The following is a 105,646-nucleotide window of genomic DNA, read 5'->3' on the forward strand; positions in this document are numbered from 1 at the left end:
GCGGCGTAACCGCCCACCGCCCTTGACCGGCCGGGTCGCCGTCCCTAGCTGACGCCTTGAAACGAAAGGCGTCCCTCCCCGTGTCCGACCAAGCTCTCGATACCGCCGCCGACCCGGTCCACGCCTTCATCGCGAAGACGGTGTCGGACCACGATGTTGTCCTTTTCATGAAGGGAACGCCCGACAGCCCGCGCTGCGGCTTCTCCTCGCTGGCCGTGCAGATCCTCGACCATGTCGGCGCGCCGTTCGTCGGGGTCGACGTACTGCAGGACGACAGTCTTCGCGACGGCATCAAGACCTTCACCGACTGGCCGACCATCCCCCAGCTCTACGTTAAGGGCGAGTTCGTGGGCGGTTCGGACATCGTGCGCGAGATGTTCCAGGCGGGCGAACTGACCGCCCTGATGGTCGAAAAAGGCGTGCCCCTCGGTCAGGAATAGGCGTGGCCCGGCAGACCCTAAACCCGCGTGAGGACCGCGAGACCTTCGAGGTCCCGTTGGATATCCGGCCCGAGCACATCGACGCCAACGGCCATGTGAACAACGTCGTCTATGTCGGCTGGCTGCAGGATGCGGGCACCGCGCACTGGAACGCCCGCTTCGACGAGACGACGCGGGCGAAATGGTCCTGGGTCGCCTTGCGGCACGAGATCGACTACCTCCGCGCCCTGATGCCCGACGACACGGCCGTGGCCCGCACGTGGGTCGGCGATCCGCAAGGGCCCCGCTTCGCCCGCTATGTGCGCATCGAGGACGGCCAAGGCCGGCTGTGCGCCCAGGGCGTTTCGGAATGGTGTCTGGTCGATGCGCAGACCATGCGCCCGACGCGCATTCCCGCCGACATGCTGCCGACCTTCGAGCGCCGCTGAGGCCTCAGGTCGTCGGGATGGTCGCCGGCAGCTGGTAGGGGTTGTTCACCGACACCCGCGAGCCGGGCAGCAGGCCCAGTTCCTCGAACGACCAGATCACCTCGACGCCGTCGGCGATCGGGGTCTCGCAGTCGTCCTGTTCGATGCGGCGCAGGGTGATGGTCGAAGCGGCGCCGACGTGGTCTACGATCGGGAACAGGTCCGACTTGTCGGTGCAACCGTTGGACGAGACCCAGAAGACGGCCAGATCTCGGGTGATCGCCGCCGCATGGATCGGCTCCACCTGCCCCGGCATGGCGGCGACCTGCGTCGGCGCGTCCTGCTGGAACAGGGCGCAGCCGGACGTGGTCAGCGCAACGGCCGCCGTCAGGGCTAGCGTTCGGATGGACCCCATGTCCGTCAAATCCTGTTCAGCAGAGTCATGATCGCTCAATTCGGGCGATTTCGCACCTGATTTTCGCCACCAGCGCGATCACGAAACAGAAAAGGCCCCGGATGTCTCCGGGGCCTTCAAAGTCACCGGGCTCAAGTAGCGCGAACGCGCGATAGCCCAGAAGAAATGCGCGAAAGGCGAAGCCTTACGAGCTGTAGTATTCGACGACCAGGTTCGGCTCCATCTTCACCGCGAACGGCACGTCGGCCAGTTCGGGGAAGCGGACGAAGCGGACCGAGAAACCACGGTCGCCCAGCTCCAGATAGTCGGGGATGTCGCGCTCGCCCGACTGCTGGGCTTCGAGCACCAGAGCCATGTTGCGCGACTTTTCCTTGACCTCGACGACGTCGCCGACGCGCAGGCGGTAGGAGGCGATGTTCACCTTCTTGCCGTTGACGGTGACGTGGCCGTGGTTGACGAACTGACGGGCGGCCCAGGGGGTCGGCACGAATTTGGCGCGATAGACGGTGGCGTCCAGGCGGGCTTCCAGCAGACCGATCAGGATTTCGGAGGTGTTGCCCTTGCGGCGGGCGGCCTCGTCATAGGTCTTGCGGAACTGCTTCTCGGTCAGGTTGGCGTAGTAGCCCTTGAGCTTCTGCTTGGCCTTCAGCTGCAGGCCGAAGTCGGAAACCTTGGACTTGCGGCGCTGGCCGTGCTGGCCGGGACCGTAGGAACGCTTGTTGACCGGCGACTTCGAGCGGCCCCACAGGTTCTCACCCATGGCCCGATCGATCTTATACTTGGCGCTGTGGCGCTTCGACATTCTGTTCTCTTTTAAATGATGCGGCCCGGCCCCTCCGCGAATGGAGGGACGATCTCAACGGCGGTCCACGCATCGTCCGTAGTGTGTTCGCGCCGCCGACAGGAGCCGGTGACGTGAAGGCGGGGCTTATGAGGGTCTCGCCCCCTGGAGTCAAGGCTGGGCGGGCGCGCTTTCCGGAACCCAGACGAAGCCATCGGCCTGACGGCGGAAGGTCCCCAGTCCCGGGAAGGGGAAGTGGACGCCGTAGACACGCAAGGTCTGCGTCGCCCCACGACCGAGCAGAGCCAGTCGGGTCGCAACGGCGGCCTCGGAGTTGAAGTCCCAGGCGTTCACGAAGTCCGGCCTTTCGACCGAGATGACGGAACTATGCAGGGCGTCGCCGAAATAGAGCAGGCGATCCTGACCTGAGACGATCTCATAGCCGGTGTGGCCCGGTGTGTGGCCTTGCAGAGAGACCGCGGTGATGGACGGCGTCACCTGGGCGCCCGGCTCAAAGGTCTCGACCCTGGGCGTGATGATCGGGATCAGGGCGGCCTGTTCGGCATCGGCCTGCAAGGCCGTCCACTCGGCGGCGCTCATGCGGATCGTCGCGTTGGGAAAGACCAGGGCGTCGTTCTTGACCAGGCCGCCGACATGATCGCCGTGGCCGTGCGAGATCAGGATGTCAGTCACCTGCCCCGGTTGGACGCCCGCCGCCGCCAGGGAGGCCGAGAGCTTGCCCTGGGTGCCCATGCCGCCGCCCGCCCCCGTGTCGATCAGGACGACCTTGTCGTCGCCGCGGATCAGGAGCGGCTGGATCGACAGGTGGATTTTCGTGTCGCCAGTCGGACGCAGAACCTCTGCGACCCCGGCGTTGTCCGCCCACGGGCTCTGGCCCTTGGCGTTGTCGAGAACGAGGTCGCCGTCCTTCAGCGCCACAGCCTGGAGCGCGCCGATGGTGAACGGGTAGACGTCCACACTGGCGGTCGGCTGGACCGCCGGCGCGGCCGGAGCCTGCGCCTTCTCTGCGGGCTTCTGGCATCCGGCGACGATCAGGCCGGACAGGATCAGAGCGGCGGCGAGCTTGAACTGGGTCGTCATGGGAGCCTCTGTGCGGGAAGAACGGCGGGGCTCAGATAGGTCGGCGTGCGTCGCGCGCCAGACTTAACCCCGCGCCCTCCGGTCATGCCCGGCCACCTGTTGCAGAACTGTCAGACCGCCGGCCAGCGAAAAGGCCCCGGATCACTCCGGGGCCTTCGCAACCTTGGACCTGGGATCAGGCCGTGGCGGCGGCGAAGAGTTCGTTCGCCTTGTTCCAGTTCACCACGGTCCAGAAGGCCTTCAGGTAATCCGGGCGGCGGTTCTGGTATTTCAGGTAGTAGGCGTGTTCCCAGACATCGGCGCCCAGGACGACGGCGCCCTTTTGTTCGGCGACGTCCATCAGGGGGTTGTCCTGGTTCGGGGTCGAGGTGACCTTCAGCTTGCCGTCCTGGACGATCAGCCAGGCCCAACCCGAACCGAACTGGCCGGCGCCGGCGGCGTTGAAGTCTTCCTTGAACTTGTCGAGCCCGCCCAGGTCGCGGTCGATCGCGGCGGCCAATTCGGCCGAGGGCTCGCCGCCCTGACCGGCCGGGGCCAGCAGTTCCCAGAACAGGGCGTGGTTCCAGTGACCGCCGCCGTTGTTGCGCACGGCCTTCGGCGCGGTCGAAATGGTCGCGAACAGCTCTTCCAGCGACTTGCCCTGCAGCGACGCATCGGCGTCCACCGCCTTATTCAGGTTGTCGACATAGGCCTGATGGTGCTTGTCGTGGTGGAAGGTCATCGTCTCCTTGTCGATGGCGGGCTCCAGCGCGTCATAGGCGTAGGGCAGCGGCGGCAGGGTGAAGGCCATTGAGGAGTTCCTTGTGGTCGATGAATCCGTAACGCGCATGTAGGGCTCCCAACGCGGGAGCCAAAGGTTTGAAGTGCGCGGACGACGACTTTTTCCAAGCCACGAAGCTTGGTGAGCGTCGCTTAAGCATCTTTCCCGGGAACACGATCCGACCACAACCCTTGATTGGTGCGAAGGGAAAGAGGCCGATGGGTCAGATGCTCGCCGACGCGCCAATGAAACTCAGCCAGCACGCGCTCGACGCCCTGTGTCAGGAGTTGATCGACGCGGCCGAGTTCATGGGCGACGAACAAATCCTGTGCGTCGCCGACGCGCTGCACGAGACCTTGAGGCGTCGCAAGCAATTGCGCTGCAAGATCCATCAGAGGGTCGAGGAAAGACTGTGCTCCGGACGAGGTGCGGCCTTCCCCTTCTAAGTCGGCAGATTGGCCTTCAGGCAGTCGCGCACCGCCCGCTTCAGACTTCCCGGCGCATTGAGAAAGTCGACCCCGTCCGCCTCCAGCACCACCTTGACCGTCGCGTCCAGCCCCGAAGGCAGGGCCGCGATCACCCTCTTCTGCCCCTTGTCGTGCAGGCAGTGGCCCAGTTCGGTACACAAGGCCGCAAACAGGTCGTCGTACTGAGAACCGGTGGTCATGCCGCTCATCCCACCCGGTGCAGGGCGCAAATCTTGTTGCCCGAGGGATCACGCAGATAGGCGAGGTTGAGGACGCCGAATTGACCGGTACGCTCGCCGGGCGGGTCCTCGATCGACTTGCCGCCGGCGGCCACGCCCGCGTCGTGGAAAGCCTTCACGGCGTCCGCGTCCTTGGCGAAGAAGCCGATGGTGCCGCCGTTGGCGTGGCAGGCGGGCTCGCCGTCGATCGGCTTGCCGATGGCGAAGGCGCCGCGATCCGTGCGCCACCAGTAACGACCCTTGGGATCCGGGCCCTGCGAGGCCGGAACGCCCAGCGCGCCCAGCGCCGCATCATAGAATTTCCGCGACGCCTCAACGTCGTTGGCGCCTACTGTCAGGTGCGTGAACATGGGTGTCCTCCCTCTGTATGTCCTGTGTCGGACCTATTTGGCGTCGATCATCAACGAAGCGAGATCGACCGATACTCCCGAACGGGCGTCGGTCCAGGTTAGATTTTTCAGATCATCCCGTTCGAAATAGCGAAGTGCATCGTCGAGCGTCATTTCCTAGTAATCCTGGCTGGATCGAACGACGCCGTCCGCATCGAGATTTTCGATCAGCACAGCCCAATCTCCCGTGTCCCCACAAATGGTGAAGCGTTGAGGCGACGGCCCCAGCCCTTCGGCGACGAATAGATAGGTCGGATCTTTCGGTTCCACCCATGCCACCGCTGCTCCGATTTCGGCCTCGCTGAGTTCTGGAAAGCGTTGACGGAGCTGGTCTGCGTGCACGCCAGGTTGACCCCAGAAGGTCTGCACCTCCGCGATGGTCCGGTCGGTGCCCTCAATATGAGGCCCACCGCCAAACTTCTCCGGTATGCAAACGATTGATCGGGGCACGGGCCGGTCGCAGCCTAGAACACCACCACCGAACGGATCGACTTGCCCTCGTGCATCAGGTCGAAGGCCTCGTTGATGCGCTCCAGCGGCAGGGTGTGGGTGATCATCGGGTCGATCTCGATCTTGCCGTCCATGTACCAATCGACGACCTTCGGCGTATCGGTGCGGCCGCGGGCGCCGCCGAACGCCGAGCCGCGCCAGACGCGGCCGGTGACCAGCTGGAACGGGCGGGTGGCGATCTCCTTGCCGGCCTCGGCCACGCCGATGATGACGCTCTCGCCCCAGCCGCGGTGGCAGGCTTCCAGCGCCTGGCGCATGACCACCGTGTTGCCGGTGCAGTCGAAGGTGTAGTCGGCGCCGCCGCCGGTCATCTCGACCAGATGGGCGACGACGTCGGACACGTTCTTCGGATTGACGAAGTGGGTCATGCCGAAGCGGCGGCCCCACTCTTCCTTAGTGTCGTTGATGTCCACGCCGATGATCATGTCGGCGCCGACCATTTTCAGCCCCTGTATGACGTTCAGGCCGATGCCGCCCAGGCCGAAGACCACGGCGTTGGCGCCAGGCTCGACCTTCGCCGTGTTGACCACCGCCCCCACGCCCGTCGTCACGCCGCAGCCGACGTAGCAGGCCTTGTCGAATGGGGCGTCCTTGCGGATTTTCGCCAGGGCGATCTCGGGCAAGACGGTGTAGTTCGAGAAGGTCGAGCAGCCCATGTAGTGGGCGATGGCCTGACCCTTGTAGGAGAAGCGAGACGTGCCGTCGGGCATCAGGCCCTTGCCCTGCGTGCCCCGGATCGCGGTGCAGAGGTTGGTCTTGCGGCTGAGGCACGACTTACACTGGCGGCATTCCGGCGTGTACAGCGGAATGACGTGATCACCGACCTGGACGCTCGTCACTCCCGGTCCGACGTCGACGACGACGCCGGCGCCCTCGTGACCCAGGATGCTCGGGAAGATACCCTCGCTGTCCAGACCGTCCAGGGTATAGGCGTCGGTGTGGCAGATGCCCGTGGCCTTGATCTCGACCAGCACCTCTCCGGCGCGAGGGCCTTCCAGATCGACCTCGACGATCTCCAGCGGACGTTTGGCCTCGAAGGCGACGGCGGCGCGGGTTTTCATGAGGGACGTCTCCTGGTCTGAGAGCGCCTGACTAGCAGCCCGTCGAGCCTCAAGTCATCCGCCATCCTGAGCCTAGAGCAGCACCAGCATGTCGAAGCGCGCCACGCCGTCGCGTGGCGCCGTCATCAGGGCGGCCCGCCGGTCGGGCTCGGGGATGCGGGCCAGTTCGACATCCTGAGCATTCAGGGGCTCGTCCGAGAAGAACATCTGGGTGGTCAACCGCCGAACACCGTCGACCGTGACGGCCATATGGATGTGCGGCGTCCGGGTGATGATGCCGCCCGGTCCCGCGTCGATGGTGTAGGACGGCGGCTTCAGGGTGCGGAAGCGATAGCGCCCTTCTGCGTCCGTGCGGACCGCGCCATATCCCTGGAAGCCTTCGTCCCGCGCCACCGGCCGCGTGTCGCCGCTATGCAGATATCGACGGCGTCACATTGCCAAAGCTCGATCGTGGCGTCGCGGAGGGGGCTGGCGGGCGGGCCGGACACGCCCTTCACCACGCCTTCGACGATCAGCGGCGTCGCCCCGGACTCCAGCCCTCCATTTCGCAGCAGGTCCCAGTCGCGATCGGCCGGCAGCCGGTCGGGATAGTAGGGTCCGGTGATCATGCCCGAAGTGATGACCTCGTCATCGTCCGCCAGCGCCGGGGTCACCATCGCAGATGTCAGCAAGCCGCCCAGGACCAGACGCCGATCGAACATCATCCGTCTCCAAAACATGTGCGGTCCACCCTCTCTTGCCTCGCCCGCCCTGCCTAGAGGAAAAGCGACGATGGCCCATCGCAACCTCGTCATCCTGACCGGCGCCGGCGTCTCGGCCGAAAGCGGCGTGCCGACTTTCCGGGGCGCGGACGGCCTGTGGGAAGGCCACCGATTTGAGAACGTCGCGACGCCCCAGGCCTTCGCGCGCGACCCGGCGCTGGTACAGCGGTTCTACAACCTGCGTCGCGCGGCCCTGTCGACCGTCCAGCCCAACGCCGCCCACCACGCCTTGGCCCGGCTCGCGGCCGAGTGGAAGGGCGACTTCCTACTGGTGACCCAAAACGTCGACGACCTGCACGACCGGGCGCTTGCCGAGGTGACGCCCGGACCCGGGTTCGAGCTCATCCACATGCACGGCGAACTGCTGAAGGCGCGCTGCACCGTGTCCGGCGTCGTCTCGAAATGGCGCGGCGACATGGCTGCGGACGAACCCTCGCCCGATCACCCAGAGGGGCGGATGCGCCCGCACATCGTCTGGTTCGGCGAAATGCCGCTGTCCATGGACCGGATCGGTCGGGCGCTGGCGAAGGCCGATCTGTTCGTCTCCATCGGAACCTCGGGCGCTGTCTATCCGGCGGCGGGCTTCGTGCAGGAGGCGCGCTTTGCGGGCGCGCGCACGGTCGAGATCAATCTCGAGCCCAGTCTCGGCGCGAGCCTGTTCTCCGAAGGCGTCTATGGCCCCGCGACCGAGACCGTCCCGGCATTCTTCGAGACGCTGAGCCGCCCGGCTTGAGAACCCCATTCGGCCAACCTGGCGCACGACCGAGAACGTTCCGACTGAACCGGAGCCAGCCTAGCCCTTCTTCGCCTGCTCGCGCGCCAGCCGCTCCAGCACCCGGCCGCGCCCCTTCGACAGAGCGGTAATCACCCCGCGGAAGGTCGCCACTTCCTGTTCGGTGAAGGCGGCGCGACCCAGCATGACCCGCAGGTTCTGGCTCATAGACCGGAACTTCTCCGGGGGATGGAAGAAGCCCGCCGCCTCCAGCTCGCGCTCCAGATGTTCGTACATGCCGAGCTGAAGGTCGCCGGACGCCGGCGCCTCGGCCTCGCGGAAGTTCGGCGGCGGAGCGTCCAGCACCAGGGTCCGCCACTCATAGGCGTTGATCGCCACCGCCTGGGCCAGGTTGAGGCTCTGGTGACGCGGATCGATGGGAATGGTGGTGATGCCGTGGCAAAGGGCGATGTCGGTCGTCTCCAGCCCGGCCCGCTCGGCCCCGAACAACAGGCCCACCTTCAGGCCGGACGCCGTGTCGTCATAGAGGACCCGAACCGATTCGCGCGGCGTGCGAACGGGCTGGCGGGTCTCGCGCGGGCGAGCCGTGGTGGCGAAGACGGTGTTCAGGTCGGCGATGGCGGCCGCGACCGTGTCGAAGACCTCGATATCGTCCAGCACCCAGTCGGCGCCGGACGCCGTCGCCCACGCTCGCTCCTGCGGCCAGCCGTCGCGCGGGGCGACCAGTCTCAGCCGATCCAGCCCGAAATTCGCCATCACCCGCGCCACCGCGCCGATGTTCTCGGCCATCTGCGACCGGTCGAGGATGACGACGGGAGGGATCGGCTCAGCCAAGGATCAGTCCTCGCCGATCATGGCCGTCCACGGGTCGGCGGTCCCTGCCTCGACCTCGGCGACTTTGACCGCGGGCCAGCCGATCGACTGGGCGCCCGCCTCGCGCCAGGCCAGGGTGATCAGGTCGCGCAGCTCGGCCGCGCCGGCCGCCAGACGGGCGGTCGCGAACTCGGCGCCCGGCGTCAGCACGGCGCCCTGCGCATCTGCCGCAAAGGCGCCGGTCTTCTCAAGCCGGTAGAAGGGTACGACCTCCGCCAGGGTGGCGTTCAGATAGGTCGCGACCCGGGCGCGCATCTGGAAGCCCTCCAGATTAGGGGCCGGCATCGCCGCCTCGACCGCGTCCAGACGCATGTTGCGACGGATGAAGGCGCCCTCGAACGCGCCGTGGGTCTGGCGCGAATTGGTGAAGCCCTCCGGGTTCGGATAGTCGCCCCAACCGTTGTAATGGATCGACATGTGGTGCGGCTGCGACCCGTCGCCGATGTAGTGCGACAGGAAGCCGATATCGCGCCTGATCAGGGCCTCGCGACGCAGACGATCCTCTCGGTACCAGGCCCGTTTGCCGGCGTCGGTCTCGCGGGCCTCGGCGGCGTTCAGCACGCGCCAGGTGGCGAAGTCGCGCGCCAGTTGCTGGTAGGCGTCCATGATGGCGTAGGGCAGGTAGCCCGCGTCGTTGACCTCGATGCCCGCCGCCAGAAGTTGGGCGTCGTATTGGCTCTTAAGCTCCGGCAGTTCCGACAGGGTCGGGCCACGGCTGTTCATGACATGGCCGTTGTCGTCCAGATCGACGAAGTGAGCGGTGTCGCGCTCGCGGTCGTGCGGCTGGCCCGCGCCCTTGGAGCGGTCGGGCTCTCGCGACAGTTCGCCGACCTCGGCCGCCGCGCCCGGATCGCGCAGGAAGGCGGGCAGTTCTCCCGGCAGGGCGCGCATGGCGGCGACGCCGACGAAGCGGTGACCGGTCGATCCCCAGGCGTCGACCTGGGTGGCGGTGAAGACCCCGCCGGCTCCGACGATCAGGGCGGCGACGGCGACGAGAAGGGTGCGCTTCATGGCGGGACTCCGGCTGGGACGACCCGCCGTTAGATCGGGCCGCGCGCGAGGTCCAGCGGCAAGTGCCATATCCGGCTTGACGGAGATGGAGCCGCCCACTTACGCCTTGTCGCCTGTCCTGTCGGAGCCCGTCATGAAGCGCCTGTCTCTCGCCGCCGTCTCCCTGATCGCCCTCATGGCCGCGCCGGCTCTGGCGCAGCAGACGCCGACGATCAGCGAGAACTCGGTCACGGCCCATATCGGCTTCCTGGCGGGCGAAGAACTTCAGGGCCGAGCCAGCGCCACGCGCGACGAGGCCATCGCCGCCGCCTATGTCGCCGCCCAGTTCCGCCTGTCGGGCCTGACCCCGGTTCCGGGGATGGACGGCTATGTCCAGCGCGCGCCGGTGGTCAAGACGACGCCGTCGGGCGCCGCGACCCTGACGCTGGGCGGCGTGACCCTGAACCAGGGCGCCGACTTCGCCATCATGCGGGGAGGGCTGAACGCTGCGTCCGGCGCGGTGACGGTGGCGCCCAGCGCCGATCCGGCCGCCCTGCCCGCCGGCAGCGAGACCCTGATGGTCGCCCCGGCCGAAGGGCCGGCCGTCCGCGCCCTGTTCGGCGCGGCCATGCGCAGCGGCGCGAAACTGGTCCTGCTGCGCCGGACCGAGATGCTGGCCCAGGCCACCAGCGACGGCGGCTCTCGCGATCCGGTGATCCGCCTGGCCGACGCCGCGCCATCGACCGGCCCGGTCATCCTCGTCCTGTCACCCGAAGCCTACGACCGCGTCGCGGCGGCCGGCGGGTCGATCGCCTACGATCCGGGCGCGTCGCAGGTCGAACAGGGCTTCACCTCCAACGCCATCGGCTGGCTGCAGGGGACCGATCCCACGGCGGGCGTCCTGATGATCTCGGCCCACCTCGACCACATCGGCCTGCGCTCGGACGGCGTGGTCATGCACGGTGCCAACGACGACGCCTCGGGCACGGTGGCGGTGATCGAACTGGCCGAAGCCCTGGCCGCCATGGGGCCGCACGAGCGCAGCATCCTGTTCGTCGCCTATGGATCGGAAGAAGCCGGCCTGCTGGGCTCGCGCTATTTCGTCGAGCACCCGCCGATCCCGCTGGAGGACATCGCCGCCAACCTCGAGATCGAGATGATCGGCGACCAGGACCCGCAGCTTCCGGAAGGCGTCATGATGATGACCGGCTTCACCCGGTCGAACTTCGGCGCGGCTCTGAAGGAACGCGGCGCCTTGGTCGGTCCCGACCCCTATCCGGAACAGAATTTCTTCGAGCGGTCGGACAACTACGCCCTGGCCCTGAAGGGGATCGTCGCCCACACCGTGTCCGGCTGGGCCACCATCCCGACCTATCACACGGCCGACGACACCATCGCCAACCTCGACATCCCCTTCATGACCAACGCCATCCAGTCCCTGGTCGCCCCGCTGGCCGCCATGGCCGACGGCGGTTTCACCCCGGAATGGTCGGAAGGCGGACGCCCGGCGGCGCGCTAGCCTTCGATCCCGAACTCGGCCTCCACCCGCCCAACCCAGTTCTGCACGAACGGATAGGCGGCGAGGTCGAACCCGCCCTCATGGGCGACGCGCGTGTAGGCGACCAGCGCCAGATCGGCAAGCGTTGGCGTCTCCCCGCCCGCCAGCCAGGCGTCGCGGACGAGGGCCGCCTCCATCCGGGCGAGCGCCGCATTCCCGCGCTCGATCAGGCGCGGCTCGACCTCGTCGGCCGTCTTCCCGGCATAGACCCGCTGGAACCGCGCGACGGCGACATAGGGCTCGTGGCTGTATTGTTCCCAGAACAGCCACTCGAACATCCTCGCCCGCTCGTAGGCATCGGCCGGGATCCAGCCCGTCCCGTCGGCCAGATGCAGCAGGATCGCGTTCGACTGGGCCAGCGTCCGCCCGTCCTCCAGCACCAGGGTCGGCACCTGACCCGCCGGATTCATCAGGAGAAATCCCGGCGTCCGGCTTTCTCCCGACATGATGTCAACCTCGATCCATTGATAATCACGCCCGAGCGCGTCGAGCATCCACTTGACCTTCAAGCAGTTGCCCGACCGAATATCTCCGTGAATAGTAAGCATCGCGCCCCAGCAAAGGATTTCTGATCCGTCTATACTGCTATCGCGATTTCAGGCGTTGCCCAACCCTGGTTCCGCTTATCTCAGGCAACGGTTGACTGATCCATCCACAAATGGGGACGAACCGTCGCAGCCAGAGTGTTGGACACAATCTCGCCACAGGAACGAACGACAAGCCCGCCGCCGGTACAGTTCTGGGGACCGGTGTCACTATGAGTTCGATCTGTGTTCGACACCCTCGCGGCGTTCGCCATGCTTTGGGCTGCAGCCTTCACGGCTGGAGATCCGGTGCCCTACGAAACGGCCGTCGCGGCCGATCCTGTGGTCGCCGTAAGCCCCGATAACGCGAACGACAGCGAGGCGGTTGCACCCGAATTGACCCCCGAACAGGCCGCCCTGATGGCCGAAGCCCCCGACTGGAACGCGCGCGCCAGCCTCTATCACGCAGGCGGTGGTGGAGCGACGGGCAACGATTCGCTCGGCTGCCGGCCGATCCCGATGCGCACCCTTGCCACCGACCCCCGTGTGATTCCCCGCCGCACCAAGCTGTTCATCCGCGAGACGGTCGGCATGCGGATGCCGAACGGCGCCATCCACGACGGCTACTGGTACGCCTCGGACACCGGCGGCGCGATCCGCGGTCAGCGCGTCGACCTCTACACCGGCAACGGCCGCGGCTCAATGCAACCGGTCCTGCGCTTCAACCAGCGCAACCTGACCATCACCGACGCCGGCCGCTTCGACGGCTGCCCCCCGGCGTGGAACACCGCCTCGCGCTGAGGCTTCAAGCGGCCTAGACTGGCTGCGTGGACGGGGTTGAACTCCATTTTGAATGGCGCGTCGCGCGACTGGCCCTGGCCAGCCTGCTGGCCGGCGCTGCGGCCACACCTTCGCTCAACCCGTCGAACGCGCGCAGGGCCGTGCTGGCCCAGGTGTACGACGGGCGCACCCTGGTCCCCTTCCGCTTCGTCTGGATCGACGGGCGCATGGTCGTCACCCACGACTACTCCGGCGTGGGCCGGTGTCCGCCCGGGACCTAGGTCGCGGCGGTCGACGGCGTTGTTCCGACTTCGATTGGGAGGCCTGGCTGGGCGCGGCCGTGGACGATCTGAGCGGCGACGGCGCCCGTGGCCTGATCGTCGACCTGCGCGGCAACGAGGGCGGCGAGGATTGCGGCGATGTCATCCTAAGTCGATTGATCTGCCGCTGATCGCCAGCTTTCCGGCGATGCCTCAGCCGGACGCCGCCATCGCACCGGATGTGTTCGTGCACACGACCGCCGCCGACATCGCCGCCGGCCGCGACCCCCATATGACGGCCGCCACCGCCCGCATCCTCAACGGCTGATCCGGGCCGGCGACTAGAAGCGGCGCTTGCCGGAGATCGTCTCGAAGAACATCCGCCAGTCGCCCATCAGGCTCCACAGCGGATATTTGAAGGTGGCCGGACGGTTCTTCTCGAAAAAGAAATGCCCGATCCACGCAAAGCCGTAACCGATCAGCGGCATGGCGAGGAACCACCAAGCGTTCACGAACAGCCCGAGCGCGGCGGCGACCAGCACCAGAGCCGAACCGACGATATGGATGCGGCGGCAGACCTGATTGGAATGCTCGTGGATATAGTAGGGGTAGAAGGCTTCGAACGAGGCGAAGCGTTCTCCGTTGGCGGGCAGCTGGCTCATGACCTCAGCTTGCGCCCGACGCACGCGGGCTGACAAGACTCAGGCGATCAGACCCGACTGGAGCAGGGCAAGGCCGACGGCGCCCACGGCGATGCGCCACCAGGCGAAGGGCGTGAAGCCATGCCTAGTCACGAAGTCCAGCATGGTCCGCACCACGAACAGGCCGCTGATGAAGGAAATCACGAAACCGATGGCGATCAGGGTCACGGTGTCGCCGACCAGAAAATCCCGGCTCTCCCAGAAATCCAGGGCGAAGGCGCCGACCATGGTCGGGATGGCAAGGAAGAAGGAGAACTCCGCCGCCGCCCGCTTGTCGACGCCGAGCAGAAGCCCGCCGACGATGGTGGCGCCCGAGCGCGACACGCCGGGGATGATCGACAGGCACTGGAACAGACCCACACCCAGCGCCGTCTTGAGCGAGAAGCTCATGGCGTCGTGCTCCTTGGGCTCGGGCGCCCAGCGCTCGAGCGCGATCAGGGCGACGCCGCCGACGATCAGGCTGATGCAGACCACGGTCGGGTTGAACAGCACGGTCTTGATGAAGTCGTGGAACAAGAGCCCCACCAGCGCCGAGGGGAAGAAGGCCAGCAGCACCGAATAGGCGAAGCGCCGCGCCGACGGGTCTTTGGACGGCAGGCCGATCAGCACCTTCCACAAACGCGAGAAATACAGGGCCACCACCGCCAGGATCGCGCCCAGCTGGATCATGACGATGAAGGTGTCCCACGGCTCGTTGGGCAGGCCGAGCAGGCTCTTGGTCAGCAGCAGGTGACCCGTGGAGGAGACCGGAATGAACTCCGTCAGCCCCTCGACCAGCCCCAGGATGATCGCCGCGATCCAGTCCGCCATCGTGTTCCCCGTTCCTCGACAGGGTCACTCGCCCTGCGGTCTCGGCCCCACATAGCGCAGGCGCGCCCGGATAGGCGAGCCGTCGATGATCTGATCCAGCGCATGGGCCATCAACCCGGTCAGGCGGCCGATCAGCAGGACGTCGGACGCCCCTTCGCGCGGCAGCTCCAGTCGGCGCGCCATAATGGCCAGGGCCGCCGCGAACCCGGCCCGCTGACCGCACGCCGCCTCCGCCTCGCGGATCACGGCCGTCAGGTCGGGCGGCAGGTCGGCGAGCGCCAGAAGGGCATCGGCCCTGGGGTCGCCGTGCGGGAAAGTCTCTGAGCCGAAGCCGGGGATGGCGCCCTCCTCGGCCATGCGGCGCTGAGCCGCGCCCGCCGGATCGCGCCGCGCCTCGGCGACATAGGCGATGGACCGCGCCAGGATTCGCGCCAGCGCCGACCCGCTCGCCGCCGCCAGTCCGGCGAAGGCCGCCCCCGCCGGGGAGGCGCCGCCCGACGCCGCCGCCCGCGTCGCCAGAACCGCCGGGTCCAGGTCGAAATCGGCTGCCAGCACCAATGCGCGCCTCAGATGCACGCTGTCGCGCTCCAGCATTCTCCAGCCGCGCGCGAGACGCTGATGGAAGAACAGCCGGGGTCCGGGTCCGGCCACCGCGTCGACGACCTCGTTCATCGCCACGGCCGCCTCGATCCGCAGGGCGTCGGGCGATCGGCCTAGCGACGACGGCGCTTCTTCCGCACGCCGGGCCAGAGCCGCGAACAGCCGCGCCCGATGCGAGGCGCCAACGGCCGAATCGACGCGCACGCCGAGGCCCGCGAACGGGTTGGTCTCCTCGGCGCCCCACAACAGACGCGCGGTGTCCTCGACCCTGGCGTTCTGGGCCCACTGGGCCACGTCGCGGCCGCGATAGTAGAGCCGGCCCTCCGAGATCAGGCTGACGGTCGACTGGACCAAGGCCTCGCCCTTCACCGCGGGCGGCTCAAACGGCAGGACGACCCCCGGCGCCTCGCCCGAACTCGACCCCTTCAGCCGGGCCACGTCGGCGGCGGCATAGAGGCTTCGGCGCGGATCGGCGGGATCGGGCCGGGCGGTGATCCGGCCCCGGCTGACATAGGCGTAGAGGGTCTGGGTCTTGACCCCCAACAGCGACAGGACCTCGGCGCGGGGGATCCAGGGATCCCTCGTCTCTCCGTCCTGTCCACCCACGCCTGGCGTCATCGGCCTCAGATCCCCGCCGTCACGGTTAATCGACGTGCACCATGAGGCGCTTTCGTGACCGCAAGCCTAACGCCGGTTCGAGTCGCGTCCTTCCTTGGCAACCGACGGGCGATAAGCGAAAAGGCGGTTAATGACCTCCCCCGTCACGCCGCCGCCCGAACAGCCCAACCGATCCGGTCCCGAGACAGGACCATGGGGCTCGGCCCCTACCCTGTCGACGCGCCAGATCACCGGCCTGTCGGTCGGCGTCGCCGTTCTGCTGATCGCGATGAAGGCCTTCGCGCTGGGGGCCTCCGGATCGGTGTCGATCCTCGCGTCGCTGGCGGATTCGTCGCTCGACCTGATCGCGTCTCTGAGCACCTTCTACGCCGTCCGGTGGGCCGCCGCGCCCGCCGACGCCGACCACCGCTATGGCCACGGCAAAGGCGAGGCCATGGCGGCCCTGGTCCAGGCGGGTCTCGTCTTCGCCTCGGCCGTCTTCATCGGCTGGGAGGCGCTGCAGCGGATGTTCGACCCCCACCCCGTAACCGGCGGTCCCTGGGCCGTGGGTGTGGTCATCGTCTCAATCGTCCTGACGGGCCTTCTGGTCTGGCTCCAGACGCGGTCGCTGAAAGCGTCGGGGTCTCTGGCCGTCTCAGCCGACCGCGCCCACTACGCCGCCGACCTGGCGTCGAGCGGCGTGGTCCTGATCGGCGTGGCCTCGGGCGCCTGGCTGGCCGCGCCCGGTCTGGACGCCGCCGCCGGTCTCGTCGTCGCCGTCTGGCTGTTCTGGGGCGCGTTCGGAGTGTTGAAGGGCGCCGGCGACCAGTTGCTGGACCGCGAGGCGTCGGACGCCGACCGCATCGCCCTGACCAACGCCATCCTGTCTGACCCGCGCGTCGGCGGCGTGCATCAGCTGCGCACCCGCATGTCGGGCAATCGCATCATCGCCCAGATGCACGTCGATCTGGACCGCAGCCTGTCGTTCGAGGCGTCCCACGACATCGTCGTCGCCGCCGAGGACCGGGTGAAGGCCGTCTTCCCCGGCGCCGACGTCCTGATCCACGCCGATCCGCGCGGTCCAGCGTCACTGTCCGTCCCAGTTTCGCCCTCAGCGTAAACGAGCCTTTAACGGCGACCGGTGCAGGACACCCCGATGTCCGCGAACGTCCTGTTCCATTTCCCCTTCGACCCCGGCAGCCGCGCCGCGCGTCTGGCTTTGGGCGAAGCGCGCATCGAATGGACCGAGGTCCTCGTCCGCCCTTGGGAAGACGACTGCCCCGTCGGCGATCTGAACCCCTCCGGCATGCCGCCCGTGCTGCAGGTCGAGGGCAAGCCCGCCCTGACGCTGTGCGAGGCCGGCGCGATTCTCGGCTGGATCGAGGACGCGCAGAAGGGGCCGCTGCTGATGCCCGCGGACGCCGCCGAGCGCGCCGAGGCCCGCCGCCTGACCGCCTGGTTCGACCGCCGTTTCACCGACGAGGTCAACGCCGTCCTGCTGCACGAGCGGATGGAGAAGCCGCTGCTCCGCCTCGGCCCGCCGGAAGCCCGGATGCTGCGCGAAGGCCGAGAGGCGCTGAAGCATCATCTGGCCGTGTTCGAAGGCCTGTTGGCCCGCCGTGACTGGTTCGCCGGCCGCCGCCTGTCGCAGGCCGACATTGTCGCGGCCGCTCATCTATCGACCCTGGATTATTTCGGCGAGATTTCCTGGGCCAACTGGCCGGGGCTGAAGACATGGTACATGAAGATCAAGTCGCGGCCGTGCTTCCGCCCCCTGCTGGCGGACCGGTTCCAGGGGCTGGCGCCCGCCCCGCACTACGCGGATCTGGATTTCTGATTTCGCCCGGATGAGCGGTGTGGGAAACGGCCCCATGTCCGACCTCCGCGACATCCTCCGCACCAAGGCCGCCGAACTCGGCTTCTCGGCGTGCCGGTTCGCCTCGGCGTCCGAGCCCTGGTCCGCCGGCGAACGCCTCGCCCATTTCGTCGAGGCCGGGCGTCACGGCGACATGCAATGGATGGAGACCACTCTCGAACGCCGCGCCCACCCCACCGCCATGTGGGACGGCGCCCGGACGGCCATCGTGCTCGGGATGAATTACGGCCCCGAAACTGACCCCCTGCCCGAGATGGCCGACGCCTCCGCCGGCTACATCTCCGTCTACGCGCGCGGCGACGACTACCACGAACTGATCAAGGGCCGGCTGAAGACCCTGGCCGGCCAGGTCGCCGCCAGGCTGGGCGCGGAGGTGAAGGTCTTCGTCGACACCGCCCCGCTGATGGAAAAGCCCCTGGCCCAGCGCGCCGGTCTCGGCTGGCAGGGGAAACACACCAATGTCCTCAGCCGCGAGCACGGCAACTGGCTGTTCCTCGGCGTCATCCTGACGGCCGCGGAGATCGAGCCCGACCCGGCCGAGACCGACCACTGCGGCTCCTGCACGGCCTGTCTCGACGCCTGTCCGACGAACGCCTTCCCGGCGCCCTTCCAGCTCGATGCGCGCCGCTGCCTGTCCTACCTGACCATCGAGCACGCCGGCCCCTGGCCGATGGAGTTCCGCGACCTGACCGGCTCGCGCATCTACGGCTGTGACGACTGTCTGGGCGTCTGTCCGTGGAACAAGTTCGCGCAAGGCTCCCGCGAGACCCGCCTCGCCGCCCGCGAAGCCTCGGTGAGTCCCCGCCTGGATCACCTCGCCGCACTTGACGACCCGACGTTCCGGACCCTGTTCTCCAAAAGCCCGATCAAGCGCATAGGCCGCGACCGGTTCGTGCGGAACGTCCTCTATGCGGTAGGCAACTCGGGGGATCCGGCGCTGGTGGAGAGCGCTGAACGGCTTCTGGACGACGCATCGCCGGTCGTGCGCGGGGCTGCCGTCTGGGCGCTGTCACGGCTGTCGGACACACAGTCGTTCGCCGCCGCGCGAGAGGCGAGACTGGCGCGGGAAGAGGACGAGAGCGTCAGGGCCGAGTGGGGCGACTAGCCCTGCGCCAAGCCGACACCGCGGCCTCCCCCGGGCACCGGCGCCACGTCCAGCAGCTTGATGCGGAAAACCAGGACGGAGTTCGGCGGGATGTCCGCCCCCTGCCCCTGCTCGCCATACCCCAGCGCCGGCGGGACATAGAGCATCCACTCGTCGCCGACTTTCATCCGCTGAAGGGCCTCGGTCCAGCCGGGCACGACCTGTTCGGCCGTGGTCACATAGGGCTGGCCGCGCGAGAACGATGAGTCGAACACCGAGCCGTCGGTCAGGGCCCCTTCGTAGTCCACCCGCACCAGATCGTTCCGATCCGGCGTCGCCGCGCCCGACGGACCGGACTGAATGACCTTGTATTGCAGACCAGACGGCAGGGTTTCGACCCCCTCCGCCTTGCCGTTCGACTCCATGAAGAAGGCCGCGGCCCGGGCGTTGGCGTCCAGATCCGCGCCGCCCGCCGCGTCGCGGTTGCAGCCGGCCAGCATCAGGACCGAAATCGCGCCGACGGCCGCTGCCGTCCTAGCCCATCCGAAGCGCATAACCCTTGTCCTTCAAAGCCTGTCCGATCGCGTCGGAGTGGGCGCTATCGCGCGTTTCGACCATGATGTCGAACTCCGCGCCCTTGGCCGGGACGTCGAGCGCCAGACGGTTGTGGACGACGTCGATGATGTTGCCGCCGAGGCCCCCGATCACCGCCGCCATGGCCGACAGCATGCCCGGCCGGTCGTCGCCCAGGATGCGATAGACGATCAGACGCTTCTCGCGGACCATCTCGCGGTTCAACACCACGGCCAGCATCCGCGCGTCGATGTTACCGCCGCACAGGACCAGGCCGACCTTCATCCCCTTGAACCGCTCCGGATAGCGCAGCAGGGCCGCCAGACCGCCGGCCCCAGCGCCCTCGGCCACGGTCTTCTCAAGGGTCGCGAACAGCGCCACGGCCTTTTCGAAATCTTCCTCGTCGACGACCAGCACGTCCTCGACCAGGGGATCGGCGAGGGCGAAGGGGATGTCGCCGACCGCCTTGATGGCGATGCCCTCGGCGATCGTCGCGCCGCCGCAGCGTGGCGTCTCGCTCTTCCGCCTGGCGGTGAACGACGGGTACATGGCCGCCTCGACGCCGAAGATGCGGATGTCCGGTTTGATCGCCTTGGCCGCGATCGAGCAGCCCGCGATCAGCCCTCCGCCTCCGATAGGGATGATCAGGGCGTCGAGGTCCGGCGCGTCCTCCAGAAACTCGATGGCGCAGACGCCTTGGCCGGTCACGATTCCCTCGTCGTCGAAGGCGGAGATGAAGACGAAGCCTTCCTCGTCGCGCAGGCGATGCGCTTCCTCGGTCGAGCCGGTGAAGTCCGCGCCCTTGATGACGACCGTCGCGCCGTGGCTGCGGGTGCCGTCGATCTTGGTGAAGGGCGTGCCCTCGGGCATGACGATGGTCACCGGGATGCCAAGTCGACCGCCATGGTAGGCCAGGGCCTGGGCGTGATTGCCCGCCGAGGCGGCGACGACGCCGCGCCTCCGCTCTTCCGGGCTGAGCTGGCTCAGCCGGTTCAGGGCGCCCCGCTCCTTGAAGCTGCCTGTGAAGTGCAGATTGTCGTACTTGATCCAGACCTCTGCCCCGGTCAGCGCCGACAGGCGTCTGGAGTAGCGGACCGGCGTGCGGTCGACCTGCCCGGCGATGCGGCCCTGCGCCGCCTGGATATCCGCGAATACGACTGTCATGGGGTCCCTGTAGACCAGCTGGGCGGTCGGTCCGAACGGCCGGCCGTTCTGTTGTTCGGGTCTTGTGGCGCCCGCCGTCAGGTCCCGCAACCTTGACCTTACGCCTGCGTTAGGCGTCATGTGGACCTGGCCCTTCAGGCGTATCCATGTGCCCGTTCGAGAAAAGTCCGATGTCGATGCGCTCCGCTTCCACCCTCGCCGCCGCCGCTGCGATTACCGCCGCCCTGTCCGCCTGCGCGCCCGTCCCCGGGCCGTCGGGCTATGCGCCGGCGCCGCCCGCCGCCTTCAACGCCGCCGACTTCGGCTGGTCGACCCGGACGGGTACGGCGGGCATCGCAGGCAGCGTCGCCTATGGCCGCGACGGCCAGAGCTTCGCCTGCACCGGATCGGTCGCCCTGACGCCCGACACCCCCTACACCCGCGCCCGGTTCCAGACCCTGTACGGATCGACCGACCAGGCGGCGGTCCCAGAGGCGGTGATTCGCGCCCGCACCGTGGCCGATCCCAATGGCGACTACCGCTCCTATGTTCGGTCGGCGACCTGCGCCAACGGTCGCTTCCGCTTCGACGGCCTGCCGGATGGCGGCTGGTTCCTGATCACCCCGGTCAGCGCTGGCGGCGACCGCATCGTCCTGATGCGCCACGTCGTGACCCGCGCCGGCACGACCGCCAACGTCACTCTGTAGCGTCCGACCCCAAACCGGCGGGTCGATCCCGCACAAGCCGAGGCGTTAACCATGAAAGCCGCAGCCATCGCCGTCGCCCTCCTGACCGCCTCGGTCGCGCTTCCGGCCGTTGCGCAGAACTGGAGCTATCCGGATCAGGTGCGGTCGTATTCGAGCTACGGTCGCTATGGCTACGACTACAACGGCCAGCAAGACCGCCCCGGCGACTATCGCTGCGACGCCTACTGGGATCGCGGCCGCGACGACTGCGACGCCCGCTGGCGCGACCATCGTCCTATGCGGTCCTATAGCTCCTATCGCTCGAACCAGGGCTACAGCCCTTACAGCCGCGAGCGCGACGGCGGCGGCTACGTCTATCAGCCCTACAACCAGGGGACCCAGTACTACGGTGCCTATGGTCGACCCGATCAGGTCTATCCCGGCTCGGGCTACGGCGGTCAGGTCCTGAACTACTATGGCGCGGGCTACGGCAACGGCCGCGATGGAGGCCGCCAGTCGTACTGCGCCTCGCGCTACCGGTCCTACGATCCCAACAGCGGCTACTACCGCGCCTATTCGGGCCGACTGATCTTCTGCGGATAACCGCGATCAGTCGATCACAGGTTCGCGCCTGAACGCCGTTCGCCATTTTTCGGACGCACCGGCCCCGCTTTCCTCGACCTCAATCAGTCGGGGAGTACGTCCGTGTCCCAGCACAACATCATCGGTTCGGAAGCCTTCGACCGGTCGCCGTTCGTCATCATCCGCTCGGTCCGCACCGGCGGCATGCGCCGCAAGCAGACGCGCACGGCCTTCGCCTTCATGGCCGGAGCAGCCGCCGCTGTGATCGGCGGAATCGTGGCGGCGGTGGTGGCGTTCGGGCCGGGGTTGGCGGGGGGGTAAAGGCAAACCTACCCCCCCCTGCGGGGGAGGGGTAGGCTTCGGCCTAAGCCAGCCACACCATCATCCGCGTATCGATGTCCGCCTGCCGCGCGCGGCTGAACGCCCGGCGCGTCTCGCCGGTGTAGAGGAAGCCCGCCTTCTCCAGCACACGCCCCGACGCCGGGTTGTCGGCGAAATGCCCGGCCACCAGCGCACGCCGCTTCCAGCGCTTGGACGCCCAGACCAGGGCGCCTTCCAGCGCCTCGGTCGCCAGACCCCGGCCCCAGAACTCGCGGCCGATCCAGTAGCCGGTCTCAGGCACCCGATCCTCGTCCTCGAACATGCCCAGAACGCCCACGACGCCGTGGTCCTCGTGCTCGATGACAAAGGTGTTGGCTCGAGCCGGGTTCTGTGCGGCGACGGCGATGACGAAGTCCTCCGCATCGCCCTGTCCGAAGGGGTGCGGCATCCGCTTGGTCATGCGGGCGATGTCGTGATCGTTGGCCAGGCGGGCGATTGCGGGCACGTCCTGCGGCGCGGGCGCGCGCAGCAACAAACGCCGGGTCTCGACGACCGGAGAGGTTTCAATGACGCACATGTCTGGCCTCGTTCATCGGTCCGCCTCCTTGGAGGGCTCGGGCGGACTTCGAGGCGGGGAAACGCAAACGGGGAGCCTGGTGATCCAGACTCCCCGCGGAATATTTCCCTTGGTCCGGATCGGCTGCTTCTTGGAGGAGCAACGCGATCCGAAATCCGGTTTCGCGTTACTCGGCGGCGAGCGCCTGTCGGGCGTCGTCATTCGCCGGAATGATCGACACGTAACAACGGCCGTTGGCTTTCTTGGTGAACTTCACGGCGCCGTGCTCGGTGGCGAACAGGGTGTGGTCGCGGCCGAGGCCGACGTTCTCACCCGGGTGGAAGGTGGTGCCGCGCTGGCGCACGAGGATGTTGCCGGCCAGGACGTTTTCGCCGCCGAACTTCTTCACGCCCAGGCGCTTGGAGTGCGAGTCGCGACCGTTACGCGACGAACCACCGGATTTTTTGTGAGCCATCTGAACTCTCTCTTCGTTGCGTCAGCGGCCGTAGGACCGTCTGGCGCGCGTCTTGTTTTAGGCTTCGTCGGTCGAAGCGGCGGTTTCGGTCGGGGCGGCCTTCTTGGCCGGGGCCTTCTTGGGGGGAGCCGAAGCTTCCACCACGCCGGCTTCGACCTTGGCGCCGTTGCCGCCGGTCACGACCGTCTCGGTCGAACCCAGGTCAGACGTCGCCGTGCGCGAGGCCAGGTTGCGGGCGCGCAGGTTGATCTCGGCCTTGGTCATCAGGTCGATCTTGCCTTCCCACTTGGCGGTCTCGCCGGCGCCGTCGATGCCGGTGATGCGCAGGACCGATTCCATCTGGCGGTGGCCGTTCGTGCGGCGATAGCCCTGACGACGGGTCTTCTTGAAGATCTTGACCTTCTCGCCCTTGCGGGTCTCGATCAGGGTCGCGCCGACGAAGGCGCCCGAGATCAGCGGTGCGCCCAGGGTCACGCCCTTGTCGCCGCCCAGCATCAGGACGCTGTCGAACTTCAGTTCCTGACCGGCGTCGCCGTCCAGCTTTTCAACGACGATCGTGTCGCCCGGTTGAACCCGGTACTGCTTGCCGCCGGTCTTGATCACCGCGTACATGTTGGAGCCTCAGCGTAACGCAAAAAAGGATGCGCCCGCCGGGTAGACCCCGCGGGCGAAGAGCGGCGACATATACGGACCGCCCCCTCCGAGTCAACGCGAAAGGCGCCGAAAACGCCCGGCGCCGCTCATTTGGACGGCTGATCTAGCCCCGTTCCTGCAGGCCGTGCAAAGACGAACCGCGCCACAGGGGAAGACGCCATGACCCAGACCACCGACCGCCGGGTCGTCGCCGCCCGCCGCATCGCGGGCCATATCGCCGACCACCTTCAGGCCGACCTTTCGCTGGAACTGTGGACAGGCGAGGTCATTCCGCTCGGCCCCGACGCCCGCGACGACATCCGCATCATCCTGGCTGATCCCTCCGCCGTGCGCCGCCTGATTCTCAAGCCCGGCCTGATGACCCTGTTCGAGCTTTACGCCACCGGCGATGTCCGCATCGAGGGCGGATCGCCGCTGGAGGCCGCCGACCGCTGGGACCACGGCCGGGCCGTCCACCTGCCGAAGCGCGTGAACAAGGGACTGATTGCGCGCGAACTGGTTCCCTTCCTGCTGGCCGGGTCGAAACGCTCGATCGGCGACGCCGCCTACGACCCCAACGGCGAGGCAGGCCAGCGTCAGGCCAAGGCCGCCCGCAAGGACAAGGACTTCATCTCCTTCCACTATGACGTCGGCAACGACTTCTACGGCCTCTTCCTCGATCCGGAGATGGTCTATTCCAGCGCCTATTACGCCAATGCCGATCAGTCGCTGGAAGACGCCCAGACTCGCAAGCTGGACTTCATCTGTCGCAAGCTCCGCCTCAAGCCCGGCCAGAAGCTGCTCGACGTCGGCTGCGGATGGGGCGGCCTGTCGTGCTGGGCGGCGCAACACTACGGCGTCACCGTCCACGGCGTGACCCTGTCGGAGGAACAACTCGCCTTCGCCAACGCCAAGATCGCCCGCCTCGGCCTGCAGGACAGGATCACGCTCGAGCTCAAGGACTACCGCGATCTGACGATGACCGAGCATTTCGACGCCATCTCCCAGGTCGAGATGTTCGAGCACGTCGGCTTCGCCAACCACGACCGCCACTTCATGGAGATGCACCGCCTGCTGAAACCGCGCGGCCTCTATTTCCACCAGGCCTCGGTGCGTCGTGGCGGCCGCGAGGCCGGAAACATCACGCCCCAGACCAACGCCACCCGCACCATCGGCCGCTTCATCTTCCCGGGCGGAGAGCTGGACACCATCGGCATGACGGTGACCAACCTCGGCCGCCTCGGCTTCGAGGTTCTGGACGTTGAGGACCTGCGTGAGCATTTCCAGGCCACCACCGCCGAATGGTCCCGCCGCCTGATGGCCCGCCGCGACGAGGCCGTCGCCCTGGTCGGCGAAGAACGCACCCGCCTCTGGCTCATCTTCTTCGCCATGTGCGCCAAGGGCTTCGAGCGGGGGTCGATCCTTGTGTACCAGACGGTGGCGCAGAAGCGGCGCGCGGGTCCGTCAGGCGTGCCACTGGATCGGGGATCGCTTTATCGCTGATCCCGGCTGGCGCGTTATAAAGTAACAGGCTATATCGCGATCAATGTCGCCGCCCGATCTCGAACAGCCGGTCCTGTGGTCCCTACTCGGGGGCGGGTTCGCCGCGGCCTTTCTGCACGCGGCCCTGCCGACCCACTGGTTGCCGTTCGTACTGGTCGGGCGCGCCCAGCGGTGGGGCTTGCCGAAGAACCTCTTGGCCGTCGCCGCCGCCGGCCTCGCCCACATCGCCTCGACCGCCTTGGTCGGCTCCCTGATCGTCGCGGCCGGGATGGCGCTGGACGAGATTGTCGCCGGCCTCCTCCCCCATCTCTCCGCCATCCTTCTGTTCAGCTTCGGCGCCTTCTATCTGGTCAAGTCCGCCATCCGTCGCCCGGTCATGGCGGGCGGCCCCGCCCTCGACCTCGCCGAGCCCACCGTCGGCCACGGCGCCGCATTCTGGGGCCTGGTCGCCGTCATGGCCCTGTCGCCCGGCGAGGTGCTGCTCCCCATCTATATGTCCTCCGCCCAGGAAGGCGTCGGCGCCCTCGCCCTTCTGACCGCCGCCTTCGCCCTCGGCACCATTCTCGGCATGGCGACCTTCACCACCCTGGCCCGCGCGGGCGCCTCGGTTCTCAAGCTGGAGCGGTGGGCGCGCTATGAAGGGGCCATCCTCGGCCTCGCCCTGATCGCGATCGGCCTTCTCGTCGTGCTCCACCAGCACTAGGGTCGCCGGATGGCTTTCCACGATCACGCACACGGCGACCATGAGCATGGTCACGACCATTCGCATCATGGTCACTCCCATGGCGGAGGCGGCCACCACGGCCACGCCCACGGCCCGGTCGACACCGGCGACTGGCGCTATCTGGTCGGACTGATCGTCAACCTCGCCTTCGTCGCCTGCGAGTTCGGCGCCGGGATTTACAGCGGCTCCACCGCCCTCCTCGCCGACGCCGGCCACAATCTGTCGGACGTCCTCGGCCTCGCCATGGCCGGCGGCGCGGCCGTCCTCGCCCGTCGCGCGGCGGGCAAGCAACTGACCTACGGCTTCGGCAAGGCAACCATCCTCGCCGCCCTCGCCAACGCCCTCCTGCTCATCTTCGCCTGCGGAGCCATCGCCTTCGAGGCGGTCCAGCGGCTGACCGATCCCGCCCCGGTCCAGTCCGGCATCATCATGATCGTGGCCGGCATCGGCTTCGTCATCAACCTGGGCACCGCGCTCCTGTTCATGCGCGACCAGCACAGCGACCTGAACGCGCGCGGAGCCTATTTGCACATGATGGCCGACGCCGGCGTCTCCATCGGCGTCGTCATTTCGGGCGCCCTGATCCTGTTCACAGGCTGGTCCATCGTCGACCCGCTGGTCTCCATCGCCATTGTCATCGTCATCCTTCTGGGCACCTGGGGCCTGCTCAAGGATTCGGTTGGCCTGGCCATGGACGCCGCCCCCGGTTCGGTCGATGTCGCCAAGGTCAGGGACGCCCTCGCCGCCCTCCCCGGCGTTTCGGCCGTCCACGACCTGCACGTCTGGAACATGTCGACGACCTCGACCGCGCTGACCGCCCACCTCGTCCACGACCGCGGCGACCCCCGCGCCCTCCTGGCCGAAGCCCAGACCCTAGCGAAGACGCAATTCGCCATCGCCCACACAACGCTTCAGCTCGAAACCGATGTCATGCCGGATTGCCCGGACTGTTGACCTTCACAAGAAGGGCGCCAACCGCCATCTAGCGCCCATGACCGACACGACCTCTTCGAAGATCCCCGTCACCGTCCTCACCGGCTACCTCGGCGCGGGCAAGACCACCCTGCTTAACCGCATCCTCACCGAGGACCACGGCAAGCGTTACGCCGTCATCGTCAACGAGTTCGGCGAGATCGGCATCGACAATGACCTGGTCGTCGGCGCCGACGAGGACGTGTTCGAGATGAACAACGGCTGCGTCTGCTGCACGGTGCGCGGCGACCTGATCCGCGTCGTCGCCGGCCTGATGAAGCGCCAGAAGCCGGGCCAGCCCGCCTTCGACGCCATCATCGTTGAAACCACCGGCCTCGCCGACCCCGGGCCGGTGGCTCAGACCTTCTTCGTCGACGAGGATGTGAAGGCCAAGACGACGCTCGACAGCGTCACCGCCCTGGTCGACGCCAAACACGTCATGGCCCGCCTGGACGACTCGAAAGAGGCCCGCGAGCAGGTCGCCTTCGCCGACCGCATCATCCTCAACAAGACCGACCTGGCCTCAGCCGCCGAACTGGCCGCCGTCGAGGCCCGCCTCAGGAAGCTCAACCCCATCGCCCCCATCACCCGCGCCGAGCGGGCGAATGTGCCGCTGGACCAGGTGCTGGGCCTGCACGGCTTCGACCTGCAGCGCATCCTCGAGATCCAGCCCGAGTTCGCCAACCCGCCCCACGGCGAGGACGGCCACGTACACGACGAACACTGCGGCCACGACCACCATCACCACGCGCACGATCATGACCACGATCACCACCATCATGGGCACGACCTTGCGCACGGTGTGGACGGGTCGGACGGTTTGGACGGGGTTTCGCCGTCCGTTTCGGGCGCGCGCGGGCACAATCATGCCGACGACATCAAGGGCGTCTCCCTGTCGCTCGACCAGCCGATGAACGGCGTCAAATTCACTCAGTGGCTAGACAAGCTGCTGGGCGAGAAAGGCCAGGACATCCTGCGCGCCAAGGGCATCATCAACGTCGAGGGCGAAGACAAGCGTCTAGTCTTCCAGGCCGTCCACATGATCCTGGAGGGCGACCTGCAACGCGAATGGGGCCCGACCGAACGCCGCTGGAGCCGCGCTGTCTTCATCGGCCGCGACCTCGACGAAGCGGCGCTGAAAGCCGGTTTCGAAAGCTGCGCGGCATGAGCAAAGCCATCCTGATCGTCGGCGCCTCTCGCGGTCTGGGGCTCGGTCTCGTCGCCGAACACCTGAAGCGCGGCTTCGACGTCGTTGCTACCGTGCGCAAACCCGCCGACGAAACAGAACTGAAGGCCCTGCCCGGCGCGGAGCGCCTGACGGTGCTTCAGGCCGACGTGACCTCGGATGACGACATCGCCCGTCTGGCCGCCAAGGTCCCCGGCCTGCTGGACGTCGTCTTCGTCAATGCGGGCGTCATCGGTCCGAAGAGCGTCGTCGATGCCTCGCCCGCAGAGTTGGACAAGGCCTTCCACACCAACGTCTTCGGCCCCATCCGCCTCGCCCACGCCCTCATTGGAAAGATGCGGGACAAGACCGGCGTCCTCGCCCTGATGTCCAGCCGCATGGGCTCCATCGGCGAACAATCCAGCGGCCATTCCGCCGTCTACCGCTCGACCAAGGCCGCGCAGAACAGCCTCGCTCGGTCCCTGTGGCTGACCGAGGCGAAGGATCGTGGCGTCACCGTGCTGTCCATCCACCCCGGCTGGGTGAAGACCGACATGGGCGGTCAGAACGCCGACATCGATATCGAGACCAGCGTGTCCGGCATCGCCGACCAGCTCGCCGCCAACATCGGCGCCGACGCCCATCGCTTCATCGACTACAGGGGCAAGGACATCGCGTGGTAGGGCGTCGCGCATGACGCATTTCACCTTCGACGCCCAGGTCACCTCGGCCCATTTCGAATCCTCCGGCGCGGTCTTCGCCTTGGGCGACGGTTCCGTGCGGTTCGAGGATCGAACCTTCGACGACGTTCATGACGGCGCCATCTTGTGCGCCGTGGTCCACCCGTCCGGCGACGGCCTGGTCACCGGCGGCGACGACGGCCGCGTCATCTGGTCGAGGAAGGGCGAGGCCGGGGTTCTGGCCACCGCCCAAGGACTCAGCAAGGGCCAGTGGATCGATTCCATCGACGCATCGTCCGAGACGAACCTGATCGCCTTCTCCGCCGGCAAGACCCTGTCGGTCATCGACGCGACCGACGCCGCCTTCCGCCGCGACTTCGTCCATGAGCGCACCGTTTCGGGCGTGGCCTTCGATCCCAAGGGCCGCCGCATCGCCACCTCGACCTACGGCGGCGCCTGCCTGTGGTTCGCGCGGATCGCCGATCAGAAGCCGACCAAGCTGGTCTGGGCCGGATCACATACCGGCGTCGCCTTCTCGCCCGACGGCGCCTTCGTGATCACCATGATGCAAGACGCCCAGTTGCACGGCTGGCGGCTGAAGGACGCCAAGAACATGCGGATGGGCGGCTATCCGTCCAAGATCCGTTCCGTCGGCTTTCTCGCGAAAGGCCGGCTTCTGGCCACCTCGGGCGCGCAAGGGACGGTCCTCTGGCCCTTCGACAGCTCGAACGGTCCCATGGGCCGCGAGGCGTCGGAGATCGGCTACGACGACACGACCCTGGTCAACCTGGTCGCCACGGCCAATCCGCACAGCCGCATGGCCGCGGGTCTCGCCGACGGCCGCGTCTGGGTCGCCGACCCGGCCGCCCAGGGGCTCAACTTCATCAAGGCCGAGAAGGGCGCGCCCATCGCGGCCCTGGCCCTGAGTCCGGACGCCACCCGCGTCGCCTGGGCCGACGAAGAGGGTAACGCCGGCGTTTCGGACCTCTAGCCTCGCCCCGCGACGCGCCCTATCGTCCGGCCGAACGGGGGTCCGGATGAGAAATCGGCCGCGAGGCGAGACGCCGAGAATGGCCTTCGGCTGCATGGCCGTGGGCATCCTGGCCCTCGTCGTGATCGGGGCCTTCGCCGTGATCTTCCTGTGGGACGTCAACCTTCACTAGCCTGGCCCTTGCACGGCCACGCCCATCGGCAAAAAACTCCGCACCGGGAGGGATCGATGACCAACGATACAACCCCGCGCCCGAAGAAGCGCCGTCCCCTTCTGACCGCCGCCTTAATCCTCGCCGCCCTGCCGATCGGGGGTGTCCTGATCCACACCTTCGCCCCGCCGCCCCTGACCCTTCTGATGGCGCGCGAGTTCATAGCCGGCCATGGGCTTGACTACCGCTGGCGCTCGCTCGACCAGATCTCGCCCAACCTCGTCGCCTCCGCCATCGCCGCCGAGGACGCCCGCTTCTGTTCCCACGGCGGCTTCGATATGCAGGCCATCGAGAAGGCGCTGCAGAACAACGAGCGCGGCCGAAGGGTGCGGGGCGGCTCCACCATCTCCCAGCAGACGGCCAAGAATGTCTTCCTCTGGCCTGGGCGCGACTGGATCCGAAAGGGTTTTGAGGCCGGCTACACCCTCATGATCGAGACCGTCTGGTCCAAGCGACGGATCATGGAGGTCTATCTGAACGTCGCCGAAATGGGCCCGGGCATTTATGGCGCGGAGGCCGCCGCCCGACACTGGTTCGGCAAGTCCGCCGCCGACCTGTCGCCCCGGGAGGCGGCCCGCATCGCCGCCATCCTGCCCTCGCCGCGACGCTACGACGCCCGCTCCCCCGGCCCCTACCTCCGCCGCCGCGCCGCCCGCGTCCAGGCCAGCGCCCGCGTAGTCCGCAATGAGGGCCTGGCGGACTGCGTGCTGGGCGAACGTTAACCAGCCGCCTTGGCCGAAGCCTTAACCGTCAGGCGCTAAACGAGGTCGATTGCGGTCCCCCGTCCGGGGCCGCCGCGACCACGGGTGGGCCATGACGATCGTAATCCGGGTGATGCAGCGAGCGCGCGACGTCGTGCGCGGCTTCGCATCCGATACGCGCGGCAATATCGCCATGATCTCGGCCTTCGTGATCCCGGTCCTGTTGCTGATCACCTTCGGCGGGATCGACATTCACCGCGCTTCCACCGTGAAGGCCAACCTGCAGGACTCGCTCGACGCCGCCACCCTGGCCGCCGCCCGGTCGCCCTACACGACGGATGCAGACATCACCCGGGTGGGTCTGGCTTCGCTGCAGGCGAACCTGGCGCCCTATAAGGACATTTCTCTCCAGACCGCCGGCACGACGTTCAAGCTTGACAACACCGGCGCGGTCGTCGGCGACGCGCGTGTCAATGTCTCGGCTCTGGTCGCGAACATCATCCTGCCCATGGTCGGCCAGGGCACGGGCGACACGATCCCGGTCAAGGCCCACTCGGAAGTGCTGCGCTCCAACAACCGGGTCGAGGTGGCCCTGGTGCTCGACAACACGGGCTCGATGGCCGGCACGAAGCTGTCGAACCTGAAAGCCGCCGCCACCGACCTGATCGACCGACTGGAGGCCGCCGACAGCCGTTCGATCGAGCCCGACGCCATCAAGATTTCGCTGGTGCCCTTTTCCCAGACTGTTCGCGTCGTCCAGGGCGGCTCGAACACCGTGCCCAGCTACATGTCCAACGCCAATACCCACACGGGCGGGGGCGCCGTGTCCAGCAACCCCTACAGCCTGTTCTCGACCGCAGTCGGCCGCTTCACCCTGTTCGGACGGCTCGGCACGACCTGGGGCGGCTGCGTCGAGGCTCGCCAGGCCCCCTACGACATTCGCGACGACGCCCCCGTGTCCAGCAACCAGGCCCGGATGTTCGTCCCCTATTTCGCTGCCGACGAGCCGGATCGCGACGACTATCCCAACGACTCCACCTGGCGGAACTTCGACTACGAGGGCAACGACTACCTGCTCGACGGCGCCCAGACCGGCAGCAACAACTACGCCGGTTCGAACAATGCCTTCGCCAGTTCCACCGCGCGCAACACCGAGTGGTTCCGCAGGGTTCGCAATAGCGCCAAATACGCCACGACCTATTTGAAGTCCGGCTCGCTCAACACGTCGCGTGGTCCCAATCGCGGCTGCGACCTCCAGCCCCTGATTCGTTTGACCGACAACTACGACCAGCTCCGGACGGCCGTGAACAACATGATCGCAAGCGGCAACACGAACGTGCCACTGGGCACGATGTGGGGCTGGCACACCCTGTCGCCGAATGCCCCCTTCGGCGACGGTCGCGCCTACGGCACGGATCGCCTGACCAAGATCATCATCATCATGACCGACGGCGAGAACGTCATGAGCCAGTACGACAGCCCCAACGGGTCGAACTACAACGGCATGGGCTACATCTGGCAGAACCGTCTGGGCATCACCTCTGGGTCCGATTCCCAGCGCCGCACGGCCATGGACAATCGCTTCGACCACCCCAACGCGGGCGTCGAGGACATGTGCGGCAACATGAAGGGCGACGGCATCGAAGTGTACACGGTGGCGGTCCAGGTGGACGCTAGCGCCCAGACCCTGCTGCGCCGCTGCGCCTCCGACGACGAGCACTATTTCCCGGTGGACAGCGCCTCGGGGATCGGCGCGGCCTTCGACCGCATCGCGGGCGCCATCGAAAACCTGAGGATTTCGCGATGATCGCCTCCTCGATCGCCGCTGCGGGAATGACCTCGGCCGTCGCCCGCTTTGAACAGAGCGCGGTGCGCACCGCCCAGGCGCCCCTGGAGAACCTCGAGACCGAAATGGTCGAGCGCGTCGAAGCCAAGACCCAGTTCTCGGCCAACGTCGCCGTGCTCAAGACCGCCAATGACATGACCGGCGCCCTGCTGGATATTCTGGCCTAGCCCGCTTTGTCCGGCAGGCCAAAGAAGGTCTGGAACCGCTCAGCCAGGGCCCGGTCGCCCGTGACCGCCAGCCGACCGGCCGCCTCCATCTGCGCCAGCGGCGGCTTGCCGTAGACGTATTCGACCACGGCGGCGGGTTCGCAGTCGAACACCACGTCGCAGGTCTCGATCTCGCTCCGTTCGCTGGTCAGGTCGCCGTCCGCGATGGTCGCCACGAAGCTGCGATCCCCGAAGACGAAGCCGATCCGCGCCGTCAGGTCGCCGGCCGCCTCGGCGTCGAACATGGTCCGCAGGGACATCATCACCGACACCGCGCTGATCGGCAGTCCCGGATCGTGCTGCGGAGAGCGGGCGGCCCAGCGGCCCAAAACCTCGAACACCGGCTGCGCCTCATAGCCCCAGTCGGTCAGCTCATAGACTTGGACCGAGGCCGGCGGCGGCAGTTTGCGACGACGCACGATGCCCGCTTCCTCCAGTCCCTCCAGCCGCTGCGTCAGGACGTTGGCCGAGACGCCGCACAGGTCCGACTTCAGGTCGCCGAACCGGCGCGGGCCGAACATCAGTTCGCGCATGACCAGCAGCGCCCACCGCTCCCCAACCAGGTCCAGCCCATGCGCCGCCCCGCAGGCGTCGTGGTAGCGGCGCCCGGACGCCTTCGCAGACTCGCTAGTTACTTTTCCTAACTTCATTGTTGACTAAGATAATCTCATTAGACTAGGTTCGCAATATCGAGAGCCCGCAAACGGCCGCCAAACGGGAAGGAGACAATGGGATGCCCAAGCTGATCTATTCCTTCCTGTCCTCGCTCGACGGCTATGTCGCGGACCGCAATGGCGGGTTTGACTGGGCCGAACCGGACGAGGAGGTTCTCGCCTTCATCAACGATCTCGAACGGCCGCTGCGCAGCTATCTGTACGGCCGCCGGCTGTACGAAATGATGACGGGATGGGAGACGGACCCCTCCTTCGCTGGCCTGTCGCCCGCCAGCGCCGACTTCGCCGAAATCTGGAAGGCGGCCGAGAAGGTGGTCTACTCCACCACCCTGGACGAAGCGCCGACGACCAAGACCCGCATCGAGCGCGCGTTCGATCCCGAGGCCGTGCGTCGGCTGAAGGCGGCCTCAGCCACCGACATCGCCATCGGCGGACCCACCCTCGCGGCCCATGCGTTGAAGGCGGGGCTGGTGGACGAGATCCAGCTGTTCATCGCCCCCGTCCTCGTCGGCGGCGGTCTGAAGATGTTCCCCGACGGCGGCTCCCTGCCGTTGGTGTTGCTCGACACCCGCCGCTTCGACGGCGGCATGACCTATCTCCGCTACCAGGTCGTCCAAGACCTAGCGGAGTGACCAAGGCTCCCCAGAGAGCCGCTGACACGGAGGTTTCCATGCCCGACAAGATCACCCCCTGTATCTGGTACGACCTCGGCCAGGCCCGTCCGGCGGCGGAGTTCTACGTCTCGCTCGGCCTGCCCAACAGCCATGTCGACAAGACCACCGACAGCCCCAACGACAACCCCTCCACCAAGGCGGGCGAGGAGTTGGTCGTCGAATTCACCCTGGCCGGCCGCACATTCATGGGCCTGAACGGTGGACCTCAATTCCCGCAGTCCGAGGCTGTCTCGTTCCAGATCTATACCGACGACCAGGCCGAGACCGACCGTCTGTGGAACGCCATCGTCGGCAACGGCGGCGCCGAGAGCCAGTGTGGCTGGTGCAAGGATCGCTGGGGCGTCAACTGGCAGATCACGCCCAAGCGGCTGATGGCCTTTTATGACGAGAGCCCAGCCCGCGCGAAGGCCGCCTTCGGCGCCATGATGACGATGAGGAAGATCGACATCGCCGCCCTGGAAGCCGCCGCCGACGCGGCGTCCTGACGCATTCGTACAATATCCCGTCCGCCTCACAGTCACACATGGGCCTCAAGCAGCGAGCGACCGCGTCGCGAGCGGTAGGCCTCTCCGAAGGAGCACCAGAATGTCCTACATCACCGGCTTCCTGATCCCCGTCCCCGCCGAGAACAAGGAGCGCTACCGCAAGTCCGCGGAGGTCAGCTGGCCCCTGTTCAAGGAGTTCGGCGCGCTCGAACAGGTCGAGACCTGGGGCGACAATGTCCCGGGCGGCGAGCACACCTCCTTCCCCATGGCCGTGAAGGCGGAAGAGAGCGAGGTCGTCGTCTTCTCGTGGCTGAAATGGCCGGACAAGGCGACCGCCGACGCCGCCTGGCAGAAGATGATGGAAGACCCGCGCTTCGAAGGCATGGACATGCCGTTCGACGGTAAGCGGATGATGTGGGGCGGTTTCGAACCTATCTTCGAGAGCTGATCCCGCTGAGCCAAGCCGGCAGGGCCTGTGACGCCTCCCCAGCGGGAGACCCCGTCACAAGGCCTTGACCGTTCCACTGTTACATCATAGTGGAACACAGACATGTCCGCCCCACTTTCCAAGAAGGCCATCGATAAGGCCGCCGACGACCGGCTGGCGCTTTATGACGCCCTGCTGTCGCTGAAGACGCCGGCGGAGCTGGACGCCTTCCTGTCGGACCTCTGCACCCCCGCCGAACTGCGCGCCTTTTCCGAGCGGTGGGCGGTGGCCCGGCTGCTGGACGAGGGACTGAAGACCTATCGGGAGATCGGCGCGGAGGCGGGCGCCAGCCCCACCACCGTCGTCCGCGTCGCGCGTTTCCTGCGCGAGATGGATCATCAGGGCTATCGCCTCGTTCTCGATCGCCTGACCAAGAAAGCCTGACTTGCCATGAGTACCGTCCAGGGGCGACTTCGCATCGCCGTGCAGAAATCCGGCCGCCTGGCCGACCGCAGTCTCGACCTCGTGCGGGACGCCGGCCTGCGCGTCGTGAAGGGGGCGAACGACCTGCTCTACAAGGTCGAGAACTATCCGATCGACCTGCTGCGCGTGCGTGACGACGACATCCCCACCTTTGTGGCGGACGGGGTCTGCGACCTCGGCATCGTCGGGGAGAATGTGCTGGAAGAGGGCAAGAATGGCGGGGCCAATGCCTCGGTCGTGATGCCGTTGGGGTTCGGGAAATGCACCCTGAAGCTCGCCTGTCCGCCGACGCTGGACTACGCAGGGCCGGCATCGCTGGAGGGGCTGCGGATCGCGACGTCCTATCCGAGGATCCTCAAACGCTATCTGGATGAGCAGGGCGTCCAGGCCGACACCGTCGTCATGCGCGGCGCGGTCGAGGTCGCGCCCCGGCTGAAGCTGGCGGCGGCGATCTGCGATCTGGTGTCGACCGGCGCGACGCTGGAAGCCAACGGTCTTGTCGCCAAGGAGACGGTGTTCGAGAGTCAGGCCGTGCTGATCCAGTCGCCTGTCGCGCCTGAGCCGGGCCTGCAGCACCTGCTAGATTCGGTCATCGAGCGGATGGCGGGCGTGGTGTCCTCCCAAGGGGCGAAATACGTGATGCTGAACGCACCGCGCTCGGCGCTGGACCAGATCACGGCGATCCTGCCCGGAGCGGGCGCGCCGACGGTCATGCCTCTGATGGGACGCGACGATGCGGTCGCGGTCCACGCCGTCTGCCAAGAGGCCGTTTTCTGGGAGACCCTCGAGAAGCTGAAGGCGGCAGGCGCTTCGGCCATCCTCGTCCTCCCCATCGAGAAGATGATGTGATGCCCCCGTCTGTCTTCAAACGCATAGATTGGGCGACATTGGATGCGGCGGGGCGGCGCGAGGCCCTGGCCCGGCCGAAGCAGCGATCGGAAGCGAACGTCGTGGACGCCGTGCGCGCCATCTTCGATGACGTGGAAGCGCGCGGCGGCGCGGCCGTGACGGAGTGGGCGATCAAGCTGGACGGCTTCGCGCCGCGCCGGATCGCTATCACTGAGGCGGTCGTGGCCGAGGCGCGCGACGCCCTGCCCCCCGCCGATACGCGGGCGCTGCGGGTCGCGACGGAGAACGTCCGGGTCTTCCATCAGGCGACGGTTCCGGAGGACTCGAAATCGGTCGAGACGACGCCGGGCGTGACGTCGAAGATCGTCTGGCGGCCCATCGGGGCGGCGGGTCTCTATGTGCCCGGCGGGACGGCGCCGCTCTTCTCTTCACTCCTTATGCTGGCTATTCCGGCGGGTGTCGCAGGGGTCGAGACGAGGGTCGCGGTGACGCCGCCGTCGAAGGACGGATCGGCTCATCCGGCCATGATCCTGGCGGCGGCCGAGGCGGGACTGGACGCGCTCTGGCTGATCGGCGGGGCGCAGGCGATCGCGGCGATGACGTTCGGCGTAACGCTGGAGGACGGCGAGATCCCCGCCTGTGACAAGCTGTTCGGACCGGGCAACGCCTATGTGGCCGAGGCCAAGCGATATGCGTCCTCCCTGCCCGGCGGGCCGAGCGCGGACATGCCGGCGGGGCCGTCGGAACTGCTGGTCATCGCCGACCGGAGCGCCGACGCGGACCTGGTGGCCGCCGACCTGTTGAGCCAAGCCGAGCACGACGCGGACGCCCAGGTGGTGCTGGTCGCTGACCGGGTCGCGACCATCGATGCGGTGTTGGAAGAGGTCGAGGAGCAGGTCTCCACCTTGCCTCGCCAAGCCATCGCGCGAACGTCGCTCGCCGAGGCGCGGGCGGTGCTGGTGTCCGATCTGGACGAGGCGGTCGCGGTGTCGAACCTCTATGGACCCGAGCACCTCGCGCTGCATGTCGAGAACGCGGAAGCGCTGGTGCCAAAAATCCGGGCGGCGGGGGCGGTGTTCGTCGGGCGATGGGCGGCCGAGACTCTCGGCGACTATGCAGCGGGTCCGAGCCACGTCCTGCCCACCGACGGCGGGGCGCGGACCTTGGGCGGGATCACCACCGCCAGCTTCATGACTTCAATGTCGGTGCAGACGGTGACCGAGGCCGGCGCCGAACGGTTGGGGCCTATCGCGGCGCGGCTGGCGCGACTGGAAGGGTTGGAGGCCCACGCGCGGGCAGCCGATCTAAGGAGCGTGCCGTGACCCTGCCCGCCCCCTATTCACCTCTCGTCACCGGCGGCGAGGGCCTGGAGAAATATCCCGGCGAGCCGACGGCGCTGCAGGCGCGGATGGCGCAGGTCTATGGCGTCGCCGCCGATCAAGTGCTGGCGGTACGCGGCCTGACGCACGGGCTGGAACTGGTCTGGCGCATGGCGGCGAGGGATGGACGATCGGTCGAGGCGCCCGAAGCCGAGCCCTATGCCGAGCTGGGTCGCATCTATCGCCCCGGCGACGGCGAACGGGCGGCGGTGGTGATCCGCGCGCTGGGGTCTGCCGAGGCCGTGGTCGAGATGGCGGAACGCGTCGCGCCTGCTCTCCTGATTGTGGACGAAGGGCTGGTCGAGTTCTCAGACGCGCCGTCGGCGGCGACACTCGTTTCGCAGCACGCCAATCTGGTGGTTCTGCGGAGCCTGTCGATGGCCCATGGTTTGGCCGGCGCACGAGTCGGCGCGGCGCTGGCTCGGGCGGAGACGCTGGCGCTGCTCGCCGAGGTGGTCGAGCCCTATGCCTTGCCCGCCCCCCTGGTGCGGCTGGCGATGCAGGCGCTGGACCCGTCCCGGATGATCGAGACGGCGGAGCGGATTGCAGCCGTCCGACGCGAGCGCGAGCGGCTGGTGCGAGAAATCGGCCGGACCATGGTGGTCGAGAAAGGCGCGGGGCCGATCCTGATGGCGCGGCCTTCGGACTTGGAGGCGACACTGGGCGAACTGGCGAAGTACGGTGTGGCGGCAGACCGGTCGGGCGACCGGCTGAGGCTGCCGGTGTCGATCAAGGCCGAGGTCAACGACCGGCTGTTGACGGCGCTCGGCCTGACGCCGGCCAAGGCGCGGTCGCATCGGGTCGGGCAGGCCGTGCGCGACACCAAGGAGACGCGCATCGTCTGCGCCGTCGATCTGGACGCGACGGGACCGATCAGGATCGAGACCGGCGTCGGCTTCTTCGACCACATGCTGGAGCAGGTGGCCGCGCACGGAGGGTTCTCCCTGCGGCTGTCGTGCGAGGGCGACCTGCACACCGACCCTCACCACACCATCGAGGACTCGGCCATCGCACTGGGTCTGGCGCTGAAACAGGCGCTGGGCGAGCGACGCGGGATCGCGCGCTACGGCTTCGTCCTGGCCATGGACGAGGCGCAGGCGAACGTGGCCATCGACCTGTCGGGACGCCCCTATCCGCTGTTCGAGGGGACGTTCGCGACGCCTTTCATCGGCGAGTACCGCACTGACCTGACGGCGCATGTCTTCCGCTCGCTGGCCGAGGCGATGGGGGCGGCGGTGCACATCTCCGTCACCGGCGACGACGACCACCACAAGACCGAGGCCGTCTACAAGGGCTTCGGCCGAGCGCTGCGACAGGCGATCCGGATCGAGGGCGATGTGGTGCCCTCGACCAAGGGTGTGCTGTGACCGTCGTCATCGTCCACCTCGGCGCGGGGAATACCGCCTCGGTCCAGTTCGCGCTGGAGCGGTTGGGCGCCGACGTCGTCGTGACCTCGGAGGCGAGCGTGATCGCCGACGCGGAGCGAGTGGTGCTGCCGGGGGTGGGAGCCGCCGGCTATGCGATGGAGCAGATGGCGGCGCTGGGTCTGGTGAAGGTCATCAAAGCGTTCGAGCGTCCCCTGATCGGGCTGTGCCTCGGCCAACAGTTGCTGTTCGCCGAGAGCGAGGAGAACGGGGGCGCGACGATGCTGGGGTTCATTCCTGGCCGGGTGACCCGGATGCCTGTTCGTGACGATCTGCCGGTGCCGCACATGGGTTGGTCGCAGCTTCGGAGCCTGGCCGACGATCCGATCCTGGACGGAGTCAAAGAGGGCGACTACGCCTACTTCGTCCACTCATTTGTCTGCCCGGACACAGCGTCGACCATCGCCTGCGCGGACTATGGGGCCGAGGTGCCGGCCATGGTCCGGACGGGCAATCGCTGGGGCTGTCAATTCCACCCGGAGCGATCGGCGAAGGCGGGCGCGCGGATATTGCAGAACTTCCTGGAGTTGCCGGCATGATCGTCTATCCCGCCATCGACCTGCGGAACGGCGTCTGCGTGCGGCTGATGCACGGGCGGTTCAATCAGGTGACCGAATACGATCAGGTCCCGGCGGCGCGGCTGGCGGCCTTCGCGGCGGAGGGTGCGACCTGGGTCCATGTCGTCGATCTGGACGGCGCGGAGGCCGGGCGCGCGATGCAGCACCAACTGATCGGCGAGCTGGCCGGCAGCATCGATGTAAAGATCCAGTCCGGCGGCGGCGTGCGCGACGTGGATGACGTCGAGGCCCTGTTGAACGCGGGTGTGTCGCGGGTGGTGGTCGGGTCGCTTGCGGTCAGCAATCCGGTCGTGGTCGCGACCTGGCTGGAGCGTTTCAGCCCGGATCGCCTCACCCTGGCGTTCGACGTGAAGGTCGGCGAGGACGGCGTGCCCGTGCCGGCGCTGAAGGGCTGGACCGAGGCGGCGGGCGTGGATCTGTGGGCCGCGTTGGATCGTTATCCGGCGGGCACGCTGAAGCATGTGCTGATCACCGATGTGGGTCGGGACGGAGCGTTGACGGGGCCGAACCTGGAACTGCTGGCCGAGGTGCTCCAGCGACGTCCGGAGCTGAAGGTGCAGGCGTCTGGAGGAGTCTCGTCGATCGAGGACATCCTGGCCGCCAAGGCCATCGGCTGTGACGGCGCCATCGTCGGACGAGCCATCTATGAGGGCCGGTTCACGGCTCGACAGGCCATAGAGGCGGTAGAGGCGGTTCAGTGACCGCGCGGCGCATCATTCCGTGCCTCGACGTCAAGGATGGCCGGGTCGTGAAGGGCGTGCAGTTCGAGGGGCATGTCGACATGGGCGACGCCTCGGAGCTCGCTGCCCGCTACCGCGATCAGGGGGCAGACGAGCTGGTCTTCTACGACATCACGGCTAGCCCCGAGGGGCGGACGCTGGACTATGGCTGGGTGCGGGATATCGCGCGGCTGCTGGACATACCCTTCTGCGTGGCGGGCGGGATCCGGACGGTGAACCAGGCGGCGACCTGTCTCGACAACGGGGCGGACAAGGTCTCGATCAACTCCCCGGCCCTGGAGCGGCCCGAGTTGATCACCGAGATGGCCGAGCGGCTGGGGTCCCAGTGCGTGGTGGTCGGGGTCGATAGCCGGCGCGAGGACGGCGACTACGTCGTGCATAAATACACGGGCGATCCGGATGCGCGCCGTCTGGCCGGGCGGCGGACGATGGACTGGATCGTGGAGGCGCAGGAGCGCGGTGCCGGGGAGATCGTGCTGAACTGCATCGATCAGGACGGGGTCCGGAAGGGCTATGACACCGCTCAGCTGGCTGATGCACGGTCGCGGCTGACCATTCCGCTCGTGGCCTCGGGCGGGGCTGGGTCGGAGTCGCATTTTCTGGACGTTTTTGATCGGGCCAATGTGTCTGGAGCACTGGCGGCCAGCGTCTTCCACTCCGGCCAGATCGCAGTGCCGGACCTGAAGGCCTTCCTGGCCGGCGCGGGCGTGGAGGTGAGACAATGAGCATCAATCCGGACACTCTCGATTTCGCCAAGGGCGGCGGCCTGATCCCCGCCGTGGTGCAGGATGCCGACACGCTTCAGGTGCTGACGCTGGCCTATGTGGACCGGGCGGCGCTTGAGGAAACGATCGAGTCCCGTGAAGCGACCTTCTTCTCCCGCTCGCGCGGGGGACGGTGGCGAAAGGGCGAGACCTCGGGCAACAGGCTCAAGGTGGTCGGGATCGCGGCCGACTGCGACGGGGATGCCTTGGTGCTGTCGGTGCGGCCGATGGGACCGGCCTGTCACCTTGGGACCACCAGCTGTTTCGGCGATGAGGACGCGCCGGGTCTGGGTCGAATTGCGCGGCTGGAGCGGACCATCGCCGAACGGGCTGCGGCCGATCCGGAGACGAGCTGGACCGCCAGACTGCTGGCTAAGGGCCCGAAACGGGTGGCGCAGAAGGTCGGCGAGGAAGGCGTGGAGACCGCTCTGGCGGGCGCCGCGGGGCCTGACGAAGAAGTCGCATCCGAGGCGGCGGACCTGATCTATCACTTGCTCGTTCTGTTACGGGCGCGTCACTTGTCGTTTCAGGACGTTCTGGACGTGTTGGCCACGCGCGAGCGACCGGCCAAACAACCACGATAAACGACGGGGCCACATCCCCGACAGGGAGACAGGCAGGCATGACGGCTTTGGTGCTGTTCGGCGGCGGCGGCGATCTGGCGATGCGCATGCTGCTGCCCTCGCTCTATTTCCTCGAGCACGACGGCCTGCTGCCCGACGGCCTGAAGATCATCGGCGCCGCCCGCTCGGACGAAAGCCGCGAGGAATACGTCGGCAAGGTCCGCGCGGCCGTCGAGGGCAAGGCCAAGGCCGACGACGCCTGGGATGAGGCGAGCTGGACCCGGCTGGAAAGCCGCCTCGACTACCTCGCCGTCGACGCCACCTCGACCGAGAGCCTGAAACCGCTGAGGGACAAGGTCGGCGACGGGTCGGTGACTTCCTTCCTGGCCGTCTCCCCGTCCCTCTACGCGAAGATCGTCACGGCGATGCGCGCCGCCGGATTGGCCGAGCCGGAGGATCGGGTCGTGCTGGAGAAGCCGGTTGGGCGCGATCTCGAGAGCTTCCGCGCCATCGACGACGCGGTCGCCGATGCGTTCAGCGAACAGCAGGTCTTCCGCATCGACCACTACCTGGGCAAGGAGACCGTTCAGAACCTGATCGCCCTTCGCTTCGGCAACGTCATCTTCGAGCCTTTGTGGAACAACCTGTCGATCGACCACGTCCAGATCACGGTCGGCGAGACAGTCGGGGTCGGCGATCGCTGGCCCTACTATGATGAATACGGCGCGCTCAGGGACATGCTGCAGAACCACATGCTGCAGCTGTTGTGTCTGGTGGCGATGGAGCCGCCGAGTGACCTCGATCCTGACTCGGTGCGAAACGAGAAGGTGAAGGTGCTGCGCTCGTTGCGCCATGTCACCGACGAGGACGCGGAACGGGTCACGGTGCGCGGTCAGTATGTGTCGGGCACGGTCGAGGGCAATCGGGTGCCCGGGTACGACGAGGAGCGCGGGGCCGATAGCGACACCGAGACCTTCGTCGCCATCCGGGCGGACATCGACAACTGGCGCTGGGCCGGCGTGCCCTTCTTCATGCGGACCGGAAAGCGGCTGCCGGAGAAGCGGACCGAGATCGTCATCCAGTTCAAGCCGGTGCCGCATTCCATCTTCGGTCAGGACGCGCGCGACGAGGAAAGCGCCAACCGGATGATCATCGAGTTGCAGCCCGAGGAAGACATCTCCCTGACAGTGATGAACAAGAAGCCCGGGCTGGATCAGCGGATGCAACTTCAGCCGATCAAGATGAGCCTGTCCTGGGGGGTGGGCGGCAAGGGCGATGCGCCGCCGCGCCGCCGGATCGCCTATGAGCGGCTCCTGCTGGACGCGCTCAACGGCGACTCGACCCTGTTCGTGCGGCGCGACGAGGCCGAGAAGGCCTGGGAGTGGGTCGACGGGGTGTCCCAGGCCTGGGTCGACGGCAAGGTGAAGCCCCAGCCCTATCGTGCCGGGACCTGGGGTCCGGACGCCTCCGACATGCTGATCGCGCGCACGGGCCGGGACTGGAACACGCAGGAATGACCGTCGAGATCGAAACCTTTCCCACCGTCGAGAGCTGGGCCCAATCCATCGCGGGGCGGATCGAAGAGACGCTGGGCGCGGCCGTCATCGCCAGCGGCAAGGCGGTGTTCGCAGGCTCCGGCGGATCGACGCCGTCGCCGATCTATCAACGGCTGGCGCAGGCCGAGATCGGCTGGGCCAAGGTCGCTGTCACCCTGGTGGACGAGCGCTATGTGCCGGAGACGAGCCCGGACTCGAACGCGACCTTGATCAAGCAGACCCTGCTACAGGGGCCGGCGGCAAAGGCTTCCTTCATTCCGCTGTACCACGCCGAGATCACGGTCGACCGGGCGGCGGCGGTGGCGGCCCACGCCCTGGCGGAAGCCGGCGGACGATTCGACGCGGTCCTGCTGGGCATGGGCGAGGACGGCCACATCTGTTCGATGTTCCCCGAAAGCCCGACGCTGAAGACCCTGTTGTCGCCGACATTGAAGCCCACGGTGCTGGGCGTGCCACATGGGCGTGACGGCATGGCGCCGAGCCTGGAGCGGATCTCGATCAACCTGCCGTACTTGATGTCCGCAGGGCGGGTGATCCTGGGCCTGAAGGGCCGGGCCAAGCTGGAGGTGTTCCAGCGTGAGGCGCTCGGCGATCCGGCCGTGCAACCGATCTCGGCCCTGATCGCTGCCAAGGTCCCGCTGGAAGTCGTCTGGACGGAGGCTGAGTGATGCCCCTTCACCCCACGGTCGCGGAAGTGACCCAACGCATCGTCGAACGGTCCAGAGAGACCCGCACCGACTATCTCCGTCGCATGGACGCGGCGCGGGATGCCGGGATCGGCCGGGCCAAACTGTCCTGCGCCAACTGGGCCCACGCCTTCGCCGGCCAGACCATCGCCGACAAGCTGAAGGTCATGGACGGCAAGACGCCGAACCTCGGCATCGTCACGGCCTACAACGACATGCTTTCGGCGCATCAACCGTTCGAACGCTTCCCGGAAGTCATCCGCGCCGCGACCCGCGAAGTGGGCGCGACAGCCCAGGTCGCCGGCGGCACGCCCGCCATGTGCGACGGGGTAACGCAAGGGCGGCCCGGCATGGAGCTGTCGCTGTTCAGCCGCGACGTCATCGCCATGTCGGTGGGTGTCGCCCTGACCCACGACGCCTTCGACGCGGCCATGATGCTGGGCGTCTGCGACAAGATCGTGCCCGGCCTGTTCATGGGGGCGCTGGCGTTCGGCCACCTGCCCGTCGTGTTCGCGCCCGCGGGTCCGATGCCGTCAGGCATTCCGAATGCGGAGAAAGCTCGCGTCCGGGCCGACTATGCGCAAGGCAAGGTCGATCGCCAGACCCTCCTGGAATCGGAGATCGGCTCGTACCATTCGCCGGGCACCTGCACCTTCTACGGCACAGCCAACTCCAACCAGATGATGATGGAGCTGGGCGGGCTGCACATGCCGTCGACCGCCTTCGTCCATCCGGAAACAGGTTTGCGTGACGCCCTGACGGCGGCGGCGGCCAAAAGGGCGGTCGAGCTGTCGCGGACGGGCGAATGCCGGATGGCCGATGTGATCGACGAGAAGTCGATCGTGAACATGATCGTGGCGCTCTTGGCCACCGGGGGCTCGACCAACCACGCCATCCATCTGGTCGCCATGGCGCGGGCGGCGGGGGTGCTGATCGACTGGACCGACATGGACCAGCTGTCGGCCGTGACGCCTCTGCTGGCGCGGGTCTATCCGAACGGATCGGCCGACGTGAACGCCTTCCAGGCGGCGGGCGGCGTGGCGTTCGTCGCGCGCGAACTGGCGCAGGCGGGACACATCCACTCCGACGTCACGACCATCATGGGCCGCGGCATCGAGCCCTATTTCAAGGAGCCGACGATGGTCGACGGCGAACTGATCTGGAAGGACGGGGTCGCCGAAAGCCTGGATAGCGACATTCTGAGGCCCGCATCTGACCCGTTCGATACGGAGGGCGGCCTGCGTCTGGTGCAGGGAGATCTCGGTCGGGCGGTCATCAAGATCTCGGCCGTGAAACCGCAGCACCGGATCGTCGAAGCCAAGGCCCGGGTGTTCGACGCCCAGGAGGACGTGCTGGACGCCTTCAAAAAGGGCGAACTGGACGAGGGCTGCGTCATCGTCTTGCGCTTCCAGGGGCCCAAGGCCAACGGCATGCCGGAGCTGCATTCCCTGTCGCCGCTGATGAGCGTTTTGCAGGATCGCGGCGTGCCGATCGCCCTGGTCACCGACGGACGGATGTCCGGCGCCTCCGGCAAGACCCCGGCGGCCATCCACATCACGCCCGAGGCGCTGGAAGGCGGACCCCTGGCCTATGTGAAGGATGGCGACTTGATCCGGCTGGACGCCGAGGCGGGCGTGGTGGCCGTGGACTCCGACCTGACGACGCGGGTTCGGGCGCGGCCGAACTCGGTGCAGAGCTGGGGCTATGGCCGCGAGCTGTTCGGAGCCTTCCGCTCGGTCGTGTCCTCGGCCGAACGCGGCGCCTCGGTCTGTTTCGTGGCCGAGCCGAGCGAACAACAACCAGAGATCCGGGATGTCGCGGATCCGAATGTCCAGAACCGGGAGATCGACGCGTGAGTGACAGCAAGACGCTTCTGGTCGGCGACGTGGGCGGGACGAATGCCCGCTTCGCCATCACCACCATGACGGACGGCGCGATCACCCTCGATCACCACGAGAGTTTCCCGGCGGAGCAGTATCCGACCTTTCTGAAGGGGGTCGCGGCCTATGTGGACGGCTGCGAGGTCAAGCCGACCGGCGGGGTGATCGCCGTGGCCGGGCCGGTAACCGACGGGGCCATCGACCTGACGAACTCGCCGTGGGCGGTGTCGGAGGCGGAGTTGCAGACGCTGGGCCTCAACCCCGTGCGCCTCATCAACGATTTCGAGGCCCTGGCCTGGGGCGCGCCCGTGGTGCCGTCGGCCGATCTGGCTCATCTCGGCGGACCCGAGGCGGGTGACCCGCATTCGGCCATCGCGGTCCTCGGGCCCGGCACCGGCTTCGGCGTTTCGGCGCTGGCGCGGGACGTCCACGGCGTCGAGGTGGCCATGCCGTCCGAGGGCGGCCACGCCTGTTTCGCCCCTGGCGATCCGATCGAGGACGAAATCCTTCGTATCCTGCGCAAGCGCTATGATCGCGTTTCCATCGAGCGGCTGATTTGCGGCCCCGGGCTGCTGAACATGCACCGGGCTCTGGCGGAGATCGACGGGCGCGAAACCCGTATCGACGATCCAGCCCAGATCACGGAGGAGGCCCTGGCCGATCCGCGCAGCCATTGCGGCGCGACTCTGGCCCGGTTCTGCGCCATCCTCGGGGCGGTCGCGGGCGACGTCGCCCTGACCATGGGATCGCGAGGGGGAATCTACATCGCAGGCGGCATCGCGCCTCGCATCCTGCCCTTCCTCAAAGCCAGTCCCTTCCGCGAGCGGTTTGAACGAAAGGGCCGCTTCCAAGGCTATATGGCCGACATCCCGACTTGGGTGATCACCCACAAGCACGCCGCCCTTTTGGGCGCTGCGCGCGTGGCGTTCGCGGAGGCGGGGTAACGCCGCTCGCATTTTTTATCACGACGACGTGAACCCTTCTCGAAGCGTGGCGTTTGTGTTGCTTCAACATGGAAGGGGACTTTCCCAATGCGTAAACTGATCATCGCTTCCGCCTCGCTGGCTCTGGCCGCCTCGCTGGCCGCTTGCGGCGAATCCGCCGCCGACAAGACCGCCGAGAAGCAAGCCGACGCCCTGGAAGCCCAGGCCGCCGCCACGCCGAACGAAGCGCAAGAGCAGGCCCTGAACGCCGAAGCCGACCGCATCGAGCAGCAAGCCGGCAACGCAGACGGCGGCATGACCACGGCCAACACGCCGAACACCTCGCCGTCGGCTCCGGAAGCTCCGGCTCACTGAGTCCTTCCGAAATCCGGATGACTGCGAAACCCCGTCGCGGAAGCGGCGGGGTTTCTGTTTGTCAAAGCTTCTTCGGCGGCATGGGGATGAAGGCGCTGGTCCGGCGAATGTAGTCGGCGTACTTCGGCTTGGTCTTACCGATGGCCTTTTCGGTGATGCCGATGCCTGACCACTTGGTCAGGGTGAAGGTCAGGAATATCGGTCCGACCACCGAGACGATCCCGACCCAGCCGGTCTCCGCCGCGATCAGCCACAGCCCCCACCAAACGCAGGCGTCGCCGAAATAGTTGGGGTGGCGGGTATAGCGCCACAGTCCCGTGTCCAGCACCTTGCCGTTGTTCTTCGGGTCCTTGCGGAAGGCTGAGAGCTGGGCGTCGCCGATGCTCTCGAAGCCGATGCCGACGACCACGATCATCGCCCCGATCCAACCGATCCAGCCAATCGGTCCATGCTCGACCTGACCCATCTGCACCGGCAGCGATGTCAGCCAACCGAGCACCGCCTGAGGCAGGAAAACGAACAGCAGGGCCGTCTTGCCGAAGCTCCAGCCGTGTTCGCGTTCCTGGGTCTCGACGATGTCGGCATAGCGGCCGTCGATTCCCTTCTCGCGCCAGCGCCTCAGCAGGTGCCAGCCCAAGCGGACGGCCCAGACGGCGCAGAGCCACAGCAGCAGGAATTTCCGCGTCTGGTCCCCATCCGTGCGGGGGAAGGTTGCCAACGCCAGCAGCAGCATGCCCAAGGGCCAGACGCCGTCGACGAAGCTGACGTCTTTAAGCCGGAGCGCCAGTCCCCACAGGGCCAGCATCGTCACGACAAGCAGAGCCAGGTTCAGGCCCAGCAGGGCGGCGAGATCGGTCAGGGTCATGCGAAAGCAACGCTAGCACGGCGCCGACGGATGCGTCCTGTTCGGTCGTCGTGCGGGACGATCAGCGCCTCCTGCGGCTGGGTCGGCGTCGTCGGCGGAGCGGCCGTGAGCGCGCAGGACGCGAGCACGGCCGCCGCAAACACGGCGAGGAGCGCCCGTATCAGTCGATGCAGAGGGTGGCGTCGGCCTTGCCGTCCTCGACGCGGGTGGCGCAGCCGAAGCGGTTGCTGTCGGCGGCGCATTGGCCCGTCGCCGCCTGACCGGCGGGAATGGCGCTGGCGGCGGGGGCCAGGCAGTCGCCCTGGCACTGGTCGCCGTCGGTGCAGCGCTTGCCGGCGTCGGCATAGGCGATGATGCACTGGACCGACTGCATCCGGCCCACCCGTTGGAGCGTGCCACCCTGTGCGGCGCAAGCGGCCTCTGCGGTCTGTCCGGGGGTCGCGGCGTCGGGCGCCTGTTCGGCCATCGGCGAGCAGGCGGAGGCCATCAGGGCGAGGGCGGCGATCAGAATGCGCATGGGGAGTCCTTACTTGTTGGCGACGTCGCCCTTGGCGAAGCCGATCCAGACGTCGTCATAGTCGAGCTGCATCGTCGGGGTGGTTTGCGCCCATTCCGTGGTGCGGATGGGGAAACGCGTCTCGAACATGAAGGCCAGGGTCTTGTCTATCTTCACCGGTTGAAGGGTCGCCGAGACCGCCTTGTCGTAGCTGGCCTGATCCGGACCGTGGCCGCTCATGCAGTTGTGCAGGGAGGCCCCCCCGGGGGCGAAGCCGCCTTCCTTGGCGTCGTACTCGCCGGTCACCAGACCCATGAACTCGCTCATGACATTCCGGTGGAACCACGGCGGGCGGAAGGTGTCCTCGGCCACCATCCAGCGGGGCGGGAAGATGACGAAGTCGCAGTTGGCCGTGCCGACGGTGTCGCTGGGCGAAGTCAGGACGGTGAAGATCGACGGGTCCGGGTGGTCGAAACTGACCGTGCCGATGGTGTTGAACCGCGCGGTGTCCCAGCGATACGGCGCGAGGTTGCCGTGCCAGGCGACGACGTCCAGCGGCGAATGATCGAAGGTCGTGACCCACAGGCGGCCGGCGTATTTCTGCACGCATTCGGTCGGGCGGGAGACGTCCTCGAAGGCCGCGACCGGCGCCTCGAAGTCGCGCGGGTTGGCCAAGCCGTTGGAGCCGATGGGGCCGAGGTCCGGCAGGCGGAACGGGGCGCCGTAGTTCTCGCAGACATAGCCGCGGATGGGCGTATCGCACTCGACGCGGAAGCGCACGCCGCGCGGAATGACGACGATGTGGCCGGGTTGGGCTTCGATGCGGCCGAACTCGGTGACGAAGGCGTGGTCGCCCTGCTGCGGTACGATCAGCAGCTCACCGTCGGCGTCGTAGAAGACGCGGTCGGTCATGCAGCGGTTGGCGGCGTAGAGGTGGACGCCGACCCCGACCTGGGCCTCCGCATCGCCGTTGCCGCCGTAGGTGATCAGGCCCTCGACCCAGTCGGTCGGCTCGGTCGGGATCGGCAGAGGGTCCCAGCGCATGCGGTTGGGGCTGGGCGGGGCGTCGTGGAAGGGGCCGGAGCGAACGCGGCCCTGGTCGAAGGGCTGGTAGGCCGGGTGCTGGGCCGAGGGGCGCAGGCGGTAGAGCCAGCTGCGGCGGTTCTCGGCGCGTGGGGCGGTGAAGGCCGTGCCGCTCAGTTGCTCGGCATAGAGGCCCATCGGCGTCTTCTGCGGAGAGTTGCGGCCGACCGGCAGGGCGCCGGGCACGGCCTCCGTCGCGAAGTGATTGCCGAAGCCGGTCAGATAGGTCGCGCTGTTCAGCGTCATGTGCATCGTCTCCCTGATCGGGACTTAGCCCGTCCCGGACGCGAAAACACCGTCCGAAGCGTCTGAAGCGTTCGAAGCGTTCGGCTGGAGGCCGCTCCCCCTGATCGGACGGCTCATTATGCGGGTGTTTCGCTCGACGTCGGACAAAAAGCGCTTCGTTAGAGCCGAGCGTTGATTCGATGAGGGAAATCGGACGATCCGTTGATGGATATCCATCTCCTACTGGGAGAGGGAGGGTTCAGTACCCCCCCGCTCTCGCCAGTTTTTCCGCATGGAAGCCCGCGTCGCCCAGCAGTTCGTTCAGGACCCGGACCCGCTTCATGTAGAGGCCCACGTCGAACTCGTCGGTCATGCCGACGCCGCCGTGCATCTGGACCGCTTCCTGGACCGCCAGTTCAGCGACGCGTCCGGCCTTGGCCTTGGCGACCGAGACGGCGAGGTCGGCCTTGGGCGCGCCCGCGTCGAGGCGTTGAAGGGCGCCCAAGGTCGCGGCCTTGGCCAGCTCCAGCTCGGTGAACAGATGAGCGGCGCGGTGCTGAAGGGCCTGGAACTCGCCGATCAGCTTGCCGAACTGCTTGCGGGTCTTGAGGTATTCGACGGTCGTCGCGAAGGCCTGATCGCCCGCGCCGGTCAGACAGGCGGCGGCGCAGGCGCGGCCGAGGTTGAGCGCGCCCTCAAGGGCGGCCTCGCCCGCATCGACGTCGCCGATGACGGCGTCGGCATCGACCTGAACGTCGGTCAGGGTCACGCGAGCGGCGTTGTGGGCGTCGACCATGACGGTGCGCTCGATCTCGACGCCCGAGGTCTTCGGATCGACGAGGAAGAGGGTCACTCCGCCGTCGGTCTTCGCGGCGACGATCAGGGCGTCGGCGATATGGCCGTCGAGCACGAAGCCTTTCGCGCCATTCAGCTTAAATCCGTTGCCGGAGCGTTCGGCGGTGGTGGCGATGCGGTTGGGCTGGTGCTTCGGACCTTCGTCCAGCGCCAGCGACACGATGGCGTCGCCCGCCGCGATCTTCGGCAGCCAGGCGGCCTGTTGCTCAGCCGAGGCGGCGTCGATCAGGACGCGGGCGGCCAGGATCGACGAGCCGAAATACGGCGACGGCGTCAGGGTGCGGCCTAGCCCTTCGGCCACAATGCCCGCCTCCACGGCGCCGAGGCCGGAGCCGCCGTGCTCTTCCGGGATGATGACGCCGGCGAAGCCCATTTCGCCGAACGCCTTCCACAGGTCGCGCGAGAGGCCGTCGGCGTCGCGGCTGTCCCGCAGCTTGCGCAGGGCCGAGATAGGGGCGTTTTCCGACAGGAAGCCGTCGGCGGCCTCCTTCAGCATCGTCTGCTCTTCGGTGAGGATCAGGGGCAAGGGCTCAGGCTCCCGGCAGCTGAAGCAGGTGTTTGGCGATGATGTTCAGTTGCACCTCGCTGGTGCCGCCTTCAATCGAGTTTGCCTTGGTGCGCAGCCAGTCGCGGGCGGGCGTGCCGTGGTTCGACCGCTCGCTTTCCCACTCCAGGGCGTCCGAGCCGCCGGCGGACATGGCCAGTTCGTGGCGGCGCTTGTTCAGCTCCGAGCCGTAATATTTCAGCATGGAGGCGATGGCGGGCGAGACCTGTTTGGCCTTCACCTGATCGCCGACCCGCTCCATCGACAGGCGGAAGGCGGCGGCGTCGATCTCCAGCTCGGCGATCTTGGCCCGCAGCATTGGCTCGTAGAGACGACCGGCGTCGTCCAGACCGATGGAATCGACCGCGACCTGGCTCATTGGACGGCCCATGTCGCCGACGGCGCCGATCATGGTGCGCTCGTGAGCCAGCAACGCCTTGGCCACGTCCCAACCCCGGTTCAGCGTGCCGACGAGGTTTTCCTTCTCAACCCGCACGTCGTCGAAAAAGGTCTCGCAGAAGGCGGACTTGCCGGAGATCAGCTCGATGGGCTTGGTCGTGACGCCGGGCGTGGCCATGTCGAACAGGACGAAGGAGATGCCTAAATGCTTGGGCGCCTCCGGGTCGGTGCGGATCAGGCAGAAGATCCAGTCGGCCTTGTCGGCATAGGAGGTCCAGATCTTCTGGCCGTTGATGATCCAGTGATCGCCTCTGTCTTCGGCGCGGGTCTGGACGGCGGCCAGGTCCGAGCCAGCGCCGGGCTCGGAATAGCCCTGGCACCAGCGGATCTCGCCGCGCACGATCTCGGGCAGGAAGCGCTTCTTTTGTTCCTCGGTCCCGAACTGCAGCAACGCCGGGCCCAGCATCCAGATGCCGAAGGACGACAGGGGCATCTGTGCGTCGATGCGGCGCATTTCCGACGCCAGGATTTTGGCCTCCTCGCGGTCCAGCCCGCCGCCGCCGTATTCCGTGGGCCATTGCGGCGCCGTCCAGCCGCGCGCCGCCATGACGTCCATCCAGCGCTTGTGGGCCGGGGTCTTGAAAGTCGCCTGGCGCCCGCCCCAGACCCGGTCCTCGTCATTGTCCAGCGGGCCGCGGCACTCGGCCGGGCAGTTCGCCTCCAGCCAGGCGCGCGTCTCGGCGCGGAAGGTTTCCAGATCGGCCATGGCGTCCTCCGTGACGCCTGTCCCGGCGTCTATCGAAGCAGGTTAGCAGCGTTCAGTTGCGTTTCGCCACCCTGTCGTCGCGGCAACATCGCCCCCGCTCGCGCGTTTGTGACGGCGAATCGGGAAGCTTCACCATGACCTACGTGACACGCGGCGTTTTCGCCGCCGCCAGCCTGTTGTTGATGTTGCTGGCAACGGCCCTCGTCGTGCTGGGACTGCGCGAAGCGTGGGAGGGGTTCGCCAACCCCGACGCGTCGGGAGCGGACGCCGTACTGGACGTGCTCGGCTATGTGATCGTCGCCATCGCCGTGTTCGACGTGGCCAAATACCTTTTCGAGGACGAGGTTCGGCGCGGAAACGAGAAGCGCAGCGCGGCCGAGGCGCGACGCAGCCTGACCAAGTTCCTGTCCACGATCATCATCGCCCTGTTCCTCGAGGCGCTGGTCATGGTTTTCAAGACGGCCCGCGAGGACGTAACCCAGATGGGCTATCCCACGGCGCTTCTGGCTGCGTCGGTGTTTGTGCTGATCGGCCTGGGCATCTTCCAGCGCCTGTCGGCGACGGTCGAGGAGAAGGTCGGGGAAGACGACGAGGCCGAGGACGACGCCGACCGCGTCGATGCCGGAAAACCCGTCAGACGCGGGAAGGCAGGAACGGCGAAAACGTGATGACGGTGAAGGTGTCGCGGATATGGGGCCGGGTCTGGACCGACTTCGTCACGAAGGTCCCGATGTCCATCTCCTTCGGCAGCTGGAACTTGGCCAGCAGGTCGTACTGACCCGAGGTCGAATAGACCTCCGAAACGTTCTCGACATTGTCCACCATGTCGGCGGCGACGTCGTTGGCGTGGCCCAGCTCGCATTTGATGAAGACGAAGATGGCGGTCATCATGGTCGTGGACTCCGGTGTTCGCGGGTCTGAGTAGCGGATGCGGACGTGTCGGATAAGCCCCTCGATCTCGAAGCCGAATACAACAACCGCGCGGCGGTGCCGGACCACCCTGTCGTCATGGCGCGCTGGAAGGCGGACGCCGAGACAGCCCGCGCCGCCCATCCCCCGACCGCCCTGCCCTACGGGTCCGGCGAACGCGAGGTGATGGACCTGTTCGAGGCCGGGCCGGACGCGCCCGTCGCGGTCTTCATCCACGGCGGATACTGGCAGGCGCTCGACAAGTCGTGGTTCAGCTGGGTCGCGTTGGCGCTCCTCGAACACGGCGTCAGCGTCGCCATTCCGTCCTACGACCTTTGCCCCAACGTGCGCCTGGGGAAGATCGTCAGCCAGATGCGCGATGCGGTGGAGTTGATCCGCGCCCGAACCGGCAAGCGTCCGGTCGTGTTCGGCCATTCGGCGGGAGGGCATCTGTCGGCCTGCATGTTGTCCGAGGGCCGGGCGGGTGGGGCCGTGGCGATCTCCGGCCTGTTCAATCTGGAGCCTCTGGTCCCGACCTCGCTTAACGCGGCGCTGGGGCTGGACGCGCGGGAAGCCGCGGCCCTGTCGCCGGTCCATTGGCCCGTGCCGAACGGATCGACGCCGGGCGGGACGGTGCTGGATTGCGTCGTCGGCGCCGCTGAGACGGCCGAGTTCGTGCGCCAGTCGCGGGACATGGCGGACGACTGGGGCGGCAAGGGGGTGGACACTCGGTTCGAAGCCCTGCCCGGCCTGAACCATTTCACCGTGCTGGACCCGCTCTCCGATCCGGACAGCAGCCTGGTGCGGCGGATCGTAGAACTGGCGAAAGCGTAACCGTCAGGGGTCGCAATCGCGCGCCGGGATCGCCACAATAGTGGCCTGACCACACGGAGCGATCATGGCGGACCCGGCAGCAGGCATGAATCTCGGCCACGCGGTGGTGCTGCTGTCCGCCGCCGTCGTCGCCGTGCCCCTGTTCCGCAAGCTCGGCATGGGTTCGGTGCTGGGCTACCTGACCGCCGGGGTGATCATCGGCCCCTTCGCGCTCGGCATGATCGGCGATGCCGAGGCCATTCTCCACGTTGCCGAGCTCGGCGTGGTCATGTTCCTGTTCATCATCGGACTGGAGATGCGACCGGCGAAGCTGTGGAAGCTACGCAAGGAAATCTTCGGCCTCGGGGCGGCCCAGGTGGTCACGGCTTCTGTCCTTCTGACCCTCACCGCCATAGCCTTCGGCATCGCCCCGGCCGTGGCCTTCGTCGGCGCCTCGGGCTTCGTCCTGTCCTCGACCGCTGTAATCATGCAGACCCTGGATGAGCGCAACGAGATCAACACCCCGCACGGTCAGCGGGCGGTGTCGATCTTGTTGCTGGAAGACCTCGCCATCGTGCCTCTTCTGGCCATCGTGGCGGTGCTGGGGACGGCGCTGGGCACGGCCCAGGACGGACCGCCCCTGTGGCAGACGATCGGCTTCGCCGTCGCCGCCGTCGTCGGGGTCATCCTGGCCGGCAAATACGCGATCAATCCCATCTTCCGTCAGCTGGCCAAGTACGGCGGGCGCGAGGTCATGCTGGCCGCCGCCCTGCTGGTCGTCTGCGGCGCGGCCTGGGCCCTGTCTCTCGGGGGGCTGTCGATGGCCATGGGCGCCTTCCTGGCCGGCGTCCTGCTGTCGGATTCGACCTTCCGGCATCAGCTGGAGGCGGACGTCGATCCCTTCCGGTCGATCCTGCTCGGCCTGTTCTTCCTGTCGGTCGGGATGTCGCTGAACCTCGGCGTGGTCGTGACCGACTGGCGCTGGGTCGTCGGCGGGGTCGTCGTGTTCATGCTGGTCAAGGCCATCGGCATCTACACGATCGCCCGCCTGTTCAAGGCCAAACACCCCGAGGCGCTGGAGCGCTCGGCCCTGTTCGCGCAAGGGGGAGAGTTCGCCTTCGTCCTGTTCGGCGCGGCCATGATGGCCGGGCTGTTCGACGCCAGGACGGCGGCGATCTTCACCGCCATCGTCATCCTGTCGATGGTGGCCACGCCATTGGTGACGGCGGTGGTGTCGCGCTTCTTCCTCAAGGAGGCCGAGATCGACGTCGACGAGGTGGACGGGGTCGACCGGGCCCAGAACCTGCGCGAGCGGGTGCTGGTCATCGGCTTCGGCCGCTTCGCCCAGGTAGTCTGTCAGCCGCTTTTGGCGCGCGACGTGGACGTTTCGATCATCGACATGGATGTGGAGATGATTCAGGCCGCCGGAAACTTCGGCTTCAAGGTCTATTACGGCGACGGCTCGCGGCTGGACGTACTGCGGGCTTCCGGGGCCGAGACGGCTGAGACCATCCTGGTCTGCGTGGACAAGCCGGAAGCCGCCGACCGGATCGTGGAGCTGGTCAAGGCCGAGTTCCCCCTGACCAAGCTGTTCGTGCGCGCCTACGATCGCGGCCACTCGATACGATTGATCAACGCGGGCGTGGAGTTCCACATCCGCGAGACCTTTGAAAGCGCCCTGGCCTTCGGCGAGCATGTGCTGAAGGACCTTGGCTTCTCCGAGGACGAGGCCCGCGAGACCATCGAGGACGTCCGTCGCCGCGACGAGGAGCGCCTGACGCTCCAGGTCACGGGCGGCTTGCAGGCGGGGCGCAGCCTGTGGCGCAACAACACCTCCACGCCGCAGCCGGAACCCTATGTGAAGCCGCGCCGCGAGGCCCGAGCCCTGAACGAGGACACCGCTGAGGTCATGGTCGCCGAGGACGAGGAACGGCGGCAGGAGCAGGCCTGAGCCAAGCCTGGAGCCCGATCCGACCGGAGCATCGCGTACGCCTGTCGGGAGCAGGCTCTAGGGCTGGATGACGACCCAGTCGCCGCCTTCGCGCCGCGCGGTCCAGCGCTGGCCGTCCCAGTCCTCGAAATTCAGGATCGCATCCCTGTGAGACTGCCCGGCCCCGACCGGGACATGGAAGAACTCTCGGCGATAGGGGTTCCAACTCGCCTGCCAGCAGGCCCCGCCCCAGGTGCGATAGCGCATGATGTTGTCGTGTGACGGGCCGCCGGCCTCCGGGGTGTGAATGAAGACCTCACTCTCCAGCCGCACGCGCCAGCGCGATCCGTCGCAGGTCACATAGGGGATCTCGCTGACCGTCCGTTCCGGGCGCCCCGCAGGCGCGGCCGCCGCAAACAGACCCAGGGCGAGACCCATCACTGCCTGAAAACCGACCATCGATCGCCCACCTTCGCCTAAAGCCTGACCATTGAAGACCGCCCCCTATGCGGCGCTTCGGCAACAGTCGTTCGCTTAAAGCCACGCGCGGCCACCAAGCGAGGAACAGCTTGGCCTTTGGCGCCATTGTTTGCGTTGGAAAGGGACTCGCCATGCCGACCAAGAAGCCGAACAAGCCCGACCTTCGTCTCGTCGCCGAGAGCGAGGTCTATGATCTGATGCGTGGCCCGCAGACGACGGCCGATCGGGTCAAACGGCTTCAGGCCGAGGCCCGAGCCCTGGCCATCGAACAGGTTGAGCAGCTCGAGAGGATCCTCGGCGAGGCCGCGTCCCTGGCCGACGAGATCGCCAAGGGCGGCGACGCCTATCCCGTCGGCGCCCGCGAGATCGCCTCGCGTTTGGCCGAAGACCTCCCCGCCAAGGCCGAGACCATCAAGGCGATCGTGTCGCGTCTGCCGTAAGTCCGTTGCGGGCGTAAAGCTTCGCCCTCAGCCGGTTGGCCAGGCGGAACAGCAGCACCGCCAGAACGATCAAAACCACCGGGACCAGGATCGGGGCGAGGAGCGCCAGGATCACCGTGAAGACGCTCAGCACGTCCTCTATGAAAGACAAAATCGGGTTGCCGACGCCGCCTGTCGTGGCCGTCGACGTCAATCGGGCTCCACCCTGGGCCGCGTTGAAGGCGAAGGCCGCGGGCGCCCCGACGATGATTCCGGCGACGGCGGCCGTGGTCGGATCGAGCCCGGCGAAGACGCTGCCCGCGGCGATCGCGCCCGCGACCGGCCGGGTGAAGGCGCCCATGACGTTCAGCCCGTGATCGACCACGGGGATCTTGTCGCCCGCGAACTCCACCACCGCCGCGACACCCAGGGCGGCGATGGAGGGCCAGTCCGCGAGCCAGCTCATCTGGTCGTTCAACTCGATCCCGAAAAGGCGAAACTTGACCGCCAGCGCCAGCATCAACAGCGGCAGAAAGGTCCGCAGCCCCGTCGCCGAGGCCAGGCCCAGCCCCAGGAGGGCGGGCAGGACCCAGACCTGAAATGGTCCGGCGACCGTTTCCAGCCCCTGCTGAACGCCTTGAAGATCGATGCCGTCCATTCGGATGTCCCTTATCAGACACAGGCCGCCGAGGAGGATAATACCCGGAACCGCGCGCGGGTCCGCCGGTTTCGCTGGGGAGTTTCAAGGAGAGCCCCATGACCGACCGTTTCGTACCCGCCGCCGAGAACACCGCCGACCACGAGCGGAAGATTCAGTCGGAGATCGATGGCAAGGCGGAGCAGGGCGGCGGCGAGGGTCAGGATAAGGGTGCGGTCCAGGCCGGCGCCCGCCGCTATCCGGAACCCCCCTTCCCCCAGCAGCATCAGACCAAGCCCGGAAACGAGGCGGCGCTGGATCCGGCGCCGATGTACGACGCCCCCTTCTGGAAGGGCTCGGGCAAGCTGGAGGGGTTCGCGGCCCTCATCACCGGCGCCGACTCGGGCATCGGTCGCGGCGTGGCCGTCCTGTTCGCGCGTGAGGGCTGCGATGTCGCCATCTGTCACCTCGACGAGGACGCGGACGCCGAGGAGACGAAAAAGGCCGTCGAGGCGGAGGGTCGTCGCGCCATCGTCCTTAAGGGCGACGTCGCCGATCCGGCCTTTTCGAAGATGGCGGTGGCCGAGACGCTGAAGGCCTTCGGCCGCCTCGATGTCGTCGTTCCTAACGCCGCCTTCCAGGAACATGTCGACGCCTTCGAGGACCTGACCTTCGAGCATTTCGACCGGACGCTGAAGACCAACCTCTACGGCTACTTCAACCTGACCCAAGCGGCTGTGCCGCACATGAAGGCGGGCGGGTCGATCGTGATGACCGGTTCGGTGACGGGCATCCTCGGCAACAAGGATCTGCTTGACTATTCAATGACCAAGGGCGGCATTCACGCCTTCGCCCGCTCGCTGGGTACACACCTCGCGAAGCGCGGCATTCGCGTCAACGTGGTCGCGCCCGGCCCGGTTTGGACGCCCTTGAACCCCGCCGACAAACAGGCCGAGGATGTCGCTCATTTCGGGGAGGACACGGTGATGAAGCGCCCCGCCCAGCCCGAAGAGATCGCTCCGGCCTACGTCTTCCTCGCCTCGCCCCAGATGTCGAGCTTCATCACCGGCGAGTTGCTGCCGATCATCGGCGGCTATTCGGGAGGCTAGCCGACGACGTCCGCCTGATCCGGATGACGCTTGAACCAGGCCACGGCGTAACCGCACACCGGCGTCAGGCGATGATCCTCTGCGCGGGCGTGGTCGGCCAGGCTCTGCATGAACTGGCCCGCCGCGCCCGATCCGCGCAGTTCATCCTCGGCCTCGACGTGCAGGATGGCGCGGCGGTTTCCCTGCACCGAATAGTCGGCCCAGACGCGTCGCGTCTGACCCTCCCCATCCGTGAACCCCTGTTCGTAGCGTTGTTCGGCCACGACATCGCGGAAGTCGGTCATGAAGATCCCCTCGTTGCTACGAGAAGAATGTCTTGCATCGGCGGACCGTTCCGTACGGTCACGTATGATCAGGCGGGCCTGTCAGCCAGAAGGTTCAGCAGCCCCAGAACGCTCTTCACGGTGAACCAGACGCTGAGCAGGAACCAGAGCAGGAGAAACAGAAGCAGGAAGGGGATGCCGATCAGCACGATCGAGGCGACGCTTGAGATTGCGATCAGCACCCACAGGGCGATGGTCCACCAGAAGACCGACCAGAACAGCGCGATCTGGGCCTCGATATGCTGGCGTGCGACGCCCGTGGCCGAACCGCGCGCGGCGTAGGACACCACCAGTCCGACCAGAACCAACACGTTCGCCGAAGGAATCGAAAGGATATAGAGCGCCCAGGCCACTAGAGCGGCGGGCTTGCCCTCGGCTTCGTGGCCCGCCTCGAGACGGGGTTGGGATGCGTCGAACATTCAGTCGCTCCTTTATTGACGAGAGCCTTATTCACGGGATCGGCCGGATCGCTGCACGATCCCTCCTCAGCCGATCAGGCTCAGAACAGCCAGGCGCGTGGCTTCTCGATCGGTCGGCTCGCCTTCAGCTTCAGAACGCCTCCAGCGCCCCGAAGGATCAACCAGACCGCCAGAACGAACAGAACGAAGACCCCCAGGCCCACGGCGATCAGGATAGCGCCGAGCAGGGCGACCACCGCGCCCGCCCAAAGGGTGCGCTGTTGGAACATGAAGTGGCTCGCGGCGATCTCGCCTTTTGGAGCCGCCCGGCCGGTGACGGCCAGAAGGGCGAGCACGGCGGAGACGCCCAGCGTCGGCACCGCGAAGAGAATCAGGGCGTAGACGGTGTAAATGCCCATGGCGCCGTCGATCGGCGCCTGTTGTTCGCCGCGACGTGCGAAGCTTCCGACAGGTTGTTCGGCGACCGGCGTCTCGCGCGCCCAGCGGGGAACCGGTTCGGGCGCGGGCGGCGGGGCCGGGATCGGCGTCGGAGCAGCCATCTCGGGAACCGGGGCGACGACCGGGCCAGGCGTCGGTTCGAACAACCCGGCCCCGACTTTCGGCTCCGGCTCGACGGGTCTGCGCTCACGCGTCCGGCCCTCGAGCGCCGCGGGTGTGGCGAATCCGATCAGGTCGTCGTCATGATGGTCCGGCTCGGACGGCCGGCGTGCACTGGGATCGCCGGGCTCGGCCATCGGGGTCCTCGCGTTCATGGTGGCGACAATGGCGGGGCGGCCCGTCCGAGGCAAGTCAGCCGAGGTCGTTGATCGAGAGATCGGCCCGGTCCATCCAGCTTCCGGCCATCCAACCGCGCTCGGCGGCGCTTAGATGCTCGCCGATCAGGATGGCGTTGGTCGGCGTCTCTTCGAGCGTCAGTTCGACGCAGCGATAGGGCGAGCCATCGGCGGCCAAGATGGCGTCGAGCTTGCGCCTCAGGGCGACGGCGAAGGCCTCGGTCGTCGGGTCGCCATCGAAGACCATCAAGCGAGGCACGCGCTGCGGTTCGGTCTCCCGAAACCACGCCAGCATGGGATCGACGGCGTTCATCTGAAACGCGTGATCCACGGCCTTGTCGATGAAGCCGTGCCAGCGGCCTTTCAGCGTCTCGAACGAGGCGACGTAGTTGGAGCCGCCGAAATCCATCTCCGCGTCGGTGGCCAGGACGACGTGGACGAACTCGTTATGACCATGCGGCACCGCGCAGCGCGACGAGGGGTCGGCCAGCAGACGATGGGCCATCGAAAAGCGGCGTGTGAAACGAACCTGGGGCATTGCGCGGCGACATGTCGTGCCGAAAGCCGGCAAAGGCAAGGCTGGACCTTGATCAGCGCCGATAGGTCAGCTCGCACCCGGCCCCGTCGGCGGCCTCCAGCGCGCCCGGCTTGTCAACCCGGACGGTGACTCCCAGCACCCGTCGATCCTCCAGACAGTGGAGGGCCAACCGTTCGGCGAAGGTCTCGACGAGACCAACATGCCCCTCGGCGATTATGCGGCGGACCGAGGCGGCGATGGTCTCGTAGTTGATGGTGTCGTGGAGGCCGTGGACCTCTGCCTGGCCAAGATCCAGCGTCACGTCGATGACGAGGGTCTGGAGCCGTCCATGCTCGTGATCGTAGACGCCGATGCCCGCCTCGACCCGCAGGCCTTTCACGAAGACGGTCAGGTTTTCGCGCCGGGCGGCCGAAGGAAACTGGGTCACGGCGCTGTTCACTCGGCGATGTCGGGGGTTTGCCAGGCCAGGTGCTGGCCGGCGTCGACGGCGATCATCTGACCCGTGACGGACTGCGCGCCCACAAGATAAACGACAGCCTCGGCGATGTCCTCCGGCGACGGACCGTGGCCCAGCGGCATGGCGGCCTGTTCGGCGGCGAACTGCGCCTCCGACTGGTGGATGGAGGCCAGTGTCGGGCCGGGCCCCACGCCGTTGACGCGGATGCGGGGAGCGAGGGCCTGGGCCAGGGTCCGCGTCGCCCACCACAGGCCGTTTCGCGACAGGGCGTAGGAGAAGAAGCGCGGATCGGGCTTCAACACCCGCTGGTCCAGCAGGTTGACGATCGACGATCCGTCCGGGGCCTGGGCCGCGAAGGTCTCGGCCAGCACCACCGGCGCCCGCAGATTGGTCTCCAGATGCAGGCGCCAGGTCTCGCGCGACAGGTCGCCGACGCGGTCGTCCTCGAACACCGAGGCGTTGTTGATCAGGACGGAGATCGCCCCCAGGGCCTTCCCGGCGGCGGGCATCAGGGCGCGGACCTCGGCTTCTTCGGTCAGGTCGGCGGAAACGACGGCGGCTCGGACGCCGAGGGCGCGAACCTCTTCGGCCAGGGCTTCTGCGTCCTCAACCGAATCGCGATGATGGATGGCGACGTCATGGCCGCGCGCGGCCAGGGCCAGCACGATGGCGCGACCGATCCGGCGCGCTCCACCGGTGACGAGCGCCGCGCCTCGATCGGACGACGCGCGAGGTTCAGTCAACCCGGCCGAACTCGAAGAAGTTGAAGGCGCCGACAACGGCGACGAAACCGAGGATGATGTAGAGGGCCAGCATGGAAAGCTCCTGATAGTCGGGCGGGCATACCGGCGCCGGGCCGTCGGTTCAAGGCCGCCACGCGCGTCGGATGGCAGTCAAAGGTCTCGCAAGACGCAGATGTCCAGGTTGCCTCACCCCGCCTCCTGTCGGACAAGGCGGTCATGACTGATTTTCCTGTGACGGTCTTTCACAACCCCGACTGCTCCAAGTCGCGTGCGACGGTGGACCTGATACAGGCGCGAGGGATCGAGCCGGAGATCATCCTCTATCGCGAGGTTGGCTGGACCGAGAAGAGACTGCGCGGCCTGCTGGAGCGCTTGGGAGAGCCGGCGAGAGCAATCCTGCGAACGGGGGAGGCGGAGGCGGCTCTGCTGGGCACGAACGCCTCGGACGACGTCGTCATCGCCGCCATGGTCGCCCACCCGATCCTGGTCGAACGTCCCATCGTCGAAAGCCCCCTCGGCGTCGTCGTGGCCCGACCGGTCGAACGGGTGTTCGAGGTCCTTCCGGCCCTGTAGCCTCGCCCCATGAACTGGCGCGTCCGAATCGAGCCCTTCACCCGCCCGATCTTCTTCTTCGTGTCGCGGCTGTCGCGCGGCATGACCCTGGGCGTGCGGTCCGTGGCGGTGGATGCCCAGGGCCGCGTCATGCTGGTGAAACACACCTATCTGGCCGGCTGGTGGTTGCCCGGCGGAGGCGTCGATCGCGGCGAGACCACAGGCGAGGCCGCCGCGCGTGAACTGGTCGAAGAGACGGGACTGATCGCCACGGCGCCCGGCCGGCTGGTCTCCGTCCATTCCAACGAGCGGTTCTTCCGGGGCGATCATGTGCTGGTCTATCGCTTCGACGCCTTCAAGGCGGGCGAACTGACCCATCACGGCGAGATCGCAGAGACCGGCTGGTTCGACCCCCTGAACCTGCCCGAGGATGCGCACCGATCGACGCGTTCGCGCATGGCGGAGATGTTCGGCGGTGCGCCCATCGATTCGCGCTGGTAAAGGCTTCGCCATGAACTTCGCCCCTTACATCGCCATGCTGGCCGTCGTTTTGGCCGGCGGCGCCACCGCGCTCCAGGCGCCGACGAACGCCCGGCTGGCGACGGCCGTGGCCAGTCCGGTCAACGCCGCCTTCGTCTCCTTCGCCGTCGGCACGGCGGCACTCGGCCTCCTCGCCGCCATCCTGCACACCCGGCCGGACATTACGGCAGCCAAGGGCCTGCCCTGGTACGCCTGGGTCGGAGGCCTGTATGGCGCGATCTTCGTGGTCGCGGCGACCTGGGCCGTTCCGCGTCTGGGCGTGGCCATGACCATCACCCTGATGGTGGCGGGCCAGCTCATCATCAGCCTGGCGCTCGATCATTTCGGCGCGTTCGGCGTGCCTCGCGCTCCGGTCAACCTTGGCCGGATCGCCGGTGTGGCTCTCGTCATCGCCGGCGTCGTCCTCGTGCGCCGCAGCTGAGATGTCGGCGCCCCTCCCCGACGCCGGCCTGAACTGGGTCGACGCCCGCGCGCCCGAGGGGCTGAAGCCCTGGCTGAAGCTTGGCCGGTTCGACCGGCCCATCGGCGTCTGGCTGCTGCTGCTTCCCGGCTGGCAGGGGATCGCCCTCGCGCTGAGCCAGCACCGGTCGACGCCCGACCTCTATGATTTGTGGCTGTTCGCCGGTTTCGCCATCGGGGCCTGTCTGATGCGGGCGGCGGGCTGCGCCTTCAACGACATCGTCGATCGCGACATCGACCTGAAGGTCGCCCGCACGGCGGCGCGTCCCGTCGCCTCCGGTCGGATCAGCGTCCGCGAGGCCTGGCGGTTCGTCATCGGGTGCAGTCTCGTCAGCCTAGCCATCCTCGTGACCCTGAACCTGACGGCGGTCCTGTTGGGCGTCGGCTCCCTGGCACTGGTCGCCGCCTATCCCTTCATGAAGCGCATCACTTGGTGGCCCCAGGCCTGGCTGGGCCTGACCTTCAACTGGGGCGCCCTGATGGGCTACGCCGCCGCGACCGGCGCCCTGAGCTTCCTCGTCTGGGCCAGCGGCCAGTGGAAGGTCATGAGCGGCGAATGGCTGACCTTCGCCGTCGCACCCGGCGTCAACGGAGAGCTGACGATCGCGGCCATCCTGCTGTGGGTTGGCGGCGTTTTCTGGACACTCGGCTACGACACCATCTACGCCCTGCAGGACATCGAGGACGACGCCATGGTCGGAGTGAAGTCCTCGGCCAGACGCCTCGGCACGGGCGTCCGAACCGGCGTCGCGGCCTTCTACGGACTGGCGGTGCTGTCGGCCGTGGCGGCCGGAGCCGTCGCTGAACTGGGGGCCCCCTTCTATCTCGGCGTCGCCGCCTACGCCGCCCATCTGGCCTGGCAGATCCGCGCTCTGCGGCCCGAGGACGGCGCCCTGGCGCTGAAACTGTTCAAGTCCAACCGCGAGGCGGGTCTGATCCTGCTGGCGGCCATCGCTCTCGGCACGCTAACCTTCGCCCTCTGACCCGGAGTTCGCCATGACCGCCCCCCTTCGCATGCTTGCCCTCAGCCTCGCCGTCGCCGCGACCCTGGCTGGCTGCAATCGCGACAAGGCCGAGGACAAGGCCGCTGCGCCGGCGCCCACCGCCGGCGCCGGAGCGATGGTCACCCCGGCCGACGCCGCCGCTCCCATGGCCTTCGAATCCAAGACCCCGTTCGCTGAGGTGAACCTGACGCTGCCGATCGCGATCAAGAGCCAGCCCGACCTGCACGCCCGCCTCTACGCCGCCGCCGTCCGCGACCTGCGCGAGTTTTCCGAAGGCGCCCAGGCCGACCGCACCGAGGCCGGCGGCGACGAGGGCGTCGGCGCCTACAGCAAGGAAATCGCCATCACCCCCGGCGCCGAGACCGGCAAGCTGTTCAGCCTGATCCGAACCGACAGCGAGTACACGGGCGGGGTCCACCCCAACTCGTCCTTCGCCGCGATCCTGTGGGACAAGGCCCTGAAGCGCGAAGTGGCGGCGGCCGACCTGTTCAAGTCCGGCGACCTGTCGGCGCTCGACATCGCCCTGTGCGCCGCCGTCAACGCCGAGAAGAAGAAGCGCGACCCGCAGGCCCAGACCATCTCCCTGACCGGCGGCGAAATGTGGAAATGCCCGCGCGCCTCGACCGTGCCCTTCGTTTTGGCCACCGGGACCCAGCCCGGCAAGGCCGGCGGTCTGGTCTTCCTGATCGGGCCGTATCAGGTGGGGTCCTATGCCGAGGGACCCTATGAGGTGACGGTGCCGCAGAGCGCTTTCCGGTCGCTGCTGGTCCCGGCCTATGCCGACGAGTTCGCCGGCGAGCCAAAGCCTCAGGACTGACCGCCTACTTCAGGAACGCGTCTACCAGTTCGTCGAACCGCTCCGGCTGATCGGCCATGATGAAATGGCGGCTGCCGTCCACGCGGATCAGGGTCACGCCGGGAAGCGTCGCATACTCGCGCTCCCACAACGCCTGAGCCATCGCGGGCGGCGCCCCGCCGTCGATATCGCTCGCATAGAGGGCTGTCACCGGGATCGTCATGGCGGCTAGTCCCGGCCGGGCGTCGGTGGTCATGACATCGGCCATGGCCGAGGCGACCGCGTGGTTGTCGCTCGTGACGGTCCAGTCGGCGATCTCGGCGCGGATAGCCACGTCCCGCGCCATGCCCGCCGCGGTGACCAGGCCCCGGCTGCGCTTGGCCTCCGGTTCGGTTTCCGCCAGCAATCCGGCGCGCGCCTGTTCGGCGAAGGGGCGGACGGTCTCGGCCGTCGCAGTGGGACCGTAGAGGGCGCTGAAGAAGGGCAGGCTGTCCACGCTCATCAGCCGCCCCACGGCCTCCGGATGGGTCTGGGCCAGACGCAGGCCCAGAAGCGCGCCCATGGAATGGCCGATCACGGCGGGCTTCTCCAGACCGGCCTCGGCGACATAGCGGGCCAGTTCGTCCACGGCGGGCGCGACGAATGGACCGTCGCCGTGGCTCCAGGGCTCGCCGGCGAAACCTGCCATTTGCACCAAATGAACCCGGTGCGTCGCGGCCAGACGCGTCGCCAGCAGACGCCAGACCTCGCGCGAAGACGCCAGACCGGGAATCAGGATGACGTCGGGACCTTCTCCAATCACCTCAACCGACAGCCGGTCCGACACGAAGGGCATGGTACGGATTGCCGGGGCGGGCTCGCCCCGAGCCTGGGTCGCGACGAAGAGCGTCCCCCCGACCGCGAGCGCGGCGGCCGAGGCCAGGAACAGGGCGCGCAGGGTCGAGCGCCCGACGAGGTGGCGGAAATGCAGCATGGCGATGTCCTTGTAAGGTTCGGCTGACCTAGGCGTCAGTGTGGGGGTTGTCGAAGACCGCTTCCACCGGTCGCTCGAACAGGGCGGCGATGCGGTAGGCGAGGTCGAGGGACGGGTCGTGCTTCTCTGTCTCCAGGGCGTTGACGGCCTGGCGGGAAACACCCAGCGCCTGACCCAGTTGTTCCTGGGTCCATCCCCTCTCCGTGCGGAGGAGCTTCAGCCGGTTCTTCATCAGTGCGAGGTCCGGATGAAGGGGGTCACGATGCCGAAACAAGCCCAGAACAGGGGGAAGATCATCCAGTTCGGGATGTGCGGCGCGTTGGCGTAGCTCTCTCCAAAGCCCCAGAAGCTGGCGATCGCCATGGCCATGCCCGCAGCGACGACGAACCGCTTGGCCATCAGCGCCCGCATGAATTCGTCGGAGTCCCGCATCAGGCTCAGGATCGACCAGATCCATCCGACGATGGGCGCGGAGACGACGACCGCCAAGGCCCAGGCGGCGGGTTTACCGATGATCTCATCGAAGGCGCCGAAAATGGCGACGACGTTCACGGCGACGTAGGGAATGGTGAAGGCCATTGTTCGGATAACGTATCTGCGGTCGGCGGGCGTACCGTTTTTCCAGCGCGTCATGTCGTGAGCTCCTGACTTAATGTAAGGCTTACATGACATGCAGGTTCTGTCAGGTCAACATGACTTTGTCAGGTCGTGCTGACATATCCTCCCCCGCCGCAGACCGCTTGGTCGATTCCCGCGGCCGGCCTATCATCGACCCATGCCCGCCGCCCCGCGCATCTCCCCTGCCGACCTGTTCGCTCCCAGCGACTGGGCGCCCTTTCAGTCGCGGTCGGCGTGGAAGGGGCCGCTGCTGGTCCTTCACTGCTGGGGCGTAATCGCGCTAGGCATCGCCGCCGGCGTCTGGCAGCCGATCTTGATCCCGCTCTGCGTGATGATCATCGGCACGCGCCAGCTCGGCCTTGCGATCCTGATGCACGAGGCCGCCCACGGAGCCTTGGCGAAGAATCTGAAGCTCAACGATTTCCTCGGCCACTGGCTCTGCGCCGTACCGATTGGCGCGTCCCTGAACGCTTACCGCCCCTATCACCTGTCTCACCACCGCTTCGCCCAGCAGGCCGAGGACCCTGATCTGGTCCTGTCGGCGCCCTTCCCTGTCTCGGGCGCGTCCCTGGGTCGAAAGATGATCCGCGACCTGACCGGCCAGACCTTTTTCAAACAGCGGGTGCTGCTTCCCCTGGCGATGCTGAGGAACCGGGCCACAGCGGGCGCAGCACACGACTATGAGGCCATCGTCACCGGCCGGTCGGTTCTGCCCTTCCTGCTGGTCAATGCCGCCATGCTCGCGGGCTTCTTCGCGGCCGGCGTATGGTGGGCGTGGTTCTCCCTGTGGCTCCTGCCGATGGCGACCTGGTTTCCGCTGGTGACGCGGCTTCGGAACATAGCCGAACACGCCTGCGTCGAGGGTTCGGCTGTCGACCCTTTCCGCGCAGCCCGCACCACCCGCGCGAGTTGGTGGGAGCGCGCCCTGATCGCCCCCTATTGGGTCAATTTCCACGCAGAGCACCACCTGTTCATGCACGTGCCCTGTTGGAGCCTGCCTCGCCTTCACCAGGCGGTTCGGGCGACGGAGCCTGGCCGTCGGATGGAGGTGGCCCGGGGCTATGTCAGCGTCCTGAGACAGGCGGCGTCGAAGCCCGCGTGAGCATCGCCGACCCCCGCGCCTTCATTCTCGAAAACACCCGGCTTCAAGCCGTGCCTCACGCGCCCGAAATCTCACTGTGGCTGGCCGACGAGATCACCCCGATCTGGAAGCTGACGGAGGAGGAGTTAGGCGAATTGGGCCTGCCGCCGCCGTTCTGGGCCTTCGCCTGGTCAGGCGGGCAGGGACTGGCCCGCTGGGTGCTGGACCATCCCGAGGTCTTCGCCGGGCGAACCGTCCTCGACTTTGCAACCGGCTCCGGTCTGGTCGGGATCGCGGCGATGAAAGCGGGTGCGACCCGCGTCCTGGCCGCCGACATCGATCCCTTCTGCGATGCGGCCGTCGCCCTGAACGCCGAGGCCAACGGCGTCGCCCTGTCCTTCACCGACCGCAACCTGCTGGACGCCCCGCCACCCGAGGTCGATGTGATCTGCGCCGGCGACGTCTGCTACGAAAAGCCGATGACCGAGCGAGTCATGGCCTGGCTCAGGGCTGCGCGGGCGCAGGGGATCCGCGTCTTCATCGGCGACCCCCATAGAACCTACTTCAACGCCGATGGCCTGAGTCATCTGGCCGAGTATCAGGTGCCGACGACGCGCGAGCTCGAAGACTTCGCCGTCAAGCGCAGTTCGGTGTTCGAACTGGACTAGCGGCCACGCTTGGTCGCGAGGCGGTTCGGTCCCATCTTTGAGCGATGCGCACCGCCCTTATCGCCATCGTCCTGATCACGGCCGCCGGAGCGGTCTCGGCGCAGACCTACGCGCCCGGCCAGCCGTACATCGGCGACCCGCTCGCCGACCGGCTGCGCGACCGCATGGAGATTCAGCGGCTCCAGTCCGAACAGCAGGCTGCCTTCGTTCGTCAACAGCAGTTGAACGCCCGTCTGACCGAGATGGAAATCCGCGGCCAGCGTCAGCCGGAGCCCTACATCCCCCTCGTCGCGGTCGCCCCCTCCTTGGACGCCCAGCGCCGCGCCAGAGAAGCCGCGACCGCCCGGCGCGAGGCGACCGCCGCCGGCGTCGGCCAGATCGACAGCTGGCTGGATCGCGCCCCGCACTGAGCGATTGCATCCCTTCCCCTCTCGCCGCGTTCCGGCCTAGCTTGGTCAGGACAAACGGGAGGCGACGATGCGTTGGCAGGGCGGACAGCGGGGCGGCGGGATCGAGGATCGCCGAGGCATGGGCGGCGGCGCCGTCGCGGGCGGCGGCATCGGCGTGATGGTCCTGGCGGCCATCGGCTATTTCGTCTTCGGCATCGACCCCTCGACGACGCAGCAGGTCGCCTCCAGCCTGGGTCAGGCCAGCGCGACCCAAGAAGGCAAGCAAGGCACGCCCGAGGATCAGGCCGGCCTGTTCGTCGACATCGTCGGCCGCAACATCAACGACGTCTGGGCCTCCAAGCTGTCGGGTTACCGGCCGCCGGACAATATCGTGATCTACGAGCAGGGCACGCCGACCGGCTGCGGCTTCGGCCAGTCGGCGATGGGCCCCTTCTATTGCCCGACCGATCGTCAGGTCTATCTGGACCTTTCCTTCTGGCAGGAGATGGAGACCCAGCTGGGGGCCTCCGGCGCCGACTTCGCTCGCGCCTATGTCCTGGCCCACGAGATCGGCCACCACGTCCAGACCCTGACCGGGGCCTCCGAACAGGTGCAACAGGCCCAGCAGCGCGCCTCCTCCGAGGGCGAGGCGAACCGGTATTCGGTCGCGCTGGAGCTCCAGGCCGATTGCTACGCCGGGGTCTGGGCCGCCAACGCGGCCTCGGTCTCGGGCGGCGAGGTCGCGGTCGAACAAGGCGATCTGGAGGAAGGCCTGCGCACCGCGTCGGCCATCGGCGACGACACCCTGCAACGTCGGTCCGGCGGTCGGGTCAGCCCCGAAAGCTTCACCCACGGCTCTTCGGCCCAGCGCATGGAATGGCTTCAGCGCGGATATCAGACCGGCGACCCGGCCAGCTGCGACACCTTCCAGGGTCTTTAATGCCTTTAGAAGGGTCAGCCTGACCGCTTGTTGCAGCGCAAACGGCGCGGCATGCTCCTTGGCGTGACCTCCCCTGCCGTGACAACCGCCGACCGTCCTACCGCCGCCGCCAGCCTCCGAGCGGCGCGACGCATGGTGGTCAAAGTCGGCTCATCCCTGGTCGTGGACCAGAAAGCCCCCGCCACCGTCTGGCTGGCCGGCCTCGCCGCCGACATCGCCGCCGTCAGGGCCCAGGGCCGCCAGGTCGTCGTGGTGTCGTCGGGCGCGGTCGCCCTCGGCCGGGGCCGCCTCGGCCTGGAGAAGAACGCCCGGCTCGACGAGAAGCAGGCCGCCGCCGCCGTCGGCCAGTCCCTGCTGATGCACGCCTGGGAGGCCGCGCTGGCGAGCGCAGGCCTGACCCCCGGCCAGGTCCTGCTGACCCGCGACGATACCGAACGCCGCCGGCGGTGGCTGAACGCCAGAGCGACCCTGGAGGCCCTGCTGAAGCTCGGCGTCGTCCCCGTGGTCAACGAGAACGACACCGTCGCTACGGAGGAGATTCGCTACGGCGACAACGACCGACTGGCCGCCCGAACGGCCCAGCTGGTCCGGGCGGACTTGTTGGTCCTGCTGTCGGACGTCGATGGTCTGTACACCGCCGATCCGCGTCGCGACCCGGAGGCGGAGCATCTGCCGCTGATCGAAAGCCTGACCCCGGAGGTTCTGGCCATGGCGGGCGGGGCCAATGCGGACGCGGCCGTGGGCACGGGCGGGATGGCGACCAAGCTGGAGGCGGCGCGGATCGCCCGCTCGGCCGGCTGCGCCACCCTGATTGTCTCGGGCCTGACGGGACGGCCGCTCAGCGCTGTTGCATCGGGCGCTCGAGCCAGTCTGATCACGGCGTCGGCCACGCCCTTGCAGGCCTACAAGTCTTGGATCGCCGGCAGCCTCGAACCCGCCGGCGCCCTCACGGTCGATCACGGCGCCGCCCAGGCGCTGGCTGGCGGACGCAGCCTCTTGGCGTCGGGCGTGAAGTCGGTGGAGGGCCGGTTCGACCGGGGCGACTGCGTGCGGATCGTTGCCGCCGACGGCGGGGTCCTGGGCGTCGGTCTGGCCGCCTATGCCGCCGACCAAATGGAGAAAATCCGGGGCCGTCACTCGGGCGAGATCGAGGACCTGGTCGGCTACAAGGGTCCTGGCGTGGCCATTCATCGCGACGACCTCGTGCTGCACGGATGAGCGATCTGGGCGCCCGGATGATGGCAATGGGGGCCCGGGCCAGAGCGGCGGCGGACGCCGTCCGCATCGCCTCTGCCGAGGTGCGTTCGGCGGCCCTCTCGGCCATGGCGACAGCCATCCGCGACCGGGCCGACGCGATTCTGGCCGCCAACGGGTGTGACATCGACCGGTCCCGGACAAACGGCATGGCCGAGGCCCAGATCGACCGGCTGGCCCTGACGCCGGGCCGCATCGAGGCCATGGCGGCGGCGGTGGACGAGGTCGCGGCCTTTCCGGATCCCGTGGGGGTTGAGACCGCCCGCTGGACCCGACCGAACGGCCTGGATTTCGCGCGGGTCCGGACGCCGATCGGGGTGCTGGCCATCATCTACGAGAGCCGGCCCAATGTGACGGCGGATGCGGCGGCCCTGTGCCTGCGATCGGGCAATGTCGCGATCCTGCGATGCGGATCGGACTGTCTGGACAGTTCGCTGGCGATCCATGAGGCGGTAGTCGAGGGGCTGAGGGCGGCGGGCCTGCCGGAGGACGCAGTGCAGTTGGTGGATACGCCCGACCGGGCGGCGGTCGGCGCCCTGCTGACCGGGCTGGGCGGCGCCATCGACCTGTTGATCCCGCGGGGCGGCAAGAGCCTGGTGGCGCGGGTGCAGGCGGAGGCGCGGGTTCCGGTGCTGGGGCATCTGGAGGGGATCAACCACACCTATCTGCATGGCTCGGCCGAGGTCGGGATGGCGCGGGACGTGGTGGTGAACGCCAAGATGCGGCGGACCTCCGTGTGCGGATCGACCGAGACCTTGCTGGTGGACCGGGCGGCGGCGGGGCGTCTGCTGCCGGAGGTGGCGGAGGCCCTGATCGCGGCGGGGTGCGAGCTTCGGGGCGATGACGAGGCCCGGGCGCTGGTCCCGGCCATGACGGCGGCGAGCGACGACGACTGGGGGCGGGAGTTCCTGGCGCCGATCCTGGCGGTTCGGGTGGTGGACGGGCTGGAGGCGGCCGCAGCCCATATCCGGCGGTATGGATCGGGCCACACCGATGCGATCGTGGCCGAGGACGAGGCGGCGGCGGCTGAGTTCCTGAACCGCGTCGACAGCGCCATCGTGCTATGGAACGCCTCCACCCAGTTCGCGGACGGGGGCGAGTTCGGGTTCGGGGGCGAGATCGGGATTTCGACGTCGAGGCTCCATGCGAGGGGGCCGGTCGGGGCCGAGCAGCTGACCAGCTACAAATATGTGGTGCAGGGAACGGGGCAGACGCGGCCCTAGCGGCCGATGGTGAGGTCCAGCGGCCGGGAGGCGTGGAGCTTGCCGCCGCCGAGATCCAGAACCAGCCTGCGACCCGTGAAGGCCTCCATCCCGACCAGGGCGGCGGGGAAGCCCGGCAGGGGGACGTCGGCATAGATCGGGGTCGGGGCGTCGCGATAGATCTGGTCGCCGACGGTGATGGTCCGGGATCGGACGATCCGGCTGTCGATGGAGCCGCCCAGCACGATGCTGGCCCCGCGTTCGGCCGGGCGACCGTCGAGCAGGCCCGCCCCCTCCGCCGCCTCGCGCGACAGGGCCAGCAGGGCCGAGGCGCCGGTGTCGACCACCGCTTGGACCGTCGCACCCTCGACGGTGACCTCAGTCGTCAGCGCGCCGCCCGCCTTCGTGACCGGGATGGCGGCGACGTCCTCGGGCAGGGCGTGGCCTTCGCGGGGCAGGAAGCGCATGCGGCGTTCCGCCGTGTCCAGTTCCAGCACGGTCTCGCTGAGGACGTCCTGACCGAGGATCAGGGGGGCGCCGAGCCCCTCCCCCACCGCCAGCGGGCCTAGCGACAGGATGGCGGCGCGCAGGGCCTCGATCCGCATGGCCCCGACCGCGATGTCGAGGGTCACGCCCCGCCCCATCTGGGGTCCGCCGCCGACGCCGTAGGCGACGAGGGGGATATCGAAGGCCTGGGTTAGGCCGAGCCGGTCGAACAGGCCGCGATCGATGACCGAATACTGAGCGCCGGAATCGACGAGGGCGCGGATGGACTGGCCGGCGACGCTGACGCGGACGGTGGGGACGGAGGCGCGACCCTCGTCATAGGGGAGCCAGCCGCTGGAGTTGTCCGGTCCGAAAACCACGGCGGGATCGCGCCACAGCACATGGTCCCGCAACCACCATGCGCCGCCGAGGCCCGCGGCGACGAGCACGGCGCGGGTCAGGAAGGCGCGGCGGTTCATGGGGTGACAGTGGGGACGGGATGGGGCGGTGTCGAGGCGTTAGGGGTCGCGGATTAGAGTTTCTCCCTCCCACTTGGGGGAGGGTGGCCGAGCGGAGCGAGGTCGGGTGGGGGCGGCCGGCCGACGCGGACACAGGTCTGCGGGGCCTTGCCTTGCCGCCCCCACCCGGTTTCGCCTTGGGCTCAACCACCCTCCCCCAGGTGGGAGGGAGATACTGTTGTTCAGACACGCGTCATCGTTCCTCCGCTGCGAACGGGTTGGGGAAGTCGACGGAGCCTGGGCGGTCGCCCGGAACCGAGATGGCCCCCTGCTTTCGCGTTACGGGGACCGATGAATGTTTTTCGGCTCGCGCCGAAGGCTCCGTCCCCGACCGGGTCCGCGAGCGTCGCCCAGCGGGTGTACGGACACCCCGGGAGGGGTCTGCATCATCGTCGCAACGATGACCGACCACAGGTCCCGAGTCCTTTGGACCCTCAGGCGATAGGCCCGCGACGGGCGGCGGGCTCAGGCCCGCCGGGCTCCGAGGTTTCACGCCCCTCGGACAACCCCGTTACGATCGGCCCCGCCGCACGTCCGGGTCCTGGGCCCAGGACGCCTTCCCCAACGACGGGATGGGAAAGAGTGTACGCCCGGTTTGAGGGGCGCCTGCGATAATGGGCTTAAATGGAGCCGGGCGTTGAATTCGCTGGACGAATTCGGGCATTCGTTGATGGGTATCGACGCTTGGACCCTCTCCCGGCGGGAGAGGGCTTGAGGTTCGGAGAGCGGAGCGATCCGCAAACCCGAAAGGGTGAGGGGCTGGTGTCGAAGTCGGCGTGAGCCGTGGCAGTGCGACGGCTTACGCCGAAGGACAGGTTGACCCCTCACCCTTTCGCGCAAGAACGACGGCTTGCGCCGCAGTGCGCTCAAGCCCTCTCCCGCCGGGAGAGGGACTACCAGGTCAGACGTCGAACTGGACGCCTTGCGCCAGCGGCAGCTCCGACGAGAAGTTCACGGTCTGGGTCTGGCGGCGCATATAGGCTTTCCAGGCGTCGGAGCCGGATTCGCGGCCGCCGCCGGTGTCCTTCTCGCCGCCGAAGGCGCCGCCGATCTCGGCGCCCGAGGGGCCGATGTTGACATTGGCGATGCCGCAGTCGGAGCCCCAGGCCGAGAGGAAGGCCTCGGCGTCGCGGACGCTGTCGGTGAAGACGCAGGAGCTCAAGCCCTGGGGGACGGCGTTCTGCATGGCGACGGCCTCGTCGAAGGTCTTCCACGTCAGGACGTAGAGGATGGGGGCGAAGGTCTCGTGCTGCACGACGGCGCTCTGGGCCGGCATGCGGACGATAGCGGGGCGGACATAGGAGCCGTCACGGGTTCCCCCGACGACGATCTGGCCGCCCTGTTCGACGGCCTGGGCGAGGGCGCGGTCGAAGCCGAGCGCGGCGTCCTCGTCGATCAGGGGGCCGACCAGGACGCCGTCCTGACGCGGGTCCCCGATGGGCAGGGTGGCGTAGGCCTTGGCCACCCTGTCCAGCAGAGCATCGGCGATATCTTCATGGACCAGCAGGCGACGCAGGGTCGTACAGCGCTGGCCGGCGGTGCCGACGGCGGAGAAGGCGATGGCGCGGACGGCCATGTCCATGTCGGCGCTGGGCGTGACGATCATGGCGTTGCTGCCGCCGAGCTCCAGCAGGGAGCGGCCGAGGCGGCCGGCGACGGTCACAGCGACGGCCTTGCCCATCCGGGTGGAGCCGGTGGCGGAAACGAGGGCCACGCGCGGATCGGCGGCAAGGGCCTCGCCCACCTCGCGGCCGCCGACGAGGAGCTGGACGAGGCCTTCGGGGGCGTCGCCGAAGCGGGCCAGGGCGCGCTGCATCACGGCGTGGGTGGCGAGGGCGGTCAGGGGCGTCTTCTCCGACGGCTTCCAGATCACCGGGTCGCCGCAGACGAGGGCCAAGGCGGCGTTCCAGGCCCAGACGGCGACGGGGAAGTTGAAAGCGGAGATGACAGCGACGGGCCCCAGCGGCTGCCAGGTCTCGCGCATGTGGTGGCCGGGGCGCTCGCTGGGCAGGGTCAGGCCGTAGAGCTGGCGCGAGAGACCGACGGCGAAGTCGCAGATGTCGATCATCTCCTGAACCTCGCCGAGGCCCTCCGAGACGATCTTGCCAGCCTCGAGCGTGACCAGCATGGCGAGGTCGGCCTTTGCGACGCGCAGCTCCTCGCCCAACAGACGGACCAGTTCGCCGCGACGGGGCGCGGGAATGCGGCGCCAGGCGTCGAAGGCCGAGGTCGCGGCGGCGATGGCGGCCTCGGTCGCGGCGGCGTCGGCGGCGCGGACGGGGTCTCCGGTCGAGCCGTCGATGGGCGAGCGGGTCGGCAGACCGGCCGGGTCGAAGGCGCTCTCCGCGACGCCGAGGCGGGTCAGGAGGCTGCGGGCGGATTGGGCTGCGGTCAGGGTCGCGGTCATGGGCGGCGGCTTAGCTGGAGCCTTGGCAAAGCGAAAGGGCCGCCTCCTTTCGGAAGCGGCCCTCGGTCACGCCGGTCGGGAGGTTACCAGCGGCGACCGTCGCGGTCCCAGCGCTCGTCACGCAGGTTGCGCTCGATGCGGTCCAGGCGCTGTTGCAGGTCGCGGCGTTCCCACTGGGACAGGCCGTCGCGGCGGTAGCGCCACTCGACGCGCTGGTACTCTTCCAGCTGGTAACGGAGGTTCTGGGCCTCGCGGCGGCTGATGCGGCCGTTGTAGGCGGCGCGGTCGATGCGCTGGGCGATGCGGGCCTGCTCGCCATTCAGGCCGCCGTTTCCGCCGCCGTTCCAGCCGCCGTGGCCCTGGCCGTAGCCGCCGCCATAACCGCCGCCGTGGCGGCCATGGTCCTGCGCCAGGGTCGGGGTCGCGATCGCGACCGCCGACGCGGCCAGCAGAGAAAGCAGGGCTTTCTTCGTGAGGGCGGTCGTCATGCTCTTCTTCCTTCCTGTTCGCCCGGGGTGGGCTGCGAAGAGGAGGAAAGCACTGTGAAGCTGACACGCGTCTGAGCCCGCTGTTGTCGAACAGTCAGGTTGATGAACGGCCACGCTTGGGGCCCGGGGAACGCCACGCTTTGCTGCGGGTTCGAAGGGTTCAACGCAGCAACGAGGAGTTTCCGTCGTGAAAATTCGTGACGTGATGAGCAAGGACGTCCAGGTCGCCCGGACGGGCGACACCCTTCAGGAGGTGGCTTCGCGCATGGCGTCCGGCGACTTCGGCTTTCTGCCGGTCGCCGACGGCGACAGCCTGGTGGGGACGATCACCGATCGCGACATCGCCGTGCGCGGCGTCGCGCAGGGCAAGCCCGCCTCTGCGGCGGTGACGGAAGTGATGACGTCCGGCGCGACGACGGTGCTGGACACCGACGATCTGAAGTCTGCGCTGGACCTGATGGGCGGCGGCAAGATCCGACGCCTGCCTGTGGTCGACAAACACGGCAAGCTGGTGGGCGTCGTCTCGCTCGGCGACCTGTCGACCCGTGTGAAGGAGCGCTACGCCGGCGAGGCGCTGGAGACGATTTCCCAGCCTCACTGACCCGACGAGGTTAACGCGCGCGTCACCCTGTCTCTGAACCCTGCGTCAACAGGCCATCCTGCAAGCTGCGAGGTCAGAGACAGGGGTGACTATGGCGCGTGCGCAATTCCAGAAGGGCCAGAAAGTCTGGGTCGAGTGCGTCGGCGCCTGGGCCCAGATCGAGAAGGTCCAGCCCGTCTGGGCCAAGGGTTTCGAGGAGCCGGTCAAGGTCACCTATGACGTAGGCCTGGGTCGCGAGTTCCAGGCGAGCGAGCTGATGCTGCCGGCCGAGGACGAGACAGGCGCCGAGCTGGGCGACTGGCGGCTGCTGCGGGCGCGCAACAAGTGGCAGCAGGCCGAGGACGTGCCGCATCACCCCTATCCGGGCACCTATCCGGTCGTGGTCACCGACGCCGCAGACTGGGGCGGCTGGCGCGTGCCGGGGGCCGAGTACGATCGCGATCCCCAGCGGATCGAGTTCCAGGCCCGGCTGATCGCAGCGGCCCCCCGCCTGATGGAGCTGGCCCAGAGACTGATCGACACGGTGGCGGAGAGCCCCGACGACGCACCGCCCGAGACCCTGGCCATGGCGCGTCAGGCGCGCGAGGTGCTCAAGTCCGTGACCGAGGTTCTGGCGCCCGCGCCCGAGGCTGTGGCGCCGGGGACTCGCGCGCACGCCGCATAGAAGAGTTTCGTTAACCAAACCTCGACAGGATTCCGCGACGCAGCCTAGATTCCGAAGCGTCGTCGAATCGCCCAACGCCTGACCCTGCCGCCCCGGCCGGGACGCCGCGAGCATGTCCGGGAGAGAGATTTGCGGGGCGCCGATCGCCGCATTCAGCAGCCGGGACGACGGTCGGGGGACCGTCCCGAAGGATTGCCGACTTGGGGGCGGGTGCTGGTTCTCGCCCTGACGCTGGGCCTTGCGATCTATGTCGTCCTGTTCGCGCGCGAGAGCACGCGGCCGGCGCGGGAGGCCGCGACCCTGAAGGCCGAGGCCCTGCACCGCGACGCCGCCTTGGGAGCCGCGCAGCTGGATGCCGAACTGGCGCGCGCCAGGGCCGGGCTGATCGTCGCCGCCCAGACCCTTAGGGCCGCGCCGGAGCGGCCGCTCGATGCGCTGGAGGCGGCGCGCGCCATCGCCCCGGACAGCGCCTTCGCCGTCGTGGCTCCCGACGGAGAGGCCTCGGCCGCGGCCGGAGCCCGCCCCTCCGACTTCCGTCCAGCCGCCGCGTCCGGGACGCCCGGTCCGCGCGCCAGCCATGACCGCACCGCCCTTCTGACCACGGCGTCCCAGGCCCCGGGCCTGGCGGCCCGCACGCCCGTGGCCGACAACGCCGGAGACCGGACCCTGGTCGTGTCGCCGACCGAAGGGTTGATCGCGGGGGCGGCCGGCGCCTCGCTCAGAGAGACCCTGGGGCTTGAACTGTCGACCCTGACCGCCGCCAAGGGGAGTGTTCACGGCGCGCCGAGCGCGCACGAGGCCATCGAGGCGGCGGCGGCTCCGGTCGGGGACAGCGGTCTGTCCGTCGTGGCCTGGCGGCCCGAGACGACGGGGGCGGCGGCCATCATCAGCGATCTGTGGTTGCTGATCGCGCCCCTGGGGCTGGGGGTGCTGGTGCTGGGACTCGCCGTCATCCAGCGGTGGCGGCAGTCGCGGGCGTCGAGAGCCTGGGCCGAGACCGAGCACAGGTTCCGCGTCGCCGTCGAGGCGGCGCGCTGCGGCGTCTGGGAGTGGGACCTGAACGAGGGCGAGGTCGTGGTCTCGGACTACATGGCCGAGCTGCTGGGGCTGCCGGCCGGAGGCACGGTCAGCGCCGAGGCGGTGATGGAGCGGATCGCGCCCCGCTATCGCGATCTGGTCGAGCACGCCCTGCGTCAGGCCGCGACCTTCGGCGCCTTCGAGGTGACCTTCCCCGTGCCGCTGGCGACCGGCGGCGCGCGCTGGATCGATGCGCGGGGGCAGGCGCGGGGCGCGCGCGGCGACGAGGGCTTCTCGATGATCCTGGGCGTCGCGCTCGACATCACCGAGGCGCGGCGGGCCAAGGCCCAGGCGCAGTCGGCGGAGAACCGCCTGCGCGACGGGATCGAGAGCGTGTCGGACGCCTTCGTCCTGTTCGACAAGCACGGCCGGCTGATCCTGTGGAACCAGGCCTTCAAGGACGCCTTTGGGTTCGCGGACGAGGCCGTTCGTAAGGGCGCCATGAAGGACGAGCTGAACCGCATCGCCGCCCTGGCCATCAAGGAGGAGCGTCCCTCGGCCGAAGGACGCGCCGGGGCGCGCGAGGTCGAGCTCTACGACGGGCGGGTGCTGCAGCTGGCCGAGCGGTTCACCGGCGACGGGGGAACTGTCGTGACCGCTGCGGACGTCACCGCCATCCGCCGTCAGGAGCTGGAGCGGCAGCGCGCGGCCGACAGCTTGCGCACCATGGTCGACCAGCTGGAGACCAGCCAGGAGAAGCTGAGCCTGCTGGCCCGCAAATACGAGGTCGCCATGACCCGGGCGGAGGCCGCCAACCAGGCCAAGTCCGAGTTCCTGGCCAACATGTCCCACGAGCTACGGACCCCGCTGAACGCCATCAACGGCTTCTCGGAGATCATGGCTGGCGAGATGTTCGGCCCGCTGGGCGATCCCAAGTACAAGGGCTATGCCGCCGATATCCTGAAGTCCGGCCAGCATCTGCTGAGCCTGATCAACGACATCCTCGACATGGCCAAGATCGAGGCGGGCAAGATGACACTGCACTACGAGCCGGTCGATCTGATCGAGGTATGCGAGGACGCGATCCGACTGATGCGCGGCAAGGCGCAGGACTCAGGGCTGACCCTGTCCTTGCAGGCGCCAGATCTGCCGGAGATCGACGCCGACTATCGCGGGCTGAAACAGGTGATGCTGAACCTGATCTCCAACGCGGTGAAGTTCACGCCGGAGGGCGGGGAGATCACGGTGGCCTTGTCACGGCTGGATCAGGACCGGGTCCGGATCGCGGTCACCGACACCGGCATCGGCATCGCCGCCGCCGATCTGGCGCGTCTGGCCCAGCCCTTCGAACAGGTCGAGGGCCAGCATTCCAAGACCACGCAAGGGACCGGTCTCGGCCTGTCGCTGACCAAGGCCCTGATCGAGCTGCACAAGGGCGAGATGCTGATGGAGTCGGAACCGGGCGTGGGCACCACGGTGAGCTTCGACATTCCGATGAAACGGCCGGTCGCCCCGGTCGAACAGGCGCAGGCGGCCTAGATCACCGGGTGAGCCAAGGCTCCAGGACCACGCCGATCATCACCAGTATGGCGATGGCGATCACGCCGATCCACACCCACTCCTGAACACGAAAACGCTGCACCGATCCCCCAAGGATTTCCCTGTTATCCGTGCGGTTCTCCAGTGATTTCAGACAGAAGACCACCCCCGACGATTGGGGGGGGCGCCTATTTCAGTCGGTCTTCGCCCGCGTGATCCCCACGCCCGCCGCCGCCCTTGCCGCGATTGTCGAGGATGCGGGCGAAGGCGGCGCGGTCGGCCGGAGAGAGGGTGGCCAGAATGGCGATGGCGTCGGCTTCCAGCGTCCGGCGTGCGCGCAGTTCGGCGGCGCGCGACTGATCCAGCAGGGCCTCGACGCGAGCGGGGTCATAGGGTTGGGCGGCGGCGGCGGCCACGGCCTGGCGGCGCAGTTCGCGGGACTGCTGGAAGTCGGGCCGGGCGGCCATTCCGGCGTCGCGCAGGGCCTGTTTGACGGTGACGCGCGCCTCGGGGCTGAGGGCCTGCAGCAGTTCGCGCGTGGAGGGGCGGCGGTTGTCGGGCCCCTTCTCGTCCATACGGCGTTCCATCCGATCCTGACCGTTCAGGGCGGTGTAGGCGGCGGTGGCGGCGAAGACGTTGACCGCGACCGAGACGGCCAGGGCGCCGCCGAGAACGATAGCCAGGGTGCGGGCGTTCATCCCAGCACCTCGGTCTCGTCGAAACCGCCGAGCAGGGCCTGTTCCAGCACGGCGTCGGCCTGGCTCTGGGCCGCCAGATGGCCGCCGAGGTTGGTCCCGAAGACCACGCCCGCACAGGCGGCGGCGGCCCAGCCGGCGCCGCCGATCCACAGCAGCCTGCGCAACGAGGGCCAAGTCGCGCGAGCCTTCAGACTGGCGGCGGCCGCCGAGGCGAGGACGCGATCGCGCAGGGCCATGGACACGGTCGGATTGGGCGAGGCGAACAGGGCGGCGTCGGTCAGGCGCGCGTCGAACAGGATGCGTTCGGCCTCCGAATTGGCCTCGATCCAGGCGCGTGCGGCGTCACGCTCGCTTTCGGGCCAGCGGCGGACGTCGCCGCCGTAGGCATCGGCCATTTCGCCGAAACGCGTCGCGTCCATGCGCTCATCGATGCGCCTGGGTGTCATCCTCGTCCTCCTTCGGCCGCCGGTTCCGCGCCGGGGGCCAGATGCGCCAGGGCCTGTCTGAGGGTCCTGCGACCCCGCGACAACAGGCTTTCCAGCGCCTCGACACTGACCGACATCAGGCCGGCGGCCTCGATATTGGTCAGCTCCTGATAGTGACACAGCACAATGGCCTCGCGCTGGCGGTGCGGCAGGGCGGCGAGCGCCCGGTCCACCTGCGCGCCCAGCTGGGCCGCCAGAATGCCGCGATCCGGGGCCGGACCCTCGTCGGGTCGATCCAAGGAAATCTCGGTCGGAACCTCGCGACGCCGACGCAGGCGGTCGTAGCAAAGGTTCAGCCCCACCCGGTGCAGCCAGGTGTCGAACTTCGCCTTTCCCGGCGTCCAGCGTGGGGCCTGTTTCCAGGCGCGCAGCAGGGCTTCCTGGGCCACGTCCTCGGCCTCGACGGCGTCGCCCAGCATCCGCTGGGCCAGGGCCAGCATGCGCGGCAGCTTGCGCGCCACCAGCGCCTGAATGGCCGCGGGGTCGCCCTGACCCACGCGGCGCACCAGATCTTCGTCGGGATCGACGACAGAAGCCAAGCGGTCCCTTTCCCGACGTGCAGGCGGATTGGCGACGAAGCGGGACGGCCAGGGAAGCGCGACCGTCCCCATAGTCTTACTCCGAAGCGGGCGCGGAAGGCGACGCCTGACGGGCGGCGCGATGGGCCATCCGTTCGGCGCGGCGCTCCCCGCGCTGTTCACGCATCGCCTGACGGGCGGCGGTGCGTTCCTCGGCGGAGATGACGCCGTCGCGGTTCGTGTCGACGCGGTCGAACCGGGTCGTCAGACGGGTTCGGACATCGGCGATCGACACGGCCGGCGCTTCGCCGCGCTGCGCCCCTTGGCCGCGATGACCGCGCATCCCGGCCCATTGGCCGCGATGACCGCGCGGGCCCTGCATGCGGTGGCCGCGACCCTGGCGGGCGCCGTCGGCGCGGGCTTCGCGCGGAGCGGTGAACTCCTCACGGCTGATCGCGCCGTCACCATTCTTGTCGAGCGTCTCGAAGCGCGCCGAAACGCGCTGATTCCGGCGGGTGTCCCTGCCCGACTGCCGCTCCTCGGCGCTGACGGAGCCATCGCGGTTGGCGTCGATCGCGGTCAGGCGGGCGAGGCGGGCGTCGACGAACTCGGCGCGGGTCACCTGACCGTCGCGGTCGGCGTCTACGCGCGGACCGCGCGGCGCCTGTTGCGCCAGGGCGGACCCGGCGGTGAGCACGGCCAGGGCGGCGACGCCAGCGGCCAGGATGGTTTTCTTCATCTGTTCGTCTCCGAAAAGAGCGACCGCACATGCGCTCGCAAGACCCCCGTCTTGGAAGGTCTAACGGACGAGTTAGGACGATCCGTCGCGGGGTGCAGGTAGAGCCTTTTCAAAGGCCCGGCGGGCGTCCCTGCGGGTGGTCTCCAGCCGACGCCGCAGCGCCGGGAAGTCCACCTCGCCCGCCGCCTCGGCCAGGCGGGCACGGAAGGTCTCGCCCTCCCCTTCCGGATCGCCCTTGTCGTCGAAAGCGCAGGCCAGGAGCTGGGCCAGGGCCTGATGCAAGATCCAGCTGTCCTCCAGCTCGGGATCGTTCGCGAGCTGATCGAGGATGGAGACGCTGAGGGGGCCGCCCGAGGCTGCGGCCTGGAGCTGGCGGAACTGGCCGACGAACTCGGCGTCCACCAGGCCGCCGGGGATCAGCTTCAGGTCCCAGAAGCCCTTGGCCGGCCGCTCGCGCGCCATCAGGTCGCGCATGGCGCGGACGTCGCCGGCGGTGTCCACCTCAGGACGCGGGCGACGCAGGGCCGCCTCGATGGCCGCCGTCACCTGTGCGCCGAAGGCCGGATCGCTGGCCCAGGCGACGCGGGCGCGGGTCAGGGCCATGAACTCCCAGGTCGCGGCCTCGCCGGCGTAATAGGCCTCAAAGCCCGAGAGGGGCACGGACACCGGCCCCTTGGAGCCCGAGGGGCGCAGCCGCATGTCGACCTCGTAGAGACCGCCCTCGGCCGTGTGGGCCGAGAGGGCCGAGATCAGTCGCTGGGTGAAGCGGACGTAGAAGACGTCGGGCGACCAGCCCTTCGCAGCGGAGGTGGCGTCGGACGGCGCGCCATAGACGGTCATCAGGTCGAGGTCGGACCCGGCCGTCATCTCGCGCGACCCGGCCTTGCCCAGGGCGATCACCGCGACCGCCCCGGCCATGGCGCCGCCCAGACGCTCGGTCTCGGTCAGGGCCGCCGCCGCCAGGGTGCGCATGACGGCGTCGGCCAGATTGGTGAACCCCCGGCCCGCCGCCTCAGGGCCGACGCGGCCCGTCAAGGTCTGCATGCCGATGCGGAAGGCTTGTTCGCGGTGCAGGCGGCGCACGGCGTTCATGGCGCCCTCGAAGTCGCCAGCGGCTTGCGCCTCCTCGGCCATCTGGTCGAACAGGCCGGTGTTGATCCCGAGCTCGGTCTCGAACCGGACGTCGAGCATGGAATCCAGCGCCGCCGGATAGCGGCCCAGCGTCCGGGCGAGGCGCGGGGCGAAGGCCATGACGCCGACGATCCGCTCGAACAGCTCGGGCTGGTTCAGGAACAGGGCCTGGATCTGCACGCCCGCCGACAGGCCGGAGAAGAAGACCGAGAACCGGCGGAAGGCGGCGTCGGCGGCGCCGGTGCGAGCGAGCGCCGTCAGGAGGCGAGGAGCCAGCCGGGTGAACAGCTCGCGGCCCCGCGCCGACCGGGTCGCGGAGATCCGGCCGTGGTGCCAGGCGCGGATGGTATCGGCCACGGCGCCGGGTTCGGAGAAGCCCATGCGGCCGAGGGTGGCGAGGGTCTCCGGGTCATTGTCGACGCCGGTGAAGACGAGGCTGCCGAAGGGGGAGGACAGCTCCTCCTCCCCCTCGAACAGAGCGCCGTAGCGACGATTGACGCCGATCAGGACAGCCTCCACGCCTGCGTCGAAAGCGGCCAGATCGTCTTCTCCCGAGAGGGCGGCGACGGCGGCGCGGCGGGTCGGATCGGCGGGCAGGATGTGTGTCTGTTCGTCCTCGAGCATCTGGACGCGGTGTTCGAGGCCGCGCAGCTCGATATAGAAGGCGGTCAGTTCGGCGGCGACCTCGGCCGGAAGGTGACCCTTGGCGACGAGGGCGGCCAGGGCGTCGACGGTGCGTGAGGACCGCAGCGACGGGTCGCGGCCGCCGAGGATCAGCTGCTGGGTCTGGGCATAGAACTCGATCTCGCGGATGCCGCCGCGCCCGAGCTTCAGATTGGCGCCGGCCGCCTCCAGTCCCTCGCCGGTCTTGTGGACGTGGATCTGCCGCTTGATCGACTGGATGTCGAGCACGGCCTGATAGTCGAGGCTGCGGCGCCAGACGAAGGGGACCAGGGCCTTCAGGAAATCGCGGGCGGCGTCGAAATCGCCGCAGATGGCGCGGGCCTTGATGAAGGCGGCGCGCTCCCAGTTCTGTCCGACGCCCTCGTAGTAATCCAGCGCCATGGGCACGGCGACGACGGGCGGAGTCGAGGATGGATCGGGGCGCAGGCGCAGGTCGACGCGGAAGACGTAGCCGTCGGCGGTGCGCTCGCTGAGCAAACCCGCGACGCCTTGGGCGACGCGGTTCATCAGGCCTTGGGCTTCCGTCCCCTCGGCGAGGACGGGGGCCAGGCGGTCCGGGTCGAAGAAGAGGCTAAGATCGATGTCGGAGGAGTAGTTCAGCTCGTTCGCGCCATGCTTGCCCATGGCCAGGCCGAACAAGCCGGGGATGGGGCCCGAGCGGTCGTCGGCGGCGGTCAGGAGCTTGCCGCGTCGGCGCAGGTCCTCGGCCACGGCGGACAGGGCGGCGCGGGAGGCGACGTCGGCGAAGCGGCTGAGGGCGCCGGTGACCTGATCCAGGCTCCAGACCCCGCCAAGGTCGGCGAGGGCGGTCAGGAGGTGAAGTTCCGCCTTCAGCTTTCGGAGCGGCGAGCGCATGTCGTCGGCGCCGCCGGTCAGGGCGATGGTGCGGGCCGCGATGGTCTCCAGCCGGGCGTCGGGCGCCTCGGTCAGAACGGCGTGCAACATGTCCGGCCAACGGCGAGCGAGGCCGAACAGATAGGGAGAGGCGGCGAAAACGGGGGCAAGCGCAGGCCAGGCGGCGTCGAGCGTCGCGCTCCAGCCAGCCTCGGCGGCGGCGGGCGTCAGGCGGTCGCGGGCGCGGCGGGCCGCCTCCGCATCGACGATCGGGCCGCAGGGAGCCAGCCGGTCCAGCAGCGGCGCCTCGGTCATCCGTCGCTCGCGGGCGGCAGGACCAGGGCGACGCGGAGGCCCGGGCCGGAGCCGCCGTAAGCGCCGGGGCCCTCATCCAGTTGGATGCGGCCGAGGTGAGCCTCCATGACGGCGCCGACCAGCGACAGGCCCAGGCCCGATCCGGCCTCGGAGCGGCTGTTGTCGAGCCGGACGAAGCGTTCGATCACGCGCGGGCGGTCCTCCTCGGGCACGCCGGGGCCAGTGTCGGTGACGGAGAACTCGATCTCGCCCGAGGAGCGACGGCGCGCGCGCAGCATGACGGCCCCGCCGACAGGGGTGTATTTGATGGCGTTGTCGATGACGTTGGCCAGGGCCTGGGCGAGGAAGGGCCGCGCCCCCTCGATCAGCAGGCCGCGCTCGATCTCGGCGGAGAAGTCGAGACCCTTGTCCTCGGCGGCGGGCTCGTAGAGTTCGGCCATGTCGGCGGCGAGGTCGGCGGCGTCGAAGACGGCGGCGTCGGGCACCCGACCGGCCGCCGCCTGGAGCCGGGCGATGGCGAGGACGGTGTTGAAGGTCTTCAGAAGGGTGTCCGCCTCGTCCAGCGCGACCTGCAGGGCGTCGACGCCGTCGACACGGCCGGCCTCGGCGTCGATCAGGGCGACTTCCAGCTTGGCCCGCATCCGCGTCAGGGGGGAGCGCAGATCGTGGGCGATGGCGTCGCCGGCGTGGCGGATCGAAGCCATCGACTGCTCCAGCCGGTCCAGCATCCCGTTCAGCCCGACGCCGAGTTCATCGAGTTCGTCACCCGTGCCGCGCACGGCGACGCGGGCCTTGAGGTCGCCGTCCTGCACCGAACCGACGACGGCGTTCAGCCGCCCCATTGAGCGTTCAAGGTTACGGCTGATCAGCAGGCCGCCGCCCAGACCGAGCAGCAGCACCATGCCCATGGCCATCCACAACGCCTGGGTCAGACGGCCGAGATAGGCCTCGGTGTCGCCCAGGGATTCGCCGACGATCAGTCCCTCCCCGCCCTTCAGCCTGATCTGGACGGCGCGGACCTGGGGCCGGATGACGCGGCCGTCGGGGTCGGTATCGGTGATGGTGAAGGTGGTCCAGGCCTCCTCCGTCGTCGGCGCCTCGTCGAAGGGCGAGACGCTGAGACTGGAGGTGATGAAGGTCCCGTCCGGCTCCATCAGCCGATAGAGGAAGGCGCTGCGCGTCAGGGTCCGGTCGATGACCGCCATGTTGAGCGCGTCGATGCCGCGGCTGTCATAGACGCCGACCAGGGCCTGCAGCTCGCTGCGCACGTCCGTTTCGGCCTTGGCCTGAGCCTCTTGGGCCGAGGCGATATAGACGTAGGCCAGGATCGCGCTGGCCGCCGCGGCGAACAGGGCGAGGAACAGCAGCGTCAGCCGGAAGGGCGTGCGGCGGAAGAGGGAGGGGAGACGCATCGCCAAACTATTCTCCCTCCCCTTCATGGGGAGGGTGGTCGGAGCGCAGCGGAGACCGGGTGGGGTGCTCCCCCAGCTTTTGCCGGATGAACTCCACCACGTCGCCGAGGTTGTCGCGGATCATCGCATTGTCGAACCGCAAGGTCCTGAAGCCTTCCTGAGCGAACACCGCGTCCCTGATCCTGTCCTTCTTCGCACCGTCTGCGGTTTCATGCGAGGCGCCGTCGACCTCGATGATCAAACGATGGTTGAAGCAGACGAAGTCGAGGAAATACCCTCGGACCGGCGTCTGTCGCCTGAAATGATAGCCTTCTCGTCGCAGAGCTTTGAGGCCGAGCCACAGGCGCGCTTCCGGCGGGGTCATCGCCTTGCGCATCGCTCGGGCCTTGGTCGTTGCTTCCTTCAAGTCGTGGAGTTCCCCACCCGACCTCGCAGCGCTCGGCCACCCTCCCCATGAAGGGGAGGGAGAAAGTCTTTCGTCCCTACGCCTCCAGCCGATACCCCGCCCCGCGCACCGTCTGCAGCATCGCCTTGTCGAAGCCCTTGTCGATCTTGGAGCGCAGGCGGGAGATGTGGACGTCGATGACGTTGGTCTGGGGGTCGAAATGGTATTCCCACACCTTCTCCAGCAGCATGGTGCGGGTCACCGACTGGCCGGCGTGGCGCATCAGGAACTCCAGAAGCTGGAACTCGCGCGGCTGCAGGTCGATCTCGGTGGCGCCGCGATGCACGGTGCGGCCGATCAGGTTCATCTCCAGGTCGCCGACCTTCAGCACGGTCTGGACCCCGCCCGTCTCGCGACGGCGCGACAGGGCCTCGACCCGGGCGATCAGCTCGGCGAAGGCGTAGGGCTTCACCAGGTAGTCGTCGCCGCCGGCCTTCAGGCCCGTGATCCGGTCCTCGACCTCGCCCATGGCCGACAGGAAGAGCACCGGCGTCTGGTCGCCGTCCTTCCTCAGGGTCTCCACCATGCCGATGCCGTCCAGGCGGGGCATCATCCGGTCCACGACATAGACGTCGTAGTCGCCCTTCTGCGCTTCCAGCAGGCCATAGGCGCCGTCGATGGCATGGCTGGCGCTGTGACCGGCCTCGGTCAGGCCGCGCACCATGGCCTGTGCGGCTTCGGCGTCGTCCTCGACCACGAGAATTTTCATTGGGCCGCCCCTCCGGAATCACAATCGCCGCCGACGGTAGTCCATCGGCGGCGACTTGGGGAGTTAAGCCTTGTTCAGGCTGCGGACCACTCCGAGGCGGATCATTCCACCTTGGCCAGTTCGAGTACGACGGAGCGATTGCCGGCCGGTGTTCGCACCAACAGGAAGATTCCTTCCCGGCCCGCTGCTTTCGCGGCAGCCACAGCGGCCCGGAAGTCCGCCACTGTCCGAACCGGCCTCAGATTGGCCTGCACGATGACGAATCCGGCTTCGTAGCCATCCCGTGCGGCACGAGACCCTTCGGCAACGCCCGTGATGACAAGGCCCTCGACACGTTCGGAGATCGAGAAACGCGAACGCAGGCCATCGGTCAAAGGCGCGACGGTCAGGCCTTCGATGACTTCGCCCGCGGGTGCGACCGGCCGACCAGGCGACGGCTCAGCGCCTTCCTCAGTCGTCTGTGCCGCTTGAATATCAGCCGGGCGCGTGCCCGAGCGGATGCTGAGCGTCTGACGGCGACCTTCGCGGACGATTTCCAGGCGAAGCTCGTCACCGGGCGCAGCCTGTCCGACCTGGCGGGTCAGTTCTGTGGAGGTCTTGATATCCCGGCCATTCAGCTTGACCACCAGGTCGCCTTCACGGAGACCGCCTACATCCGCCGGGCCGCGTGGCGTTACGCTGTTCACGTACGCACCCTCTGGAAGATCAGCCGCTTCGCGCGCGCTGTCGCTGAGGGTCTCGATGGTAACGCCCAGATAGCCGCGCTCGATGGCCCGACCTGTCATCAGGCGATCTGTCACCGACTTGGCGATCGAGGCCGGGATGGCGAAGCCGATGCCGACCGAGCCGCCCGTCGGCGAGAAGATCGCCGAGTTGACCCCGATCACGCGGCCATAGATGTCGAAGGTCGGGCCGCCCGAGTTGCCCCGGTTGATGGCGGCGTCGATCTGCAGATAGTCGGTGTAGGGCGTGGTGCCGTCGCCGATGTCGCGGGCGCGAGCCGAGACGATGCCGGCCGTGGCCGTGCCGCCGAGACCGAACGGATTGCCGACCGCGATGACCCAGTCGCCGACGCGCGGCTCGGCCGCTTCCTCGAAGCTGACGAACTTGAAGTCCGAGCCCTCGACCTTGACCACGGCCAGGTCGGTGTCCTGATCGCGACCGACCAGACGGCCGGGCAGTTCACGGCCGTCCGACAGTTTGACGGTGATCTTGGTGGCGTTGGCGACGACGTGGTTGTTGGTGACGATGAAGCCGTCGGCCGAGATGAAGAAGCCGGAGCCGGCGCCCTGGGCGGTCGGCGCGTCCTCGCCCTGTTCCGCTTCCGGGGTCTGGGGCGCCTGGAAGCCGAAGCCAGGCAGGCCGGGGATCGGGATCAGGCCGCTGCGCGGACGTTCGATCGGGGTCTCGACGTCGATCTGGACGACGGCGGGCGAGACCTGATCGAAGATGTCGGCGAAGCTGAGGGGCGCGCCCTGGGGCGGGGCGAAGGCGAGGCCCGAGGCGCCGGCGGACGGGATCAGCCGCCCGCTCGCCTCGGCGGCGTTGGCGCCGGGCCAGTCGATCACGCCCCCGGCGGTCGCGGCGGCCGCGAAAGTCAGGCCGACGGCGGCCCCCAGGATGAATTCCTTGCGCTTCAGCATCGGTGTCTTTTCGATCCTTCATGGTCCGTGACGGACCCGTTTCGCCTTCTGATATAGACCTCCGGCGGCTTTCGCCAACCGTGGACTTGCGAGGCTTCTACCCGCTCAACGCCCGTCGTGAGGCGCGGATGCGTCAGGATCAGGGCGAACCGTTTCAGTCTGGAGAAGATCGGCCAGCCGACGTTCCTCGTCGGGCGAGAGCGGCGCGGTTTCGACGGGCTTTCTGCGGGCGAAAACGACGAGCGCCGCGCCGCCGATGACGGCCAGAAGGCCCGGGCCGAACCACAGCAGCCAGGTCCCGGTCCGCACCGGCGGGGTGAACAGGACGTAGTCGCCGTAGCGGCGCACGAGGTCGTCTCGGACCTGCTGGTCGGTGGCGCCCGAGGCGATCTCCTCGCGGATCAGGCGGCGCATGTCGCCCGCGATCCCGGCCGGACTGTCGGCGATGGATTCGTGCTGGCAGACGACGCAGCGGACCACGGAGAACAGCCGCTGGGCGCGGGCCTCTGCGCCGGGCGAGGCGAGCGGCTGGTCTGGGGGAGCGGCGGGTTCTTGGGCCCGGACCGGGCCGGACAGCATCAGGATAGCGAGCACCATGGCCACCAAAAATCCGCTCATCCCCGCGAAGGCGGGGCCCCAATCCTTTGGGCGGTCAGAGGCGTCAAGCGCGCGTCGACCGCGATTCCGCATGTCTTGCCCCTGTCTAAAACCTGGGTCCCCGCCTTCGCGGAGATGCACAGAAAATGGAAAGGTCACGCGGCCGCGACCTTCTTCCGCCCGCCCACCGCCAGCCTCAGCCGCCGATCGAACAGGGATAGCACCCCGCCCAGGGCCATCACGAACGGGCCGAGGAAGATCAGCCGGGCCCAGGGATTGTAATAGACCCGGACGGTCCAGGCGCGGGCGGCTTCCGGCGTCGAGCGGCGCTCGCCCATGACGACATAGACGTCGTCCAGCCCCCGGAAATCGAGGCCGACCTCGGTCGTGGTCTGGCCGCCGGCGGGGAAGAAGCGGCGTTCGGCCGTGACGGTCTTCGGGACGGCGCGGCCGTCGGTGGAGGTGACGGTCAGGGTCCCCTGCTCGGCCAGATAGTTGGGGCCTTCGACGATCTCGACCTTGTCGAGGGTGACGGCCCAGCGTCCGGCCTGGACCTCGCCGCCGATGGGCAGGGGGGCGGCCGCCTCGACCGTGAAGCCGGTCTCGACCACGGCGCCGAGGACGAAGAGGCCCAGGCCCGCGTGTGCGAGCGTCATGCCCCAGGCGCCGAGCGGCAGGCCTCTGGCGCGGCGGCCGACCTCGGGCAACGGGGCGTGGAACAGGCGGACGCGCTCGACCACCTCGGCCAGGGCGCCCAGGATCAGCCAGGCGCCGACGGCGAGCCCGGCCGCCGCAAACGCCTTCTTCGGCTCGAAGGCCAGCCAGCCGACGAAGCCGCAGGCGAGGGCGAGGCCGCCGGCGACGGCGAGCCGCTGCAGGGCGCCTACCGCGTCGCCGCGCTTCCAGGCCAGCAGCGGCCCGGCGGGCAGGATCAGGAAGGCGACCGCCATCAGGGGGGTGAAGGTCAGGGCGAAATAGGGCGGGCCGACCGAAATGGTCGCGCCGGTCGCGGCCTCCAGGATCAGCGGATAGAGGGTGCCGAGGAGGACGGTCGTCGCCGCCACGGTCAGGAAGAGGTTGTTCAGGACCAGGGCGCCCTCGCGGCTGATCGGGGCGAACAGGCCGCCGCCCTTGAGCTGGGGCGCGCGCCAGGCGAACAGGGCGAAGGCCGATCCGGCCGTGGCGGCGAGGATGCCCAGCAGCATCAGCCCCCGCTCCGGATCGACGGCGAAGGCGTGGACGCTGGTCAGGACGCCGGACCGGACCAGGAAGGCGCCCAGCATGGAGAAGGTGAAGGCCAGAAGGGCGAGGAACACGGTCCAGCCGGCGAGGGCGCCCCGCCGTTCGGTGACGACGGCGCTGTGCAACAGAGCGGCGCCCGCGAGCCAGGGCATGAAGCTGGCGTTCTCGACCGGGTCCCAGAACCACCAGCCGCCCCAGCCGAGCTCGTAATAGGCCCAGAAGGCGCCCAGCGTGATCCCGGCGGTCAGGAAGACCCAGCTGGCGAGGGCCCAAGGCCGGACCCATCGCCCCCAGGCGGGCCAGAAGCCGGAGAAGGCCCGGCCCTCGATCAGGGCGGCGACGGCCAGGGAGAAGGTCACCGAGAAGCCGACATAGCCCGCGTAGAGCATGGGCGGATGGATCGCGAGCGCCGGGTCCTGAAGCAGAGGGTTCAGGGAGGCGCCCTGAAGCGGAGCCGGGTCGATCCGCTCGAACGGGTTGGAGGTGAAGACGGCGAAGGCGAGGAAGAGCGCGCCCAGGCCGCCCTGCACGCCGACGGCCGAGGTCTTGAGGCCGAACGGCAGGCCGCGCGCGCGGGTCAGGGCCGCGCCAAAGCCGGTCATGACCAGGCACCACAGGACCAGCGACCCCTCGTGGCTGCCCCAGGCGGCGGCCACCTTGTAGAGCATCGGCTTGTCGGTGTGGCTGTTGTTGGCGACGTTCGCGACCGAGAAGTCCGAGGTCGCGAAGGCGAAGATCAGGGCGGCGAAGGCGAGCGCCGTAGCCAGCGCGGCGGCGACGGCGGCGCCCTCTGCGCCTCCGGCCAGCAGGGGGCTGCGACGCAGACGGCCGGTCGTGGCGAGGCCCGTCTGGAGCACCGACAGCATCAGGGCCAGGATCAGCGCGAAGGCGCCGAATTCGACGATCATGAGGAGGTGCGGCCGCCTTCAGGCCGCCACTCGCCCTTTGCCTTCAGCCGGTCGGCGACTTCGCGCGGCATGTAGGTCTCGTCGTGTTTGGCGAGGACGGTGTCGGCGTGGAAGACGCGGTCGGGGCCGAACTTGCCCTGGGCGACGATCCCCTGCCCTTCGCGGAACAGGTCGGGCAGGTCGCCGTGGTAGACGACGCGGCTGGTCGCGGCGTTGTCGGTGACCGAGAAGGCGACGGTCGCGCCGTGGTGTTCGACGCTGCCGGCCTCGACCAGACCGCCCAGGCGGATCATCCGGCCGGCGGGGGCGGCCGCGGGCGTCGCTTCGGACGGCGAAAAGAAGAAGGTCACGCTGTCCTTCATCGCCCATAGCGACAGGCCGACGGCCAGAGCGAGCACGGGGGCGGCGGCGGCCACGACCCACAGGCGGCGACGGGCCTTCGGCGATTTGGGAAGCCAGCTCATGGGCGGACGACGGGTTCCGGGAACGGAGAAGTCGCGCCGTATAGCGCCTGAGACGCGCGGCTCCAACGGGTCATGCGGCCGCGTCCAGACGCGTGACCAGATCGACCCGGCGCGGATCGGCCGGATCGAGTGCGGCGATCAGTGGGGCCCAGACCTCGCGGGCCTTCGCCGTATCGCCGCGTTTGAGCGCCGCCTCGCCGAGGAAATAGCGGGCGCCGAGCTGGTCCGGATCGATCGACAGGGCGCGGGTGAAGGCGGCTTCGGCGTCGACGCCGACCTCGCCGTCGGCCGCGCGGACCAGGCTTTCGCCGAGACGCGCCCAACTGGTGGCGTCGTTTTCGTCCAGCCGCAGGGCCTGACGGAAGGCGGAAGCCGCGCCGATGGGGTCGCCGGCTTCGAAGCGGGCGGCGCCCAGCATGGTCAGGGCGGTGCGGTTGTCGGGTTCGCGCTTGACCGCCCGGCTGAGAACGGCGGCGATCTGTTCGGCGTCGAGGGTCTCGGGACTGGCGGCCCAGTCGTCGATGCGGCGCTCGTAGGCCTGGTCCGGCAGGCCGGGCGCGCCGACGACGAAATAGAGGCCGAGCGTCGCGGCGGCGGCGGCGATCAGGCCGCTCAGGACGATGGTGCGGTCCCGTCCGCCGACGCGCGGGGCGGCTTCGGGCCGGGCGCCCGACAGCAGCCTGCGTCCCGCCTCGGCGCGGGCGGAGGCCCAGGCGTCTTCGTCGAGCAGGCCCCGCGCCCTCAGCCGGTCCAGCTCGGTCAGTTCCGCGCCGGGGGTGTCGGAGACGGGGGCCTCACGGTCCGCGCCGCGCCGCGCGAGGCTCAGCACCAGAAGCCCGGCCAATGCCGTGGCGAGGCCCGCCAGGGTCCAGAATACGATCATCCGCCGCCTTTAGCGGATCAGGCGGCCCGGGGCGAGGCGTCCTCGATGGCGTCGAGCGACGGACGGGCCCCGGCGGCGGCGGCGCGTCGCCGCACGGTGCGCGCGGCTTCGGTCGCCTCGATCAACAACAGGCATTTCGCGAGGGTCTCGACCTGGGCCAGGGACTTGCGCTGATCCGGGGCGTCGCCGGCGTTAACGGCCTCGATCACCATGTCGACATAGGCGGTGATCCGCTCGGTCACCGACTGGACCAGCTGAACCCGCAGGCCCTCGCAGCCGAAGACCTGGGCCGCCGTTCGCAGGGCGCCGAGCAGGGTCAGCTGGACGATGGCCGCCTGCACCGCCTCCAGCGGCGCCGCCTCGGCTTCAAGATCGGGGACCTTGCGGGTCATCCGGCCGGAGAGCTTGGCCTCGCGGGACGGCATCAGCCTGTCGAGCGCCTTGTCCAGGGTCTTTAGGGTTCTGGAGAGGGTCGCGTTGATGCGTTCGCGGGCCTCGCGCGCCTGTTTGCCCCAGCTTCCGTCGGGATCAAGCTGCAGGGTGATGTCCAGCTCGCCCAGGGTCTCGGCGCACCAGGCGATGTCCGCGCGCAGGCCCGGTCCGGGATCGGCCTTGACGCCCGGGCCATAGGAGGCGATGCGGCTGACCCGCGCCTCGACCTCGGCGATCAGACGATTGACGAACCCGGCCATCTCCGATTCCGACAGCAAGCCTTCCTTGGACGCCGACTTGGACGAATGGACCACCAGTCGCAGGATCAGGGAGGCGTCCGCCAGATGGGCGAAGAAGATCTCCAGCATGCGCGGCCCGCCGTCGGCGGTGACGCCCGCGCTGTCGCGGATCAGCAGGCGCAGCTCGGCCATCTGATCCCCGGTGGGCCGCAGGATCAGGTCGGGCAGGATCAGGAGGCCGCGTCGCGCCATGGTCGCGAGGTCGAAGCACAAGGCCAGCTCCTCCAACCCCTTCACACGCGCCTCCTGGTCGGCGCCGGCCGAGGGCCAGACGATCTCAGGATGGTCGCGCACGCATCCGGCGGCGGCCACGCAGATGCGGTCGGCGACCGCGCGCATTTTCGGATTGTCCTCGATCGGCCGGTAGTCGTCGAGGATCAGCAGCAGTTCAGGCTCTTTGCTCGACGCCGCCTTCCACAGGCGGGGCAGGACGTCGGAGGGGAAGGTCAGGGCCTCGACGCCGTCCGGCCGGCGCTGAAACATCGGCAGCAGCGGGGCGAAGGCGATGGCGCGGCGGCGGCGGTCGATGGTTTCGTCCGCCAGCATGATGCTGAGCGCGGCCGCGCGCTCTCCGGGCATCTGAGAAACCGCGCCCGACAGGGTTTTCAACACGCGATCGGGCACGCGCTCCAGCATCTGGGCGAGCACTGCACGCTGCGCGACCGAAAGCTCGGCCATGCGAAACTCCGTACGCCGCAGGCATGCGGCCGAGGATCACGGTGAAGGCGCGGGGTTAACATTCCGGTAGCGCACGTTCCCGTCAGGTTCAGGCCTCCGCGGCGGGCAGCTCCAGCACCGCTTTCAGGCCGCCGAGGTCGCTGGCCGCGAGGGTGAGCCGCCCGCCGTAGGCCCGCGTCAGGTCGTCGACGATGGCGAGGCCCAGGCCCGAGCCCGGCGCGTTCTCGTCCATCCGCGCCCCGCGTTTCATCGCGCCGTCGCGCTGTTCGGCCGGCAGGCCCGGCCCGTCGTCCTCCACCACGGCGATCATATGACCCAGGCCGGACGCGCCAGCGGAGACCCGCACGCGCCGCTTCGACCATTTGCAGGCGTTCTCCATCAGGTTGCCGAGAATCTCCTGCAGGTCCTGACGCTCGCCGAGGAAGGCCAGTTCGTCGGGCGCGCGCCAGTCGATCTCGACGTCCTTGGACTGGAAGACCCGCTCCAGCATGACGGCCAGCTCGTCGATGACCTCCCCCACCGGCGTCTTCTCGCCCAGGCCATGGGCGGCCCGGGCGGCAGCGCGGGCGCGGCGCAGGTGGTGGTCGACCTGGCCCTTCATCACCTCCGACTGGCGTCGGACGATGTCGGCCAGCGGCCCGGTGTCGGTCCCCGCCTCGGCCAGCATGACCGACAGGGGCGTCTTCAGGGCGTGAGCCAGGTTGCCGACATGGGTCCGCTGGCGCTCCACGACTTCCTGATTATGATCGAGCAGCCGGTTGACCTGTTCGGCCAGGGGCTGAATTTCGGTCGGATAGGATTTCTCGATCCGGGCGGCCTTACCCTTGCGGACGTTGGCGATCTCGACGCGCAGGTCGAAGAGGGGGCGCAGACCGATCTGGACCTGCAGGAAGACGGCGATGATCAGGCCGATGCCGAGGATCAGCAGAGCCGTCCAGGTGAAGGTCGCGAACTGGCGCGTGTCGGACTCGATCTCGGACCGGTCGATGCCCGCCATGAAAACCAGCGGCTGTCCGTTCAGCGTCTTCATGCTGGCTGCGATGCGCAGCGGCTGGGCCGCGCCGGGCAGGATGCCGGGGTCGTTGTAGCTGAGGGTCGATCCCATTGAGGCCTGCAGCCGTCCCGGCAGCTCCGGATCGACGTAGAGGCTTTCGCCCGACAGGGACGGCGACTTGGCCAGGACGACAAAGCCGCCGTCGGCGTCGACGCGGCCGACCATCCAGTATTTTCCCGACAGGCCGCGCAGGGTGGGGGCGTCCTTGATCTCGGCGACCCGCAGCCCTTCCGGGGTCATGACGCTGGCGATGACCACGTCGTCGATAACTCCGCCCAGAGAGTTGCCCAGACGGCGCAGGGCGCTTTCTTGGTACTGGCTGGTCAGCATCCAGCCGGTCAGCATCAGGGCGACCACGATCCAGGCCGAGGCCAGCCAGATCAGACGACGCGTCAGGCTGCGGCCTGGACGGCCGAACCAGCGGCCCCAGGACGGCTTGGTCGCAGGCTGGGGCGCCGAGGCCTCGTCGCTCACGCGGCTTCGGACTCGCCGGCCAGGGGCGTCAGACGATAGCCGAGGCCGCGCACGGTCTCGATCCGGTCGGACCCGACCTTCTTGCGCAGGCGGCCGATGAAGACCTCGATGGTGTTGGAATCGCGGTCGAAGTCCTGATCGTACAGGTGTTCGACCAGCTCGGTCCGGCTGATGACCCGGCCCTGGTGCATCATCATGTAGTGCAGCAGTCGGTATTCGAGCGACGTCAGCCGCAGGGGCTCGCCGTTGACCGTCGCCCGCGCCGCGCGCGGATCCAGACGCAGACCGCCGCACGCCAGCGTCGCCGAGGCGATGCCGGCCGAACGGCGCAGCAGGGCGCGCAGGCGGGCCAGAAGCTCTTCGGTGTGGAAGGGCTTGGTCAGATAGTCGTCGGCTCCGGCGTCGAACCCCGAGACCTTGTCCGACCAGGCGCCGCGCGCCGTCAGGATCAGGACCGGCGTCGTCTTGCCGTCCCGGCGCCAGCGCTCCAGCACCGAAACGCCATCGATCTTGGGCAGGCCGAGGTCGAGAACGACGACGTCGTAGGGTTCGGTATCGCCCAGGAAGTGGGCTTCCTCGCCGTCGGCGGCGTGATCGACGGCATAGCCGGCGTCGCTGAGGGCTTGCTTGAGTTGACGCGACAGGTCGGCGTCGTCTTCGACAAGGAGAACACGCATTCGGTGGGGTCCTTCTTAGCCGCGCGAGCTGACGGCGATGTCGATGATCTGACCGTCGCGCTCGAAGCGGAAGACATAGGAGTCGCCGCGCAGGCCCAGCGAGCCGACGAAGCGGGCGCCGCGCGCACGGGACTGGGCGATGCCCTGGGCCTCGGCTTCGGAGATGCGACGCTCCTGGCGTTCGAACGACTGACCATTGTTGCGGTCGCGATCGCCGCGGCCGCCACGATCCTGCGCGGTCGCGGCGCTCAGGGGCGCCGCGGCGATCAGGAGGGATAGGGCAAGGGCGGACAGGCGGGTCATGGAGCGTCTTATGTCGCCGCCGCTCTGAACGGAGGCTGAACGCCCAGCTTAGGGAGGTTTAACCTCAGACGAAACCGGCGTCTCGCATCGGATGAACGCAAGCTGACACGCGCTGTTCAGGAACGGCTCAGCGGCAATCCGCTCTTATGGCGCCAACGCAGCCGGTCCGGTTGCGGAGAACAGAGATGGAGTAATCCGATGAAGAAGTTGATGATCCCCGCCCTCGTTCTGGCTTCGGTGTCCGCCGCCGCCCTGCCCGCCGCGGCCCAGAACTATAACAACCGCGGCCACAACCAGGGGTACAATCAGAACTACGGCGGCTGGCAGTCGATCAACGTGCGCCAGGCCAACCTGGATCGCCGCATCGACGTCGGGGTCCGCAACGGCCAGCTGAGCCGCCGGGAAGCCACCCGTCTGCGCGGGGAGTTCAACGGCCTGCTGCGCCTCGAGGCCAACTATCGTCGCGGCGGCCTGACGGCCTGGGAGCGTTCGGACCTCGACCGTCGCTTCGACCGCCTCTCGGCCCAGATCCGTGACGAGCGTCGCGACCGCGACAATCGTCGCTACTAGGACCTGACCATCGCCGGCGGCCGACCCGTAGCCCGGTCGCTGGCGAAACGGGGGCGCGATCCGAAAGGGTCGCGCCCTTTCGCGTGTCAGAAGCGAAGCACCGAGCTCATCACCGTCACCGCCTGGCCCCGGATCAGCACACGGTCGCCGACGAGCTCGGTCTCGAACCGCGCGCCTCGGCCCGGATAGGCCTGTTCGAAGGTGATGTTGGTCCGGCCCAGCTTCGTCGCGAAAAGGGGCGCCAGACCGCAACGCGCCGAACCGGTCGCCGGATCCTCGTTCACGCCGCAGCCGGGGCCGAAGAACCGGTCCACCACATCGACGCCGTCGTCCGACAGGGCGGCGGCGATGACCTGCCCGTTCTCCAGCGCTCCATTGCCGAACGCCATCAGGGCCGGGATGTCGGGCGTCAGCTCCCGGACCGTCTTCGCATCGGCCATCACCGCCATCAGATACCGGCTGGCCCACACCTCGACAGGCTCGGCGCCGAGCGCCTCGGCCAGGCCCTTCGGCGTCTCGACCCGCGACAGCGGATCGGCCGGGAAGTCCATCTCGTAACCCTCGCCGAACCGGTCGACGGTCAGGGGCCCCGACGCCGTGTCGAAAGTCAGCCGGCGCGCCTCGACGCCCAGTTCGCGGAACAGGACATGGGCGGCCGCGAGGGTCGCGTGGCCGCACAGGGAGACCTCGGTCGCAGGGGTGAACCAGCGCAGGTCGAACCGCGCCGGATCGGGCGTGGTGCGCAGGAAGGCGGTCTCCGAATGATTGTTCTCGGCCGCCAGCGACTGCATCCAGGCCGCATCGGGCCAGGCGTCCAGGGGCTGGAGCACGGCGGCGGGATTGCCCATGAAGGGGCGTTCGGCGAAGGCGTCGACGGTCCACTGGCGCATCAGGCGATCTCCGGTTCGATGACGGTCAGTTCCGGCCAGAGCGCCAGCCGTTTCTCGACCACCCTGGACCAGTCCTTCGCAACGCCCCGGTTGGGGTTGGGACGAAGGACCAGGTCGAACAGGTCCTCCAGTCCCAGCGGCGCCGCGACGCTGATCGTGTCGTCGGCTTCCAGCCGGACCCCGATGGCGAAACAGGGCGCCACGAACCGCTCCAGCGCCTCGTCGGTGTTGGCGATGGGCGGATAGGGCTCGCCGAAATGGGCCGGGAACCAGATCGGCACCCGCGCCTGATTGCGCACCTCGACGTCGGTGCGGAAGGGCTCATCGAAGGCGGCGGCGACGCGCTTGATGATGACATCCTCGGCGTCCCAAGAGGTGTCCGGATCGAAATAGCCGAGGTCGAAATCGCGGCGGCCATATCCCGCCGGCCGGCCGGTCAGGGCGTTCCACGCCGACTGATAGACCGCGCCCGAGAAGACCCGCCAGTCGGGCAGATCCAGGCTCCGCACCGTCCTCAGTACGTGCATCAGGTCGGCGTCCTCGTGCAGGATTTCGACCAGCCGCGCCTCCAGATCGATCATCGCGCATCCCTCAGCGGCCAGCCGTGGTCGAGTGGACCGTGCCCTCCGCCCAGCCCCGGCGCGCGCCGGATGGCCTCGGACACATAGGCCCAGCCTTCCGCCACCGCCGTCTCCACCGGCCGCCCCTGCGCCAGACCCGCCGCGATGGCGCTGGCCAGGGTGCAGCCCGTCCCATGGGTCGAGGTCGTTTCGATGCGCGGCCCCTCCAGCAGGGTTTCGCCGGTCGGGGTGATCAGGAGGTCGACGACCGTCTGCCCCGGGACATGGCCGCCCTTCATCAGCACGGCCTTGGCGCCCAGCTCCAGCAGGGCCGCGCCCGCCCGACGCTGGCCGTCCAGATCCTCGACCGCGATCCCGGTCAAGGCCTCGGCTTCGGGCGCATTGGGGGTCAGTAGCGCCGCACGCGGGATCATCAGCGATCGCACCGCCGCCACCGCGTCGTCGTCCAGCAGGGCCGCCCCGCCCTTGGCCACCATGACAGGATCGACCACGGCCGCCGCGCTCGAGGTGTCGAGAACGGCCGCGACCCGCTCCACCACCAGCACCGAGCCCAGCATGCCGGTCTTGATCGCATCGGCGCCGATGTCGTCCAGCACCGCCCGAGCCTGGGCCTCGATAAGGTCGAGCGGCAGGGAATGGACGCCGTGAACACCGAGGGTGTTCTGGACCGTGATCGCGGTGATGGATGTGGCCGCATAGCCGCCCATGGCCGTCACGGCCTTGATGTCCGCCTGGATGCCCGCCCCGCCGCCTGAGTCCGACCCGGCGATGATCAGGACGCGGCCGCGAGACTCGGGGAGCGAAGATGTCATGCCGCTGGATGCCGCGCCCGGCCGGGATCGGCAAGCACGCTTTGTGTATTGCGGTATGGCTATATAGCTATTAAACGATACTCATGCACGCCGTCCTGACCGCCCTCGCGGAACCGAACCGCCTGGCCATCATGGCCCTGCTCCGAGACGGCGAACGGCCCGCCGGAGACTTCGTCGAGGCTCTGCCCGTCAGCCAGCCGGCGGTGTCGAAACATTTGTCGGTGCTGCGCGAAGCCGGTCTGGTGACCGTGCGCAAGGACGCCCAGCGCCGCCTCTACAGCCTGAACACCGCGCCCCTGGCCGAGCTCGACGCCTGGCTGGAGCCCTATCGCAAATTCTGGATCAACCGTCTCGACGCCCTGGAGCGTCACCTCGACAAGGAGTTCCCGCAATGAACGAGACCCTGGAAACGCCCTGCGACCAGGGCGAGATCCGCACCCTTGATGACGGCTGGGAAATCCGCTTCGAGCGCCGCCTGCGCCATTCGCCCGAGCGAGTGTGGAAGGCTCTGACCACGCCGGAAGGCCTCGCTTGCTGGCTGGCCGAAGCGGACATCGACCTCGTCCCCGGCGGCAAAATGGATCTGCATTTCCGCCAGCCGGACCATGAGTTCATGCCCGACACGCCCGACCGTCGCATCCAGAACAACGAGGTGCTGGTCGTCGAGCCCTACACACGGTTCGAACACACCTTCGGCTCCAACGCACTGTCTGTGGTTCGCTGGCTGCTGACGCCCGACGGCGACGGCACCCATATCCAGCTGGTCCATCGCATCCCGCAGGGCTGGGAAGGCGGCCGCGCCAATGTCCTCAGCGGCTGGCGGACCCATATGGACGGGCTGGAGGACGCCATCCGCGGCGTGCGGCACCTATGGGACTGGGACGTCTTCCTCGCCCGCCGCTCGGCCTGGATGGAGACGCTGGCATGACCACCGCCCACCCTTTCCTGATGTTCCAGGGCCAGTGCGCCGAGGCGCTGGAGTTCTACGCCGCCACCCTGCCCGAAACCCGCATCCTGTCGCTGGACCGGAAGCCGGACGGGACCGTGGCCATGGCCCGGTTGTCGATCGCAGGGCTGGAGGTCATGGCCAACGACAGTCCGCCCGTGCACGACTTCACCTTCACCCCATCGATCTCGACCTTCCTCGGCGTCGACGAGCCGGATCAGGTCGATGCGCTGGCGACGGCGCTCTCGACGGACGGCAAGGTCATGATGCCAGCGAACAACTACGGCTTCTCGCGTCGCTTCGCCTGGGTCCAGGACCGGTTCGGCGTGTCCTGGCAGATCAACGCGGCCTAGCCGGCCGCCTGAACCGCCGCCTGGACCGCCAGGGCCTGGACCGTTTCGCGGACGTCGTGGACGCGGACGATGGTCGCCCCGCGACGCGCGCCTTCCAGAGCGAGCGCGATGGAGCCGCCCAGCCGGTCGTCGGCTTCGGTCGCCGAGGGATCGATGTTGCGGACCATCCGCTTGCGGCTCGCCCCCAGCAGGACCGGGAAGCCCAGCTCGGCCAGCGTTCCCAGACCGGCGATCAGCGCCAGATTATGCTCGATGGTCTTGCCGAAGCCGATGCCGGGATCGAGCGTGATCCTGGACCGCGCCACACCCGCCGCCATCGCCGCCTCGGCGCGCGCGGCCAGATAGTCGCGCACCTCCGCGACCACGTTGCCATAGCGTGGCTCGACCTGCATCGACCGCGGCTCGCCCAGCATATGCATCAGGACGACCTCGCACCGCAGTTCGGCGGCAAGGTCCGGCCCGTCTGGCGCATAGGTCAGGGCGGTGACGTCGTTCCAGATCGTCGCCCCGGCCGCGACCGCGGCGCGGGCGACCTCGGGCTTCATGGTGTCGATGGAGATCGGGCCGTTCCAGCGGGCATGGACCGCCGCGATCACCGGCGCCGTCCGCGCGATTTCCTCATGCACCTCGACCGGCTCCGCGCCCGGCCGCGTCGACTCGCCGCCGATGTCGAGGATATCGGCTCCGTCGCCGATCAGCTTCATCGCCTGGGTCAGCCCTGCCTCGACCGAGTCGTAGGCCCCGCCGTCCGAGAAGCTATCGGGCGTGACGTTGAGGATGCCCATGACGCGCGGTCGAACGTGGGTCATGGGCGCTTCTGCGGATAGGGCGTCTCGCCCCGCGCCAGCATGGCGACGAGGTCGGCGATCTTCTTCTTCCGCCCCGCCTCGGTCTTCAGGGCGTTGGTGCGGTGGATCAGGGCGAAGCGGTTCTGGCTGGTCAGGATGTCGAACAGGGCCTTCGCCTTTGGCTCCGCCTCGATGGCGGTCTTCAGGTCGTCAGGGACCGCGGCGCCCTTGACCCGATAGGTCTTCTCCCAGCGCCCGTCGGCCTTGGCCGCCTCGACGTGTTTCAGGCCTGCCGGTCGCATCCGACCCTCGGCGGTCAGCCGTTCGACGTGGGCGACGTTGAGCTCGCTCCAGCTGCTCTTGGGCCCGCGCGGGGTGAACCGCTGCAAGAAGCTGTCCTCGTCGCGACTCTTCCTCACCCCGTCGATCCAGCCCCAGCACAGCGCCATGGGGATGGCGTCCTTCCAGCTGACGCTCGGCGTGCCCGACCCGACCTTGTAGATCCGGATCCAGACCTCAGGCTCGCTCGCGTGGTGGTCCGCCAGCCAGGCGTAGAAGGCCTCCGCGTCGGCGAAGGCCTGCTGCCGCTTCGGATCGACGACCATCGGCGCCATCAGCTCTTGCCTCCGATCAGTCCGCCCAGCGTCTCCAGATAACCGTCGCGGAAATCCGGGCGGGGTGCTGAGCACTAGTGAACGGTCGGGTGCTCGTCCTTGGCGACGACGCTGACGCCTTCGGAGACCGGGGTGACCGGTACGGAGACGGACGGACCGGCGTTGGGGAAGTTGTTCTCGTCGCGGTTCGGCGCGGCGCCCTTCTCCAGCAGGTCTTTGATCTCCTCGCCCGACAGGGTCTCGTACTCGAGCAGAGCTTGGGCCAGAGTCTCCAGATCGGCGGCGCGGTCCCTCAGGATCTGGCGCGCCTCGTCCCAGCCGGAGGTGACCAGCTTCTTAACCTCGGCGTCGATGGTGCGCGCGGTCTCTTCCGAGACATTCTGGCTGCGCGCGACCGAGTGGCCCAGGAAAACCTCCTGCTCGTTCTCGCCATAGGCCACCGTGCCCAGAACGTCGGAAAAGCCCCATTGGGTCACCATGCGGCGGGCCAGCTTGGTGGCCTGCTGGATGTCCGACGAGGCGCCCGAGGTGATATTGTCCTTGCCGAAGATGATCTCCTCGGCCACGCGGCCGCCCGCCAGGATGGCAATACGATCGACCATCTGCTGGTACTTCATCGAATAGCGGTCGCCTTCCGGCAGCTGCATGACCATGCCCAGCGCCTGGCCGCGCGGAACGATGGTCGCCTTGTGAACCGGGTCCGCCATTTTGACGCTCATCGCGACGATGGCGTGGCCGCCCTCGTGATAGGCGGTCAGGCGACGCTCTTCCTCGTTCATGGCCATGGATTTGCGCTCGGCGCCCATCATGACCTTGTCCTTGGCGTCCTCGAAGTCGCGATGGGTCACCATGCGACGGTCCTTGCGGGCCGCCAGCAGGGCCGCCTCGTTGACCAGATTGGCCAGATCGGCGCCGGAGAAGCCCGGCGTGCCGCGTGCGATGGTCTTGACGTTGACGTCGGCAGCCAGGGGCACGTCCTTCATGTGGACGCGCAGGATGCGCTCGCGACCCGAGACGTCGGGGTTCGGCACCACGACCTGACGGTCGAAGCGGCCGGGACGCAGCAGGGCCGGGTCCAGCACGTCGGGACGGTTGGTCGCGGCGATCAGGATGATGTTTTCCGACACCTCGAAGCCGTCCATCTCGACCAGCAGCTGGTTCAGGGTCTGCTCGCGCTCGTCATTGCCGCCGCCCAGGCCCGCGCCCCGGTGACGACCGACGGCGTCGATCTCGTCGATGAAGATGATGCAGGGGGCGTTCTTCTTGGCCTGTTCGAACATGTCGCGGACGCGGCTGGCGCCGACGCCGACGAACATCTCGACGAAGTCCGAGCCGGAGATGGAGAAGAAGGGCACGCCCGCCTCGCCCGCGACGGCGCGCGCCAGCAGGGTCTTACCCGTACCGGGAGGGCCCACGAGCAGGGCGCCCTTTGGAATCTTGCCGCCCAGACGCTGGAACTTCGCCGGGTCCTTCAGGAAGTCGACCACCTCCTGCAGCTCTTCCTTGGCCTCGTCCACGCCGGCGACGTCCTCGAATGTCTTGCGACCCTTGTGCTCGGTCAGGAGCTTGGCCTTGGACTTGCCGAAGCCCATGGCGCCGCGCGCCCCGCCCTGCATCTGGCGCATGAAGAATATCCAGACGCCGACCAGCAGCAGGATCGGCAGGAGGCCGACGAGCAGGCCCTGCCACCACGACTGACGCGTGGTCTTCACGTCGACCTCGGCGCCCGAGGCGCGGATGGCTTCGACGATGCCCTCGTTCGGATAGGGGGTCGTGGTCGTGAACCGGGTGTTGTTCTGGTAGGCGCCGGTCACGGTGTCGCCGCGCACCTGAACGGCCTTGATCTGGCGGCCTTCGACCGCGGTGACCAGCTCCGAATAGGTGATCGGCGTGGGGCGCCCTTGCGCCGCCGCGCCCGCGGGCTGCCCGGGCAGGGTCGCGCCGCCGTTCTGGCTGATGGCGGCATAGACGGCCAGGAGGGCCAGAATGATCACGCCCCAGATCGCCAGGTTACGCAAGTTCATCGGTTGAAATCCTCGTCGCCGCCCCTGGAGAGGCGGCTGGTGTTACGTCGTTGTCGTCAAAATAGGTCAGGCGGCGGCGTTTCGCCATGGAGCACGAGATCGAGGTCGCTTTCCTGCGTCGTTTCGCCCAGCGCGAGGCTGAGACGACGCGGCGCGAGATTGCGGACCCTGGCTTCCCGCCATGCAAGAACCGGGGCGCCGCCGTCGTCCCGGATCAGGACCGGCAGCGCCGAGCGGGCCCAGGCCGGGACGGAGTTCACGATGGCGCGATCCGCTTTGGCCAGGGCGTTGAGTCGGCCGAGGGCGGCGGCGGCGGTCCA

At 68.2% G+C, this 105,646-nt stretch carries 129 protein-coding genes (2 of these 129 cut by a window edge); 63 read left to right on the forward strand and 66 right to left on the reverse strand.

The annotated features are described in order from the left end of the window. The 3 genes from O5O43_RS11410 to O5O43_RS11420 form a co-directional block, all read left to right on the forward strand. Positions 1 to 9, forward strand: partial view of an aldo/keto reductase gene (locus O5O43_RS11410; RefSeq protein ID WP_271084007.1) — the final stretch only. The gene continues 891 nt to the left of window position 1, outside the view; the window shows 9 of its 900 coding nt (coding positions 892-900); the start codon falls outside the window, past its left edge; it ends in the stop codon at positions 7 to 9. Positions 10 to 80: 71 nt separating this feature from the next. Further along, a complete protein-coding gene (gene grxD / locus O5O43_RS11415) occupies positions 81 to 440 on the forward strand; it encodes a Grx4 family monothiol glutaredoxin (protein WP_271084008.1) in 360 nt (119 codons plus the stop codon). Positions 441 to 442: 2 nt separating this feature from the next. Continuing rightward, the gene (locus tag O5O43_RS11420; protein ID WP_271084009.1) at positions 443 to 868 is read left to right on the forward strand and encodes a thioesterase family protein; all 426 of its coding nucleotides are present in this window, start codon (positions 443 to 445) and stop codon (positions 866 to 868) included. A gap of 4 nt (positions 869 to 872) precedes the next feature. On the opposite strand, the gene O5O43_RS11425 is transcribed toward O5O43_RS11420, so the two are convergent. The 4 genes from O5O43_RS11425 to O5O43_RS11440 form a co-directional block, all read right to left on the reverse strand. Then, positions 873 to 1,262 (reverse strand): hypothetical protein, encoded by a 390-nt coding sequence (locus O5O43_RS11425; protein ID WP_271084010.1) that lies wholly within the window; start codon positions 1,260 to 1,262, stop codon positions 873 to 875. 184 nt (positions 1,263 to 1,446) lie between these two features. Then, entirely contained in the window at positions 1,447 to 2,064 is a 618-nt protein-coding gene (rpsD, locus tag O5O43_RS11430) for a 30S ribosomal protein S4 (protein ID WP_271084011.1), read from the reverse strand. Between the two features lie 150 nt (positions 2,065 to 2,214). Beyond that, positions 2,215 to 3,144: an MBL fold metallo-hydrolase gene (locus O5O43_RS11435; protein WP_271084012.1), complete on the reverse strand. Its 930-nt coding sequence runs from the start codon at positions 3,142 to 3,144 to the stop codon at positions 2,215 to 2,217. 175 nt (positions 3,145 to 3,319) lie between these two features. Beyond that, on the reverse strand, positions 3,320 to 3,934 hold the full coding sequence (locus O5O43_RS11440; protein ID WP_271084013.1) for a superoxide dismutase: 615 nt from the start codon (positions 3,932 to 3,934) through the stop codon (positions 3,320 to 3,322). 197 nt (positions 3,935 to 4,131) lie between these two features. Between O5O43_RS11440 and O5O43_RS11445 the strand changes: the two genes are divergently transcribed. After that, the gene (locus O5O43_RS11445) at positions 4,132 to 4,350 is read left to right on the forward strand and encodes a hypothetical protein (protein ID WP_271084014.1); all 219 of its coding nucleotides are present in this window, start codon (positions 4,132 to 4,134) and stop codon (positions 4,348 to 4,350) included. On the opposite strand, the gene O5O43_RS11450 is transcribed toward O5O43_RS11445, so the two are convergent. From O5O43_RS11450 to O5O43_RS11475, 6 genes are all read right to left on the reverse strand, one after another. After that, positions 4,347 to 4,571 carry a hypothetical protein gene (locus O5O43_RS11450; protein WP_271084015.1) on the reverse strand — a complete coding sequence of 75 codons (225 nt, stop codon included), beginning with the start codon at positions 4,569 to 4,571 and terminating at the stop codon, positions 4,347 to 4,349. The genes O5O43_RS11445 and O5O43_RS11450 overlap by 4 nt on opposite strands. Before the next feature lie 5 nt (positions 4,572 to 4,576). Beyond that, on the reverse strand, positions 4,577 to 4,960 hold the full coding sequence (locus tag O5O43_RS11455) for a VOC family protein (RefSeq protein WP_271084016.1): 384 nt from the start codon (positions 4,958 to 4,960) through the stop codon (positions 4,577 to 4,579). Positions 4,961 to 5,116: 156 nt separating this feature from the next. After that, the gene (locus tag O5O43_RS11460; RefSeq protein WP_271084017.1) at positions 5,117 to 5,449 is read right to left on the reverse strand and encodes a DUF433 domain-containing protein; all 333 of its coding nucleotides are present in this window, start codon (positions 5,447 to 5,449) and stop codon (positions 5,117 to 5,119) included. A 14-nt stretch (positions 5,450 to 5,463) separates the two neighbouring features. After that, positions 5,464 to 6,570, reverse strand: coding sequence for an S-(hydroxymethyl)glutathione dehydrogenase/class III alcohol dehydrogenase (locus O5O43_RS11465; protein WP_271084018.1), 1,107 nt, complete (start codon positions 6,568 to 6,570; stop codon positions 5,464 to 5,466). A gap of 72 nt (positions 6,571 to 6,642) precedes the next feature. Beyond that, complete coding sequence (locus O5O43_RS11470) at positions 6,643 to 6,963, reverse strand: hypothetical protein (RefSeq protein ID WP_271084019.1); 321 nt, start codon at positions 6,961 to 6,963, stop codon at positions 6,643 to 6,645. Further along, complete coding sequence (locus tag O5O43_RS11475; RefSeq protein WP_271084020.1) at positions 6,885 to 7,271, reverse strand: hypothetical protein; 387 nt, start codon at positions 7,269 to 7,271, stop codon at positions 6,885 to 6,887. Before O5O43_RS11475 ends, O5O43_RS11470 begins: the two co-directional genes overlap by 79 nt. A 70-nt stretch (positions 7,272 to 7,341) precedes the next feature. On the opposite strand from O5O43_RS11475, the gene O5O43_RS11480 reads away from it, so the two are divergent. Continuing rightward, on the forward strand, positions 7,342 to 8,064 hold the full coding sequence (locus tag O5O43_RS11480) for an NAD-dependent deacylase (protein WP_271084021.1): 723 nt from the start codon (positions 7,342 to 7,344) through the stop codon (positions 8,062 to 8,064). Positions 8,065 to 8,124: 60 nt separating this feature from the next. On the opposite strand, the gene O5O43_RS11485 is transcribed toward O5O43_RS11480, so the two are convergent. Both O5O43_RS11485 and O5O43_RS11490 read right to left on the reverse strand, forming a co-directional pair. Next, positions 8,125 to 8,898, reverse strand: coding sequence for an RNA methyltransferase (locus O5O43_RS11485; RefSeq protein WP_271084022.1), 774 nt, complete (start codon positions 8,896 to 8,898; stop codon positions 8,125 to 8,127). A gap of 3 nt (positions 8,899 to 8,901) precedes the next feature. Next, complete coding sequence (locus tag O5O43_RS11490) at positions 8,902 to 9,948, reverse strand: S1/P1 Nuclease (protein ID WP_271084023.1); 1,047 nt, start codon at positions 9,946 to 9,948, stop codon at positions 8,902 to 8,904. Between the two features lie 133 nt (positions 9,949 to 10,081). On the opposite strand from O5O43_RS11490, the gene O5O43_RS11495 reads away from it, so the two are divergent. Beyond that, the gene (locus tag O5O43_RS11495) at positions 10,082 to 11,446 is read left to right on the forward strand and encodes a M20/M25/M40 family metallo-hydrolase (protein ID WP_271084024.1); all 1,365 of its coding nucleotides are present in this window, start codon (positions 10,082 to 10,084) and stop codon (positions 11,444 to 11,446) included. Here O5O43_RS11495 and O5O43_RS11500 read toward each other — a convergent pair. Beyond that, the gene (locus tag O5O43_RS11500) at positions 11,443 to 12,033 is read right to left on the reverse strand and encodes a glutathione S-transferase family protein (protein WP_271084025.1); all 591 of its coding nucleotides are present in this window, start codon (positions 12,031 to 12,033) and stop codon (positions 11,443 to 11,445) included. The two genes, O5O43_RS11495 and O5O43_RS11500, sit on opposite strands and share 4 nt — an antisense overlap. A gap of 222 nt (positions 12,034 to 12,255) precedes the next feature. Here O5O43_RS11500 and O5O43_RS11505 point away from each other — a divergent pair, with 222 nt between their 5' ends. Genes O5O43_RS11505 through O5O43_RS11515 form a run of 3 tightly spaced genes read left to right on the forward strand, consistent with a single transcriptional unit; the run spans position 12,256 to position 13,240 of the window. After that, on the forward strand, positions 12,256 to 12,810 hold the full coding sequence (locus O5O43_RS11505; protein WP_271084026.1) for a 3D domain-containing protein: 555 nt from the start codon (positions 12,256 to 12,258) through the stop codon (positions 12,808 to 12,810). Between the two features lie 26 nt (positions 12,811 to 12,836). Beyond that, positions 12,837 to 13,070: a hypothetical protein gene (locus tag O5O43_RS11510; protein WP_271084027.1), complete on the forward strand. Its 234-nt coding sequence runs from the start codon at positions 12,837 to 12,839 to the stop codon at positions 13,068 to 13,070. Positions 13,071 to 13,129: 59 nt separating this feature from the next. Next, positions 13,130 to 13,240, forward strand: a complete 111-nt coding sequence (locus tag O5O43_RS11515) for a S41 family peptidase (RefSeq protein WP_271084028.1) — start codon at positions 13,130 to 13,132, stop codon at positions 13,238 to 13,240. Between the two features lie 150 nt (positions 13,241 to 13,390). Here the strand turns inward: O5O43_RS11515 and O5O43_RS11520 are convergent, their stop codons facing one another. From O5O43_RS11520 to O5O43_RS11530, 3 genes are read right to left on the reverse strand one after another with little or no spacing between them, the layout of a single operon-like run. Next, positions 13,391 to 13,711 carry an Mpo1-like protein gene (locus O5O43_RS11520; protein ID WP_271084029.1) on the reverse strand — a complete coding sequence of 107 codons (321 nt, stop codon included), beginning with the start codon at positions 13,709 to 13,711 and terminating at the stop codon, positions 13,391 to 13,393. Between the two features lie 39 nt (positions 13,712 to 13,750). Next, positions 13,751 to 14,560 carry an undecaprenyl-diphosphate phosphatase gene (locus O5O43_RS11525; protein ID WP_271084030.1) on the reverse strand — a complete coding sequence of 270 codons (810 nt, stop codon included), beginning with the start codon at positions 14,558 to 14,560 and terminating at the stop codon, positions 13,751 to 13,753. A 24-nt stretch (positions 14,561 to 14,584) separates the two neighbouring features. Beyond that, positions 14,585 to 15,778, reverse strand: a complete 1,194-nt coding sequence (locus O5O43_RS11530) for a citrate/2-methylcitrate synthase (RefSeq protein ID WP_271084031.1) — start codon at positions 15,776 to 15,778, stop codon at positions 14,585 to 14,587. A 130-nt stretch (positions 15,779 to 15,908) separates the two neighbouring features. Between O5O43_RS11530 and O5O43_RS11535 the strand changes: the two genes are divergently transcribed. The 3 genes from O5O43_RS11535 to queG are packed head-to-tail and all read left to right on the forward strand — an operon-like array spanning position 15,909 to position 18,738. Next, positions 15,909 to 16,877, forward strand: a complete 969-nt coding sequence (locus tag O5O43_RS11535) for a cation diffusion facilitator family transporter (protein ID WP_271084032.1) — start codon at positions 15,909 to 15,911, stop codon at positions 16,875 to 16,877. A 36-nt stretch (positions 16,878 to 16,913) separates the two neighbouring features. Beyond that, positions 16,914 to 17,594: a glutathione S-transferase family protein gene (locus tag O5O43_RS11540; RefSeq protein WP_271084033.1), complete on the forward strand. Its 681-nt coding sequence runs from the start codon at positions 16,914 to 16,916 to the stop codon at positions 17,592 to 17,594. A 34-nt stretch (positions 17,595 to 17,628) separates the two neighbouring features. Continuing rightward, on the forward strand, positions 17,629 to 18,738 hold the full coding sequence (queG, locus tag O5O43_RS11545) for a tRNA epoxyqueuosine(34) reductase QueG (protein ID WP_271084034.1): 1,110 nt from the start codon (positions 17,629 to 17,631) through the stop codon (positions 18,736 to 18,738). Here queG and O5O43_RS11550 read toward each other — a convergent pair. Next, positions 18,735 to 19,271, reverse strand: a complete 537-nt coding sequence (locus O5O43_RS11550; RefSeq protein ID WP_271084035.1) for an FKBP-type peptidyl-prolyl cis-trans isomerase — start codon at positions 19,269 to 19,271, stop codon at positions 18,735 to 18,737. The two genes, queG and O5O43_RS11550, sit on opposite strands and share 4 nt — an antisense overlap. Next, complete coding sequence (locus O5O43_RS11555) at positions 19,252 to 20,454, reverse strand: threonine ammonia-lyase (protein WP_271084036.1); 1,203 nt, start codon at positions 20,452 to 20,454, stop codon at positions 19,252 to 19,254. The genes O5O43_RS11550 and O5O43_RS11555 overlap by 20 nt, the downstream gene beginning before the upstream one ends. Before the next feature lie 170 nt (positions 20,455 to 20,624). On the opposite strand from O5O43_RS11555, the gene O5O43_RS11560 reads away from it, so the two are divergent. The 3 genes from O5O43_RS11560 (at position 20,625) to O5O43_RS11570 (ending at position 22,022) form a co-directional block, all read left to right on the forward strand. Then, a complete protein-coding gene (locus O5O43_RS11560) occupies positions 20,625 to 21,140 on the forward strand; it encodes a hypothetical protein (protein ID WP_271084037.1) in 516 nt (171 codons plus the stop codon). Between the two features lie 51 nt (positions 21,141 to 21,191). Continuing rightward, positions 21,192 to 21,722, forward strand: a complete 531-nt coding sequence (locus tag O5O43_RS11565; protein ID WP_271084038.1) for a BA14K family protein — start codon at positions 21,192 to 21,194, stop codon at positions 21,720 to 21,722. 102 nt (positions 21,723 to 21,824) lie between these two features. Then, a complete protein-coding gene (locus O5O43_RS11570) occupies positions 21,825 to 22,022 on the forward strand; it encodes a hypothetical protein (protein WP_271084039.1) in 198 nt (65 codons plus the stop codon). A 43-nt stretch (positions 22,023 to 22,065) separates the two neighbouring features. Here O5O43_RS11570 and O5O43_RS11575 read toward each other — a convergent pair whose 3' ends face one another. The 3 genes from O5O43_RS11575 to rplU form a co-directional block, all read right to left on the reverse strand. Further along, entirely contained in the window at positions 22,066 to 22,599 is a 534-nt protein-coding gene (locus tag O5O43_RS11575) for a GNAT family N-acetyltransferase (RefSeq protein WP_271084040.1), read from the reverse strand. A 166-nt stretch (positions 22,600 to 22,765) separates the two neighbouring features. After that, positions 22,766 to 23,053 (reverse strand): 50S ribosomal protein L27, encoded by a 288-nt coding sequence (gene rpmA / locus O5O43_RS11580; protein WP_271084041.1) that lies wholly within the window; start codon positions 23,051 to 23,053, stop codon positions 22,766 to 22,768. Positions 23,054 to 23,110: 57 nt separating this feature from the next. Then, positions 23,111 to 23,665 (reverse strand): 50S ribosomal protein L21, encoded by a 555-nt coding sequence (gene rplU / locus O5O43_RS11585; RefSeq protein WP_271084042.1) that lies wholly within the window; start codon positions 23,663 to 23,665, stop codon positions 23,111 to 23,113. Positions 23,666 to 23,866: 201 nt separating this feature from the next. Between rplU and O5O43_RS11590 the strand changes: the two genes are divergently transcribed. From O5O43_RS11590 to O5O43_RS11630, 9 genes are all read left to right on the forward strand, one after another. Further along, positions 23,867 to 25,189, forward strand: coding sequence for a cyclopropane-fatty-acyl-phospholipid synthase family protein (locus tag O5O43_RS11590; protein ID WP_271084043.1), 1,323 nt, complete (start codon positions 23,867 to 23,869; stop codon positions 25,187 to 25,189). Between the two features lie 43 nt (positions 25,190 to 25,232). Beyond that, positions 25,233 to 25,892 carry a hypothetical protein gene (locus O5O43_RS11595; protein WP_271084044.1) on the forward strand — a complete coding sequence of 220 codons (660 nt, stop codon included), beginning with the start codon at positions 25,233 to 25,235 and terminating at the stop codon, positions 25,890 to 25,892. A 9-nt stretch (positions 25,893 to 25,901) separates the two neighbouring features. After that, complete coding sequence (locus O5O43_RS11600; RefSeq protein ID WP_271084045.1) at positions 25,902 to 26,867, forward strand: cation diffusion facilitator family transporter; 966 nt, start codon at positions 25,902 to 25,904, stop codon at positions 26,865 to 26,867. Between the two features lie 37 nt (positions 26,868 to 26,904). Further along, positions 26,905 to 28,053: a GTP-binding protein gene (locus O5O43_RS11605; protein WP_271084046.1), complete on the forward strand. Its 1,149-nt coding sequence runs from the start codon at positions 26,905 to 26,907 to the stop codon at positions 28,051 to 28,053. Then, a complete protein-coding gene (locus tag O5O43_RS11610; RefSeq protein WP_271084047.1) occupies positions 28,050 to 28,733 on the forward strand; it encodes an SDR family oxidoreductase in 684 nt (227 codons plus the stop codon). The genes O5O43_RS11605 and O5O43_RS11610 overlap by 4 nt, the downstream gene beginning before the upstream one ends. A 10-nt stretch (positions 28,734 to 28,743) precedes the next feature. Continuing rightward, positions 28,744 to 29,721, forward strand: coding sequence for a WD40 repeat domain-containing protein (locus O5O43_RS11615; protein WP_271084048.1), 978 nt, complete (start codon positions 28,744 to 28,746; stop codon positions 29,719 to 29,721). A gap of 228 nt (positions 29,722 to 29,949) precedes the next feature. Then, positions 29,950 to 30,654 (forward strand): monofunctional biosynthetic peptidoglycan transglycosylase, encoded by a 705-nt coding sequence (mtgA, locus tag O5O43_RS11620; RefSeq protein ID WP_271084049.1) that lies wholly within the window; start codon positions 29,950 to 29,952, stop codon positions 30,652 to 30,654. Positions 30,655 to 30,745: 91 nt separating this feature from the next. Beyond that, the gene (locus O5O43_RS11625) at positions 30,746 to 32,440 is read left to right on the forward strand and encodes a pilus assembly protein (protein ID WP_271084050.1); all 1,695 of its coding nucleotides are present in this window, start codon (positions 30,746 to 30,748) and stop codon (positions 32,438 to 32,440) included. Beyond that, a complete protein-coding gene (locus tag O5O43_RS11630; protein WP_271084051.1) occupies positions 32,437 to 32,646 on the forward strand; it encodes a flagellar basal body rod C-terminal domain-containing protein in 210 nt (69 codons plus the stop codon). The genes O5O43_RS11625 and O5O43_RS11630 overlap by 4 nt, the downstream gene beginning before the upstream one ends. Here the strand turns inward: O5O43_RS11630 and O5O43_RS11635 are convergent. Further along, on the reverse strand, positions 32,643 to 33,335 hold the full coding sequence (locus O5O43_RS11635) for a winged helix-turn-helix transcriptional regulator (protein WP_271084052.1): 693 nt from the start codon (positions 33,333 to 33,335) through the stop codon (positions 32,643 to 32,645). The genes O5O43_RS11630 and O5O43_RS11635 overlap by 4 nt on opposite strands. Before the next feature lie 83 nt (positions 33,336 to 33,418). Here O5O43_RS11635 and O5O43_RS11640 point away from each other — a divergent pair, with 83 nt between their 5' ends. The 16 genes from O5O43_RS11640 (at position 33,419) to O5O43_RS11715 (ending at position 47,145) form a co-directional block, all read left to right on the forward strand. Beyond that, positions 33,419 to 33,991, forward strand: coding sequence for a dihydrofolate reductase family protein (locus tag O5O43_RS11640; RefSeq protein WP_271084053.1), 573 nt, complete (start codon positions 33,419 to 33,421; stop codon positions 33,989 to 33,991). Between the two features lie 38 nt (positions 33,992 to 34,029). Continuing rightward, positions 34,030 to 34,518 carry a VOC family protein gene (locus tag O5O43_RS11645; protein ID WP_271084054.1) on the forward strand — a complete coding sequence of 163 codons (489 nt, stop codon included), beginning with the start codon at positions 34,030 to 34,032 and terminating at the stop codon, positions 34,516 to 34,518. Positions 34,519 to 34,618: 100 nt separating this feature from the next. Next, a complete protein-coding gene (locus O5O43_RS11650) occupies positions 34,619 to 34,966 on the forward strand; it encodes a DUF1428 domain-containing protein (protein WP_271084055.1) in 348 nt (115 codons plus the stop codon). A gap of 102 nt (positions 34,967 to 35,068) precedes the next feature. Next, positions 35,069 to 35,389: a YerC/YecD family TrpR-related protein gene (locus tag O5O43_RS11655; protein ID WP_271084056.1), complete on the forward strand. Its 321-nt coding sequence runs from the start codon at positions 35,069 to 35,071 to the stop codon at positions 35,387 to 35,389. A 6-nt stretch (positions 35,390 to 35,395) separates the two neighbouring features. Then, the gene (hisG, locus tag O5O43_RS11660; RefSeq protein WP_271084057.1) at positions 35,396 to 36,277 is read left to right on the forward strand and encodes an ATP phosphoribosyltransferase; all 882 of its coding nucleotides are present in this window, start codon (positions 35,396 to 35,398) and stop codon (positions 36,275 to 36,277) included. Beyond that, entirely contained in the window at positions 36,277 to 37,599 is a 1,323-nt protein-coding gene (hisD, locus tag O5O43_RS11665) for a histidinol dehydrogenase (protein ID WP_271084058.1), read from the forward strand. Before hisG ends, hisD begins: the two co-directional genes overlap by 1 nt. Further along, the gene (hisB, locus tag O5O43_RS11670) at positions 37,596 to 39,023 is read left to right on the forward strand and encodes an imidazoleglycerol-phosphate dehydratase HisB (protein WP_271084059.1); all 1,428 of its coding nucleotides are present in this window, start codon (positions 37,596 to 37,598) and stop codon (positions 39,021 to 39,023) included. Before hisD ends, hisB begins: the two co-directional genes overlap by 4 nt. Then, on the forward strand, positions 39,020 to 39,619 hold the full coding sequence (hisH, locus tag O5O43_RS11675; RefSeq protein WP_271084060.1) for an imidazole glycerol phosphate synthase subunit HisH: 600 nt from the start codon (positions 39,020 to 39,022) through the stop codon (positions 39,617 to 39,619). Before hisB ends, hisH begins: the two co-directional genes overlap by 4 nt. Then, positions 39,616 to 40,359 (forward strand): 1-(5-phosphoribosyl)-5-[(5-phosphoribosylamino)methylideneamino]imidazole-4-carboxamide isomerase, encoded by a 744-nt coding sequence (gene hisA, locus O5O43_RS11680; RefSeq protein WP_271084061.1) that lies wholly within the window; start codon positions 39,616 to 39,618, stop codon positions 40,357 to 40,359. Before hisH ends, hisA begins: the two co-directional genes overlap by 4 nt. Continuing rightward, the gene (hisF, locus tag O5O43_RS11685; protein WP_271084062.1) at positions 40,356 to 41,123 is read left to right on the forward strand and encodes an imidazole glycerol phosphate synthase subunit HisF; all 768 of its coding nucleotides are present in this window, start codon (positions 40,356 to 40,358) and stop codon (positions 41,121 to 41,123) included. The genes hisA and hisF overlap by 4 nt, the downstream gene beginning before the upstream one ends. Beyond that, positions 41,120 to 41,746, forward strand: a complete 627-nt coding sequence (gene hisIE / locus O5O43_RS11690) for a bifunctional phosphoribosyl-AMP cyclohydrolase/phosphoribosyl-ATP diphosphatase HisIE (RefSeq protein ID WP_271084063.1) — start codon at positions 41,120 to 41,122, stop codon at positions 41,744 to 41,746. The genes hisF and hisIE overlap by 4 nt, the downstream gene beginning before the upstream one ends. Before the next feature lie 38 nt (positions 41,747 to 41,784). Continuing rightward, positions 41,785 to 43,242, forward strand: a complete 1,458-nt coding sequence (zwf, locus tag O5O43_RS11695) for a glucose-6-phosphate dehydrogenase (protein ID WP_271084064.1) — start codon at positions 41,785 to 41,787, stop codon at positions 43,240 to 43,242. Beyond that, positions 43,239 to 43,949, forward strand: coding sequence for a 6-phosphogluconolactonase (pgl, locus tag O5O43_RS11700; RefSeq protein ID WP_271084065.1), 711 nt, complete (start codon positions 43,239 to 43,241; stop codon positions 43,947 to 43,949). The genes zwf and pgl overlap by 4 nt, the downstream gene beginning before the upstream one ends. Further along, positions 43,949 to 45,823: a phosphogluconate dehydratase gene (edd, locus tag O5O43_RS11705; protein WP_271084066.1), complete on the forward strand. Its 1,875-nt coding sequence runs from the start codon at positions 43,949 to 43,951 to the stop codon at positions 45,821 to 45,823. Before pgl ends, edd begins: the two co-directional genes overlap by 1 nt. Further along, positions 45,820 to 46,791 (forward strand): glucokinase, encoded by a 972-nt coding sequence (glk, locus tag O5O43_RS11710; RefSeq protein ID WP_271084067.1) that lies wholly within the window; start codon positions 45,820 to 45,822, stop codon positions 46,789 to 46,791. Before edd ends, glk begins: the two co-directional genes overlap by 4 nt. A gap of 87 nt (positions 46,792 to 46,878) precedes the next feature. Next, positions 46,879 to 47,145, forward strand: coding sequence for a hypothetical protein (locus O5O43_RS11715; RefSeq protein ID WP_271084068.1), 267 nt, complete (start codon positions 46,879 to 46,881; stop codon positions 47,143 to 47,145). A 61-nt stretch (positions 47,146 to 47,206) separates the two neighbouring features. On the opposite strand, the gene O5O43_RS11720 is transcribed toward O5O43_RS11715, so the two are convergent. The 5 genes from O5O43_RS11720 to O5O43_RS11740 all read right to left on the reverse strand — a co-directional run bounded on the left by O5O43_RS11720 (position 47,207) and on the right by O5O43_RS11740 (position 52,378). After that, positions 47,207 to 48,010: a DUF1295 domain-containing protein gene (locus tag O5O43_RS11720; RefSeq protein ID WP_271084069.1), complete on the reverse strand. Its 804-nt coding sequence runs from the start codon at positions 48,008 to 48,010 to the stop codon at positions 47,207 to 47,209. 160 nt (positions 48,011 to 48,170) lie between these two features. Then, positions 48,171 to 48,527 carry a hypothetical protein gene (locus O5O43_RS11725; protein WP_271084070.1) on the reverse strand — a complete coding sequence of 119 codons (357 nt, stop codon included), beginning with the start codon at positions 48,525 to 48,527 and terminating at the stop codon, positions 48,171 to 48,173. 9 nt (positions 48,528 to 48,536) lie between these two features. After that, complete coding sequence (hmgA, locus tag O5O43_RS11730; protein ID WP_271084071.1) at positions 48,537 to 49,835, reverse strand: homogentisate 1,2-dioxygenase; 1,299 nt, start codon at positions 49,833 to 49,835, stop codon at positions 48,537 to 48,539. A gap of 238 nt (positions 49,836 to 50,073) precedes the next feature. Continuing rightward, positions 50,074 to 51,195 carry an acyl-CoA dehydrogenase family protein gene (locus tag O5O43_RS11735; RefSeq protein WP_271084072.1) on the reverse strand — a complete coding sequence of 374 codons (1,122 nt, stop codon included), beginning with the start codon at positions 51,193 to 51,195 and terminating at the stop codon, positions 50,074 to 50,076. 4 nt (positions 51,196 to 51,199) lie between these two features. Further along, complete coding sequence (locus O5O43_RS11740; RefSeq protein WP_271084073.1) at positions 51,200 to 52,378, reverse strand: acyl-CoA dehydrogenase family protein; 1,179 nt, start codon at positions 52,376 to 52,378, stop codon at positions 51,200 to 51,202. Between the two features lie 134 nt (positions 52,379 to 52,512). On the opposite strand from O5O43_RS11740, the gene O5O43_RS11745 reads away from it, so the two are divergent. Continuing rightward, on the forward strand, positions 52,513 to 53,046 hold the full coding sequence (locus tag O5O43_RS11745; RefSeq protein ID WP_271084074.1) for a GNAT family acetyltransferase: 534 nt from the start codon (positions 52,513 to 52,515) through the stop codon (positions 53,044 to 53,046). Here the strand turns inward: O5O43_RS11745 and O5O43_RS11750 are convergent. After that, on the reverse strand, positions 53,012 to 53,269 hold the full coding sequence (locus O5O43_RS11750; protein WP_271084075.1) for an Lrp/AsnC family transcriptional regulator: 258 nt from the start codon (positions 53,267 to 53,269) through the stop codon (positions 53,012 to 53,014). The genes O5O43_RS11745 and O5O43_RS11750 overlap by 35 nt on opposite strands. Before the next feature lie 45 nt (positions 53,270 to 53,314). On the opposite strand from O5O43_RS11750, the gene O5O43_RS11755 reads away from it, so the two are divergent. After that, positions 53,315 to 54,121, forward strand: coding sequence for an alpha/beta hydrolase (locus tag O5O43_RS11755; protein ID WP_271084076.1), 807 nt, complete (start codon positions 53,315 to 53,317; stop codon positions 54,119 to 54,121). 64 nt (positions 54,122 to 54,185) lie between these two features. Beyond that, positions 54,186 to 56,051 carry a monovalent cation:proton antiporter-2 (CPA2) family protein gene (locus O5O43_RS11760; protein ID WP_271084077.1) on the forward strand — a complete coding sequence of 622 codons (1,866 nt, stop codon included), beginning with the start codon at positions 54,186 to 54,188 and terminating at the stop codon, positions 56,049 to 56,051. A gap of 57 nt (positions 56,052 to 56,108) precedes the next feature. Here the strand turns inward: O5O43_RS11760 and O5O43_RS11765 are convergent, their stop codons facing one another. Continuing rightward, the gene (locus O5O43_RS11765; protein ID WP_271084078.1) at positions 56,109 to 56,489 is read right to left on the reverse strand and encodes a hypothetical protein; all 381 of its coding nucleotides are present in this window, start codon (positions 56,487 to 56,489) and stop codon (positions 56,109 to 56,111) included. A 152-nt stretch (positions 56,490 to 56,641) separates the two neighbouring features. Between O5O43_RS11765 and O5O43_RS11770 the strand changes: the two genes are divergently transcribed. Next, positions 56,642 to 56,950 carry a hypothetical protein gene (locus tag O5O43_RS11770; RefSeq protein ID WP_271084079.1) on the forward strand — a complete coding sequence of 103 codons (309 nt, stop codon included), beginning with the start codon at positions 56,642 to 56,644 and terminating at the stop codon, positions 56,948 to 56,950. Here O5O43_RS11770 and O5O43_RS11775 read toward each other — a convergent pair. After that, the gene (locus O5O43_RS11775; protein ID WP_271084080.1) at positions 56,922 to 57,587 is read right to left on the reverse strand and encodes a DUF4126 domain-containing protein; all 666 of its coding nucleotides are present in this window, start codon (positions 57,585 to 57,587) and stop codon (positions 56,922 to 56,924) included. The genes O5O43_RS11770 and O5O43_RS11775 overlap by 29 nt on opposite strands. A gap of 98 nt (positions 57,588 to 57,685) precedes the next feature. On the opposite strand from O5O43_RS11775, the gene O5O43_RS11780 reads away from it, so the two are divergent. Further along, the gene (locus tag O5O43_RS11780) at positions 57,686 to 58,675 is read left to right on the forward strand and encodes an SDR family oxidoreductase (RefSeq protein ID WP_271084081.1); all 990 of its coding nucleotides are present in this window, start codon (positions 57,686 to 57,688) and stop codon (positions 58,673 to 58,675) included. Here the strand turns inward: O5O43_RS11780 and O5O43_RS11785 are convergent. The 6 genes from O5O43_RS11785 to O5O43_RS11810 form a co-directional block, all read right to left on the reverse strand. Then, positions 58,672 to 58,959 carry a GNAT family N-acetyltransferase gene (locus O5O43_RS11785; protein WP_271084082.1) on the reverse strand — a complete coding sequence of 96 codons (288 nt, stop codon included), beginning with the start codon at positions 58,957 to 58,959 and terminating at the stop codon, positions 58,672 to 58,674. The genes O5O43_RS11780 and O5O43_RS11785 overlap by 4 nt on opposite strands. 68 nt (positions 58,960 to 59,027) lie before the next feature. Next, positions 59,028 to 59,417 (reverse strand): hypothetical protein, encoded by a 390-nt coding sequence (locus O5O43_RS11790; RefSeq protein WP_271084083.1) that lies wholly within the window; start codon positions 59,415 to 59,417, stop codon positions 59,028 to 59,030. 80 nt (positions 59,418 to 59,497) lie between these two features. Then, entirely contained in the window at positions 59,498 to 60,169 is a 672-nt protein-coding gene (locus tag O5O43_RS11795) for a hypothetical protein (protein WP_271084084.1), read from the reverse strand. 37 nt (positions 60,170 to 60,206) lie between these two features. Then, complete coding sequence (locus tag O5O43_RS11800) at positions 60,207 to 60,728, reverse strand: 6-carboxytetrahydropterin synthase (RefSeq protein WP_271084085.1); 522 nt, start codon at positions 60,726 to 60,728, stop codon at positions 60,207 to 60,209. A 52-nt stretch (positions 60,729 to 60,780) separates the two neighbouring features. Continuing rightward, positions 60,781 to 61,155: a dihydroneopterin aldolase gene (gene folB / locus O5O43_RS11805; RefSeq protein ID WP_271084086.1), complete on the reverse strand. Its 375-nt coding sequence runs from the start codon at positions 61,153 to 61,155 to the stop codon at positions 60,781 to 60,783. An 8-nt stretch (positions 61,156 to 61,163) separates the two neighbouring features. Beyond that, positions 61,164 to 61,928, reverse strand: a complete 765-nt coding sequence (locus O5O43_RS11810; protein WP_271084087.1) for an SDR family oxidoreductase — start codon at positions 61,926 to 61,928, stop codon at positions 61,164 to 61,166. A gap of 216 nt (positions 61,929 to 62,144) precedes the next feature. Here O5O43_RS11810 and O5O43_RS11815 point away from each other — a divergent pair, with 216 nt between their 5' ends. The 5 genes from O5O43_RS11815 to O5O43_RS11835 are packed head-to-tail and all read left to right on the forward strand — an operon-like array spanning position 62,145 to position 65,300. After that, positions 62,145 to 62,501, forward strand: coding sequence for an arsenate reductase family protein (locus O5O43_RS11815; protein WP_271084088.1), 357 nt, complete (start codon positions 62,145 to 62,147; stop codon positions 62,499 to 62,501). Between the two features lie 9 nt (positions 62,502 to 62,510). Further along, complete coding sequence (locus tag O5O43_RS11820) at positions 62,511 to 62,981, forward strand: NUDIX domain-containing protein (RefSeq protein ID WP_271084089.1); 471 nt, start codon at positions 62,511 to 62,513, stop codon at positions 62,979 to 62,981. A gap of 10 nt (positions 62,982 to 62,991) precedes the next feature. Then, positions 62,992 to 63,441, forward strand: coding sequence for a DMT family transporter (locus O5O43_RS11825; protein ID WP_271084090.1), 450 nt, complete (start codon positions 62,992 to 62,994; stop codon positions 63,439 to 63,441). 1 nt (position 63,442) lies between these two features. Further along, on the forward strand, positions 63,443 to 64,462 hold the full coding sequence (locus tag O5O43_RS11830) for a UbiA family prenyltransferase (protein WP_271084091.1): 1,020 nt from the start codon (positions 63,443 to 63,445) through the stop codon (positions 64,460 to 64,462). A gap of 13 nt (positions 64,463 to 64,475) precedes the next feature. Next, a complete protein-coding gene (locus O5O43_RS11835; protein ID WP_271084092.1) occupies positions 64,476 to 65,300 on the forward strand; it encodes an RsiV family protein in 825 nt (274 codons plus the stop codon). Between the two features lie 4 nt (positions 65,301 to 65,304). Here O5O43_RS11835 and O5O43_RS11840 read toward each other — a convergent pair whose 3' ends face one another. Genes O5O43_RS11840 through O5O43_RS11850 form a run of 3 tightly spaced genes read right to left on the reverse strand, consistent with a single transcriptional unit; the run spans position 65,305 to position 66,885 of the window. Continuing rightward, on the reverse strand, positions 65,305 to 66,252 hold the full coding sequence (locus O5O43_RS11840) for an alpha/beta hydrolase (RefSeq protein WP_271084093.1): 948 nt from the start codon (positions 66,250 to 66,252) through the stop codon (positions 65,305 to 65,307). A gap of 28 nt (positions 66,253 to 66,280) precedes the next feature. Then, on the reverse strand, positions 66,281 to 66,484 hold the full coding sequence (locus O5O43_RS11845; protein ID WP_271084094.1) for a helix-turn-helix transcriptional regulator: 204 nt from the start codon (positions 66,482 to 66,484) through the stop codon (positions 66,281 to 66,283). Further along, on the reverse strand, positions 66,484 to 66,885 hold the full coding sequence (locus O5O43_RS11850) for a hypothetical protein (RefSeq protein WP_271084095.1): 402 nt from the start codon (positions 66,883 to 66,885) through the stop codon (positions 66,484 to 66,486). Before O5O43_RS11850 ends, O5O43_RS11845 begins: the two co-directional genes overlap by 1 nt. 142 nt (positions 66,886 to 67,027) lie before the next feature. On the opposite strand from O5O43_RS11850, the gene O5O43_RS11855 reads away from it, so the two are divergent. The 6 genes from O5O43_RS11855 to O5O43_RS11880 all read left to right on the forward strand — a co-directional run bounded on the left by O5O43_RS11855 (position 67,028) and on the right by O5O43_RS11880 (position 72,425). Further along, complete coding sequence (locus tag O5O43_RS11855; RefSeq protein WP_271084096.1) at positions 67,028 to 67,972, forward strand: fatty acid desaturase family protein; 945 nt, start codon at positions 67,028 to 67,030, stop codon at positions 67,970 to 67,972. Beyond that, the gene (locus tag O5O43_RS11860) at positions 67,969 to 68,619 is read left to right on the forward strand and encodes a methyltransferase (protein WP_271084097.1); all 651 of its coding nucleotides are present in this window, start codon (positions 67,969 to 67,971) and stop codon (positions 68,617 to 68,619) included. Before O5O43_RS11855 ends, O5O43_RS11860 begins: the two co-directional genes overlap by 4 nt. 44 nt (positions 68,620 to 68,663) lie before the next feature. Then, a complete protein-coding gene (locus O5O43_RS11865) occupies positions 68,664 to 69,029 on the forward strand; it encodes a hypothetical protein (RefSeq protein WP_271084098.1) in 366 nt (121 codons plus the stop codon). Positions 69,030 to 69,096: 67 nt separating this feature from the next. Then, positions 69,097 to 69,948 (forward strand): neutral zinc metallopeptidase, encoded by an 852-nt coding sequence (locus O5O43_RS11870; protein WP_271084099.1) that lies wholly within the window; start codon positions 69,097 to 69,099, stop codon positions 69,946 to 69,948. A gap of 132 nt (positions 69,949 to 70,080) precedes the next feature. Beyond that, the gene (proB, locus tag O5O43_RS11875; RefSeq protein WP_271084100.1) at positions 70,081 to 71,166 is read left to right on the forward strand and encodes a glutamate 5-kinase; all 1,086 of its coding nucleotides are present in this window, start codon (positions 70,081 to 70,083) and stop codon (positions 71,164 to 71,166) included. Then, the gene (locus O5O43_RS11880; protein ID WP_271084101.1) at positions 71,163 to 72,425 is read left to right on the forward strand and encodes a glutamate-5-semialdehyde dehydrogenase; all 1,263 of its coding nucleotides are present in this window, start codon (positions 71,163 to 71,165) and stop codon (positions 72,423 to 72,425) included. Before proB ends, O5O43_RS11880 begins: the two co-directional genes overlap by 4 nt. Here O5O43_RS11880 and O5O43_RS11885 read toward each other — a convergent pair. The 3 genes from O5O43_RS11885 to O5O43_RS11895 form a co-directional block, all read right to left on the reverse strand. After that, positions 72,422 to 73,369 (reverse strand): aspartyl protease family protein, encoded by a 948-nt coding sequence (locus O5O43_RS11885; protein ID WP_271084102.1) that lies wholly within the window; start codon positions 73,367 to 73,369, stop codon positions 72,422 to 72,424. The two genes, O5O43_RS11880 and O5O43_RS11885, sit on opposite strands and share 4 nt — an antisense overlap. Before the next feature lie 940 nt (positions 73,370 to 74,309). Then, a complete protein-coding gene (locus tag O5O43_RS11890; protein WP_271084103.1) occupies positions 74,310 to 75,815 on the reverse strand; it encodes an aldehyde dehydrogenase family protein in 1,506 nt (501 codons plus the stop codon). Between the two features lie 83 nt (positions 75,816 to 75,898). Then, positions 75,899 to 76,303 (reverse strand): hypothetical protein, encoded by a 405-nt coding sequence (locus tag O5O43_RS11895; RefSeq protein WP_271084104.1) that lies wholly within the window; start codon positions 76,301 to 76,303, stop codon positions 75,899 to 75,901. Positions 76,304 to 76,490: 187 nt separating this feature from the next. Here O5O43_RS11895 and O5O43_RS11900 point away from each other — a divergent pair, with 187 nt between their 5' ends. The 3 genes from O5O43_RS11900 (at position 76,491) to O5O43_RS11910 (ending at position 80,124) form a co-directional block, all read left to right on the forward strand. Further along, positions 76,491 to 76,904, forward strand: coding sequence for a CBS domain-containing protein (locus tag O5O43_RS11900; RefSeq protein WP_271084105.1), 414 nt, complete (start codon positions 76,491 to 76,493; stop codon positions 76,902 to 76,904). A 91-nt stretch (positions 76,905 to 76,995) separates the two neighbouring features. Next, the gene (locus O5O43_RS11905) at positions 76,996 to 77,568 is read left to right on the forward strand and encodes a hypothetical protein (protein ID WP_271084106.1); all 573 of its coding nucleotides are present in this window, start codon (positions 76,996 to 76,998) and stop codon (positions 77,566 to 77,568) included. Between the two features lie 129 nt (positions 77,569 to 77,697). Further along, positions 77,698 to 80,124: an ATP-binding protein gene (locus O5O43_RS11910; protein WP_271084107.1), complete on the forward strand. Its 2,427-nt coding sequence runs from the start codon at positions 77,698 to 77,700 to the stop codon at positions 80,122 to 80,124. Between the two features lie 188 nt (positions 80,125 to 80,312). Here the strand turns inward: O5O43_RS11910 and O5O43_RS11915 are convergent, their stop codons facing one another. From O5O43_RS11915 to O5O43_RS11995, 17 genes are all read right to left on the reverse strand, one after another. Beyond that, on the reverse strand, positions 80,313 to 80,822 hold the full coding sequence (locus O5O43_RS11915) for a periplasmic heavy metal sensor (RefSeq protein ID WP_271084108.1): 510 nt from the start codon (positions 80,820 to 80,822) through the stop codon (positions 80,313 to 80,315). After that, positions 80,819 to 81,268: a hypothetical protein gene (locus O5O43_RS11920; RefSeq protein WP_271084109.1), complete on the reverse strand. Its 450-nt coding sequence runs from the start codon at positions 81,266 to 81,268 to the stop codon at positions 80,819 to 80,821. Before O5O43_RS11920 ends, O5O43_RS11915 begins: the two co-directional genes overlap by 4 nt. Beyond that, the gene (locus O5O43_RS11925; RefSeq protein ID WP_271084110.1) at positions 81,265 to 81,846 is read right to left on the reverse strand and encodes an RNA polymerase sigma factor; all 582 of its coding nucleotides are present in this window, start codon (positions 81,844 to 81,846) and stop codon (positions 81,265 to 81,267) included. Before O5O43_RS11925 ends, O5O43_RS11920 begins: the two co-directional genes overlap by 4 nt. A 76-nt stretch (positions 81,847 to 81,922) precedes the next feature. Continuing rightward, a complete protein-coding gene (locus O5O43_RS11930; RefSeq protein ID WP_271084111.1) occupies positions 81,923 to 82,564 on the reverse strand; it encodes an EF-hand domain-containing protein in 642 nt (213 codons plus the stop codon). 72 nt (positions 82,565 to 82,636) lie between these two features. Then, positions 82,637 to 85,528, reverse strand: coding sequence for a bifunctional [glutamine synthetase] adenylyltransferase/[glutamine synthetase]-adenylyl-L-tyrosine phosphorylase (locus O5O43_RS11935; protein ID WP_271084112.1), 2,892 nt, complete (start codon positions 85,526 to 85,528; stop codon positions 82,637 to 82,639). Continuing rightward, positions 85,525 to 86,940: a HAMP domain-containing sensor histidine kinase gene (locus tag O5O43_RS11940; RefSeq protein ID WP_271084113.1), complete on the reverse strand. Its 1,416-nt coding sequence runs from the start codon at positions 86,938 to 86,940 to the stop codon at positions 85,525 to 85,527. The genes O5O43_RS11935 and O5O43_RS11940 overlap by 4 nt, the downstream gene beginning before the upstream one ends. Before the next feature lie 7 nt (positions 86,941 to 86,947). Next, the gene (locus tag O5O43_RS11945; protein ID WP_271084114.1) at positions 86,948 to 87,346 is read right to left on the reverse strand and encodes an endonuclease domain-containing protein; all 399 of its coding nucleotides are present in this window, start codon (positions 87,344 to 87,346) and stop codon (positions 86,948 to 86,950) included. A 76-nt stretch (positions 87,347 to 87,422) separates the two neighbouring features. Beyond that, on the reverse strand, positions 87,423 to 88,094 hold the full coding sequence (locus O5O43_RS11950) for a response regulator transcription factor (RefSeq protein ID WP_271084115.1): 672 nt from the start codon (positions 88,092 to 88,094) through the stop codon (positions 87,423 to 87,425). Positions 88,095 to 88,195: 101 nt separating this feature from the next. Then, positions 88,196 to 89,737 carry a Do family serine endopeptidase gene (locus tag O5O43_RS11955; RefSeq protein WP_271084116.1) on the reverse strand — a complete coding sequence of 514 codons (1,542 nt, stop codon included), beginning with the start codon at positions 89,735 to 89,737 and terminating at the stop codon, positions 88,196 to 88,198. Between the two features lie 105 nt (positions 89,738 to 89,842). Beyond that, the gene (locus O5O43_RS11960) at positions 89,843 to 90,334 is read right to left on the reverse strand and encodes a cytochrome c-type biogenesis protein (protein WP_271084117.1); all 492 of its coding nucleotides are present in this window, start codon (positions 90,332 to 90,334) and stop codon (positions 89,843 to 89,845) included. Between the two features lie 155 nt (positions 90,335 to 90,489). Continuing rightward, entirely contained in the window at positions 90,490 to 92,484 is a 1,995-nt protein-coding gene (locus O5O43_RS11965; protein ID WP_271084118.1) for a heme lyase CcmF/NrfE family subunit, read from the reverse strand. After that, positions 92,481 to 92,948 (reverse strand): cytochrome c maturation protein CcmE, encoded by a 468-nt coding sequence (gene ccmE, locus O5O43_RS11970; protein WP_271084119.1) that lies wholly within the window; start codon positions 92,946 to 92,948, stop codon positions 92,481 to 92,483. The genes O5O43_RS11965 and ccmE overlap by 4 nt, the downstream gene beginning before the upstream one ends. A 70-nt stretch (positions 92,949 to 93,018) precedes the next feature. Next, entirely contained in the window at positions 93,019 to 93,831 is an 813-nt protein-coding gene (gene ccmI / locus O5O43_RS11975) for a c-type cytochrome biogenesis protein CcmI (protein ID WP_271084120.1), read from the reverse strand. 17 nt (positions 93,832 to 93,848) lie between these two features. Beyond that, positions 93,849 to 95,240 (reverse strand): hypothetical protein, encoded by a 1,392-nt coding sequence (locus O5O43_RS11980; protein ID WP_271084121.1) that lies wholly within the window; start codon positions 95,238 to 95,240, stop codon positions 93,849 to 93,851. An 88-nt stretch (positions 95,241 to 95,328) separates the two neighbouring features. Next, positions 95,329 to 96,768, reverse strand: a complete 1,440-nt coding sequence (locus O5O43_RS11985) for a sensor histidine kinase (RefSeq protein WP_271084122.1) — start codon at positions 96,766 to 96,768, stop codon at positions 95,329 to 95,331. Then, positions 96,765 to 97,445, reverse strand: coding sequence for a response regulator transcription factor (locus tag O5O43_RS11990; RefSeq protein ID WP_271084123.1), 681 nt, complete (start codon positions 97,443 to 97,445; stop codon positions 96,765 to 96,767). Before O5O43_RS11990 ends, O5O43_RS11985 begins: the two co-directional genes overlap by 4 nt. A gap of 15 nt (positions 97,446 to 97,460) precedes the next feature. Further along, positions 97,461 to 97,748 (reverse strand): hypothetical protein, encoded by a 288-nt coding sequence (locus O5O43_RS11995; RefSeq protein ID WP_271084124.1) that lies wholly within the window; start codon positions 97,746 to 97,748, stop codon positions 97,461 to 97,463. Positions 97,749 to 97,946: 198 nt separating this feature from the next. Here O5O43_RS11995 and O5O43_RS12000 point away from each other — a divergent pair, with 198 nt between their 5' ends. Continuing rightward, positions 97,947 to 98,318, forward strand: coding sequence for a hypothetical protein (locus O5O43_RS12000; protein ID WP_271084125.1), 372 nt, complete (start codon positions 97,947 to 97,949; stop codon positions 98,316 to 98,318). An 86-nt stretch (positions 98,319 to 98,404) separates the two neighbouring features. Here the strand turns inward: O5O43_RS12000 and O5O43_RS12005 are convergent, their stop codons facing one another. The 3 genes from O5O43_RS12005 to thiD are packed head-to-tail and all read right to left on the reverse strand — an operon-like array spanning position 98,405 to position 100,601. Further along, on the reverse strand, positions 98,405 to 99,208 hold the full coding sequence (locus O5O43_RS12005; RefSeq protein ID WP_271084126.1) for a PhzF family phenazine biosynthesis protein: 804 nt from the start codon (positions 99,206 to 99,208) through the stop codon (positions 98,405 to 98,407). Next, positions 99,208 to 99,789 (reverse strand): nucleotidyltransferase family protein, encoded by a 582-nt coding sequence (locus O5O43_RS12010; protein ID WP_271084127.1) that lies wholly within the window; start codon positions 99,787 to 99,789, stop codon positions 99,208 to 99,210. The genes O5O43_RS12005 and O5O43_RS12010 overlap by 1 nt, the downstream gene beginning before the upstream one ends. Continuing rightward, positions 99,786 to 100,601 (reverse strand): bifunctional hydroxymethylpyrimidine kinase/phosphomethylpyrimidine kinase, encoded by an 816-nt coding sequence (gene thiD / locus O5O43_RS12015; RefSeq protein WP_271084128.1) that lies wholly within the window; start codon positions 100,599 to 100,601, stop codon positions 99,786 to 99,788. Before thiD ends, O5O43_RS12010 begins: the two co-directional genes overlap by 4 nt. 83 nt (positions 100,602 to 100,684) lie before the next feature. Here thiD and O5O43_RS12020 point away from each other — a divergent pair, with 83 nt between their 5' ends. The 3 genes from O5O43_RS12020 to O5O43_RS12030 are packed head-to-tail and all read left to right on the forward strand — an operon-like array spanning position 100,685 to position 101,900. Further along, positions 100,685 to 100,996, forward strand: coding sequence for a metalloregulator ArsR/SmtB family transcription factor (locus O5O43_RS12020; RefSeq protein ID WP_271084129.1), 312 nt, complete (start codon positions 100,685 to 100,687; stop codon positions 100,994 to 100,996). Continuing rightward, positions 100,993 to 101,529 (forward strand): SRPBCC family protein, encoded by a 537-nt coding sequence (locus O5O43_RS12025; protein ID WP_271084130.1) that lies wholly within the window; start codon positions 100,993 to 100,995, stop codon positions 101,527 to 101,529. Before O5O43_RS12020 ends, O5O43_RS12025 begins: the two co-directional genes overlap by 4 nt. Then, positions 101,526 to 101,900, forward strand: coding sequence for a VOC family protein (locus tag O5O43_RS12030; protein WP_271084131.1), 375 nt, complete (start codon positions 101,526 to 101,528; stop codon positions 101,898 to 101,900). The genes O5O43_RS12025 and O5O43_RS12030 overlap by 4 nt, the downstream gene beginning before the upstream one ends. Here O5O43_RS12030 and folP read toward each other — a convergent pair. The 4 genes from folP to tilS form a co-directional block, all read right to left on the reverse strand. Continuing rightward, entirely contained in the window at positions 101,897 to 102,709 is an 813-nt protein-coding gene (gene folP, locus O5O43_RS12035) for a dihydropteroate synthase (RefSeq protein ID WP_271084132.1), read from the reverse strand. The two genes, O5O43_RS12030 and folP, sit on opposite strands and share 4 nt — an antisense overlap. After that, positions 102,706 to 103,302, reverse strand: coding sequence for a YdeI/OmpD-associated family protein (locus O5O43_RS12040; protein ID WP_271084133.1), 597 nt, complete (start codon positions 103,300 to 103,302; stop codon positions 102,706 to 102,708). The genes folP and O5O43_RS12040 overlap by 4 nt, the downstream gene beginning before the upstream one ends. A gap of 74 nt (positions 103,303 to 103,376) precedes the next feature. After that, complete coding sequence (ftsH, locus tag O5O43_RS12045) at positions 103,377 to 105,326, reverse strand: ATP-dependent zinc metalloprotease FtsH (RefSeq protein ID WP_271084134.1); 1,950 nt, start codon at positions 105,324 to 105,326, stop codon at positions 103,377 to 103,379. A 56-nt stretch (positions 105,327 to 105,382) separates the two neighbouring features. Further along, positions 105,383 to 105,646 carry the 3' end of a tRNA lysidine(34) synthetase TilS gene (gene tilS, locus O5O43_RS12050; protein ID WP_271084135.1) on the reverse strand. 1,008 nt of this gene lie beyond the right edge of the window, so the window shows 264 of its 1,272 coding nt (coding positions 1,009-1,272); its start codon lies beyond the right edge, outside the window — the gene reads right to left on this strand; its stop codon occupies positions 105,383 to 105,385.

Origin of the sequence: Brevundimonas sp. NIBR11 (assembly GCF_027912535.1) — a bacterium.
Lineage (GTDB): Bacteria > Pseudomonadota > Alphaproteobacteria > Caulobacterales > Caulobacteraceae > Brevundimonas.

What these genes read in the sequence shown, in the direction of transcription:
- O5O43_RS11425 (WP_271084010.1), bottom strand. Translation starts at nt 1,262, where the DNA reads ATGGGGTCCATCCGAACGCTAGCCCTGACGGCGGCCGTTGCGCTGACC.
- rpsD (WP_271084011.1), bottom strand. Translation starts at nt 2,064, where the DNA reads ATGTCGAAGCGCCACAGCGCCAAGTATAAGATCGATCGGGCCATGGGT.
- O5O43_RS11435 (WP_271084012.1), bottom strand. Translation starts at nt 3,144, where the DNA reads ATGACGACCCAGTTCAAGCTCGCCGCCGCTCTGATCCTGTCCGGCCTG.
- O5O43_RS11440 (WP_271084013.1), bottom strand. Translation starts at nt 3,934, where the DNA reads ATGGCCTTCACCCTGCCGCCGCTGCCCTACGCCTATGACGCGCTGGAG.
- O5O43_RS11445 (WP_271084014.1), top strand. Translation starts at nt 4,132, where the DNA reads ATGCTCGCCGACGCGCCAATGAAACTCAGCCAGCACGCGCTCGACGCC.
- O5O43_RS11450 (WP_271084015.1), bottom strand. Translation starts at nt 4,571, where the DNA reads ATGACCACCGGTTCTCAGTACGACGACCTGTTTGCGGCCTTGTGTACC.
- O5O43_RS11455 (WP_271084016.1), bottom strand. Translation starts at nt 4,960, where the DNA reads ATGTTCACGCACCTGACAGTAGGCGCCAACGACGTTGAGGCGTCGCGG.
- O5O43_RS11465 (WP_271084018.1), bottom strand. Translation starts at nt 6,570, where the DNA reads ATGAAAACCCGCGCCGCCGTCGCCTTCGAGGCCAAACGTCCGCTGGAG.
- O5O43_RS11475 (WP_271084020.1), bottom strand. Translation starts at nt 7,271, where the DNA reads ATGTTCGATCGGCGTCTGGTCCTGGGCGGCTTGCTGACATCTGCGATG.
- O5O43_RS11480 (WP_271084021.1), top strand. Translation starts at nt 7,342, where the DNA reads ATGGCCCATCGCAACCTCGTCATCCTGACCGGCGCCGGCGTCTCGGCC.
- O5O43_RS11490 (WP_271084023.1), bottom strand. Translation starts at nt 9,948, where the DNA reads ATGAAGCGCACCCTTCTCGTCGCCGTCGCCGCCCTGATCGTCGGAGCC.
- O5O43_RS11495 (WP_271084024.1), top strand. Translation starts at nt 10,082, where the DNA reads ATGAAGCGCCTGTCTCTCGCCGCCGTCTCCCTGATCGCCCTCATGGCC.
- O5O43_RS11500 (WP_271084025.1), bottom strand. Translation starts at nt 12,033, where the DNA reads ATGCTTACTATTCACGGAGATATTCGGTCGGGCAACTGCTTGAAGGTC.
- O5O43_RS11520 (WP_271084029.1), bottom strand. Translation starts at nt 13,711, where the DNA reads ATGAGCCAGCTGCCCGCCAACGGAGAACGCTTCGCCTCGTTCGAAGCC.
- O5O43_RS11525 (WP_271084030.1), bottom strand. Translation starts at nt 14,560, where the DNA reads ATGGCGGACTGGATCGCGGCGATCATCCTGGGGCTGGTCGAGGGGCTG.
- O5O43_RS11530 (WP_271084031.1), bottom strand. Translation starts at nt 15,778, where the DNA reads ATGACGCCAGGCGTGGGTGGACAGGACGGAGAGACGAGGGATCCCTGG.
- O5O43_RS11535 (WP_271084032.1), top strand. Translation starts at nt 15,909, where the DNA reads ATGACCTCCCCCGTCACGCCGCCGCCCGAACAGCCCAACCGATCCGGT.
- O5O43_RS11540 (WP_271084033.1), top strand. Translation starts at nt 16,914, where the DNA reads ATGTCCGCGAACGTCCTGTTCCATTTCCCCTTCGACCCCGGCAGCCGC.
- queG (WP_271084034.1), top strand. Translation starts at nt 17,629, where the DNA reads ATGTCCGACCTCCGCGACATCCTCCGCACCAAGGCCGCCGAACTCGGC.
- O5O43_RS11550 (WP_271084035.1), bottom strand. Translation starts at nt 19,271, where the DNA reads ATGCGCTTCGGATGGGCTAGGACGGCAGCGGCCGTCGGCGCGATTTCG.
- O5O43_RS11555 (WP_271084036.1), bottom strand. Translation starts at nt 20,454, where the DNA reads ATGACAGTCGTATTCGCGGATATCCAGGCGGCGCAGGGCCGCATCGCC.
- O5O43_RS11560 (WP_271084037.1), top strand. Translation starts at nt 20,625, where the DNA reads ATGTCGATGCGCTCCGCTTCCACCCTCGCCGCCGCCGCTGCGATTACC.
- O5O43_RS11565 (WP_271084038.1), top strand. Translation starts at nt 21,192, where the DNA reads ATGAAAGCCGCAGCCATCGCCGTCGCCCTCCTGACCGCCTCGGTCGCG.
- O5O43_RS11575 (WP_271084040.1), bottom strand. Translation starts at nt 22,599, where the DNA reads ATGTGCGTCATTGAAACCTCTCCGGTCGTCGAGACCCGGCGTTTGTTG.
- rpmA (WP_271084041.1), bottom strand. Translation starts at nt 23,053, where the DNA reads ATGGCTCACAAAAAATCCGGTGGTTCGTCGCGTAACGGTCGCGACTCG.
- rplU (WP_271084042.1), bottom strand. Translation starts at nt 23,665, where the DNA reads ATGTACGCGGTGATCAAGACCGGCGGCAAGCAGTACCGGGTTCAACCG.
- O5O43_RS11590 (WP_271084043.1), top strand. Translation starts at nt 23,867, where the DNA reads ATGACCCAGACCACCGACCGCCGGGTCGTCGCCGCCCGCCGCATCGCG.
- O5O43_RS11595 (WP_271084044.1), top strand. Translation starts at nt 25,233, where the DNA reads ATGTCGCCGCCCGATCTCGAACAGCCGGTCCTGTGGTCCCTACTCGGG.
- O5O43_RS11600 (WP_271084045.1), top strand. Translation starts at nt 25,902, where the DNA reads ATGGCTTTCCACGATCACGCACACGGCGACCATGAGCATGGTCACGAC.
- O5O43_RS11605 (WP_271084046.1), top strand. Translation starts at nt 26,905, where the DNA reads ATGACCGACACGACCTCTTCGAAGATCCCCGTCACCGTCCTCACCGGC.
- O5O43_RS11610 (WP_271084047.1), top strand. Translation starts at nt 28,050, where the DNA reads ATGAGCAAAGCCATCCTGATCGTCGGCGCCTCTCGCGGTCTGGGGCTC.
- O5O43_RS11615 (WP_271084048.1), top strand. Translation starts at nt 28,744, where the DNA reads ATGACGCATTTCACCTTCGACGCCCAGGTCACCTCGGCCCATTTCGAA.
- mtgA (WP_271084049.1), top strand. Translation starts at nt 29,950, where the DNA reads ATGACCAACGATACAACCCCGCGCCCGAAGAAGCGCCGTCCCCTTCTG.
- O5O43_RS11625 (WP_271084050.1), top strand. Translation starts at nt 30,746, where the DNA reads ATGACGATCGTAATCCGGGTGATGCAGCGAGCGCGCGACGTCGTGCGC.
- O5O43_RS11630 (WP_271084051.1), top strand. Translation starts at nt 32,437, where the DNA reads ATGATCGCCTCCTCGATCGCCGCTGCGGGAATGACCTCGGCCGTCGCC.
- O5O43_RS11635 (WP_271084052.1), bottom strand. Translation starts at nt 33,335, where the DNA reads ATGAAGTTAGGAAAAGTAACTAGCGAGTCTGCGAAGGCGTCCGGGCGC.
- O5O43_RS11640 (WP_271084053.1), top strand. Translation starts at nt 33,419, where the DNA reads ATGCCCAAGCTGATCTATTCCTTCCTGTCCTCGCTCGACGGCTATGTC.
- O5O43_RS11645 (WP_271084054.1), top strand. Translation starts at nt 34,030, where the DNA reads ATGCCCGACAAGATCACCCCCTGTATCTGGTACGACCTCGGCCAGGCC.
- O5O43_RS11650 (WP_271084055.1), top strand. Translation starts at nt 34,619, where the DNA reads ATGTCCTACATCACCGGCTTCCTGATCCCCGTCCCCGCCGAGAACAAG.
- O5O43_RS11655 (WP_271084056.1), top strand. Translation starts at nt 35,069, where the DNA reads ATGTCCGCCCCACTTTCCAAGAAGGCCATCGATAAGGCCGCCGACGAC.
- hisG (WP_271084057.1), top strand. Translation starts at nt 35,396, where the DNA reads ATGAGTACCGTCCAGGGGCGACTTCGCATCGCCGTGCAGAAATCCGGC.
- hisD (WP_271084058.1), top strand. Translation starts at nt 36,277, where the DNA reads ATGCCCCCGTCTGTCTTCAAACGCATAGATTGGGCGACATTGGATGCG.
- hisA (WP_271084061.1), top strand. Translation starts at nt 39,616, where the DNA reads ATGATCGTCTATCCCGCCATCGACCTGCGGAACGGCGTCTGCGTGCGG.
- hisIE (WP_271084063.1), top strand. Translation starts at nt 41,120, where the DNA reads ATGAGCATCAATCCGGACACTCTCGATTTCGCCAAGGGCGGCGGCCTG.
- zwf (WP_271084064.1), top strand. Translation starts at nt 41,785, where the DNA reads ATGACGGCTTTGGTGCTGTTCGGCGGCGGCGGCGATCTGGCGATGCGC.
- pgl (WP_271084065.1), top strand. Translation starts at nt 43,239, where the DNA reads ATGACCGTCGAGATCGAAACCTTTCCCACCGTCGAGAGCTGGGCCCAA.
- edd (WP_271084066.1), top strand. Translation starts at nt 43,949, where the DNA reads ATGCCCCTTCACCCCACGGTCGCGGAAGTGACCCAACGCATCGTCGAA.
- O5O43_RS11715 (WP_271084068.1), top strand. Translation starts at nt 46,879, where the DNA reads ATGCGTAAACTGATCATCGCTTCCGCCTCGCTGGCTCTGGCCGCCTCG.
- O5O43_RS11720 (WP_271084069.1), bottom strand. Translation starts at nt 48,010, where the DNA reads ATGACCCTGACCGATCTCGCCGCCCTGCTGGGCCTGAACCTGGCTCTG.
- O5O43_RS11725 (WP_271084070.1), bottom strand. Translation starts at nt 48,527, where the DNA reads ATGCGCATTCTGATCGCCGCCCTCGCCCTGATGGCCTCCGCCTGCTCG.
- hmgA (WP_271084071.1), bottom strand. Translation starts at nt 49,835, where the DNA reads ATGACGCTGAACAGCGCGACCTATCTGACCGGCTTCGGCAATCACTTC.
- O5O43_RS11740 (WP_271084073.1), bottom strand. Translation starts at nt 52,378, where the DNA reads ATGGCCGATCTGGAAACCTTCCGCGCCGAGACGCGCGCCTGGCTGGAG.
- O5O43_RS11745 (WP_271084074.1), top strand. Translation starts at nt 52,513, where the DNA reads ATGACCTACGTGACACGCGGCGTTTTCGCCGCCGCCAGCCTGTTGTTG.
- O5O43_RS11750 (WP_271084075.1), bottom strand. Translation starts at nt 53,269, where the DNA reads ATGATGACCGCCATCTTCGTCTTCATCAAATGCGAGCTGGGCCACGCC.
- O5O43_RS11760 (WP_271084077.1), top strand. Translation starts at nt 54,186, where the DNA reads ATGGCGGACCCGGCAGCAGGCATGAATCTCGGCCACGCGGTGGTGCTG.
- O5O43_RS11765 (WP_271084078.1), bottom strand. Translation starts at nt 56,489, where the DNA reads ATGGTCGGTTTTCAGGCAGTGATGGGTCTCGCCCTGGGTCTGTTTGCG.
- O5O43_RS11770 (WP_271084079.1), top strand. Translation starts at nt 56,642, where the DNA reads ATGCCGACCAAGAAGCCGAACAAGCCCGACCTTCGTCTCGTCGCCGAG.
- O5O43_RS11775 (WP_271084080.1), bottom strand. Translation starts at nt 57,587, where the DNA reads ATGGACGGCATCGATCTTCAAGGCGTTCAGCAGGGGCTGGAAACGGTC.
- O5O43_RS11780 (WP_271084081.1), top strand. Translation starts at nt 57,686, where the DNA reads ATGACCGACCGTTTCGTACCCGCCGCCGAGAACACCGCCGACCACGAG.
- O5O43_RS11785 (WP_271084082.1), bottom strand. Translation starts at nt 58,959, where the DNA reads ATGACCGACTTCCGCGATGTCGTGGCCGAACAACGCTACGAACAGGGG.
- O5O43_RS11790 (WP_271084083.1), bottom strand. Translation starts at nt 59,417, where the DNA reads ATGTTCGACGCATCCCAACCCCGTCTCGAGGCGGGCCACGAAGCCGAG.
- O5O43_RS11795 (WP_271084084.1), bottom strand. Translation starts at nt 60,169, where the DNA reads ATGAACGCGAGGACCCCGATGGCCGAGCCCGGCGATCCCAGTGCACGC.
- O5O43_RS11800 (WP_271084085.1), bottom strand. Translation starts at nt 60,728, where the DNA reads ATGCCCCAGGTTCGTTTCACACGCCGCTTTTCGATGGCCCATCGTCTG.
- O5O43_RS11815 (WP_271084088.1), top strand. Translation starts at nt 62,145, where the DNA reads ATGACTGATTTTCCTGTGACGGTCTTTCACAACCCCGACTGCTCCAAG.
- O5O43_RS11820 (WP_271084089.1), top strand. Translation starts at nt 62,511, where the DNA reads ATGAACTGGCGCGTCCGAATCGAGCCCTTCACCCGCCCGATCTTCTTC.
- O5O43_RS11825 (WP_271084090.1), top strand. Translation starts at nt 62,992, where the DNA reads ATGAACTTCGCCCCTTACATCGCCATGCTGGCCGTCGTTTTGGCCGGC.
- O5O43_RS11830 (WP_271084091.1), top strand. Translation starts at nt 63,443, where the DNA reads ATGTCGGCGCCCCTCCCCGACGCCGGCCTGAACTGGGTCGACGCCCGC.
- O5O43_RS11835 (WP_271084092.1), top strand. Translation starts at nt 64,476, where the DNA reads ATGACCGCCCCCCTTCGCATGCTTGCCCTCAGCCTCGCCGTCGCCGCG.
- O5O43_RS11840 (WP_271084093.1), bottom strand. Translation starts at nt 66,252, where the DNA reads ATGCTGCATTTCCGCCACCTCGTCGGGCGCTCGACCCTGCGCGCCCTG.
- O5O43_RS11845 (WP_271084094.1), bottom strand. Translation starts at nt 66,484, where the DNA reads ATGAAGAACCGGCTGAAGCTCCTCCGCACGGAGAGGGGATGGACCCAG.
- O5O43_RS11850 (WP_271084095.1), bottom strand. Translation starts at nt 66,885, where the DNA reads ATGACGCGCTGGAAAAACGGTACGCCCGCCGACCGCAGATACGTTATC.
- O5O43_RS11855 (WP_271084096.1), top strand. Translation starts at nt 67,028, where the DNA reads ATGCCCGCCGCCCCGCGCATCTCCCCTGCCGACCTGTTCGCTCCCAGC.
- O5O43_RS11865 (WP_271084098.1), top strand. Translation starts at nt 68,664, where the DNA reads ATGCGCACCGCCCTTATCGCCATCGTCCTGATCACGGCCGCCGGAGCG.
- O5O43_RS11870 (WP_271084099.1), top strand. Translation starts at nt 69,097, where the DNA reads ATGCGTTGGCAGGGCGGACAGCGGGGCGGCGGGATCGAGGATCGCCGA.
- proB (WP_271084100.1), top strand. Translation starts at nt 70,081, where the DNA reads ATGGTGGTCAAAGTCGGCTCATCCCTGGTCGTGGACCAGAAAGCCCCC.
- O5O43_RS11880 (WP_271084101.1), top strand. Translation starts at nt 71,163, where the DNA reads ATGAGCGATCTGGGCGCCCGGATGATGGCAATGGGGGCCCGGGCCAGA.
- O5O43_RS11885 (WP_271084102.1), bottom strand. Translation starts at nt 73,369, where the DNA reads ATGAACCGCCGCGCCTTCCTGACCCGCGCCGTGCTCGTCGCCGCGGGC.
- O5O43_RS11890 (WP_271084103.1), bottom strand. Translation starts at nt 75,815, where the DNA reads ATGACCGCGACCCTGACCGCAGCCCAATCCGCCCGCAGCCTCCTGACC.
- O5O43_RS11895 (WP_271084104.1), bottom strand. Translation starts at nt 76,303, where the DNA reads ATGACGACCGCCCTCACGAAGAAAGCCCTGCTTTCTCTGCTGGCCGCG.
- O5O43_RS11905 (WP_271084106.1), top strand. Translation starts at nt 76,996, where the DNA reads ATGGCGCGTGCGCAATTCCAGAAGGGCCAGAAAGTCTGGGTCGAGTGC.
- O5O43_RS11915 (WP_271084108.1), bottom strand. Translation starts at nt 80,822, where the DNA reads ATGAACGCCCGCACCCTGGCTATCGTTCTCGGCGGCGCCCTGGCCGTC.
- O5O43_RS11920 (WP_271084109.1), bottom strand. Translation starts at nt 81,268, where the DNA reads ATGACACCCAGGCGCATCGATGAGCGCATGGACGCGACGCGTTTCGGC.
- O5O43_RS11930 (WP_271084111.1), bottom strand. Translation starts at nt 82,564, where the DNA reads ATGAAGAAAACCATCCTGGCCGCTGGCGTCGCCGCCCTGGCCGTGCTC.
- O5O43_RS11935 (WP_271084112.1), bottom strand. Translation starts at nt 85,528, where the DNA reads ATGACCGAGGCGCCGCTGCTGGACCGGCTGGCTCCCTGCGGCCCGATC.
- O5O43_RS11940 (WP_271084113.1), bottom strand. Translation starts at nt 86,940, where the DNA reads ATGCGTCTCCCCTCCCTCTTCCGCCGCACGCCCTTCCGGCTGACGCTG.
- O5O43_RS11950 (WP_271084115.1), bottom strand. Translation starts at nt 88,094, where the DNA reads ATGAAAATTCTCGTGGTCGAGGACGACGCCGAAGCCGCACAGGCCATG.
- O5O43_RS11955 (WP_271084116.1), bottom strand. Translation starts at nt 89,737, where the DNA reads ATGCTGAAGCGCAAGGAATTCATCCTGGGGGCCGCCGTCGGCCTGACT.
- O5O43_RS11960 (WP_271084117.1), bottom strand. Translation starts at nt 90,334, where the DNA reads ATGGTGCTCGCTATCCTGATGCTGTCCGGCCCGGTCCGGGCCCAAGAA.
- O5O43_RS11965 (WP_271084118.1), bottom strand. Translation starts at nt 92,484, where the DNA reads ATGATCGTCGAATTCGGCGCCTTCGCGCTGATCCTGGCCCTGATGCTG.
- ccmE (WP_271084119.1), bottom strand. Translation starts at nt 92,948, where the DNA reads ATGAGCTGGCTTCCCAAATCGCCGAAGGCCCGTCGCCGCCTGTGGGTC.
- ccmI (WP_271084120.1), bottom strand. Translation starts at nt 93,831, where the DNA reads ATGATCGTATTCTGGACCCTGGCGGGCCTCGCCACGGCATTGGCCGGG.
- O5O43_RS11980 (WP_271084121.1), bottom strand. Translation starts at nt 95,240, where the DNA reads ATGGCCGAGCTTTCGGTCGCGCAGCGTGCAGTGCTCGCCCAGATGCTG.
- O5O43_RS11990 (WP_271084123.1), bottom strand. Translation starts at nt 97,445, where the DNA reads ATGCGTGTTCTCCTTGTCGAAGACGACGCCGACCTGTCGCGTCAACTC.
- O5O43_RS11995 (WP_271084124.1), bottom strand. Translation starts at nt 97,748, where the DNA reads ATGACCCGCCTGTCCGCCCTTGCCCTATCCCTCCTGATCGCCGCGGCG.
- O5O43_RS12000 (WP_271084125.1), top strand. Translation starts at nt 97,947, where the DNA reads ATGAAGAAGTTGATGATCCCCGCCCTCGTTCTGGCTTCGGTGTCCGCC.
- O5O43_RS12005 (WP_271084126.1), bottom strand. Translation starts at nt 99,208, where the DNA reads ATGCGCCAGTGGACCGTCGACGCCTTCGCCGAACGCCCCTTCATGGGC.
- O5O43_RS12010 (WP_271084127.1), bottom strand. Translation starts at nt 99,789, where the DNA reads ATGATCGATCTGGAGGCGCGGCTGGTCGAAATCCTGCACGAGGACGCC.
- thiD (WP_271084128.1), bottom strand. Translation starts at nt 100,601, where the DNA reads ATGACATCTTCGCTCCCCGAGTCTCGCGGCCGCGTCCTGATCATCGCC.
- O5O43_RS12020 (WP_271084129.1), top strand. Translation starts at nt 100,685, where the DNA reads ATGCACGCCGTCCTGACCGCCCTCGCGGAACCGAACCGCCTGGCCATC.
- O5O43_RS12025 (WP_271084130.1), top strand. Translation starts at nt 100,993, where the DNA reads ATGAACGAGACCCTGGAAACGCCCTGCGACCAGGGCGAGATCCGCACC.
- O5O43_RS12030 (WP_271084131.1), top strand. Translation starts at nt 101,526, where the DNA reads ATGACCACCGCCCACCCTTTCCTGATGTTCCAGGGCCAGTGCGCCGAG.
- folP (WP_271084132.1), bottom strand. Translation starts at nt 102,709, where the DNA reads ATGACCCACGTTCGACCGCGCGTCATGGGCATCCTCAACGTCACGCCC.
- O5O43_RS12040 (WP_271084133.1), bottom strand. Translation starts at nt 103,302, where the DNA reads ATGGCGCCGATGGTCGTCGATCCGAAGCGGCAGCAGGCCTTCGCCGAC.
- ftsH (WP_271084134.1), bottom strand. Translation starts at nt 105,326, where the DNA reads ATGAACTTGCGTAACCTGGCGATCTGGGGCGTGATCATTCTGGCCCTC.